Annotated in this window: 93 protein-coding genes, 4 tRNA genes and 2 riboswitches (2 of these 99 only partly in view); of the genes, 53 read left to right on the top strand and 44 right to left on the bottom strand. The window is 40.6% G+C overall.

From position 1 onward, the window contains the following. On the bottom strand, positions 1-1,736 hold the beginning of the coding sequence (locus tag HPC41_RS13150) for a DUF3320 domain-containing protein (RefSeq protein WP_172394452.1). The gene continues 3,991 nt to the left of window position 1, outside the view; only the first 1,736 of its 5,727 coding nucleotides appear in the window; it begins with the start codon at positions 1,734-1,736; its stop codon lies off the left edge, out of view. Positions 1,737-1,892: 156 nt separating this feature from the next. On the opposite strand from HPC41_RS13150, the gene HPC41_RS13145 reads away from it, so the two are divergent. Continuing rightward, positions 1,893-3,053: an Atu1372/SO_1960 family protein gene (locus HPC41_RS13145; protein ID WP_172394451.1), complete on the top strand. Its 1,161-nt coding sequence runs from the start codon at positions 1,893-1,895 to the stop codon at positions 3,051-3,053. 126 nt (positions 3,054-3,179) lie between these two features. Here the strand turns inward: HPC41_RS13145 and HPC41_RS13140 are convergent, their stop codons facing one another. Continuing rightward, positions 3,180-3,677, bottom strand: a complete 498-nt coding sequence (locus tag HPC41_RS13140; RefSeq protein WP_172394450.1) for a hypothetical protein — start codon at positions 3,675-3,677, stop codon at positions 3,180-3,182. Positions 3,678-3,871: 194 nt separating this feature from the next. Here HPC41_RS13140 and HPC41_RS13135 point away from each other — a divergent pair, with 194 nt between their 5' ends. Continuing rightward, a complete protein-coding gene (locus HPC41_RS13135) occupies positions 3,872-4,300 on the top strand; it encodes an SRPBCC domain-containing protein (protein ID WP_172394449.1) in 429 nt (142 codons plus the stop codon). Between the two features lie 37 nt (positions 4,301-4,337). Continuing rightward, on the top strand, positions 4,338-5,123 hold the full coding sequence (locus tag HPC41_RS13130; RefSeq protein ID WP_172394448.1) for an alpha/beta fold hydrolase: 786 nt from the start codon (positions 4,338-4,340) through the stop codon (positions 5,121-5,123). 65 nt (positions 5,124-5,188) lie between these two features. Here the strand turns inward: HPC41_RS13130 and HPC41_RS25360 are convergent, their stop codons facing one another. Continuing rightward, positions 5,189-5,518: a YqaE/Pmp3 family membrane protein gene (locus tag HPC41_RS25360; protein ID WP_246250634.1), complete on the bottom strand. Its 330-nt coding sequence runs from the start codon at positions 5,516-5,518 to the stop codon at positions 5,189-5,191. Positions 5,519-5,732: 214 nt separating this feature from the next. On the opposite strand from HPC41_RS25360, the gene HPC41_RS13120 reads away from it, so the two are divergent. The 4 genes from HPC41_RS13120 (at position 5,733) to HPC41_RS13105 (ending at position 8,979) form a co-directional block, all read left to right on the top strand. After that, positions 5,733-5,939, top strand: a complete 207-nt coding sequence (locus HPC41_RS13120; protein ID WP_172394447.1) for a hypothetical protein — start codon at positions 5,733-5,735, stop codon at positions 5,937-5,939. A gap of 236 nt (positions 5,940-6,175) precedes the next feature. Beyond that, a complete protein-coding gene (locus HPC41_RS13115; RefSeq protein WP_216660747.1) occupies positions 6,176-6,973 on the top strand; it encodes a hypothetical protein in 798 nt (265 codons plus the stop codon). A gap of 99 nt (positions 6,974-7,072) precedes the next feature. Next, complete coding sequence (locus HPC41_RS13110; RefSeq protein WP_172394445.1) at positions 7,073-8,212, top strand: acyltransferase family protein; 1,140 nt, start codon at positions 7,073-7,075, stop codon at positions 8,210-8,212. Positions 8,213-8,415: 203 nt separating this feature from the next. Further along, a complete protein-coding gene (locus HPC41_RS13105) occupies positions 8,416-8,979 on the top strand; it encodes a Crp/Fnr family transcriptional regulator (RefSeq protein ID WP_172394444.1) in 564 nt (187 codons plus the stop codon). A gap of 523 nt (positions 8,980-9,502) precedes the next feature. Here the strand turns inward: HPC41_RS13105 and HPC41_RS13100 are convergent. Beyond that, entirely contained in the window at positions 9,503-10,558 is a 1,056-nt protein-coding gene (locus HPC41_RS13100; RefSeq protein ID WP_172394443.1) for an SDR family oxidoreductase, read from the bottom strand. Positions 10,559-10,639: 81 nt separating this feature from the next. Between HPC41_RS13100 and HPC41_RS13095 the strand changes: the two genes are divergently transcribed. The 5 genes from HPC41_RS13095 to HPC41_RS13075 all read left to right on the top strand — a co-directional run bounded on the left by HPC41_RS13095 (position 10,640) and on the right by HPC41_RS13075 (position 14,505). Further along, positions 10,640-11,437: an AraC family transcriptional regulator gene (locus HPC41_RS13095; RefSeq protein ID WP_172394442.1), complete on the top strand. Its 798-nt coding sequence runs from the start codon at positions 10,640-10,642 to the stop codon at positions 11,435-11,437. A 90-nt stretch (positions 11,438-11,527) separates the two neighbouring features. Then, positions 11,528-12,145, top strand: a complete 618-nt coding sequence (locus HPC41_RS13090) for a GrpB family protein (RefSeq protein ID WP_172394441.1) — start codon at positions 11,528-11,530, stop codon at positions 12,143-12,145. Between the two features lie 106 nt (positions 12,146-12,251). Continuing rightward, positions 12,252-12,923, top strand: coding sequence for a type A chloramphenicol O-acetyltransferase (gene catA / locus HPC41_RS13085; protein WP_172394440.1), 672 nt, complete (start codon positions 12,252-12,254; stop codon positions 12,921-12,923). Between the two features lie 89 nt (positions 12,924-13,012). Next, positions 13,013-13,855, top strand: coding sequence for a GNAT family N-acetyltransferase (locus HPC41_RS13080; protein WP_172394439.1), 843 nt, complete (start codon positions 13,013-13,015; stop codon positions 13,853-13,855). Between the two features lie 86 nt (positions 13,856-13,941). Further along, positions 13,942-14,505, top strand: a complete 564-nt coding sequence (locus HPC41_RS13075; RefSeq protein ID WP_172394438.1) for a DUF6624 domain-containing protein — start codon at positions 13,942-13,944, stop codon at positions 14,503-14,505. Here the strand turns inward: HPC41_RS13075 and HPC41_RS13070 are convergent. Beyond that, a complete protein-coding gene (locus HPC41_RS13070; protein ID WP_172394437.1) occupies positions 14,469-15,047 on the bottom strand; it encodes a GNAT family N-acetyltransferase in 579 nt (192 codons plus the stop codon). The genes HPC41_RS13075 and HPC41_RS13070 overlap by 37 nt on opposite strands. Here HPC41_RS13070 and HPC41_RS13065 point away from each other — a divergent pair. From HPC41_RS13065 to HPC41_RS13050, 4 genes are all read left to right on the top strand, one after another. Next, the gene (locus tag HPC41_RS13065) at positions 15,046-15,717 is read left to right on the top strand and encodes a TetR/AcrR family transcriptional regulator (protein ID WP_172394436.1); all 672 of its coding nucleotides are present in this window, start codon (positions 15,046-15,048) and stop codon (positions 15,715-15,717) included. The two genes, HPC41_RS13070 and HPC41_RS13065, sit on opposite strands and share 2 nt — an antisense overlap. Before the next feature lie 144 nt (positions 15,718-15,861). Next, entirely contained in the window at positions 15,862-16,155 is a 294-nt protein-coding gene (locus HPC41_RS13060) for a hypothetical protein (protein ID WP_172394435.1), read from the top strand. A 798-nt stretch (positions 16,156-16,953) separates the two neighbouring features. Further along, positions 16,954-18,009, top strand: coding sequence for an NAD(P)-dependent alcohol dehydrogenase (locus HPC41_RS13055; protein WP_172394434.1), 1,056 nt, complete (start codon positions 16,954-16,956; stop codon positions 18,007-18,009). A 152-nt stretch (positions 18,010-18,161) separates the two neighbouring features. Beyond that, entirely contained in the window at positions 18,162-19,460 is a 1,299-nt protein-coding gene (locus tag HPC41_RS13050) for a cryptochrome/photolyase family protein (RefSeq protein WP_172394433.1), read from the top strand. A 73-nt stretch (positions 19,461-19,533) separates the two neighbouring features. Here HPC41_RS13050 and HPC41_RS13045 read toward each other — a convergent pair whose 3' ends face one another. Further along, a complete protein-coding gene (locus HPC41_RS13045; RefSeq protein ID WP_216660746.1) occupies positions 19,534-20,313 on the bottom strand; it encodes an alpha/beta fold hydrolase in 780 nt (259 codons plus the stop codon). 174 nt (positions 20,314-20,487) lie between these two features. Between HPC41_RS13045 and HPC41_RS13040 the strand changes: the two genes are divergently transcribed. Further along, positions 20,488-21,051: a cysteine hydrolase family protein gene (locus HPC41_RS13040; protein WP_172394432.1), complete on the top strand. Its 564-nt coding sequence runs from the start codon at positions 20,488-20,490 to the stop codon at positions 21,049-21,051. Between the two features lie 66 nt (positions 21,052-21,117). On the opposite strand, the gene HPC41_RS13035 is transcribed toward HPC41_RS13040, so the two are convergent. Both HPC41_RS13035 and map read right to left on the bottom strand, forming a co-directional pair. Further along, positions 21,118-21,969 (bottom strand): helix-turn-helix domain-containing protein, encoded by an 852-nt coding sequence (locus HPC41_RS13035; protein WP_172394431.1) that lies wholly within the window; start codon positions 21,967-21,969, stop codon positions 21,118-21,120. A 469-nt stretch (positions 21,970-22,438) separates the two neighbouring features. Then, a complete protein-coding gene (gene map / locus HPC41_RS13030) occupies positions 22,439-23,203 on the bottom strand; it encodes a type I methionyl aminopeptidase (protein WP_172394430.1) in 765 nt (254 codons plus the stop codon). A gap of 246 nt (positions 23,204-23,449) precedes the next feature. On the opposite strand from map, the gene HPC41_RS13025 reads away from it, so the two are divergent. Next, entirely contained in the window at positions 23,450-23,689 is a 240-nt protein-coding gene (locus tag HPC41_RS13025) for a hypothetical protein (protein ID WP_172394429.1), read from the top strand. Positions 23,690-23,717: 28 nt separating this feature from the next. Here HPC41_RS13025 and HPC41_RS13020 read toward each other — a convergent pair whose 3' ends face one another. Both HPC41_RS13020 and HPC41_RS13015 read right to left on the bottom strand, forming a co-directional pair. Then, positions 23,718-24,431 carry a LytR/AlgR family response regulator transcription factor gene (locus HPC41_RS13020; protein ID WP_172394428.1) on the bottom strand — a complete coding sequence of 238 codons (714 nt, stop codon included), beginning with the start codon at positions 24,429-24,431 and terminating at the stop codon, positions 23,718-23,720. Next, positions 24,428-25,489, bottom strand: coding sequence for a sensor histidine kinase (locus HPC41_RS13015; RefSeq protein WP_172394427.1), 1,062 nt, complete (start codon positions 25,487-25,489; stop codon positions 24,428-24,430). The genes HPC41_RS13020 and HPC41_RS13015 overlap by 4 nt, the downstream gene beginning before the upstream one ends. 308 nt (positions 25,490-25,797) lie before the next feature. Here HPC41_RS13015 and HPC41_RS13010 point away from each other — a divergent pair, with 308 nt between their 5' ends. After that, positions 25,798-26,775: a DUF6268 family outer membrane beta-barrel protein gene (locus HPC41_RS13010; protein WP_172394426.1), complete on the top strand. Its 978-nt coding sequence runs from the start codon at positions 25,798-25,800 to the stop codon at positions 26,773-26,775. Positions 26,776-27,024: 249 nt separating this feature from the next. Then, on the top strand, positions 27,025-27,657 hold the full coding sequence (locus HPC41_RS13005; protein WP_172394425.1) for a nitroreductase family protein: 633 nt from the start codon (positions 27,025-27,027) through the stop codon (positions 27,655-27,657). Between the two features lie 164 nt (positions 27,658-27,821). Here HPC41_RS13005 and HPC41_RS13000 read toward each other — a convergent pair whose 3' ends face one another. The 3 genes from HPC41_RS13000 to HPC41_RS12990 are packed head-to-tail and all read right to left on the bottom strand — an operon-like array spanning position 27,822 to position 32,291. Then, positions 27,822-29,117, bottom strand: coding sequence for a glucosidase family protein (locus tag HPC41_RS13000; protein WP_172394424.1), 1,296 nt, complete (start codon positions 29,115-29,117; stop codon positions 27,822-27,824). 27 nt (positions 29,118-29,144) lie between these two features. Next, positions 29,145-30,893, bottom strand: coding sequence for a class I mannose-6-phosphate isomerase (locus HPC41_RS12995; RefSeq protein ID WP_172394423.1), 1,749 nt, complete (start codon positions 30,891-30,893; stop codon positions 29,145-29,147). Positions 30,894-30,953: 60 nt separating this feature from the next. Further along, complete coding sequence (locus HPC41_RS12990; protein WP_172394422.1) at positions 30,954-32,291, bottom strand: sugar porter family MFS transporter; 1,338 nt, start codon at positions 32,289-32,291, stop codon at positions 30,954-30,956. A 97-nt stretch (positions 32,292-32,388) separates the two neighbouring features. Here HPC41_RS12990 and HPC41_RS12985 point away from each other — a divergent pair, with 97 nt between their 5' ends. Continuing rightward, positions 32,389-33,123 carry a GntR family transcriptional regulator gene (locus HPC41_RS12985; protein WP_172394421.1) on the top strand — a complete coding sequence of 245 codons (735 nt, stop codon included), beginning with the start codon at positions 32,389-32,391 and terminating at the stop codon, positions 33,121-33,123. 487 nt (positions 33,124-33,610) lie between these two features. After that, positions 33,611-35,956, top strand: a complete 2,346-nt coding sequence (locus tag HPC41_RS12980) for a GH92 family glycosyl hydrolase (protein ID WP_172394420.1) — start codon at positions 33,611-33,613, stop codon at positions 35,954-35,956. A 66-nt stretch (positions 35,957-36,022) separates the two neighbouring features. On the opposite strand, the gene HPC41_RS12975 is transcribed toward HPC41_RS12980, so the two are convergent. The 5 genes from HPC41_RS12975 to HPC41_RS12960 all read right to left on the bottom strand — a co-directional run bounded on the left by HPC41_RS12975 (position 36,023) and on the right by HPC41_RS12960 (position 42,222). After that, positions 36,023-37,204, bottom strand: a complete 1,182-nt coding sequence (locus tag HPC41_RS12975; RefSeq protein ID WP_172394419.1) for a homoserine dehydrogenase — start codon at positions 37,202-37,204, stop codon at positions 36,023-36,025. A gap of 39 nt (positions 37,205-37,243) precedes the next feature. After that, complete coding sequence (locus HPC41_RS12970) at positions 37,244-38,287, bottom strand: homoserine O-acetyltransferase family protein (protein ID WP_172394418.1); 1,044 nt, start codon at positions 38,285-38,287, stop codon at positions 37,244-37,246. Positions 38,288-38,314: 27 nt separating this feature from the next. Continuing rightward, complete coding sequence (locus HPC41_RS12965; RefSeq protein ID WP_172394417.1) at positions 38,315-39,625, bottom strand: O-acetylhomoserine aminocarboxypropyltransferase/cysteine synthase family protein; 1,311 nt, start codon at positions 39,623-39,625, stop codon at positions 38,315-38,317. A 112-nt stretch (positions 39,626-39,737) separates the two neighbouring features. After that, a complete protein-coding gene (locus tag HPC41_RS25595) occupies positions 39,738-39,872 on the bottom strand; it encodes a hypothetical protein (RefSeq protein ID WP_277603205.1) in 135 nt (44 codons plus the stop codon). Positions 39,873-39,882: 10 nt separating this feature from the next. After that, a riboswitch (SAM riboswitch) is annotated at positions 39,883-39,995 on the bottom strand. Positions 39,996-40,197: 202 nt separating this feature from the next. Beyond that, the gene (locus tag HPC41_RS12960) at positions 40,198-42,222 is read right to left on the bottom strand and encodes an FUSC family protein (RefSeq protein WP_172394416.1); all 2,025 of its coding nucleotides are present in this window, start codon (positions 42,220-42,222) and stop codon (positions 40,198-40,200) included. A 356-nt stretch (positions 42,223-42,578) separates the two neighbouring features. On the opposite strand from HPC41_RS12960, the gene HPC41_RS12955 reads away from it, so the two are divergent. Then, positions 42,579-45,029 (top strand): TonB-dependent receptor, encoded by a 2,451-nt coding sequence (locus HPC41_RS12955; RefSeq protein ID WP_172394415.1) that lies wholly within the window; start codon positions 42,579-42,581, stop codon positions 45,027-45,029. Positions 45,030-45,124: 95 nt separating this feature from the next. On the opposite strand, the gene HPC41_RS12950 is transcribed toward HPC41_RS12955, so the two are convergent. Continuing rightward, positions 45,125-47,314 (bottom strand): glutamine synthetase III family protein, encoded by a 2,190-nt coding sequence (locus tag HPC41_RS12950; protein ID WP_172394414.1) that lies wholly within the window; start codon positions 47,312-47,314, stop codon positions 45,125-45,127. A 171-nt stretch (positions 47,315-47,485) separates the two neighbouring features. Continuing rightward, positions 47,486-50,314 carry a S9 family peptidase gene (locus HPC41_RS12945; RefSeq protein ID WP_172394413.1) on the bottom strand — a complete coding sequence of 943 codons (2,829 nt, stop codon included), beginning with the start codon at positions 50,312-50,314 and terminating at the stop codon, positions 47,486-47,488. A gap of 93 nt (positions 50,315-50,407) precedes the next feature. Here HPC41_RS12945 and HPC41_RS12940 point away from each other — a divergent pair, with 93 nt between their 5' ends. The 8 genes from HPC41_RS12940 (at position 50,408) to HPC41_RS12905 (ending at position 59,820) form a co-directional block, all read left to right on the top strand. Then, positions 50,408-51,142, top strand: a complete 735-nt coding sequence (locus HPC41_RS12940; RefSeq protein ID WP_172394412.1) for an SIMPL domain-containing protein — start codon at positions 50,408-50,410, stop codon at positions 51,140-51,142. A 114-nt stretch (positions 51,143-51,256) separates the two neighbouring features. Further along, positions 51,257-51,336 (top strand) — tRNA-Leu (locus HPC41_RS12935). A 571-nt stretch (positions 51,337-51,907) separates the two neighbouring features. Further along, positions 51,908-53,221, top strand: a complete 1,314-nt coding sequence (locus tag HPC41_RS12930) for a PDZ domain-containing protein (protein WP_172394411.1) — start codon at positions 51,908-51,910, stop codon at positions 53,219-53,221. 457 nt (positions 53,222-53,678) lie between these two features. Next, positions 53,679-55,070 (top strand): RtcB family protein, encoded by a 1,392-nt coding sequence (locus tag HPC41_RS12925; protein WP_172394410.1) that lies wholly within the window; start codon positions 53,679-53,681, stop codon positions 55,068-55,070. A gap of 5 nt (positions 55,071-55,075) precedes the next feature. Next, a complete protein-coding gene (gene prfH / locus HPC41_RS12920; protein WP_172394409.1) occupies positions 55,076-55,696 on the top strand; it encodes a peptide chain release factor H in 621 nt (206 codons plus the stop codon). Between the two features lie 418 nt (positions 55,697-56,114). Further along, positions 56,115-56,993, top strand: coding sequence for a methylisocitrate lyase (gene prpB, locus HPC41_RS12915; RefSeq protein WP_172394408.1), 879 nt, complete (start codon positions 56,115-56,117; stop codon positions 56,991-56,993). A 77-nt stretch (positions 56,994-57,070) separates the two neighbouring features. Further along, positions 57,071-58,222 (top strand): bifunctional 2-methylcitrate synthase/citrate synthase, encoded by a 1,152-nt coding sequence (gene prpC, locus HPC41_RS12910; protein ID WP_172394407.1) that lies wholly within the window; start codon positions 57,071-57,073, stop codon positions 58,220-58,222. Between the two features lie 146 nt (positions 58,223-58,368). Continuing rightward, positions 58,369-59,820: a bifunctional 2-methylcitrate dehydratase/aconitate hydratase gene (locus tag HPC41_RS12905; RefSeq protein WP_172394406.1), complete on the top strand. Its 1,452-nt coding sequence runs from the start codon at positions 58,369-58,371 to the stop codon at positions 59,818-59,820. Positions 59,821-59,953: 133 nt separating this feature from the next. Here HPC41_RS12905 and HPC41_RS12900 read toward each other — a convergent pair whose 3' ends face one another. Both HPC41_RS12900 and HPC41_RS12895 read right to left on the bottom strand, forming a co-directional pair. Continuing rightward, a complete protein-coding gene (locus HPC41_RS12900; protein ID WP_172394405.1) occupies positions 59,954-62,074 on the bottom strand; it encodes a 3-hydroxyacyl-CoA dehydrogenase NAD-binding domain-containing protein in 2,121 nt (706 codons plus the stop codon). Positions 62,075-62,106: 32 nt separating this feature from the next. Beyond that, on the bottom strand, positions 62,107-63,285 hold the full coding sequence (locus HPC41_RS12895; protein ID WP_172394404.1) for an acyl-CoA dehydrogenase family protein: 1,179 nt from the start codon (positions 63,283-63,285) through the stop codon (positions 62,107-62,109). Positions 63,286-63,669: 384 nt separating this feature from the next. Here HPC41_RS12895 and HPC41_RS12890 point away from each other — a divergent pair, with 384 nt between their 5' ends. Then, positions 63,670-64,848, top strand: a complete 1,179-nt coding sequence (locus HPC41_RS12890) for a thiolase family protein (protein WP_172394403.1) — start codon at positions 63,670-63,672, stop codon at positions 64,846-64,848. 95 nt (positions 64,849-64,943) lie between these two features. Here HPC41_RS12890 and HPC41_RS12885 read toward each other — a convergent pair whose 3' ends face one another. Then, positions 64,944-65,162: a hypothetical protein gene (locus HPC41_RS12885; protein WP_172394402.1), complete on the bottom strand. Its 219-nt coding sequence runs from the start codon at positions 65,160-65,162 to the stop codon at positions 64,944-64,946. Positions 65,163-65,474: 312 nt separating this feature from the next. Here HPC41_RS12885 and HPC41_RS12880 point away from each other — a divergent pair, with 312 nt between their 5' ends. The 3 genes from HPC41_RS12880 to HPC41_RS12870 all read left to right on the top strand — a co-directional run bounded on the left by HPC41_RS12880 (position 65,475) and on the right by HPC41_RS12870 (position 69,367). Next, on the top strand, positions 65,475-66,209 hold the full coding sequence (locus HPC41_RS12880) for a histidine kinase (RefSeq protein WP_172394401.1): 735 nt from the start codon (positions 65,475-65,477) through the stop codon (positions 66,207-66,209). Continuing rightward, entirely contained in the window at positions 66,199-66,924 is a 726-nt protein-coding gene (locus tag HPC41_RS12875) for a LytR/AlgR family response regulator transcription factor (RefSeq protein WP_216660745.1), read from the top strand. Before HPC41_RS12880 ends, HPC41_RS12875 begins: the two co-directional genes overlap by 11 nt. A gap of 172 nt (positions 66,925-67,096) precedes the next feature. Beyond that, the gene (locus HPC41_RS12870) at positions 67,097-69,367 is read left to right on the top strand and encodes a cation:proton antiporter (protein WP_172394400.1); all 2,271 of its coding nucleotides are present in this window, start codon (positions 67,097-67,099) and stop codon (positions 69,365-69,367) included. Positions 69,368-69,434: 67 nt separating this feature from the next. Here HPC41_RS12870 and HPC41_RS12865 read toward each other — a convergent pair whose 3' ends face one another. Next, entirely contained in the window at positions 69,435-70,565 is a 1,131-nt protein-coding gene (locus HPC41_RS12865; RefSeq protein ID WP_172394399.1) for a DEAD/DEAH box helicase, read from the bottom strand. A gap of 193 nt (positions 70,566-70,758) precedes the next feature. Then, positions 70,759-70,950: a cold-shock protein gene (locus tag HPC41_RS12860; RefSeq protein ID WP_077434921.1), complete on the bottom strand. Its 192-nt coding sequence runs from the start codon at positions 70,948-70,950 to the stop codon at positions 70,759-70,761. Positions 70,951-71,334: 384 nt separating this feature from the next. Here HPC41_RS12860 and HPC41_RS12855 point away from each other — a divergent pair, with 384 nt between their 5' ends. Beyond that, entirely contained in the window at positions 71,335-72,618 is a 1,284-nt protein-coding gene (locus tag HPC41_RS12855) for a Gfo/Idh/MocA family protein (protein WP_172394398.1), read from the top strand. Between the two features lie 179 nt (positions 72,619-72,797). Here the strand turns inward: HPC41_RS12855 and HPC41_RS12850 are convergent, their stop codons facing one another. Genes HPC41_RS12850 through HPC41_RS12840 form a run of 3 tightly spaced genes read right to left on the bottom strand, consistent with a single transcriptional unit; the run spans position 72,798 to position 74,695 of the window. Then, a complete protein-coding gene (locus tag HPC41_RS12850; protein WP_246250631.1) occupies positions 72,798-73,490 on the bottom strand; it encodes an alpha/beta hydrolase in 693 nt (230 codons plus the stop codon). Further along, positions 73,429-73,728, bottom strand: coding sequence for a GNAT family N-acetyltransferase (locus HPC41_RS12845; RefSeq protein WP_172394397.1), 300 nt, complete (start codon positions 73,726-73,728; stop codon positions 73,429-73,431). Before HPC41_RS12845 ends, HPC41_RS12850 begins: the two co-directional genes overlap by 62 nt. Positions 73,729-73,762: 34 nt before the next feature. Then, positions 73,763-74,695 carry a ring-cleaving dioxygenase gene (locus HPC41_RS12840; RefSeq protein WP_172394396.1) on the bottom strand — a complete coding sequence of 311 codons (933 nt, stop codon included), beginning with the start codon at positions 74,693-74,695 and terminating at the stop codon, positions 73,763-73,765. A gap of 394 nt (positions 74,696-75,089) precedes the next feature. Here HPC41_RS12840 and HPC41_RS12835 point away from each other — a divergent pair, with 394 nt between their 5' ends. The 9 genes from HPC41_RS12835 (at position 75,090) to HPC41_RS12795 (ending at position 88,713) form a co-directional block, all read left to right on the top strand. Then, positions 75,090-75,572, top strand: coding sequence for a nuclear transport factor 2 family protein (locus tag HPC41_RS12835; RefSeq protein WP_172394395.1), 483 nt, complete (start codon positions 75,090-75,092; stop codon positions 75,570-75,572). Positions 75,573-75,863: 291 nt separating this feature from the next. Further along, on the top strand, positions 75,864-76,067 hold the full coding sequence (locus HPC41_RS25125) for a LamG domain-containing protein (RefSeq protein ID WP_216660744.1): 204 nt from the start codon (positions 75,864-75,866) through the stop codon (positions 76,065-76,067). Between the two features lie 268 nt (positions 76,068-76,335). Further along, positions 76,336-76,914: a helix-turn-helix domain-containing protein gene (locus tag HPC41_RS12825; RefSeq protein ID WP_172394394.1), complete on the top strand. Its 579-nt coding sequence runs from the start codon at positions 76,336-76,338 to the stop codon at positions 76,912-76,914. Positions 76,915-77,105: 191 nt separating this feature from the next. Then, complete coding sequence (locus HPC41_RS12820; RefSeq protein ID WP_172394393.1) at positions 77,106-78,446, top strand: DUF5690 family protein; 1,341 nt, start codon at positions 77,106-77,108, stop codon at positions 78,444-78,446. An 18-nt stretch (positions 78,447-78,464) separates the two neighbouring features. Then, a complete protein-coding gene (locus HPC41_RS12815) occupies positions 78,465-79,619 on the top strand; it encodes a TIGR03364 family FAD-dependent oxidoreductase (protein WP_172394392.1) in 1,155 nt (384 codons plus the stop codon). A 334-nt stretch (positions 79,620-79,953) separates the two neighbouring features. Next, positions 79,954-83,868: a response regulator gene (locus HPC41_RS12810; protein WP_172394391.1), complete on the top strand. Its 3,915-nt coding sequence runs from the start codon at positions 79,954-79,956 to the stop codon at positions 83,866-83,868. A 4-nt stretch (positions 83,869-83,872) separates the two neighbouring features. After that, positions 83,873-84,229, top strand: coding sequence for a response regulator transcription factor (locus HPC41_RS12805; RefSeq protein WP_172394390.1), 357 nt, complete (start codon positions 83,873-83,875; stop codon positions 84,227-84,229). Positions 84,230-84,238: 9 nt separating this feature from the next. Continuing rightward, a complete protein-coding gene (locus HPC41_RS12800; protein WP_172394389.1) occupies positions 84,239-85,306 on the top strand; it encodes a hypothetical protein in 1,068 nt (355 codons plus the stop codon). Further along, entirely contained in the window at positions 85,300-88,713 is a 3,414-nt protein-coding gene (locus HPC41_RS12795) for a sulfatase-like hydrolase/transferase (protein ID WP_172394388.1), read from the top strand. Before HPC41_RS12800 ends, HPC41_RS12795 begins: the two co-directional genes overlap by 7 nt. A gap of 5 nt (positions 88,714-88,718) precedes the next feature. Here the strand turns inward: HPC41_RS12795 and HPC41_RS12790 are convergent, their stop codons facing one another. From HPC41_RS12790 to thiS, 8 genes are all read right to left on the bottom strand, one after another. Beyond that, complete coding sequence (locus tag HPC41_RS12790) at positions 88,719-89,960, bottom strand: YaiO family outer membrane beta-barrel protein (protein WP_172394387.1); 1,242 nt, start codon at positions 89,958-89,960, stop codon at positions 88,719-88,721. Between the two features lie 144 nt (positions 89,961-90,104). Beyond that, positions 90,105-90,815: a HesA/MoeB/ThiF family protein gene (locus HPC41_RS12785; protein WP_172394386.1), complete on the bottom strand. Its 711-nt coding sequence runs from the start codon at positions 90,813-90,815 to the stop codon at positions 90,105-90,107. Between the two features lie 4 nt (positions 90,816-90,819). Beyond that, positions 90,820-91,944 (bottom strand): 2-iminoacetate synthase ThiH, encoded by a 1,125-nt coding sequence (gene thiH / locus HPC41_RS12780; RefSeq protein WP_172394385.1) that lies wholly within the window; start codon positions 91,942-91,944, stop codon positions 90,820-90,822. A gap of 10 nt (positions 91,945-91,954) precedes the next feature. Then, positions 91,955-92,725: a thiazole synthase gene (locus HPC41_RS12775; protein ID WP_172394384.1), complete on the bottom strand. Its 771-nt coding sequence runs from the start codon at positions 92,723-92,725 to the stop codon at positions 91,955-91,957. Continuing rightward, complete coding sequence (gene thiE / locus HPC41_RS12770) at positions 92,722-93,354, bottom strand: thiamine phosphate synthase (protein ID WP_246250629.1); 633 nt, start codon at positions 93,352-93,354, stop codon at positions 92,722-92,724. Before thiE ends, HPC41_RS12775 begins: the two co-directional genes overlap by 4 nt. Beyond that, on the bottom strand, positions 93,306-93,917 hold the full coding sequence (locus tag HPC41_RS12765) for a thiamine phosphate synthase (RefSeq protein WP_172394382.1): 612 nt from the start codon (positions 93,915-93,917) through the stop codon (positions 93,306-93,308). The genes thiE and HPC41_RS12765 overlap by 49 nt, the downstream gene beginning before the upstream one ends. Continuing rightward, complete coding sequence (gene thiC / locus HPC41_RS12760; protein ID WP_172394381.1) at positions 93,914-95,728, bottom strand: phosphomethylpyrimidine synthase ThiC; 1,815 nt, start codon at positions 95,726-95,728, stop codon at positions 93,914-93,916. Before thiC ends, HPC41_RS12765 begins: the two co-directional genes overlap by 4 nt. A 41-nt stretch (positions 95,729-95,769) precedes the next feature. After that, positions 95,770-95,976: a sulfur carrier protein ThiS gene (gene thiS / locus HPC41_RS12755; protein ID WP_172394380.1), complete on the bottom strand. Its 207-nt coding sequence runs from the start codon at positions 95,974-95,976 to the stop codon at positions 95,770-95,772. A gap of 60 nt (positions 95,977-96,036) precedes the next feature. Then, positions 96,037-96,132, bottom strand: a riboswitch (TPP riboswitch). Positions 96,133-96,363: 231 nt separating this feature from the next. Here thiS and HPC41_RS12750 point away from each other — a divergent pair. Beyond that, positions 96,364-99,003 carry an alpha-L-rhamnosidase gene (locus tag HPC41_RS12750; protein ID WP_172394379.1) on the top strand — a complete coding sequence of 880 codons (2,640 nt, stop codon included), beginning with the start codon at positions 96,364-96,366 and terminating at the stop codon, positions 99,001-99,003. 254 nt (positions 99,004-99,257) lie between these two features. Here the strand turns inward: HPC41_RS12750 and HPC41_RS12745 are convergent. The 6 genes from HPC41_RS12745 to pfkA all read right to left on the bottom strand — a co-directional run bounded on the left by HPC41_RS12745 (position 99,258) and on the right by pfkA (position 102,572). Beyond that, positions 99,258-99,342: transfer RNA gene (locus tag HPC41_RS12745), tRNA-Leu, on the bottom strand. Positions 99,343-99,347: 5 nt separating this feature from the next. Then, positions 99,348-99,420 (bottom strand) — tRNA-Gly (locus tag HPC41_RS12740). Between the two features lie 52 nt (positions 99,421-99,472). Next, positions 99,473-99,545 (bottom strand) — tRNA-Phe (locus HPC41_RS12735). A 176-nt stretch (positions 99,546-99,721) separates the two neighbouring features. After that, the gene (gap, locus tag HPC41_RS12730) at positions 99,722-100,720 is read right to left on the bottom strand and encodes a type I glyceraldehyde-3-phosphate dehydrogenase (RefSeq protein WP_172394378.1); all 999 of its coding nucleotides are present in this window, start codon (positions 100,718-100,720) and stop codon (positions 99,722-99,724) included. A 4-nt stretch (positions 100,721-100,724) separates the two neighbouring features. Then, a complete protein-coding gene (locus tag HPC41_RS12725) occupies positions 100,725-101,576 on the bottom strand; it encodes a hypothetical protein (RefSeq protein WP_172394377.1) in 852 nt (283 codons plus the stop codon). 18 nt (positions 101,577-101,594) lie between these two features. Next, the gene (gene pfkA, locus HPC41_RS12720; RefSeq protein WP_420240158.1) at positions 101,595-102,572 is read right to left on the bottom strand and encodes a 6-phosphofructokinase; all 978 of its coding nucleotides are present in this window, start codon (positions 102,570-102,572) and stop codon (positions 101,595-101,597) included. Positions 102,573-102,757: 185 nt separating this feature from the next. Between pfkA and HPC41_RS12715 the strand changes: the two genes are divergently transcribed. The 7 genes from HPC41_RS12715 (at position 102,758) to HPC41_RS12685 (ending at position 114,073) form a co-directional block, all read left to right on the top strand. Beyond that, positions 102,758-103,429: an NUDIX hydrolase gene (locus tag HPC41_RS12715; RefSeq protein ID WP_172394375.1), complete on the top strand. Its 672-nt coding sequence runs from the start codon at positions 102,758-102,760 to the stop codon at positions 103,427-103,429. 172 nt (positions 103,430-103,601) lie between these two features. Further along, entirely contained in the window at positions 103,602-104,201 is a 600-nt protein-coding gene (locus tag HPC41_RS12710; protein WP_172394374.1) for a TetR/AcrR family transcriptional regulator, read from the top strand. Between the two features lie 28 nt (positions 104,202-104,229). Next, a complete protein-coding gene (locus tag HPC41_RS12705) occupies positions 104,230-105,573 on the top strand; it encodes a TolC family protein (protein WP_172394373.1) in 1,344 nt (447 codons plus the stop codon). Positions 105,574-105,587: 14 nt separating this feature from the next. After that, positions 105,588-106,643, top strand: coding sequence for an efflux RND transporter periplasmic adaptor subunit (locus HPC41_RS12700; protein ID WP_172394372.1), 1,056 nt, complete (start codon positions 105,588-105,590; stop codon positions 106,641-106,643). Between the two features lie 65 nt (positions 106,644-106,708). After that, complete coding sequence (locus tag HPC41_RS12695) at positions 106,709-109,891, top strand: efflux RND transporter permease subunit (RefSeq protein ID WP_172394371.1); 3,183 nt, start codon at positions 106,709-106,711, stop codon at positions 109,889-109,891. A gap of 151 nt (positions 109,892-110,042) precedes the next feature. Beyond that, positions 110,043-111,884, top strand: a complete 1,842-nt coding sequence (gene glmS, locus HPC41_RS12690; protein WP_172394370.1) for a glutamine--fructose-6-phosphate transaminase (isomerizing) — start codon at positions 110,043-110,045, stop codon at positions 111,882-111,884. 8 nt (positions 111,885-111,892) lie between these two features. Continuing rightward, entirely contained in the window at positions 111,893-114,073 is a 2,181-nt protein-coding gene (locus HPC41_RS12685; protein ID WP_172394369.1) for a DUF4954 family protein, read from the top strand. 97 nt (positions 114,074-114,170) lie between these two features. On the opposite strand, the gene HPC41_RS12680 is transcribed toward HPC41_RS12685, so the two are convergent. Both HPC41_RS12680 and HPC41_RS12675 read right to left on the bottom strand, forming a co-directional pair. Beyond that, positions 114,171-114,740: a helix-turn-helix domain-containing protein gene (locus HPC41_RS12680; protein WP_172394368.1), complete on the bottom strand. Its 570-nt coding sequence runs from the start codon at positions 114,738-114,740 to the stop codon at positions 114,171-114,173. A gap of 162 nt (positions 114,741-114,902) precedes the next feature. Continuing rightward, positions 114,903-115,343, bottom strand: partial view of a L,D-transpeptidase family protein gene (locus tag HPC41_RS12675; protein ID WP_172394367.1) — the 3' portion only. Its footprint extends 102 nt past the window's final position; only the last 441 of its 543 coding nucleotides appear in the window; its start codon lies beyond the right edge, outside the window; its stop codon occupies positions 114,903-114,905.

Raw genomic sequence — 115,343 nt, 5'->3', positions numbered from 1 at the left:
TGGACATCTACTCCAGACTCATCCGTTGGTAGTGTCTCCAAAGCACTGAGATTAAGCTTGAATTCCTGTTTGAGATATTCCAATAGGGTAATATTGATCATAGCATCTTCTTCGCGACTTCGGAGCGTAAACTTGGTGTTAACGGACCGACGGGATAACTCAACCGGAATCAATAGAATGGGAGCAAGTCTGGCCTGCAGCTTACTTTTGGGCTCAAACCATTTCAATAGACCAACCCCTAGGTATAAAGTGCTTTTCCCATTTTCTTCTTCGGCCAATTTCGCGTTACGAAACAAGTGTGTTAAAATGATATCCAGATCATCCTGATGGTAATGTGTTAGTAGGCGGTTGTACCGAAATTCGTCTTCTGCGAGCTTAAATAATGGCTCGGAGAAATGCATAGGCTCTGAATATAAATTATAACGGCGCGAGAGTTGTTGATTGTTATTTGGATGAATGGACAGTGATTTTCCGTTTGATAGGTGATCTTCCAAATGGTCTATTTTCAGATCTACGATTTGCAGCATGCTTTTCGTGAAACGAAGATTTAATAGATTATTTCTGAGCGAGAGGTCAAGTAGCTTTCTTTCCCAGATTTTTTGTTTAGTTAGATCTTTGGTGTCACTAAGTGCTAGATCCAGATTGTTGTCATCTAGACTAAAATGATCGATAGCCTGTTGGTTAGATAGGTTCGATGAGCTCTTAATACCTGCTTTGTTCAGCTCTTCTCTTCCTGTAAAAGGTAGGGGTAGAATGCTATGTGAACGAGCATGTTTGATATCAAGGGATAGGATGAAATTTTTTGCATGCAAAAGCTGTGTTTCTGCAATGTTCATTGCTTCCCGCATAGTATAGGCGTTTCCCCTGCACAGATGAGTAGATTCAATTAAAGCGATGTCGTCAATTCCAGGAGCGATTCGTTTTGAGATAGCTGCCTGATCATAGTTGACTATCTCCTCTAACCGCTGGTCGCTGAGCCATACTCCAATAAATGCATGACCATGTGTAACAATAAGAATCGGATTCAGATCGATTGCTTCCAGACATGCTGCAAATAATAGGGAGATATCAATACAGTTTCCAAATCTGGTTTCCCAGATCTGATCGACCAGACGAATCCGCTGACCTTCAGCTTCAAAGCTTTGCGGCATGGCACTGTAGGTAATATTGATATTTAAAATCGCCTGATATATAGCCATTACTTCCTGTAAGATCCGCTCTTTGTTATTGGATTGGTAGCCCTCAAACGCTGGTCTTAATCTATTTTTCTCAAGAATTTTGACTGCCTCCGCTTTAATTTCATAGATTATCGCATGATTGGGCAAAACATAGGAAGCCAATAACTCAGGGTATTTACTTAATCCACCAAAATAGTCCATCGGTAATATCTTTACCGTGAATTTTTGTTCATGGAGGATTTCATTATTGGAAGAGATTGTACAGGTAATGGAATCCATGTCCTTCTCTGTCAAATTTCTGATAAACAGAATATTGTAGTCGAAATCTAAATTTTTCAGTGTCACCGATTTTCCTTTCAAAAACCTATCTATATGGATTGTATATGGGGAAAACAATCCGATTTCAGAAGTAAATTCAATTTTAATTTGTTCGAGGTCCTTTTGAATTGCAGTGATGTCAACTCTTTCGACAAGGGATAAATTATGGAAACAGAAGCTATAATTAAAATGGGGAGCCATCTCTATCGCAACTTGAAAGCAAGCATTAGTTTCGATCATTTTAAAAAAATATATATTAGTTTAAAGATATTGAAAATTTATATACTCCCAATTGCTTTATGCGCTATTTCTACATGTCGTTTTGAGTGTAATTTATGGCAGAATATATAAAAGTCAGATTTTTAATTTTGTGCTGGATTTAATATGTGATTCAAAATGAGAAAAATATATGCCTCCTTTATGGGAGTGATTTTAATGCTAATGACGAATTTCACAATGGCTCAGGACCACAAAACACAGGTCTTAATACTTATCCATTCGGATCATGGTGGAACGTATGAACTGGCAAAAGAAGTTGCAAAAGGTGTTGAGCGCAGTGGTAAGTCGCGCGCTGTCGTTAAACTTGTTAAGAAATCGTCCAATCCAAAGCTTAGCGGTCTTGCTGTCGCAACAGTGGAAGAGCTGCCTAATTATGATGGTATCGCTTTTGGATCGCCTGTTTATTTTGGTAATATCAGTACGGCTATGAGCGAATTCCTGGCAAAAACAGTGGATCTATGGTCCAAACATGCTTTGCAAGGAATGCCTGCAACAGTGTTTATGTCTGCGGGTAGTGGCGCAGGGAGGGAGCTGGCAATGCAATCATTCTGGAATACGCTGGCTGTACATGGGATGATTCTGGCGCCTATGGGTATTCAGGGAAACGACAAAATAGATCAATCTATTCCACAGGGAAATACGGTCCTGGGAACAACAAGTCTTGCTTCATTAACAAATACCGAACGACCTAGTAAGAGTGAACGTTATCTGGCCGAGCTGCAGGGAATCAGCTTTGCGAAAGTTGCCGCAGGCTTGGTAGGGATACGAGACAATAGGGAGCGCAGCAAAAACGATAAAATAACGGATTTGGACGACAAACAGTCTGTCAATCAGCGCCTGGAAGAGAAACATATTGTATTACCAAAAATTCCCCAGCCTGCGGGGAATTATCATCCCTATGTCCGTTCTGGAAATTTGGTCTTTATCAATCAGGTTGCACTTAAGGACGGTAAAATATTTAAACCTGGAAAATTAGGTGTAGAAGTAAGTGAACAAGAAGTTAAAAAGGCAACTGAAATTACGATGCTGAATGTACTTTCTGTCCTTAATGATGCAGTTGACGGAGATCTAAATAGAGTGAAACGCTGTGTGCAGTTAACAGGAATTTTTAATACCGAAGACCACTATAGTAAACATGCCGACTTAATGAATGTAGCATCGAATCTTGTGGTCACTATCTTTGATGATAATGGAAAACACGCCCGTGCAACTTTTGGCGCGGCGTCATTACCCTTAAATTCATCTGTTGAGATACAGGCAGTCTTTGAGATTGATTAAGCGACGCCATATGTACGCATTTTTTATTTATCTTCTAAAGAGCAATTGCTCTTTAGAAGATAAATAAAAAATGCCAATGTGATAAACATTGGCATTACCTTTACGTCCTATAAAGTTTCAGGGATGTTATTCAACGTCACCTTTATATTTGACCGTACCATTAATATATAAATCTGATTTTTTTTCATCATATTTATAAATATCGTTTTCGTACAGGTTCTCTTTGGTTTTGTCCAAAATAATGGTTGTTTTGTTGTCATCTGGCAAAAACAGCTCCATTTTTGATCTATCATCATTTGCAACAGCAAATGCGCTGATGACCGCATCATCTTCTTTGGTATCAACAGGATTCAAGCGCGTTCCAATATTGAACACCTGAATACATCCCTGTTTAAGCTCGCTCCAGGTTTGACCAGCACCTACAAGACAGCCATGTTCATCTTTATCTCCGCCAATTGATGGCGTTTCTTCTTTGGCCTGATCTTCTGTTTTATCAGTAGACTTTGATTGTTGTGCATTGTTACATCCTGCAAATAGGATCACACTTAGTGCTAGAATCGCTATTTTCTTCATTTGAATCGGTGTGTTATTATGTTCTGATTTGCTGTACAATAAATATACCATACTTGTCAAATTAAAACTCTTTATTAAAAAAAGAAAGCCGCTCACAATTATTGTCATAGGGCAAGTTGATTTAGTATACCGTTTATTAATATTGTCTTATAGTTGCTATATGAGGATCATTAGAAATTAGAACCAGCGGAAACTTGAAATATAAAAAGTTAGGGATAAATAAACGGAAATTATTAATTTAAAATATGAAAGGCGCAAACTCAATCAGGAACACCCTTGTTTCAGTCGTTTTAGTAGAAAGACCGATCGAGGACGTCTGGGAACATTGGATCGGGGCAGCGTTCATCAAACAATGGAACATTCCATTTGATGATTGGCATTGTCCGAGTGTTATGAACGATTTTAGGGAAGGAGGGCAATTTAATTTTCGGATGGAACGTCGGGATGATCACGAAGGCTTTGATTATCGTGGTGTATATAATCGTATTATTCCATTGGAATATATCGAAAGCACCAGTGGTGGCAGAAGCTGTATTGTCGAATTTCAGGCTATCGATAACAATACAATTATAAGGGAAAAATTTGAACCCGACACGATAACAGCATTGGATCTTCAGCAAAATTTCACCGATTCCGTGTTGGGTAACTTTAAAAAATTTATGGAAAGCAGATAGTTTAGCACCACAATAAACGAACTAATGACATCGAACAATGAGCATAACGAACAGTAAATTTGGCTATTCTCCAGCTAATGGAATTAAGATATATTATGAAATATATGGATCCGGAAAGCCTTTGGTGCTTATCCATGGTGGTGGATCTTCTGGCTTTTGTGATTTTGAAGAAACCGTGAAAAGATTACAGGAGCATTATCAATTAATTGTACTGGATATGCAAAATCACGGTAGATCGGAACATAGAAAAGTACCAGAAACATTTGAGCAAGACGCAAGGGACATTGTAAAGGTCCTGGATTACCTTGCAATCGTTAAAGCCTCTTTTTTTGGCTTCAGCAACGGCGCAACCACAATTTTGAAGTTCGCCTCCCTTTTTCCGGGCCGGGTAGACAAATTGATTGCGGCTTCCGGTAATACAAAAAGGGCGGGATTGTTAGATGGTTTTTTCGACAGCATGGCCACTTCAACGATCGAGGTGATGCCGCCTTACTTAAAAGAAAACTTTCTAAAAATAAATCCTGATCCCGAAGATTTTAAAAATATGTATGAAAAAGATAGCCAACGAATGATAAATTTCCAAGATTTTGAAGCTGGAACTTTAGAAGATATATGTTGTCCCGTATTTCTTATAGGAGGAGATCAAGATGTCGTTAAAGGAGTGCATTTAGCCGAAATGCAAAAACAACTCCCGAATGCGCGTCTCATGATTTTACCAGCTAATCATGGGAACTACATGATGAAGGATTTTGACGGAGAAATTGATGAAGGATTAATTGATTTTACCATTTTTCAGGTTAAAAAATTCTTGGAAGCCAAATAGCATCTTATTGCTTTAAGGATAAAATCACCTGACCAATGTGATTTCGTTACAGGGTATTGTTACGCTTAATGGCGCATATTACGTTCTAAACTTCGTATGCGTTGTTTATTTTTTCCGTCAACGCGCGAGGCAACGGCCCAAATAGCTGCAGGCAACCAACCTAGAATCGTAAGTTGGAGAATTAAACAAATAATTCCACTGAATATTTTACCCCTTAAAAAAAAGGATAACCAAGGAAGGAGTACAGCGATCAATATCATATAAATTGGTTTGTAAAGGGCCACCTCCATAATATAAGCTTTGTTAATTTGCTTAATACATGATTTGGTTGCCAATAAGCAAAAATCGTCAATATTATGAAAGAATGCAAATAACAGTGGTAAAAATTTCTGCATATTTGTTTTTTATGCGCATTATGCGCACGAGTATAAAAACAACGCAGCCGTTTTTTACTTAAATCTTGTAAAATAAATGCAAATGTTAAGAAATCTTAAAATTATCCATTTCCAATCTTCTTTTAGAAATCTAAATGAGGAGTGGCACCAATGTTGATGTTTCCCAGTCGAATATATATATATGCAGTTTACAATAGAATAAAAAATGGAACACATGAAAGAGAGCAACGACATTATTGAGATTTTGGACAATAGATACAAGGCTTATTTAGAAGATGATGGAAAATGGCTCAATGAAGGATTTAGAAATATTTTTACTGAGGGAGAGGCAAATAGAGAGAATTTAAAAACGCCTGTTTATCTTATGTTACCAGAAGAGATTAGGGATTATGTAGATCAACTTTTATCGGGTAACTTATAGTCAAGGGGGAGCTAACCGCGACGCGTTTTATCTCCCTAATGAATTTTATAACTGAGTTAAATTTCACCTTTAATTATTACTGTTATTCATAATTTATTGAGAATGTATTACCACCGCGACTACGAAGTGTGAGATAGATTCTACGAAATTGTAAATAATAGCGTTAACATAGCTTCATACTCAGTATATTTGGACGTCTTTTACTTGCTGTTTTAAGATAAAAAACGAAATAATTTTTGAGCAATTTACTGATGAAGCTATTTAATTCACATAAATGGATTCTTTCCTTATTACTTTTATCGACACTGTTATATTCTTGTCAATTTGAAGATTCGGATGTTTTATTCTTGGACAAATTGGACAAATCGTTTGATGTATCAAAGTTCTATGCGCCGAAAATAAAAAAGTCGGAATCTATGTTGGCGTCCGATGTGAAAAATATGAATAAGCAGGAATTAAAAAAAGTTTTCGAGACCGCAATATTTAAGAAAGACACCATAGCGATCTTTGATAGCGAAGGAAGTTTGCCAGCACCATTTTACCTGGAATCTACCTCGGGTTGGGGAACAAGGAATGTAAAACCGAAGAAATATTATGGTTATCGGTATACAACGCTGTCCTACAATGAAGAAAAGGATACGCTGGCCATGTTGAATGGCGTTGTTTTCCCAGCGGTAACTATGGGCGAAAATAACGATGGCAAATTCGATTATTTATATGCGAGCAAAACGTCGAAAAATAAAGCTGACTTTCAAAATCTTCAGGATTTTCTTCAAAAAACCTATACTCCACTAAAAATTTCAGAGGAAGTCGGTTTTGGAATAAAAGCCTGGGAAAGCCCCTATTTTTACTATTTCTTAACAAAAAAGGATAGAAAAGAGGAATTGATTTTCTCTTTTGGTGAACCCGAAGTTGAGCGTCCGCCTACAACAGATGTTTCCGATATTCTTCTGGAAATCTTTAGTAAAGAATATATTCAGGAAATGAGAAAAGAGCGAGTTTACTTGCGAGAATATATCCCTGTTGTTAAATAAGAAAAGATTGGATTGAACGGCGTAGGTTAAAACTGTTTTTGAAATTTGTTTATATTTACCTCCATGTTTTAGAGAATTAAGCAAACTCATTTTATTTTTATGCTCGATAAAACCGTTTCTATCTCTGCGTATGCTGACACCAAACCGCATTATACTGTTCTGGATGGCTTACGTGGAGTTGCAGCCATTACAGTCGTATGTTTTCATATCTTCGAAGCTTTTGCAACCAGCCACCTGGATCAACGTATTAACCACGGCTACCTCGCGGTCGATTTTTTCTTTATGCTATCTGGATTTGTCGTCGGTTATGCTTATGATGATCGTTGGGGAACGATGACGACGATGGATTTTATCAAACGCCGGATTATACGGCTTCATCCCATGGTTATTATGGGGGCAATCATTGGTGCTGTCCTTTTCTATTTTCAGGGCTGCTCGGTCTGGGATGTATCCAAGGTGACTGTTTCGGCTTTATTGCTAGCGACGGTATTGAACGCATTGTTGATCCCCGCTCTCCCCGGACATGAAGTAAGAGGCTTAGGTGAGATGTTTCCGTTGAACGGTCCGAGCTGGTCTTTATTTTTTGAATATATGGGTAATATCCTTTATGTTTTAATCATCCGTAAATTTTCGACAACAGTGCTTGGGGGGCTTGTTGCAGCTGCGGGATGCGGATTGGCGGTATTTGCAATCTGGGGCCCTTTGGGAGATATCTGTGCGGGGTTTTCACTGACCACAACTGAATTTACGGCGGGATTTCTACGGCTTTTATTTTCCTTCACGGCGGGGCTATTTCTGTCACGCGTATTTAAGCCTTTTCGGATTAAGGGGGCATTTTGGATCTGTGGATTTGTTCTTGTTTCGCTTTTGTCCATCCCGCGTATAGGTGGTGCTGAGAACCTTTGGATGAATGGACTATATGATACCCTATGTTGTGTACTGATCTTTCCCCTGCTCGTTGTTTTGGGGGCATCCGGAAAAGGAGGACATTTCACAAATGGACTGTGTAAGTTCTTGGGAGACATCTCATATCCTCTATATATGGTGCATTATCCCTTTATCTATTTGTACTACGCCTGGGTCAAAAACGAAAATCTCAGCTTTGAAGAATCTTTACCTGGTGCTGCAGCTGTAATTGTCGGCAGTATTACACTTGCTTATAGCTGTTTGAAACTATATGACATCCCTGTACGAAAATATCTGACCAAACGATTTTTAAGATCAAGGGAAAAAAATTAGCATTGAGAATAAAATAGGCCAGCGGACACATATTTGTTAAACTGGCTTTTATATTTCGAAAAGTTATTTTTGAAGTACCTGAATGCCGATGCGATTGTGTACGTGTTCAGAATAAATCAAGTTGAATGGTAGTGCATTGTGTCCAACGATCTAATAATTTGATTTTAGAAAATTGTATTTTTTTAGCAAATAAATTTTATACCATGACAAAACAATTAAGAGATCATATCGAACGTATTGTACCCCTCAGCGATACTGAGTTTGAAATGATTTCTTCTTTTTTTAGCTTGAAAAGATATAAAAAACATCAATTTCTGATCCAGGAAGGGGAGCCGGTACCGTGCAACTTTTTTGTGCTCAAAGGGCTGTTAAAACTCGTATATACCAATGACGCCGGTAAGGAGCATATTGTCGGTTTTGCACAGGAAGATTGGTGGGAAACTGACTTTGCAGCATATTATACAGAATCTAAAGCTACGATGTCACTCGAGTGTATTGAAGATACTGAAGTATTGTGTCTTCGCTTGATTGACTATAAAAAAATGTGTGCTGCGGTTCCAAAATTGGAACATTTTTTCCTAGAGAAAGCTTACCAAGGTTTTATTTCTGCACAGCAACGCATCATTTCAACAATGACAGTAGGAATTAAAGAACGCTACGAACAGCTCCTGAAGAAATACCCCACATTGGTACAACGTGTCCCAAAATCATTACTTGCAGCTTATTTGGGGGTATCTCGGGAGGCACTAAGTCGGTTACCGCAGTGATGTGACTTTTGTCACTCGATAATAGTGCGTTTTATAAAGGTATTTGCAACCGCCATTTCACAATTTTGTTGTCTATCAAAAATTTTGTAAAAATGAATAAAAGATCACTTATCCATGGGTATGGCAACAACAACGTAGTTACGTTCAGGCTGTCGAAATAAAACATGTGGAAGGAACGTTGTATTGTTCAGGACAGGCGGTAATAGATGGATCCTCCAGTGACAAGGGGATGGAATCGCGATTGAAATAGGCTATCGCCAGTCTGGAAACGGTCATCGGGACTGCGGGCTATCAATGTAATGGAATCGCGCGTCCAAATTTGTATACTACTTCTATGCAACAGCTATGGCCACATTTTCCAATATTACAGGAATGAGTTTCTAAACACAAGCATTAACGGCATTGGAAGTCGTGGGGTTGTTTGAGACCTTGAAGGTCGAATTGGAAGCTACTGTGGTCAAATAGCACGCAGATTTTTTTTCTTCATGGTGGTTGTTATTACCACCATGAAGAAAAATTGTGCTTAAGGGATGATTTGTTTGTTCCTCATCTCGTCAAATAAACGAAAAAACATCTGCTCGGTATCAACGTACTCATGGAATCCTAATCTTCGAGCTTTAGTACCGTCTGCGAAAAAGTCATAATCCCAGGAAAAAACAAAGTCGCCGAACGCCCAGGCCGATACTTCATTATAATTATATTTTAAGCTCTTCTGAGTTCTTATGTTTTCCCATAGCTCTGCTTTATCGGACATCATTGTTTGAAGTGGTAAGGAAATGGGGGTGTCGACTTCCATATCGAAATATTTAGCAATTTTGGGCCATAGGTCTTCCCAACGGAATAAGTCCCCATTATTAATATTGAAGGCTTGATTGGCTGCTAGTGGTTCCGTAGCGGCCCATACAGTAGCCTTTGCTAATAAGGTAGCGTCGGTCATTTCCAATAGCTTTCCATATGCACCTGGTTTACCCGGGAAACGGAGCGGAATATTTAACGCTTTGGAGATTGTAGCATATACGGCAATCAACAGTGCAAGGTTCATCGGGTTGCCCGGAGCTGTTCCGCCCACAACTGACGGACGGATGGCTGACCAGGTCCATTGTTTCCCGATTTGCTGCTGTTGAAGATACTGAAGTTGGCTACTATTGAATTCAGGCGGCATATGGCCGGCATCGGATTCCTTGGCCGGGGTTTTAAAAGGGCCGAGATGGGCACCATAAACTTTATAACCTTGCATTAGACTAACGTGCTGCAGAGCTTCAGCCATTGGCTCAACTGCCGTGAACACATTGACTAACATCTTTAGATTGGGTTCGACCAATGCAGCCCAACTTTCCCGGTCTTGATAAGCCGCGTAAAAGATATGAGTGACGGCTGTTAGTGCGCTTAATTTGTTAATACAGTCTGTTAAGTCAAGTAAATCTACAGCAATATAACGAACGCGGTCGTGATCGGTCCCACCACGACGAGATAGACCAATAATATCCCAGTTCCCGAGGTTGCTAAGATATTCAATAAGGTTTGTGCTAATGACACCATTTGCACCTACGATCAATGCAGTATTTTGTGTTGTTTCCATATAAATTTCTTTTTAACAAACTTAGCGCTAATGAAGACTGAAGAGATGTAAAAATCGGCTATAATTTTGTAAATTTCTTGAATGAAACGCTATAGACAATTTGAGCCTATCCTTGTGTCGGAGTTTAAATCCTCCGATTGGACACATCCAGAGCATAATCATAATCACTACGAATTTATTTTTATTGCGAATGGATTGGGCACGCATGTCATCAATGGCCATCCTGTTCCTTATCAAAGTGGTGCTGTTTTTTTTATCGGGCCAGAAGAGTATCATTATTTTGAAATCGAGCAGGAGACGCATTTTATTTATTTAAAATTTACAGATGCATATATTTACCGTAATGCAACGGATTCAGGAGAATTAACCCGTCATGTAGAGTATTTAAGAAAAAGCCGAGAAACCCACCAGCATGGATTTTCCTTACTATCTGCTGATCTACTAACGGTTCGTCTGCTGTTTCAGGTAATTGCGTCACTACAATACGATACTTTTGCGAACCAAGATCTGATATGGTATCAGTTGCTTAGCATTTCTACGGTTCTGATGAGAAATATGCCCGAATTACAAGCAAATGCTGGTAGAAGCCGAGATCTGCAGGCTATATTTTGTTATATTCACAAAAATATATACACCCCAGATTTATTGCGGTCTCAGGTAATGGCTCCTTATTTCAATATTACACCTGATTATTTAGGCACCTACTTCAAACGTAAAGCCGGTATAACCATAAGAAGCTATATCCAGCGTTATCGCGACACGCTTATTCGGCAGCGTATTTCCGCTGGACGAATGATTTTAAAAGAAATAGCCGATGAGTTTGGATTAACAGATGTTAGTCATCTCAGCAAGATTTTACAGAAAGGTACTGGATTGTGAAGGGCGAGGAACTAAAATGCTAAAAATTATGTTTTATTTTGGCCGAAGGTTGGCGTTAATTAGCATGTAGGAGATAAAACAATTATTGAAATGAAATTACCTTTTCAACCCTATGATCCAAAATGGAAAACACAATTCAAGTCAATTAAACTGGCGTTACAATCCGTGCTTAAGCCGCTTGATCCACAAATTGACCATATTGGTAGTACTTCTGTGGAAGGACTTTCGGCAAAGCCGATCATTGATGTTCAGCTGGGGGTGGCGAACGAAGCCGATTTAGATCGCTTACCCAGCCTCTTAAAATTGCCAGATGTTGTTTATTATGAAAAATATAATCAAGATTGGCCGGAACGTCGTTTTTTTATATTGCTTAATAAACCCACATATAAAATTGCAGTTCCGGATGTTGTAAAGAAAGGGGAAGAGGTGCCGGCGATTTTGCATGATCACAATCTCCGAGTTGCTCATTTACATGTTTTTGTAAAAGGAACGCCCGATTGGATAAGACATATTGCATTTCGTGATTATCTAATAGCGCATCCAACAGTCAAAGAAAGCTATCAGACACTCAAACAAAAGTTAATCAAACGCGAATGGGTTGATGGACATGATTACAACGAAGCGAAAGATCGATTTTTGAAAGTACATGAAAAAAACGCATTGAAATGGTATAAGGGGAGGGGTAGAAGTAAAAAATGGGATGTTTAAATCTTAAAAAGAATTGTTACCTTTTGATGGGAAAGAAAATCTGGATAAAAATTGGTGATTTTCTGGTACAGTTTAACAAATTCAGACAAAAAGATCAGTAAACGCAATGGAGAAAATAACAGCAGCATATAGGAAGATTAATTTAGCGGATTGGAAGCGAAAGGAACACTTTTCGGTGTATCGTAGTCAGATGAAATGCAGCTTTAGCCTGACAACAAAAATTGATATCGCCAAAATGCTTCCTTTCCTAAAGGAAAATGGCTATAAATTTTATCCTGTCATGATTTATCTTATCACACGTGCGGTAAACAAGCATGAAGCGTTTAAAATGGCAATGAAGGAGGGCGAACTCATTGTCTGGGATTGTGTAAACCCCATATATACCGTATTGCATTCGGAAACAGAAACTTTTTCTGCGCTAACGGCTTTATATGAAGAGGATTTTAAGAAATTTATGGCTAACTATAACGTTGTTGAGGAAAGGTATGCTGACAATTTGCATTTTTTTCCGGAACAACCGCCGGAGAATCATTTTAATATTTCAGCACTTCCGTGGATAAATTTTGATAGTTTTAACCTCCATATTGCTGACTTTACAGATTATTTTGCTCCTTCTTTTACCATCGGGAAATATCAAAAACAGGCCGATGAAATCTTGATGCCTATCGCTATCCAAGTACATCATGCCGTCTGTGATGGAATTCATGTGGCACAATTGATCGCTACATTGGAAGAGTACTGTAAAAACATTGAAACCATCATTAAATCTCAAGTATGAACAGGGGGGCGCAGTAATCAATAAAACCGTCCTGTCAAGCGATTTTTGATACGTTCAGGACTACTTCGTCTCTACTAATACTAAATAATATGTCAACAAGAATTCGACAATTAACTCAATCGGATCTCCCGGAGCTGCTGCAGACAATTAATCGAGCTTTTGTAGATTATATTGTTCCATTTCAGCTTGATATGGAACAATTAAGGCAGAAGATCAGAGCGGAAGATATCGACCTAGCATGGTCCGTTGGTACATTCATAGCAGGCGAACTCGTTGCCTTTATGTTGCACGGTGTGCGTGAATTAAATCATCAGCGTGTTGTTTATAACGGTGGAACAGGTGTGTTACCTGGATTTCGTGGACTTGGGCTGGTAGGGAAAATGTATGACTATGTAGTCCCTTTCCTGAACCAACATCGCGTAAAACGGATCGTTTTGGAGGCCATAGAAAGTAACCAGTCTGCTATTCGTGCTTACCAAAAGAGCGGCTTTTCGATCAATAGAAAATTGTTGTGTTTCTCTGGCGTCATTCAATCTGAGAAAGTGGAAAATGTTGTGTCAATCCGCTCTTTGTCTGATGTTCCATGGACAGTATTACAAAGATTCTGGGATATTTTACCAAGCTGGCAAAGTGCCTTGGAAAGTATGGATACTTTGCAACCGAAAGCCTTGGGCGCGTATATTGATAGTAAGCTCGTTGGTTATGTCCTTTTTAATCTTGTGAACAAAAGAATATATCATATCGCTGTGGCTCCTGAATTTCGAAGACAAGGCGTGGGAACGTTGCTTTTTCAGGCCCTTAAAAATGAGACGACTACAGAAATAATACAGTTCAATAACGTCGACGCAGAAGCGAATGATGTGAAGTTATTCTTGGAGAAGCAAGGCCTGGCAAATGGAATCAATCAACTTGAAATGACCAAGGTATTATAAATCAATATCTATACGATATGGTCGAAGTTTCTTGGACCTAGCCAAAAATGTATGACGATTATGCAAATAAGAGATAACATGTATGTATGGTACACGAAAAACTTGCAAAGGAATTGATTCAATTAACGAATGACGATAGGCTATTAAGGGAAGAATTAGCCAAAAGTCATGCACTTGGGAAGGGCTATCATCCGAAAATGGAAGCCGTCCACCGCGCTAATGCGAAGCGATTACGGGAAATAATGGATCAGATAGGGTATCCTAGTATTTCAAAAGTTGGCGAAGCAGCCAGTGAAGCTGCTTGGTTGATTGTACAGCATGCGGTATCGGAACCGATGTTCATGCAAAACTGTTACCAATTGATGAACATGAATAAAGGGGATATTAATTTAGCGCATATAGCCTATTTACATGATAGAATACAGTGTTTTAAGAGCAAGCCACAGCGTTTTGGAACACAGTTAACTTCGGACGGGGGAATCTATCCGGTCGAGGACAAAGATAACCTCAATCACTTGCGGTTGCTGATGGATCTTCCCAAACTCAGCAAAAAGCAACTCGATACGCTCCATAATCTAGATCAACTTGTGATTTTAGATCAACAAGATCCCGACTATACAATCTGGCGAAAGAAAGTAGGCTGGATATAATTCTTTTTAAGTAATGCAAAAATTTCGCCATCCACAAAACGCCCCTTTTCAAAGAAGTAGTCCCGAAGAATTCCTTCGGAAACAAGATTCATTTTTTCAAGCAACTTACGAGAGGCCAAGTTACCTGGATCAATAAATGCCTCAATCCGGTTGAGCTTATAGCCTTCAATTCCGAAGGAAATAATCGCGGAAACGGCCTCTGTCATTATGCCTTGCTGCCAGAAGGCAGGATGAAGTTCATAACCGATCTCGGCACGAAAGTGCTCAGATGAAAAGTTATGAAAACCACAAGAGCCAATTAGCTGATTCGGATTGTCTTTTAAACAGATCGCCCAACGAATCGCCTTTTTTTGCTGAAAGTTTTCCTGCCAGGTTTTTACGAGCTTATAGGCCTCATATACGTGCTGAAAAGTTGGTAAATCAAAATATAGTGTTACCTCATCTTTTGAGAAATAGGAGAACAATGCTGGAGCATCCGAATGTTGAATCTGACGTAAAGAAAGACGTTCAGTTGATAAAATGGGGAATATGTCCGATATCATGGAAGTAAAAATAGTAAAAAAATATGTTCAATTGTTGAATGATGATGGAATTTTTCGACATTTTTTGTACGTTTGTCGAGTGATGACAATGCAACAAGAAAATATTAGGGAAGAAATTATCCTTTCGTCAATGAAGGTTTTTGAGACATATGGTTTTACGCGAGTTTCAATGCAAGATATATCTAAAGCTTGCGGTAAGGGACGCAGTACGTTATATTACTATTTTACGAACAAAATGGATGTTTTTGACGCGATAGCCGAATGTTTATGTTTGCAAGTGTTTAACGTCGCTAAGGAAAGCTATAGTCCGACAGCTTCCCTAGAGGAAAATTTAGTTAGTTTTTTAAGAGCGAAATTACGCCAGATCAATTTGATTACCAAACGTTTTCATTTGGCTTTTGATGATATGAAGTCAGATCCTGCATTAATGGTGTCCAAAACACGCCATATGTTGGATGATGAAATCAAATTAATTCGCGAAATGATCCAAATAGCTATTGCCAAAGGAGAAATTAAGTTTTTAGAAGAAAAAGATATTCTCTTTCTCGCAGAAATGTTAGTGACGACCTCTCGTTGTTTTGAACAGGAGGTATTGCTCTTTGATCGCTTTCCTGACTTCGAAGCACGGCTTGCTTGGTTAACTAACATTTGCGTAAAAGGGTTGAGATAGCTGATTTTGAATCTATTTTAAGAATAGAGCGCATTTGCTCTTTTTTTTAAAATTTATTTCGACAAAAATACAAAATATGTCTATGTAGGTTGAATTGGTTTTTGATACAACGATAGGAGTGACTAATGAAAAATACGCTATAACATGATATTAAATGCAAAAATAGGGAAGGTAAGCAATAAATTATCTACCCCAAAATACGTGCTTGTATTGGTAGAAACGGATGAGAATATTCGACCTGAGTTTTCCGCTTTATTGGATTCAGACTTTGATTGTTATTTACTGGTACACCAGGAAATTGAACGTTTGGATGAATTGGCGCTTGCATTGGAAAATATAAATAAAGAAGTTCGATTAGCGCGCAATTTTAATGAACTGAAAGATAAGGGGATTTTGGTTGATGAGTTAAATCAAATCACCGTTAAGATACTAAAATAGATTTCTCGCATCCATCGAAAAACGCAGAGATGTGCTCAAAAACTAACTGTACTGATCTATCGTTCATGACCTGAATCGGTAAACCTGCCCAGGAGTCTATAAATTTGTGTTTAAATAATATAAAATGAATTTACAAACTAAATTTACATTGCATCAGAAGAAGGATTGAAAATATTATTCTTATTGAGACAAGAACATATCCAACACATGTATAATAATCAGGTAGGCTCAAAGGAACTTATAAATTATGTCGACACACAATCGAATAATCAACCTGCTGCGGACGAATTAAATAACCTGAGTACATAACTACACAACTGATCACCGTTTTTGCGGATGCAGAACCGGTGAGGTATGCGATGATCAAGCAATCTCCCAGTCCCCCTTTTACAACGTATGCTGGATAGAATTGCTTCAAAGTGATCCTCTGGTTAGTCTTTTTGAGAATTGCGGTTTTTAGAATTGACCGGCAATCTCATTTGGAACCTTTCGGAAAGACATCCTATATGATGATATGGAAGCGGGAATAATTTTGCATGGTACCTAATAAATAATTGTATGCTTCAGTGTATCGAAAGATCGCTCATGCAAAGGACGAAAGCTGGTATTCAAATGGGTATTACTTTTTGATAGATATTGCCCACAAATTATTTTTTCAATGATGATGTTTCAAACCAAACTTTTCTTTTTATTAAGGGTTATTCTTAACTTGTGAAGTACGTTATTAGTTTTCCAAGTTGTAGCTAACGTAGATAATCTAAAAATAGATAACAATTAACATAGATCATTTATTTTAATATGAGCACATTTTCAATAAAAGCTTTCGGAACTGAAGCGCCGACAACCGATTTAAAACAGCTGGAAGTTCAACGCCGTGAAATAACAGCGACGGATGTGGAGATTGATATTCTCTATTGTGGCGTTTGTCACTCCGATTTGCATACTGCACGTAACGAATGGGGCGGAACAGTTTATCCAAATGTTCCTGGTCATGAGATTGTAGGACGAATTACTAAAGTGGGATCTAGTGTAACTAAATTTAAAGTAGGAGATCTTGCCGGTGTGGGTTGTATGGTGGACAGTTGCCGTGAATGTGAGAGCTGCAAAGAAGGACTGGAACAATATTGTGAGAATGGAAATATCCAAACATACAATGGTCATGATAAACATCTGAACAAACAGACTTTTGGCGGATACTCAGAACGGATTGTAGTGGATCAGGACTTTGTTTTACGTATTCCTGAAAATTTGGACATGGCGGCAACTGCACCTTTGCTTTGTGCCGGTATTACAACTTATTCACCATTAAGGCATTGGAACGTTGGTCCCGGACAGAAAGTAGGTATTGTGGGCATTGGTGGTTTGGGACACATGGGGGTGAAAATTGCAAAAGCGATGGGGGCATATGTCGTTGTGATAACAACTTCCGAAAGTAAAGTGGAAGACGCCAAACGCTTAGGTGCTGACGAAGTAATTTTGTCAACAGATCAGGAACAGATGAAAAACAATGCCGGCACTTTGCATTTTATTTTGGATTGTGTCTCTGCGCAACACGATATCAACGCCTACTTGAGCTTATTGAAACGCGATGGGTCACTTACGCTTGTGGGAGCTCCGGAATATCCCCTTCCAGTAGCCCCATTTAGCTTAATCCCTGCCCGCAAAAGTTTCTCAGGATCAATGATCGGTGGGATTGCAGAAACCCAAGAAATGTTGGATTTCTGCGGAAAGCACAACATCACTTCAGATATAGAACTTATACGTATGCAGGATATTAACCAAGCGTATGATAGGTTGCTAAAGAGTGATGTGAAATATCGTTTTGTGATCGATATGGAAAGCTTAAAAAACTAATAGAATTAAGGCAAAGCTGAACCGAAGGAAAACATTGCTAGTTACTATAGGCTTGGCTTTGTCCGATTAATTTAATTTCTGAAATTGTTTTTGGTGTTATTCAATTAAATTGATGAGAGGCGCAGGTATCTGATGGAGTTACCGCTATTTTTATGGAAGAAACTAAAGTGGTTGTGTTTTGGTTCCGTAGGGATCTTCGTTTGCAAGACAATGCAGGATTAACTCGGGCTTTGGCAACAGGACTCCCTGTGCTGCCGGTTTTTATATTTGATGAAGATATTTTACAGCAATTGGAAGATGAATCAGATCGACGTGTAGATTATATCCATCAGGCACTGTTGGCGATAAACAACGAATTAAAGGGTTTTGGAGCAGCATTGAACACGTTCTATGGAAGCCCTTTGACAATTTATAAGGAGCTACGTGAGAAATACAGGATTCATGAAATCTATTGTAATAGAGATTACGAACCTAAAGCAATCCAAAGAGACCGAGAGATCTTTGAATTTTTTAAACTAGTAGGGATTCCGTTTAAAGCAGTGAAAGATCAGGTTATTTTTGATAAAAATGAACTGCTGAAAAATGATGGTACACCTTATACCGTTTATACACCTTACGCGAAAAAGTGGCGGGAAAAATTAACGACCAAAGATTTTCAGCCTATAGATTATAAAGATGGGCTTTTTGTCCAGCAGGCTTATACGCCAATAATTTCGCTTGAAAAAATGGGGTTTAAAAAGACAGATTTGACTTTCCATCAGCCACAATTAAGGGCAGATATTATTAATAACTACGATAAATATCGTGATTATCCTGCCTTAGCTGGTACAACGAATCTTGGTATTGCCCTACGCTTTGGTACGATTAGTATTCGTCAGTGTGTCGCCTTTGCAAGACAGCATAATGAGGTATGGCTGTCGGAGCTCATTTGGCGTGAATTTTTTATGCAAATCTTATATCATTTTCCAAATGTTGTCAGCGAATCATTTAAAAAGAAATATGATGGTATTCAATGGCGCAATAATGAAGCGGAATTTGAACGTTGGTGTAAGGGGGAAACGGGCTATCCTTTGGTCGATGCGGGAATGCGGCAATTAAATAGTACTGGTTATATGCATAATCGTGTACGCATGGTAGCGGCTAGTTTTTTATGTAAACATTTGTTGATTGATTGGCGATGGGGGGAAGCTTATTTTGCACAAAAACTTAATGATTATGATTTGTCTGCGAATAACGGCAATTGGCAATGGGCAGCGGGTTGCGGTTGTGATGCGGCGCCGTATTTTAGGGTATTCAACCCAATTATTCAAGCCGAAAAATTCGATAAAAAGCAAGAATATAGTAGACAATGGATTCCCGAACTGGGGAGTGCAGCTTATCCAGAGCAGATGGTAGCGCATTCTTTTGCTAGAGAACGTGCACTAAAGACCTATGCGGCAGCATTGGGATAAGCGATCTCGTGATAACCCAATCCCCGTGACCGCTGATTGTTTAGCTCGGATTGGGCTACTTAGGATTAGATTTTTATTGCTCCAAAAAATCGGCAACAAATTTGTCGAATGCCTGTGGGTTTTCTGCTTGTACCCAGTGTCCGGCATTTGGTACCGTTTCAAAACTGACATCTGGAAATTGCTCCTTGATTTTAACTTTATCTTCCGGAAGAATGTAGCGCGATTTTTCGCCCGCTAGGAATAGCGTAGGACCAGCATAAATACCAGCTTTTACACTTATTGTGATAAAATCCGCATATTTTTGCTGCAGGACATCCAGATTGAAGCGCCAACCTAATTTACGGTCTTCTTTGATATACACGTTTTTTAGCAAAAATTGAATGACCCCCGGATCATCAAGATAAGTTTCGAGTTTTGTCTGTACATCTTTCCTATTGTCCATATGATTCATATCAACTGCACAAAGTGCGTTGAAGATATCTTCGTGATGTGGCGGGTATGCTTTAGGAGCAATATCGGCAATAATCAGCTTTTCAACCTGTTCGGGATGATCAATAGCAAATTGCATGGCAACCTTGCCACCAAGAGAGTGGCCTAATAAGAGGACTTTCTTCGAGTCAATCGAAGTAATATAGACGCTTAAATCCTCGACCATATCCTCAATCGACATCCTATTACTGTGAAAACTTCGACCGTGATTACGTAGGTCAAGTAAATGTATCTGTCTTTTTTCTCCAAAACTCCTGCCAAACGATCCCCAGTTGTCCGCCATACCAAAAAGGCCATGCATAACCACAAGTGGCGTTCCGCCGTTTTCTGCTCCGTATATTTTGCTGTGTAGTATCTGTTTCACGATATCTCTTTCTTTTAATCGAATCAATGTCACCCTCAAAAGGCGATTCCTACGGCTAAGATAGCTAAAACATCTCGCCTTATCAAAATGGTAGTGTCGACGATTTATTTGGTAGCAGTTTCCATTCTTGACAAACTAATTTTGTAGTAACGAAAACATAATCATATATAACGCATGAATACTACAGCATTAATTGTCATAGACATTCAAAATGAATATTTTGAAAATGGCGGAATGGAACTTGTAAACCCTATTGCCGCAAGTTTAAATGCAGGAAAAATAATCAGTCATTTTCGGGACAAAAAAGCACCGGTTATCCATATCCAGCATATCTCTCCAGACCCCGCGAAAATGCCATTTTTTATTGCGGGGACAGCCGCGTCCGAGATCCACCCAAATGTCCGACCGCAATCACAAGAAAAAGTAATCCAGAAACATTTTCCAAACAGTTTTCGGGAAACCGACCTTTTTGGTTACCTAAAAGCAAATCACATTACAGAACTTGTCATTGTCGGTATGATGACGCATATGTGTATCGATGCAACGACTCGGGCTGCAGCTGATTTTGGTTTTCAATGTACCGTAATAGGCGATGCCTGTGCAACGCGTGATCTTGAAATGAATGGTGCCACCGTAAAAGCTGATGACGTACAACTGGCCTTTCTTACTGCATTGGCATTCTTCTACGCAGAGATTCAGACAACAGAAACTTATTTAGCGCAAAAAAGGGAAATTTAGGACTGATAGTATAATGCAATTCAGCCAGCTGTAAACAGTAATTCAGGCCAACGGGAACTGAGAATTTTATCTCAGTTCCTCTATAAATGTACTGATCGTCTTGCCCGTCTGGGTCTTAAAAAAGCGCATCAGGTGGTTAGGTTCCGAAAAATTGAGTTCAAAGGCAATTTCGTTAATAGATTTGTTTGAATGTATTAGTAGTTCTTGCACTTCAATTAGCAAGCGTTGTTTGAGCAGGTGCGCTGCCGTTGTGTTAAATTGTGCTTTAACCGCATGATTCAGTGTAATGCGACTGATACCCATCAGGGCTGTATACTCCTGAACGCGTTGTTTCTGTTGAATATGTTGTTCAAGTAGCTTCTTAAATTGATAAGCAAAATTATTCTCTGCTTTTTGTGAAGAAAGCCCGTTTAACCTGGCGTACTTTCGATTCAAGGTCTGTAACAGATAATAAAGTAAAGAGCGAATAATATGTGCGCTGTCTGCTTGTGTCTGAATAAGTTCCGATTTGATCTCCGTGAGCAGCTCACAAAATTTAGCCATATGCACATCGTCAGCCTCTATTTTAGCCGGATGGTTTAATTGATAAAAATACAGCAGTCTATAGGTAAAAAGTTTATCTGCAAAAAAATCATTGAGAAAATCTTCCTGAAAGATCAATGTCGTGAATTCCAGATGTAGGGGATCCAGCTCCCAAGTATGTTTCTGAAAGGCTGAAATAAAAATAATATTGTTGTCCGTTAAGTCGATTATTTCCTGACTCAATCGCAAACGCCCCTTCGCTTTTTTTAAAAATAGAATTTCAAAAAAGTCTTTGTGATACGTCTCGCCGTGCGTATAGTCTGTCTCTTTTTGAGTGAGTACATTTATTAGAAACTCGACGCCACATTCGCCTTTATGGAACTTTATTGTTTTCAATAGTCTTACACTTTATAAATCAAAAGTAAACATCTTAAAACTAAAAATAGAACGTTTTCAAAGCATGTTGCATACCGATCGACAGACATAGTAAAACATTTTAAAATCGGAAGGAATTTTGGCGAAATGTGATTTTTGTCACTTTTTAAATGGGAGAATACATGTATCTTTGTTTACAGTCCAATTGAGAAACTTAAATACAGATGTTCATCCCGCTTGAATACTTTGAATGTCCATATCGTATCCTTATATAGAAGGAAGGAATTATTTAATATCTATCGAAATAATCTAGTTGGCCATAAAATATATTATTTGGGGGTTTTCTCGTAAAGAGAGGCCCCTTATATTTTTATGTATTCTACATGTTACAATGATACATTTATATCTATCTATTGTTCTATTTAAGTAAGCGTAGACAATACCTTACATGCAAAATTAGATAAACGGAATCCCGATGATAGTTATAGCCCTAATTGAAAATACCATTCTCCGCCGTTAAAATCACTGGAGCGCCATCTGTAATCATAATGGTGTGTTCATGTTGTGCCATGTAACCGCCTTTGTCACCAACCATCGTCCAGCCATCATGTAATTCAGTTGCATAAGTGGAAGAGGTGGAAATAAAGGTTTCGATAGCGACAATTGAATTTTTCTTAAACCGCCTTTGGTCAAATCTATTTTTATAATTGAGCAACTCGTCGGGGTCTTCGTGTAAGCTTCGTCCGATGCCATGCCCCCCTAGATTTTTGATCACTTTATAACCCCTCTTTTTTGCTTCTGTTTCCATTAGCTGGCCAATGTCCGCAATTTTAACACCACCATGGATATTTTTTATGGTTTTTTGAAGTATTTCCTTTGAAGCGTCTACCAATTTCTGATGGTTATGAATATCCTGACCGATTACAAAAGAAGCCCCGTTATCAGCCCAAAAACCATCCAACTCAGCCGATACATCAATATTAATAAGATCTCCTTCCTGTAATAAACGGTCCGCAGCAGGAACACCGTGACAGAATTCGTTGTCTACACTGATACAAGTCCAGCCCGGAAAGTTGTAGGTCAACGCTGGCGCTGATTTGGCACCATATGCTGTTAATATTTTTGCTCCATATTCATCTAATTCTTTGGTTGACATGCCTACCTTGGCATAATCGCACATCGCTTTAAGCGTTTTGGCGACTGCTGCACTCGCTTTTTGTATTCCGGTCAATTCGTTCTCGTTGGTAATAGACATTGCGCTTTTTTTGTGTTTTTGCTTATTGAATTAAAGATAAACAAAGGTCTTAAAAAAAATAGATAATCCCATAAAGAAAAGCAGGGTAATGATTGCAGGAGCAATTACGGGAGTTGGTATAAGAAAGGCCTGCTTTCGTATAAAATCTCAACTGGCGACAGTTTTAAATGATAAATTTGTGATAAATCTCGGATGAATATAAACTGAGAAGTGATCGGATTTTGGGCGCAATTTTAAATTTATAACATGAAAGCGAAGCAGATATTGATTTTTAAAAGCTCTGTAAGAACAAAGGAGAAGAAGACCTTCCTGATGCAGTTGCTAAAGTTCCATCTACCGCAGATACAGTCTGCTACCTTGGATCTGGATGATGAAGATGCCATCTTTCGGGTAGAAACAGAGGACTGTTCCGTAGATCTATTGACAGCTTTGTTGCATAGACATGGTATAAAAGTTGATTTTTTGGACCGCTTTGTCCTTGTTTAGCCCTATTCAGATCGCCTTACAGATGACCTTACAATAGTCCGCCTGTATACTGCTTAAAAAATAGTTCACGATAGATGTCGCCAATCGGGATTTCGAACTTGTCTATGTATATCGTATGGTTGTCAAAAGAATCAATAAAGGACAAATTGATCAAATAGGATTTGCTGACCCGAACAAATATATGGGCCGGTAGTTTTTGGTGAATGGTTTTTAGATTCATTGCTGTAATCAGTTTGTTGGTACGGGTATAGATGACCACATAATCTTTGAGTGCTTCAATAAATCGAATATCGCCAAATAAGATTTTATAGTATTTTCGATCCGATTTGATAAATACAGCATCTTCATTCGCATCTTCAAAGGTGTTTTGATTTTCTTTTAAATTGAGCAGATTTTTATAGCTAAACGCTTTATCAATTGCCTTGGCCAGGCGATCTTTTTTTATTGGTTTAAGCAGGTAATCAAGCGCATCCAGCTCAAACCCCCGCAACGCATATTGGGCATAGGCTGTCGTCAGTATCACCAGGACATCTTTCGGTAAGGCCTGTGCAAAATCCAGTCCGTTGACGGTGGGCATCTCAATGTCCAGAAAAACAAGATCAACAGATCCAGTTGCGAGATATTCCTTGGCAGCTAAGGCATTGGAAAACTCGCCGAGGATTTCTATGGATGAAATTTCTTCGACCAGATTTCGCATTTCTTCCCTTGCTAAGGGTTCATCATCTACAATGATACAATTCATAATGGAATTTTTAATTTTACCTGATACAACAGGTTCTTTTTTGATATGGTAAGTTCGTAATTATTGCCATATAGCAAATCCAGTCGTCTTTTGGCATTGACTAATCCCAATCCACCGTATTTAAGACTAGTATTCGAAAAATTTGGATCGCTCGAATTTTCACATTCAAAACAAAGTTGCCCATCGGTAAGTGACAAATGAATGGCAATAAAGGTATTTTCATTGTGTATATTGACACTATGTTTAATCGCATTCTCGATAAAAGCGGTAAAAAGATGTGGCGGCAGAAAAATACTTTGTTTTTCGAGTTCCGCTGCACAGGAAAGTGAGGTTTTTAAATTATCCCGGCGTATTTCCTCAAGTTTTAGAAAATTGAAAATAAAATTTATTTCGGATTTTAAGAGTGTTTTATCTGCATCATTTTCATACAGTTGGTACCGCAGAAAATCGGATAGTTTAATGATAACCTCGGTGGCCATACTCGGGTTTTTCCGAATCAAAGCCTTCACATTGTTGAGCATGTTAAACAAGAAATGTGGCTGAATCTGGTTCTTTAATGCATTTAACTCCGTTGTAAGCGCCAAGTTTTTTAAATCTGAAATGCGTTTATTGTCTTCGATCCAACGTTTAAAAAGTTTAAACGTGGTGGTGGTCAAAATGATGGGAACACAGATAAAAAGACCGCTCACAAAACTCATGGTATTGGTTCGTTGCCTTTCAATTGCCGGAATATGGATGCTAAAGATATAGATTGCGATCTGCATGACAACAAGCAGGCTCGCTGTCACCAGCAAAATGAGCAATACGGTGTAGATTTCATATTTTCCCCTGAAAAAAAACTGTGGTATCAATACGTACATATTGATATAAAACATTGCAACGAAAACCGTCCAAAGCGCCAGGGAGAAGTAGGTCTTATAATTTCCTAAAAATTGTGCATTTGTATTGGCATTAGCAAAAAGAATAAGCAAACCAATTAAGAACAGACCATGTCGTAAAAATCTGAATTTCTTTTCCGTTAGGTAGCGTAAAACAATACGGTTGTTGCAGTCTAGCATATTGATCTGGTTTATTGACCCTGATTTCGCAAATGTAACTTTTTTTGTGTCAAAATGATTTTGTTTTATATGAACAGTGCTTCTTTTTATACCAAAGTGAAATCGGTAGGTAGAATGGATAAAAGCTCTTTTAAAGCTGCCCACCTTTCGTATAAAATATTGACCCTTTTGTATAAAAAATAAAATGAGCGTTTCCGATTGATCTATTCTTGTAACACGTCGGCTGCTCCGTTCTAATTTCCGAAAGAGTAGTTTTTCGGGTTGCCTTTAATTGAAAAAGAATAGATAGACAAAAAACGAATATCCACATGAAAAAGAACCTGGTGTTGCTTGGGAGTTTTGCTCTTGTATGCAGCAGTTCCGCACAGACCAAAGATAGTATTCCCCAAAAAGTACAGGCCATTGTAGCCGACAAATTTCCTGCAGCGCGGGTGCTAAATCTAAGTTATGAATATAATGGCGGGTACAAATATTCATCCAATGCTAAAGGGGGCGTCATTACGCAAGGTAAGATAGAGTCATTCCATCAGGCTGGCGGGAGCTTGAATGTCAATTTTTTAAACCGGCGAAGCTGGACGTTAGGTACTAGCCTCGGTTATCAGTATACTTCATTCAATGTACAAGAATCAGATTTAAGCACGCAGCCGCAAAAAATGCGTACACAGGATTTCCATTACCATTATGAATCACTTAATTTTTCTTACTTCTCAAAATTATTTGGAAAAATGGTTATTTATTCCGCCAGTTTCATGACGGATGGAAGCGATATGGGGATTGAACGGATGCGTGGGATATTGACCGGAACATGGGTATTAAAAGCAACTCGGGATGTACAAATGACAATCGGCTTACTCGGGTTTATTGATCCTGCGGCAATTATTCCTGTTGTTCCTACCTTCACCTATAAGCAGCAATATCGCGATGGGTGGATGATAGATGTGCTATTACCCAAGGGCGCCTACATCCGAAAAACAATGTTGCGAAATGGTCGCCTTTCTCTGGGGGCAGATCTCAGTACGACGACATTCTACCTCAATGATTTTTGGGGATCAGACAAGGTCTATACCTTTAGTCAGATGGAGATCAACTCGGGACTGACCTACGAACATAATTTGGGAAAATCGTTTATTGCAACGCTCAAATCTGGTATGAAGAACATTCCAAGATCAAGGATATTTGAGAAAAGTGAACAGCAAAATAATTATGTATGGGAAGCTTCTGCGGACCCGTCGTTTTATGTCAATGCTGGACTTTCTTTTAATCCCTTTGCAAAAAAAAGACGTTAGTGTAGGGCTGATCATCGGAAAAGGAATTGACGGGATTGTACAAAGATTTACTCAGTTCTTGGATTATTTATGTTGTTTTAGTGTTTGAACATTCAAATATTTGCTATATTTATTTTATAAATAGAAATTAAAATAAGGTTAATTGTATGTATACTGCTTTCCAGATTTAATTTCTTTTATCAAATTTAGGTGATACTAAGCCTGTAACAAGGCATTTGAATAAATAATAAAGCAAAAAAAGAAAAGAAAATGGCATTATTAGAAACCCTTGAATGGCGTTATGCAACCAAAAAATACGATTCAACAAAGAAGGTTGATCAAAAAGATGTAGAAAAAATTATTGAAGCAGCGCGTATGGCACCGAGTTCCTCGGGTTTGCAACCTTTTCGTGTTGTATTGATTACAGATCAACAATTGAAAGAGCAAATTGTACCTGTAGCTTGGGGGCAACAAATTATTGCAGAAAGCTCGCATCTTTTGGTTTTTGCGGCATGGGATAAATACACGGATGAACGTGTTGATACAACGTTTGACCAGATGAATAACCATAGAGGTTTACCATTGGATACAACTGATGATTACAAAAATAAATTAAAAAGTATGTTTGCTGCACTTACCGAGGAACAGCAGGCAGCGCACGCCGCGAAACAGGCTTATATTTCTTTTGGGATGGCCATCGCGCAAGCTGCGGAATTGAAAGTGGATGCTACACCAATGGAGGGGTTTTCCAACGGAGAGCTGGATAAGTTATTGGGATTAGACAAATTGGGGCTAAAAAGTGTTGTTCTGCTACCATTAGGTTACCGTTTGGGTGAAGAGGACTGGTTGCTGAAATTGAAAAAATTTAGATTGCCTAAAACTGAGTTTTTGATTGAACGATAGGAATAACTTTTAGGTATTAGACACAAAGGTAGCTGGAACCATAAGTACAAAAGAAAAGGAACAATATATTACCCCTTTTCTTTTGTATAATGTCTTATTTGGGCGGCTTACTTCCCCTGACAACAAATTCATTTTTTTATATCCTTCAGAAGGTTTGTGCTGATTTATTTAGCTGCATTTTCCAATAAAGTGATCGCATCATAAAGTACACCCGCCTCACCTCTGAAAGTTCCAGAGCCTTCGGGTTTATTGTCCTTGGTATACCATTCGTAGAACCCATTATTTTTAATAACGCGTGCCAACATGGGTTTGATCTGCTCATGTGCTTCCTGCTGGAAACCATTTTTAGCCAATTGTTGAATCATTCTTCCCCCAAACCATGTCCAATCGCCACCATTTTGGTAACCATAAGGATACATTCCTTTGTTTTTGAAGAAACCCGTAGGATAAGTTGGATATACGGTTAATCCAATGGTGGCTGCACCCGCATCCTTTACATTTTTGATCATCTTATCCAAGGAAGTTTTGATCTGCTCTTTGCTCAATAGGTTTGCCTCAATGGCAATGGCTGTTCCACCGTGATAATAGATCTGGTTTTCATCAAAATCTTTTGGAAATGGCGAACCGTTGATGTAGATGTGCGGAATAAATTTTTGATTTTTATCGTCCCAAAGATGTTTCATCGTATTGCTGGCAATCATCGTTCTCACTTTATTCCATTTTTCCTTTTTGTCAGGGAAAAGATCCATGTAATTATCCAAAGCAATTAAAAACATAGCATTATCATAAATATCCAGGGCAATATGAGAGTTTTTATCCAAATGGACCCCCCAGTCATGCTCGGGCTGCACATCACCCCAATCGACGGTTGTGGCTCCCCACAATAGACCATAAGTGCTATTATAACGTTTGTCCATTAAAAACTGCATGGCCTGTTCCATCCGGTCTTTCACAGTCGTTTCGCCTATTTTTTGTGCGAGGAAGGCGGTATCCTTGGTCGCTACTACATATTTATGGACCGCCTGGATCAGGGAGGTTTCCTGATCGGTTTCAACTGTGTTTTTATGTGCAGCATATTCTGAGGCAAGCGGGTTAGTGATCGTATAATAGTCGGACACACCATTCTTTAAACTTGATTTTTTGACAAAACCGTCTGCTATATTGCCATCAGCTTCCTGTAATTTAAAAAATAGCGCCAATTGATCTTTAATCTGTTCGTGGGGATGCTCTTTGGTTGCCAAAGTAATAAAGGTATTATAATCTCTGATCCATACCTCATTATACCCGTCGCCAGCATTAAATCCAGCTTTAATAACCTTGCCGGCCATATCTTTGACGAGCTGGAAGCTACTATCCTGTGCTGCGTCTTGCTGTGTGTTGCTTGCTGTGGATTTATTGCTACCTCCATTGCAGGATAATAGCAGCAATGAAGTAGATAACGCGAAATATAAATTTCTCATAATGCTGTTTTTTTGTTTTATACTAAATTAACATTTATGGTCTTTGACAAAAGACTGTATCACTTTGGCCTGGCCAATTCCTAAGTTGCGGAGCGAATAGGATTGTGCCGCGGCAGGAACAGCGAACGTTTCGGCGTAATGAAAGATTTTTTTCATCCCATGGGCAGTTGTCAGTTCTATCGCTTCCCCCTCAACAAGCATCATAATATGGCATTGATCTTTTGTCTCAATACTCACGTCATCTCCAAATTCATACCTGTAAACATCATAGAAATGATCTTCATGTGTTGGTAGATGAACTTTTGATGCCTGATCATCGAGTGAATAAACCTGAGGCTTGGATAGAAGTGTGTCTTTGACGACGTCGCCTTTTCGGTTAAAATTAAGATTGGCGAAAGCTCTATCAATATTTAATGGACGCGGCTTACCGTCCAGATCAGGACGCACCCAGTCGTACATTTTGAACGTATAATTGTAAGGGGTGGCACTGATTTCCAATACTAGATTATTTGTGCCCGAAGAGTGCACGGTACCATGCGGAATTAAATATAACTGATGTTTTTGCGATTCAAATTTTTGCACGTACCTGTCAATGACGATCGGTTCGCTCGTATGGAAGCTCTGTTCAAGAACGGTACGAAAGTTGTCCGCATCGATATCCTCTTGAAACCCCAGGTAAACCTGCGCATCTCCCTTTCTGTCAACAATGTAATAGGATTCGTCCTGTGTGAAATTTTCTCCAAATTCGCTTTTGGCATAACTTGGACTAGGGTGGCACTGAATGGAAAGATTGCCACCATCAAAAGTGTCTAGAAAATTAAACCGGATTGGAAACTCAACATCAAAACGTGGCTTCGCAGCGCCCAGGACATTTGAACTTTCCTGAAACATCAGTTGATCAAATGAAATTTCTAGCACTAGCCCGTTACTCTCAAGTAAAATACCGTTTTCGGGAACAATCATCTCAAAAGACCAGGCATAATTTTTAGCCTGTTGATCAATACCGGTTAAATGTTCTTTCATCCATTGTCCCCCCCAGACTCCAGGTTCGAATGTTGGCCTCACCCGAAAGTAATTTTTGGACATCACATGCAAGGTCGCTTTTAAATCATTTCCTAAGATCCAAGGTAGATTTTCAGCGGATTGTTGATCGGCGAGAATCTCCACGCGAGATAATATCGTCCGCTTATGTCGGTTTAGGAGCTCCCAATCGACAAAGTAGTATCGTTTATAAAGCTCTTTTTGGTTTGTTTGTTTTCCACAGGCCAGATTGCCGGCCAGTCCCGCACGCATCCGTTGGATAAGTATATTTTTGGGCAGATCAATGTACATCACTTGGCTAGTAGCTTCCAGAAGGGCAGCACCCGGGCCATAAAAAATAAGGTATTCATTGTCGGTTGTTTGGCTTAGCATTTCCTGAAGTGCAGCCAACTTGCCGGTATCGTAGTATGCGATGAGTTCGAGTGGCGTTTTTTTTCCGAATAATGGATCATCTCCTCCAAGATAAGGAGCCACTTTCTCCTCGATCACTGCTTCAGGGAGCAATGTTGTTTCCATGGAAACAAATCGCACCGTTAATCCACGCTTTGCAAATTCCTGCTGAATCTGCGTTACTGGTATTTCCCAATTTACGCCAACAAATCCATCTATGCAATGTATTTTATTTTGGATCAGGTGATCGACCAACTCATGATAAGAGTTTGACAATTCGCCCTGAACGGGAAAAGTGGGTAAGATGTCGTATTGAAAAGATGTCGTTTGAGTATTGGAATACATAAGATGTTATTTATTGCGTAGGTAAAAATTGACTTCGTGATAAAATGTATTTAAACGAAATTATGCCTCGTTATTAGGCTTTTTCTTTGATTTTTCAATCCAATATTTTTCGATTTCTTCCAACGGTTTTCCCTTGGTCTCCGGTAGATAACTCAGCACAACGATAAAGGCTATTGCACAGAAAAAAGCAAATAACCAAAACGTATAACACGCTCCCCATGATGCGAGCAAAATAGGTGTCAGCTGACCAACGATCGCGTCGGAAATCCACATGACCATAATACTTATTCCCATCGCCCGGGCCCGTATGGCGTTCGGAAATATTTCCGCCGCAACCACAAATTTTAGTGGACCGATAGAAAAAGCAAAGAAAAACAAGAAGAGTAAAATGGAAACAATCAATGCAACATTGTTTGGCTGTTCTTGCCTGAAAAGATAACCCGTTACAATTAGGCTAATTGTAGCACCTAATGTTCCTAAAATGTACAGGGGTCTTCTTCCCCAATTATCTACTTTCCAGATGGCAAAGCAGGTAAATAATACATTTGCCGCGCCAAAAAATAATTGTGCATGGTACGAATTCGCTAAGGAAGTACCTGATTCCAGCAGTATGCTCGGACCGTAATAGACGATAGCGTTGATTCCGCTCAGTTGAGAAAAAAGGGGTAGGAATAGGCCTAACAGAAATGCTCTACGGTAGATTGGAGAAAACAGCTCGCTGATATTTCCCTTGGATGGACTTGGCGAATCGTATAGATCAGTTAAACCAAGCTTGATACGAATTATTGTTACCTCTTCGTTTCGCCCATTTTTGGCAAGCCAGCGTGGACTCTCAGGTATAATATAAACACCTAAACTGAGTAAGATGGCAGGAATCGCGCCGACTAAAAACATACCGCGCCATAGTTCCGCTTGCGGTAATGAATGCCGTTGAAGAATAAAATAATTACTAATATAAGCGATAAGGATACCAAAGGTAATGGCTAATTGATAACAGGTGACCGATCTACCCCGGAATTTAGTGGGAGATATTTCGGCAAGATAAAGTGGTACAACGATAGAAGCTATACCAACACCTAATCCACCAATGCCTCTGCTCAGAATTAAAAGTGTATAGTTGGAACTGAATCCACATCCGATTGCAGACAATAAAAAAAGCAAAGAAGCCACGATAAAGGCTGGTTTACGACCATATTTATCCGTAAAAGATCCTGTGAAGAATACACCTATAATGCATCCGATCAGTGCTGAACTAACAAAAGCACCTTCCTGAAAGGGCGACAATCCGAAAAATTGTTTCACCAACGGCAAAGCTCCAGCAATAACTGCCATATCGAAGCCAAAAAGCAGCCCTCCCAGAGAAACGATGCATAAAATAAGGATAAAATTCTTGGACATAATGGGGTTATTTCTTTATTATGTATACACATACAAACATATATCTATTTTTTTAATTATGCAAAAAATCTTATTTTAGCCTAAGTAATTTCATGTAATGAATTTAAAAATAGATCACAAAAGTCCAATTCCCCTGCATATACAGGCAGAAAATCTATTGCGGGAGTTGATAAAACAACCGGAATATATTGAGGGGAAAATGTTGCCCAATGAAATAGAGCTTGCCAAACGTCTGGCTATTTCGCGTTCTACTTTGCGTCTGGCAATTAACAAGCTAGTTTATGAGGAGCTATTGATCCGGAAGAAAGGCATCGGCACGAAGGTTGCAAGCACCAAATTCAGTTCGAAATCCAAAAATTGGCTAAGTTTTTCCCAAGAGATGAAAAACCGTGGTATCGAAGTCAAGAATTTTGAGCTTCATGTGAGCTGGGTCGTGCCAGATAAAGCAATTACCAAATTTTTCGCTGTCGATGAGGATCAAAAGCTATTAAAGTTAGAACGATTACGGGGAAAAAAAGATGATCCCTTCGTCTATTTTATATCTTATTTTCATCCTCGCATTGGTTTGACAGGAGATGAGGATTTTAAACGCCCGTTGTATGAGATACTGGAGGCTGATTATCATGTAGTGGCCGATCTTTCCCAAGAAGAGATAGACGCCGTTGCAGCTAATAAATTTATCGCAGACAAACTAGAAATTAATACTGGGGATCCCATATTATCACGTAAACGATTTGTTTTCGATCAGTCTGGAAAACCAATCGAATATAATTTGGGATTTTATCGTGCTGAAAGCTTTACCTATACCGTGGAAAGCCGAAGAGATTATTAAAATGTCGAGTCATCAAGTATAGCCTGTTTACTTGATGACCTAATAAATAGTTGATTGTTATCGTATCTTCCAACGCTATTTATTGAAAAATGTGATCGCTCCACTCGTACTGTAACTTTGAATTTTCTGGATCCACTTGGTATATCGTTCTTCTCATACCATTCGTACAATTTTTGTTCTAAATCATCTAGGGGCGTTTTTTGCTCGATTATTCGACAACCAAACCAGGTCAAGTTATCGTCATTTTGACTGTGTTGAAGCTTGACCATCTACTAGGAATGTTTTTTATTATGTATATACAAGTTTATATAAAAAATATCTATCCTATCGGACTTATAATGTGGTGTAATTAAATCTATATTTAAATTTTACTACCTATGGAATACTATAGCCTATTCTGTTGCTGGTTTTTTATTTATCTTTTTGTTTTCATGTTTATACATAGTTTTATTTTTTGTAAATTTGTTTTTAAACCTAATTGACTACGATGATAAAGCGTCTTATATTTTATTTCCTTTGCATGCTATCCACTGTGATGTCTTCGCTTGGGCAGCAGAAGTTTGATTTAACTACATTGGTAAAACCTAATATTGGATCCGTCCATAGCCGATATTTTTTTTATACACCAGCAGCAGTACCCTTTGGCATGGCCAAGTTAGCTCCAAGCACGAATGGAAGTTATGGTAACAAGTCTGGTTGGGAGGCGGTAGGCTATGATGATAGACACAGTAGTATCGAAGGATTTGCCAATTTTCACGAGTTCCAAATTGGTGGAATTGTCTTTGCACCATCTGTTGGTGAGATCAGGACTATTCCTGGCAAGTTGGATCAGCCTCAAGGCGGTTATCGCTCTTCATTTGATAAGAAAGACGAATTTGCCACATCAGGTTACTATCGGGTGAAACTGAAAGATTACGGAATCCGCGCCGAATTAACGGCGACAAAAAGGGTAGGCTTCCATCGTTATACCTTTCCAAAAACAGATTCGGCCAATATTATATTTGATATTGGACATGTGATGGGCGAGAGCGGACCAGTGGTCGATGCCGAAGTAAATTACGATAATCAATGTGTATGGGGATACGTGGTGACAAACCCGGTATACGTCCAAAAATATCAACAAGGCGCTACTGTGAAGATGTATTTCTTTGCTGAAGTCAGCAAGCGGCCAAAATCTTATGGAACATTTAAGGACAACGCGATTTTTGAGGAAAAGAAGAATTTACGGGGAAAAGGAGCAGGACTGTTTCTGCGATTCACTACAGATTTAGATGAATCTATTACGATCAAGACCGGTTTGTCCTATACTTCGATAGATAATGCTCGGTTGAACTTACTGCAGGAGGCGAAAAATCTGACATTTGATAAAGCGAAGTCCGAAGCACTGAAGACCTGGAACAACGAAATGGGAAGGATATTCGTAGAGGGGGGTAAAGAGGACGACCGTATCAAGTTTTATACAGGACTTTATCATGCCTTACTTGGACGGGGACTCGCCAGTGATATTAATGGGGCTTACCCAAAAAATGATGGTTCAGTAGGTCAGATTGCATTAAATGCACAAGGAAAACCTATCCATCAGCACTATAATACAGATGCGATTTGGGGAGCATTTTGGAACTTGACACAACTCTGGTCCATTGCTTATCCTGATTATTATAACGATTGGATACAGAGCCAGTTGTTGGTGTACCGCGATGCGGGCTGGCTCGGTGACGGTATCGCCAATAGCAAGTATGTTTCGGGGGTGGGTACGAATTTTACGGGCCTGGCAATTGCTGCGGCATATAATGTCGGAATACGAAATTATGATACGAATTTTGCCTATGAAGCTGTTCGAAAAAATGAACTTGAATCGCTCGGACGGATTCCGGGGGCAGGAAAGCTTGATGTGGGAGTGTTTGTTGAGAAAGGTTATTCGCCTTATATTCAAGATAACACGGGTAGTCCCGAATTGTTAACCCATGGATCGCCTTTTGGAGCTTCTCATACCTTAGAATATGCGTTTTCAGCTGCAGCAGCAGCGCAATATGCTAAATTGCTCGGACACAATGCAGACTATAAGAAGTTGCACCAGCTTTCAGATGCCTGGAAGGGATTATACGATCCATCGACAAAATTTATGCGGCCAAAGGATAGTAACGGAAATTTTATTTCGAATTTCAATCCCTATGAGTCTTGGCGTGGGTTTCAGGAAGGAAATGCATGGCAGTATACTTTTTATGTCCCACACGTACCGGAGGAGTTGGTGAAGCTGGTCGGAAAAGACCTCTTCAACCGACGTTTAGATAGTATATTTACGGTATCGCAACGGAATGTTTTTGGCGGTGGAACCCAAATCGATGCTTTTGCGGGTATTGAGAGCCTATATAACCATGGGAACCAACCCAACTTGCATATATCCTGGCTGTTTTATTTTTCGGGAAGACCTGATCTGAGCCAAAAATGGGTGCGGGCGATTTCAAACGAATTTTATGGTACCGATGCCGTTCACGGTTATGGATATGGACAGGATGAAGATCAAGGGCAATTGGGCGCTTGGTATGTATTATCAAGTATAGGTTTATTTGATGTAAGAAGTTTAACGACAGACAAGCCAGCATTTCAGATAGGAGCACCTTTATTTGATAAAATTACCATACAGCTTCCCCAGGAATTACGAAAAAATAAATTCACGATTCAAGTTGAAAAAGAGGCCTCGGGTAGTTATTATGTAGATCAAATTCGGTTGAATAATAAGGTTTGGGCTAGTTGGCAGCTCCCTTTTGAACAGCTCGTTAAAGGCGGTACGATGACGGTGGAATTGAAAAACAGTAGTACTAGCGCAAATTAAATTGGATAATAAAAGAATAGCCCTCAAATTAGGGCTATTCTAAAGGTAGGTTGGTTTGTTGATTGCCTACGCGATCTCTGCGATGAAATTGCCCTCTTGGTCCAAATCGGCCTTATGGGCAGCAATTTGTTGAAGATTAATGTGGCCAATAACATATTTGAAATCTGCTGCGTAATATCTTTCAGTAATCTCGTTGAAATTCAGCTTTTCGATCAGTTGATCATCGGTGTATCTCAAATAAACCTTGATCAGGTAATCCTGACTATAATTTAAGGCACTGGATTCTAAATGCTTTTTATATTCATAGCGGTAGCCATAACGTAGCGCTGCAATATCGGACAGGACCGCAGAACCCGTCGGATGACCTCCGGCACCTTTACCGTAAAAGAATTGTTCGTCTGCAAATGCAGCTTTAACCAGCACACCGTTATTTTCATTTTCTACGTTATACAACATACTTTCTTTGCCTACCAAACGAGGTAATACATAAAGCACGACTTTATTGCCATCGATCTCTTTGGCTGTAGGGATCAATTTGATCTTAAAGTTCTTTTCTTTTGCAAAACGAATATCCTGTTGGCCTAATTTGTCGATACCGATGTTGAATACATCATCTGGTTTAACATAGATGCCGTAGGCATGTGAAGCGACGATACAGACTTTAAATTTAGGATCGTATCCGCCGACGTCAAGTGTAGGATCTGTTTCTGCGAAGCCGAGTTCCTGTGCTTTTTTTAATGCGTCTGTATAAAGTTGATTTTCATTGAAAACTTTGGAAAGAATATAGTTGGAAGAGCCGTTAAAAATACCACTGACCGAATGTAGAAGCTCATTGTCGTAATATTCTTCTAAATTGCGGATAATAGGTATGCTTCCACAAACCGCTCCCTCATAAAGCAGGCTACTGCCATATTCATGTTGAATATCCACCAGCTCCTCAAGGTGGTTAGCAATCATTTTTTTATTCGCAGATACTACATTTTTGCCTGATCTCAATGCGCGTACAGTTAGCTTGTAAGCTGCTTCGGCGTCATCAATCAATTCAACAACAGTATTAATTTCCGGATCGCTCAAGATTGCCTCTGGGTCAGTCGAAAATAGATCGGCTGGTAGTGAACGTTTTTTATCCGCATTTTTAATGACAAATTTTTTGATTTCCAGATTCAGATTTTTAGTTTTTATAATGTCGTAGAGACCTTGACCTACAACACCAAAACCGAACATCCCTATCGTTAATTTATTACTCATATCTCTTCTTGTATGCTCTTATATTATTGTTTATTTCTCTTATACTAATTCGTTGATATACTCCTTCTTATTTTCTAAAAAATTATGGATAATTGCTGTTAGTTTTTTTGTCTCGATCAAAAATCCATCGTGACCATAGGTGGATTCGATCTCCTGGTAACTAGCATTTGGAATATGTTGGGCAATAAATTTCTGTTCATCTGCAGGGAATAACACATCCGTATTGATCCCTAGTACCAAGGTTGAGCAGTTAATACCTGCCAATGCTGCCTCTAAGGAAGCCCTTCCCCGTGCTAAATTGTGACTATCCATCGCCTTTGTCAAGTAGAAGTAGCTGTATGCATTGTACCGTTTAACCAGTTTTTCGCCTTGATAATTTTGATAAGAAGCAGCTTTATATTCATTTACTTTATTTCCATCATTATCCCGTTGCGTATGATCATAAGTGATGTAATTGCGATAGGACAACAATGCGATCGAACGCGCGACTTTTAGTCCCTTCGCGCCGCCATCAGGATGATTGGCATAGAAAGTCCGGTCTGCTGTGATGGCTAAACGTTGACTTTCATTAAAAGCAATACCCCAGGGAGAATGTACTGCATTTGTTCCCACAACAATGAGTTGGTTGATGGCGATTGTATTGGAAGCGGCCCATTCCAATGCTTGTTGACCGCCCAGTGATCCTCCGATTAAAACTTCAATTTGGTTGATACCCAGATGCGCTGCGAGCAACTGATGGGCATTGACAAGATCTTTTACCGTAAATTCGGGAAAAGAAAGGTAATAAGGCTGACCCGTCGCCGGATTGACGGATAGGGGATTACTACCCCCATAGGCTGATCCAATCACATTCGCACATACGATATAGTAATCATTGGGATTGAACAAAGCATCTGTTCCAAAAAGACCCGACCACCAATCCAATACATTCGCATTCGCCGTCAAGGCATGACAGACCCAGATTACATTGCTGCGATCTGCATTCAGTTTGCCAAATACCTCGTAACTGATCTGTAAATTGACAAGCTCCCTGCCGTTTTCAAATACAAAGGGCTCGTTGTGCTGATATATATGCCTGCTCATTACGTTTAAATTTAGGACTGTATTTGATTATTTGATCTTTTCGAATGCTTGTTGCAGGTCAGCTTTAATGTCATCAATATGTTCTATCCCCACTGAAAGGCGCAACAATCCCGGAAATACACCGGCATTTGCCTGATCCGCATCACTTAACTGTTGGTGTGTAGTCGCTGATGGATGGATGATCAATGATTTGGTATCACCTACGTTGGCCAAATGGCTGATGAGCTCTAGGCTGTCAATAAAAGCATTTGCTTTTTGAGCGGCATCACCCTTTAATTGGAAGGAGAGGACTGCACCATAACCATTTTTAAGATATTTTTGCGCATTTGCAAAACTTGGCGAACTTTTTAATCCCGGATAATTTACCTTTTCTACCTGCGGATGAGCCTCGAGCCATTTGGCGACCTCTAAGGTATTATCCACATGACGTTGCACACGCAAGGACAACGTTTCAAGTCCCTGTAACAATAAGAAAGAATTGAATGGGGAGAGCGCTGGGCCAAAATCACGTAGACCTTCAACACGGGCGCGGATAGCAAATTGGATATTGCCAAAAGGTCCCTTTTCACCAAATACTTCGGAGAACACCAGTCCGTGATAACCTTCGGATGGTTCGGAAAATTGTGGATATTTTCCATTGCCCCAGTTATAGTTTCCACCATCAATGATCACACCGCCGATACTTGTTCCATGACCGCCAATCCATTTTGTTGCGGATTCAACGACCACATGGGCACCATATTCCAGGGGTTTGAACAGGTAACCACCTGCACCAAAAGTATTGTCGACAATTAACGGTAAATCGTATTTTTTAGCAACAGCCGCTATTTTTTCAAAATCAGGAATATTAAAACTCGGATTGCCGATCGTCTCCACATAAATTGCTTTGGTCTTGTCGTCAATAAGTGCTTCAATTTTATCAGCTTCGGCATCTGTGGCAAAACGGGCTTCGATACCCAACCGTTTAAAAGCAACTTTAAACTGATTGAAGGTACCGCCATATAGATTAGAGCCTGCCACAAAGTTATCGCCGTTTTCAAGGATATTGTTTAAAGCAATAAATTGTGCTGCCTGTCCGGATGCAACAGCTAATGCTGCAACTCCACCCTCTAATGCAGCAATACGTTGTTCGAAAACATCCGTCGTGGGATTCATGATCCGTGTATAGATATTGCCAAATTGTTTCAGCGCAAATAAGTTGGCTCCATGTTCGGCATTTTCAAAGACAAATGAAGAAGTTTGATATATAGGTACAGATCTGGATCCAGTGGTAGGATCTGCCACTTGACCGGCGTGAACTTGTAAGGTTTCGAATTTTAGATTTTTATTGGAAGACATAATATATCAGATTTTAAGGGTTCAAAAAAGTATTCAAAAGAAAAAAAGAAAGCATACACACCTGTTGAAAAGGTCTGTTAATATCGTGATCCGGGAAAAAGGAAAATGATTCTTAACAAGTTGGAAGGTGCGTATGCATGCGCATTCGCATAGACATGGCATTGCTATGTGTCGCTTCTTTACCTGTTAGCTGGTTTGTCTGAAACAAACCTAAATTGTTGATGGTTTTCTGTAATGTAATAATCATTGTCTTATTTCATTTATATGCTCCAAAACGATATTGTTTTGGACAGGATTTGGCACCTTTTCAACCAAATTGAAGGTTGCCAGTGGGTCATAGAGCCAGTCTCTCGCCACTTCTTTATAAATCAAGACCTGCTGATTAAGGAAGGTGTTGATTAGAAATCTTCATCTGAAGACATTGCAAATATAAACTTCTTTTCTATTAATGCAAAAGAAAATCATTTTTTTAATTGAAACTATTTTGTAAATACATGTTCGCCACTGCCTGCGAAAATAGATGCTGAGCTGAAATCATAGGTTTATTTGCTGTTTTAAAGCTGGATTTTCTACTACCTTTTAGCGAGCGCAATATGTTCCGCGATTTGATCCAAATCTGTCAAAAGCGGTTTTAGCTCATCTATTCTGCTATAAATGTCGTTGTGCAAGACTTTAGGATTTTTGCTGATGGAAATCGAAAGCCCGACCAGGTGCGAGTTGATGCGGTAGGAGAGTGCCTGAAAGTGGTGAATATGGGACCAATCAATCCACTTATGCTCAGGTTCCTTCTTCATTTGGTTAATGGAATCAGAAAATAGAGCCATTGCCGTTTGTGCTTTTTTTCGTGCTAATCTGATATCAAAAGAGCTCTGTAGGTTGTTTGATAGGCGCTTGTTGATCATCTGAAAATAATGCTGGTTGTAGTGTACAACCTCCTTGGCCAGGTGGACCATGCTTGAGCTTTGGCGCACGGGAATCAGGAAATATCCTGCGATGGTGAGCAATGCACCAACCAGGGTAAAAGCCATACGGCTTCCTAGAATAAGATTGATATTACCTTCAAATAAGTTTAGTGCAATGACAACGCCCAGGGTGATAAAAACTACACTGATCATATAGTTCGATCGGTTGAATAAAAAGAATCCGAAGAGGCCCGTCGCCGATAAACTAAGTAATAAAGAGAGACTTTCAAAGCAAGCCAAACAGGAGATGCCGATCAGAATACCTGAAAATGTCCCGGCGATACGTTCGATATTGCGGGTCTTTGTCATCGAAAATGCAGGCCTTGCCACGATCGCGATGGTCAATAAGATCCAATAGGTATATTTGAAATCCAGAAACAGAATCCCGATCAACGCACCAATACCAAAAAGTATAGCCATGCGGAGTGCAAAACGAAACAGTGGATTTTTTAGGTGAAGCTTATCTTTGATCTCCCCCAGACTGCCTAAGGGACGATTGATAAATTGTTGATATTCCTCGGTACCGATTTTGTCCTGAATTTCCTGATTCTGATAAAATGCAACCTGGATTCGGCGGAGTGCTTCAAGAATAGATTCCATGTTTTTGATGATAGCCGATAGGATCGGGCCGGCTGATCCGACTTGCTTCTGCTGAATATTTTTGAGCTCGTTCAATAACTCATTTAGTTTAATCGTATTATAATACAATTGTTGTGCATAGCGAAACCTTTTATGCGGCTGCGAAAAGCTGTCGATTTCCAGTGCAAGTAATTTTATTGCGCGGCGGATCACAGGAAGGCTTCCAGTATCTGCAAGATTCTTCCGAATGGCATCATAGTCATGATCAAGCGCAATAATAAGCTCGTGTAGATCAATTAGACCATAAACCTGACTCAGCCAATAATTACTCTTAGGCCATTGATGGCCGATAATTTTTTTTTCACGGAATAGCAAGGAACGTATCTGTTCTTGCTGTTCACTGATCTGGCCATGGATTTTTCCTACACGACTATAGGTAACACCCAGTGGAATAGCGGGATCATAGGATTGCGCACGGATCAGTAAAAATTGAGATAAGCCCTGAAAGCCATTGGCCATCGCATGTTTTAGGGAGCGATACGGCCTTATATAGGCCTGTAGTAGGCTAAAGGCATAATAGATCGCCGCGCCAGTCGTAATTTGCAAGCTCACTTCCAGCGGATGTTTTGGTGCCAAGCCGATGACAAAACTCATTAATATCAATGCCATGTTGCCGATAGCAGCATAACGTGGTCCGAACAAACCATATAAAGTAAAGGTAAATCCCGCCAAACTTAGCAGAATAACCAAAGGCCAATGGTAAGGGAAGAAGTATGCTGTAAGAAATGACGCAAAAAAGAAAGTGGGAATGCAGACCAGTGCGGAGGATAGTTTATCCTTTCGGTTGCCTGGAGGATCAGTCAGTGTGGTCAACAAGGAGCCGACACCAATACCAATAGCGATGCCTGCGGGAGTGCCCAATAAATAAATGGCCAGGCTTGGAAGAATACTGATGGAGACATTTCGTAATGCATCACCAAAGTGTTCACCTTGGATAAATCGCGTAACTTGGCTATAAATACGGTAGAATCTTTCCTTTAATGATACAATGCCCATCAATCAGTTTACTAATTTTCGATGCAAAAATACAAATATTATGCTTAATATTTTGTGTATTCATTTTATTTATTTTGAATATTGTTGATTTTTTGAATTTTTATTCCGAAACAGCTGATATGTGCAGTATTGTTCTCCGGCGCGCCTGAAAGAAGTGTACTGATACTTTTTGGGGATGAATAGTATGATGTGGTCGAGAAAACCTGAAAAGCAATTTACCGAGCTTATTTAGCCATCCGCCGACGGTTTTAGGGTATCCGTCTATTTCCACTAGTCAAGGTGTAATGAATACACGATGTTTGTTGTCATCTAAATAAACAATGACTATCCAGTTGATGGAATAAAGAAATTATGTTATGAAGCTAAATAAAAATAATCTGCTGCTATTCGCTATCATTATCATGCTATTTTCCTTTTTTGGAACTGTTTCTGCACAATCGAATGGCGGGAAGTTAAAGGCGGTTGTGGTTGGCCGAGATGGTGGGCCGCTTGCTGCGGCGAGTATTTCACTGCTCCGTAATCCCGGTGGTATCCCGCTGAAAGGAACCGTGTCTAAGGAGAATGGAGGAGTTGAATTTTTGGGGGTGCCCGAAGGTAAATATACGATGCAGGTTTCGGCAGTGGGGTATACGCCTTACAGTTCCAGTGAAATAACCCTAAAGAAGGGTGATATATTGTCTTTGGATACCATTCGATTAGAGGCCGTATCGAAAGTGCTGGGCGAGGCTCAGGTTGTTGGTAGGAAACCTTTAATTGAAAGTCAAATTGATAAAATTGTGCTGAATGTGGAAAACAGTATCTTGGCGACGGGGAATAATGCATTGGAACTCCTGCAAAAAGTTCCAGGGGTTACTTTGGATAATAAAAAAATTAATCTCCGCGGAAAAAGTAACGTAATTATTATGATTGATGGTAAGCCTACTTATCTTTCGGCCGATGAAGTTAGCCGATTGCTGGAAAATACGGCTTCAAATTCAATTGCTTCGATTGAGGTACTGACCAATCCACCGGCGAAATACGATGCCGCCGGTAATGCAGGTATTATCAATATCAAAACCAAAAAAAATACGCAATTTGGCAGCAATGTTAGTCTAAATCTGAATCTGGGACAGGGAAAATATACGAAAGGTGACGGCGGTTTCTTAGTCAATCATCGAAATAATTGGGCGAATATTTTCGCGTCCTATAATTATAATAACAGTTTAGGATTTAATGATTTAACGATCGATCGCTCTGTCAATGATTCAACCGGGACCACTTATTTCAATTCAGATTCTTACTCCAAATTTCGTTACCGTGCGCATAATTTTAAATTCGCTGCTGATTTTAACCTCGGCGAACAGCAGGTATTGGGTTTTGTTGTCAATGGTAATGTCAGCAGTGGCAATTCAACACGACAAGGGGATAATCTGGTTGCTTCACAAAAAGGAAAATTGGACTCTGTGGTACAGGGGAGCAACTTTTCGGATTTCGGCTATCACTACCTGGCTTATAACCTCAATTACAAACAGACATTCGATACCTTGGGGACTGAGCTAACAGCCAATGCAGATTATTCGTATTCCAAAAATCACGATAACAGCACGGTGAAAAATCGTTTCCTGGATCCAAATTGGGTGGAATTTAAGATGCCAAAGGTTTTCCGAAACGATATGTTATCCAACACCAAAATTTTAGTTTTCAAAACCGATTTTGTCCATCCCTTTGATAAAACGACAAAACTCGAAGCGGGTTTAAAATACAGCCGCGTAAAAACAGATAATAATCTGGTTTATGAGGATCAAAACACAGCGGGGGAATTTGTCCGAAATGATGATCAGAGTAATCAGTTTTTATACAACGAAAACATTGCGGCGGCATATATTACCTTGAATAAGTCTTTTGGGAAGTTTTCTGTGCAAACGGGTCTCCGTGTTGAAAATACAAGTTCATTGGGTAATTCAGTCACCTTAGAACAGCAGACAAAACGTAATTATACGGATTTCTTTCCAACGGTATTTATACAGCAACAGATCAACGATAATCATAAGCTTGGTCTAAGTTATAGCCGAAGGATAGACCGGCCGGATTATGGTGCATTGAATCCCTTTATCTACTACCTGGATCAATATACCTATCAATACGGTAATCCTTATTTGAACCCTCAATATACCAACTCCTATGAATTGAATTACACCTTTAAAGAGCGTTATTTGTTGAGCCTTGGCTATAAGAGGACGAACGATGCGATCACGCAGGTAATTGAGAGCAATTCAGAAACTAAGGCCATTGCGCAGACAGATCGAAACCTGACCTATTTCGACTATTATAATATGAATATCAATATACCGGTTAAAGTACTTAAATGGTGGACTACTTCCAACAACTTGACTGCGTTCTACAGCAAATATAATTTTGACGAGCGTTCGGGTGCTCAGCGGCAACTGGAAAAGCTATCTTTTCAGGTGAGCTCCAATCATGATATTCGTATTGGAGAGACAACCAATTTGGAACTGACCGCCAATTATTTCTCTCCGGCTGTCTATGGTGTGTTTGGTTTTCAGTCTTACTATGGAGTCGATCTTGGAGCAGGGAAAACCTTTTTCGACAAAAAGCTGAATGTCAAGTTGGCTGTCAACGATATTTTGAATACCAGAGGTCAGCGTCGGTTGTCCAGTGTTCAGGAAAACGGATATTATCGCATTCGCAATGGGTATGATAGTAGAGTAATCCGGCTTTCACTTTCTTACCGTTTTGGAAACATCAATATTAAATCCGTGGATAAGCGGGCCGGAAATAATGATGAGGATAACCGTTTGAAAAAATAGCGGCCGGTAGGGTTTTGTTCAAACCAACTGTCGGTATATAAAACAAGAAGAGCATTCCGGCTGGAATGCTCTTCTTGTTTTTGTATGAAGCGATATTAGCTTAAGAATAAGATCTCTCTCAATTTTGGAAGAGGCCATTTTTTATCGTCAACGATTTTTTCCAATTTGTTGACATGGTAACGGATCACGTCAAAATATGGTTTTACTAATTCGTCATAAGCGATTGACCGTTCACGTACATCGTCGATCTGGTTTGCTTTTTTACGTTCTTGACGCATGGCTTCAGCTTGTTCCAGAATGGTGTTTACGTGTGTTGAGATACGCTCCACGAAATTCAGCTGTGAACTAAATGCTGCTTGAGCAAGCCCTAGGTCTTTAAGACCTTTTACATTTTCGATTAGTTCATTTTGGTAAGTGAAACATGCAGGTGCGATTTGGTTATTAACCATTTCTTCAATAACGCGGGCCTCAATTTGAAGTTTCTTGTAGAAGTTTTCTAACAAGATTTCATGGCGAGCTTCTGATTCACGTTTTGTATAGATACCTAATGACTCAAATAATGCCAATGACTCTTCTTTTACATAGACATCTAGTGCTTTAGGCGTAGATTTGATATTTGAAAGACCACGTGCAGCTGCTTCTTTTTCCCACTCTTCGCTGTATCCATTTCCTTCAAAACGGATAGCTTTTGAGTCTTTAATGTATTTACGCACAACATTTAAGATCGCAAGGTCTTTTTTCGTACCTTTTTTGATCTGTTTGTCTACCTCAGCTTTGAATTCGATTAATTGTGCAGCAACGATGGCATTTAATACCGTCATTGGTAGGGCAGAGTTTGCTGAGGAACCTACAGCGCGGAACTCAAACTTGTTACCAGTAAATGCGAAAGGTGAGGTACGGTTACGGTCCGTGTTATCCAGCTTTAATTCTGGAACTTTAGGGATGCCGTGCCACAAGTTAGCTTCAGCTTTTACTTTTTTCGCTACACGAGCTGATTCTACTTCTTCCAACAATTCATCTAATTGAGAACCCAAGAAGATCGAAATAATTGCTGGCGGAGCTTCATTTGCACCTAAACGGTGGTCGTTGCTGGCACTTGCAATAGACGCACGCATTAAATCTGCATTTTCAAATACGGCTTTGATAGTATTGACAAAAAATGTCAGGAACATCAAGTTATTTTTAGGCGTTTTGCCCGGAGATAATAGGTTGATACCCGTATTCGTAATCAAAGACCAGTTGTTGTGTTTTCCGGAACCGTTTACACCAGAATATGGTTTTTCATGTAACAATACTTTGAAGTTGTGTCTCAAAGCAACTTGCTCCATCACGTTCATCAACAATTGATTGTGGTCAATTGCCAAGTTGATCTCTTCGTACATTGGTGCACATTCAAATTGTGATGGTGCTACCTCATTGTGACGCGTCTTTAATGGAATACCTAGTTTTAATGCTTCGTTTTCTAGATCAACCATATAAGCTAATACACGCTCTGGAATCGCACCAAAGTAATGGTCTTCCAATTGTTGGCCTTTAGCAGACATGTGGCCAAATAACGTACGGCCAGTTAATTGAAGGTCAGGGCGTGCATTGTATAAAGATAGGTCCACTAAAAAATATTCTTGCTCGATACCAAGAGAAGCGTTTACTTTTGTGATTGATTTGTCAAAATATTGTGCTACGTCAGTTGCAGCTTTATCAACTGCATTGATTGCTTTTAGTAAAGGAGCTTTATAATCTAATGATTCACCAGTATAAGAAACAAATACTGTGGGGATACAAAGTGTTTTACCAGCACCGGTTTCGTAGATAAATGCTGGTGAAGATGGGTCCCATGCTGTATATCCTCTAGCTTCGAATGTGTTACGGATACCACCATTTGGAAAGGATGAAGCGTCTGGTTCTTGTTGAACTAAAGCATCCGCCGTGAATTTTTCGATTGCTTCGCCATTTTCATCAGGTTCAAAAAATGCATCGTGTTTTTCAGCTGTCGAACCAGTCAAAGGTTGAAACCAGTGCGTGTAGTGGGAAACGCCATGATTAAGGGCCCAAGTTTTCATTGCTTGCGAAATGTGCTCAGCTAAATCTCTAGAAATAATCTGTCCCTCTTCAATGGATGCAACTAACTCCTTGTATGAGTTTTTAGGAAGGTAGTCTTTCATTTTGTTTACGGAAAAAACGTTCTTTCCGTAGATGTCAGTTGCTTTTTTAGTTTCAACTTTTTCAAATTGTGCAATCTGGCGTGAGCCCGCTGCCTCTACTGCTTTGAATCTTAGGTTCGACATTTGTATTTTATAATTAAATTACAGTTTTGTTGATTTTGTTTTTCAAAAATATTGTGTTTTTACTGAAAACTGAAATTTTTTTTTATTTTTTTTGCAAAATATGCATTTGTGACTGGTTTTTGGTTAAAAAAAATAGATCGATTCAAGCAAATCGATCTATTTGGTGTGTTTTTAGTTATAATCCAGTCCCCAGTCTATTCCTTTTAAGGTGGCAGGCACTCCTTTCTTCATCCAATTTGGCGCAGGAGCTCCTTTCAAGTAGTGATCGAAGAATTGCTGTTCGCGGATCTGTATGTCTTTTCTGTTTTGTCGTTGAATTAAATTATGTTCATCGCCATTATAGTTCAACATCCAGACCGGCTTGTTTAGCCGGCGCAATGCGGTAAACATTTCGATGCCTTGGTACCAGGGCACAGCTCCATCGTTGTCGTTGGCCATAATAACAACAGGTGTGTTTACCTTATCTAAATGGAATAGTGGCGAATTCTCTAGGTACAGTTCGGGTGCTTCCCATAGTGTTTTGCCGATACGACTCTGTGTATGCTCATATTGGAATTGACGCGACATGCCCGACTGCCATCGTATTCCCCCGTAGGCGGATGTCATGTTGACAACCGGAGCTCCGGTCCATGCTGCAGCGTACATATTGGTACGCGTAATCAGGTGTGCGACCTGATAGCCCCCCCAACTTTGTCCCTGAATGCCCATTTTGGTACTATCCACCCAAGAGTTTTGCGCTAAATAACGCATGCCGGAATTGATATACTCTTCTGCTGACTTTCCTGGATGTCCAGTTTCGTAACTGATATTGGGTGCGAATACCAAATACTCGTTGCTCACAAAGTACGGGATATTCAGCCGCGAAGGAGTGGGGGCGGGAGGTTGATAGGTGTATAGACCATCTGAAAGCTTCTCATAGAAATAAGCAATGACCGGATATTTCTTTGCCGGATCAAAATTCTCCGGTTTGTACAGAATACCTTCCGCCTGATGGCCTGCCGGTGTGGTCCAATGGACGAGTTCGGCAGTGCCCCAATTATAGTTTGCCTGCTGTCTGTTAATATCTGATAGCTGCAATTCGTTTTTAAATTTAATACTATTCATATACACATTAGCTGAACTGACATAATCTTCTTTTGTGTAAAGAATGGTTTGTTGGTCAGCGGAGGCATTTATATTTTTAAATGTCTTTGGTTCAACAAAGAGCCTTTTGGGGTCGTTGTGCTGACCTTTAAATTGATAAAAACCAGATTCCTTTGTTTTGTTATCAAATGATGTCAGGAAACCTCCTTTTTTATAATCCAATGTCAATGGCTGATCACGGTCCTCTTCACGTCGCAAAGGTAGATATCGTAATGTTGTTTGGGCGGCCGCGCCATAACCGTTGGTGAGGATGGATTTATTGGATCCATCCAGATTAAAATACCAGATATCATAACGCGAGTTGACATAGATACCTTTGTAATCTGGACTCCAGGCCGCCATGCCATAGCCTTGGGCAGGCGTAGGCATATCGTTCTCTTCATCCGAAAAAGAGGCTGGGATACCTTCATTTAATACGGTCTTTCTCTTCGAACTGATCTGGTACGAATTCCAGCTCCCTTTCTCTTCATCAAAATAAACGATATATTTCGCATCTGGACTTAAGGTTACATTTCCCGAGAAGTTGGAGAGAATGAGTTCTCTTTGACCGGTTCTCGTCGAAACGAGGTAGACATCCTCCTTTGTTCCACCTTTCCACTGACTTTCGATGCGTTTGCCAAAATCCGTACGTGCCAAAATGTATTCGGCATTTCCATCAGGCGTAAGCGCTGTGGAATTGAAGGTTTCATCTGTTAGCGGAATGATCGTACGATTATTTTTTGGATAGGTGACCGCTAAAAAGTTTTTGGAAAGATCTTTTTTCAAGTTAACCAATTGCATAGGCTGTAAGTAGTCATCTTGCCAGCCCCATATATCGACTTTGGCGTGTTCAAAATCGACCAATGTGGTATCTTTGACACGTGAGATCGGGGCGATGCCGAAGAAAAGTTTTTCGCCATTTTTGCTGAATCGGATATTCCCATCTCCGCTAACAGCCCAATTTTTAGGAATGCCTGTGCTATTTTTGGTCGCTAAGTACTGTGCAGTATCTATGCCGTTGGTATAATAATAAAGGTTGTAATTTTTAACCATCGCTTTTTCCTTGGAAAGATCTCCCAAATAAGCCAATTGATTACCTGTCTCATCAAAACGGAAGTTTTTGTACTCACCTTTGCCCGTTGATATTTTCTTCAGATTTTTAGTAGCTATGTCATACAGATAAACACCAGACTCTTTAGATAAGCTGTCTTTCGCATCCGTTTTCTTTGAAAAGACAAGTTTCGTTCCGTTTTTGTTCCATTCATATTGATCGACTAAGGAGAATTGGACCGAATCTCCCGAATTGAGATCATATAAAGCTAATGTCGCAACTGTCTTCTTCTTTTTATCCGTTGTATTTTTTTTGTTTTGCGTAGAATCTGCTGGGCTTTTGGACGAATTTGTTTTTTCGTTTGCTTCTTTGTCAAAAAGGAAGGAAACAAAATTGCTATTTTGTTCTGCCACCTTGAAGGACTTGACCTGTGCAAATTTAACGAGCGAAGAAGTTGTTAAATTATAAATAGCCAAAGAGTCTTTGGGGAAATCCTCTGTTTTTTTCTTTTTGATTTTTGCCTCGCGTGTTACGGCAAAGGGTGCTTTTATTAAACTGATTAAGTGGCTTTCTGAGTCCGTCAATTTACCGTTATATCCCCTTGGTATCTGAATCAATTCTTTGTTTTCTTTTGTTTTTAGGAAGAGTTGATTATCGCCCTCTTGTGGCGAAACTTGATAGAGTACGAATTTACCGGATTTACTGATATAGGGAGATGATATACTTTGCCAGCTATCGTATACCGTATGATCCAATGGTTTCTTTTGTGCGTGGACAGCGAGGGTCGCAAGAAAACAGAATGGGATACAGATATTTTTCTTATTCATGTTTGAATCTTTTTGTCGCAATTTATCTATAAAAAATAAAAAAACGTCGATTTTTTAGTATATTCATTGTTACGTAAATATAAAAAACTGGTTATGAAATCATCATCTATTATTGTTTCTATCATAGTAGGCGTAGTTGTGCTCCTTACTGCGTGGATATTGGGCAATGCTTACCGGTATAAATTTAAATCCACACAGACGATTACTGTAAATGGCAATGCTAAGAAGGACTTTGAATCGGATTTGGTAAAATGGAACGCCACATTTAGCAGAAAGAACTTCGAATTAAGTGCTGCTTCGGCCCAATTAGCAACAGATCGTGATCTGGTACGCGATTTTTTAGTTCAGCAAGGGATTAAGGTGGACGAAATTCGTTTTGAAGCTGTAAATATCGCCAAAGACTTTGAATACCATACCGATGGGAAAGGCAATGGGTATAATACATTTTCAGGCTATACATTGTCACAGACGGTAAGTGTGGAATCCAAGGATCTGAATAAGGTAGACAATGCTTCAAGGGAGATATCGACATTGATCTCGAAAGGAATAGAGTTGAGTTCGAGCACCCCCAATTATTATTACTCAAAATTAGAGGACCTAAAATTGGAACTTATTTCCCAGGCTTCGAAGAATGCACACCAACGTGCTGATAATATCGCTAAAGAATCGAATGCAGGGTTAGGTAGTCTAGTAAAAGCTGATCTGGGGATTTTTCAGATAACAGGTCAGAATGACAATGAGGAATATTCTTCCGGAGGTGCTTTTAATACAACTTCACGAAAGAAAACAGCTAATATAACGGTCAGGGCGAGTTTTTTGAGTAATTAAGGGAAAATTATTTGACTGTATTTCAGTGTAATATTGGTTTTGACGAGAAATTTGTTCAAAAAGTTTTCTCTTTGTCAATAAAAAACCTACTTTTGCATCATCCCAAACGGATATGCCCGGATGGCGGAATTGGTAGACGCGCTGGTCTCAAACACCAGTGGGAAACCGTGCCGGTTCGACTCCGGCTCCGGGTACAAAAGCCCTCTTTACATCACGTAGAGAGGGCTTTTTGCAAGTAGAATCTTTTCTAATTATTATGCCGTAAGATGCTTGTCGAATAGAACCTAGCTATAAAGCCAATGACCTCGAAATATTTGAAGATGATAGACGTAATATCTAGTTTGACTCACAGATGAATGCATCTATATGATTGGAAAATCATCTTAAACGTTAAAGGAAAATAGGGCTTTTTCTTTGTATTCCTTTGCTGTTTCTCTGCTTATTTGTTGCTATTTTCTCGATGTCTCTTTGCTTGTTTATTACCATTTCTTTGCCTTTTCTAGATACCTTCTTCGTACTTTCCTTGGGTCAGGCTCGGTGTTTGTTTGCAATTCTTTACTACTTCTTTGGAATAATGGCAATAAAATAAACCTCAAACGGTAGAGAAACAGCAAAGCAAGTAGTATGTTGTTGCAAGCGAAGTGATGATAAGGCTCGAATAGATGTTAATAAAGTTGATAAAAAGATATATACTGCTTTTTTTGTGTAAACCTTTTTTATTATGAGATTTCTTGTTTAAATTGGAAATACCAAATATAAACTTGGATGAAAGCAGTATTTTTATCTTTAGCATTATTCTGTTCCGTTTTTGCGTGGGGACAGGATCGTTTTGTTCTGAAAGAAAAAAAGAAGGCTAAAATTCCCTTTTTATTTGTCCATAACCTCGCTATTATCCCTGTACAGGTCAACGGCTATGCTATGAACTTCTTGTTGGACACCGGAGTCAAGGAGACCATGATATTTGGGGAGACACTTAAATCTATAGATAGCGCTGTCTTTGTTAATAAATTTCAAGGCTTGGGGAAGGACGAAGGACTGGATGGTTATCTGTCTGTAAATAACAAAGTTAACATTGCTGGTGTCTATGAAGATACAGATCAGCCCATCTATATCCTTAAAAATGCACATATTGATATTTCTACCCGTATAGGCGTTGAAATAAATGGTATCATGGGAAGCCGTTTTTTTAACGATCATGTCGTTGAAATGGATTTTTTGAAACATCGGGTTACGCTTTATCAGAAAGGAGAATATCCTAAGGGACTTGCTAAAATGCAGCGTATACCGCTGGATATTTTAAATAACAGACCCTATATTTCGATCGCTTTTAATCAGGATTCCGCAGACATCGAAGGTCGTGTATTGATTGACATGGGCAATAGCGACGCGCTGATGCTTATCCCTAGCAAATTAAACGATTTTGCCATCAAACCACCTTTTATTGACGATTATATTGGACAGGGCTTCAATGGTGAAATTTACGGAAAAAGAAATCGAATCAAATCGTTGGAACTTGGTCCCTTTACCATGAACTATCCACTAGTGGCTTATCCTGAATTGAGTTCGACCCAGCATGCGACTTTTGTCAATGAACGAATCGGCTCTGTTGGAAACGAACTTCTGCGTCGATTTAAAGTAATCTTCGATTATCCCAATAACGCTGTTTATCTTGTTAAAAACAGGAACTTTGATAAATTCTATTATTTGAATATGAGTGGCCTGGAAATCATTCATGACGGCATTAAATATGAAAAGGAGGAGGTGCCTATTTACCTAAAAAAAGACGGCGGAACCGAAGTTCGCATGGACAATCGGATACAATACCGATTTGTGTTGAAAAATTTGTACAAAATCGCAACCGTCCGGGCAGATTCTCCTGCGGCAATCGTAGGTTTAAAGCCGGATGATAAAGTGTTAAAGATCAATGGTCGATCAGCGTCTTCCTATACCTTGGAAGCGATCCATACACTTTTCAAATCAGAGGAAGGCAAAGAGATCCGCTTTAAGGTAGAAAGAGCTGGACAGGAACTCGATTATACCTTCTTTCTAAAAGATCCGCTGCCTTTTAATTCAAAATAAAGTTTCTTCGAAATTTGGAAAATTGAATTTAACTTACTTACCTTTGCCACTGATATTAATTTTTAAACAATTTAAAAGACGAAGAACTATGTTGGTCGATAAGATAAAAACAAAAGACGCTTTAACGGCAAATGGATTTGCTGGAAGCATTCTTCGTGCTTTTCTTCACTTATAACGTATTCGTTACGACATGAAAAAAGCCCGAAGATCATTCGGGTTTTTTATTTCTTTCTATTTTCTATTTAGCCGGGCTATGCCGGGTCTGTTTTTTATCGGTCGATTTTTTTGTTGACCCATATAGGTTAACCGACCTGTTTTTGTATGTCATTTTGTTCATGCTATAAAATGTGATGAGCCACTGTCGGTAGACTGTTTATTCAAGAAAAGAAAACCCGGATATTTTAAAATGCTTATCCCTGAGCTGGATAAGTTAGCATATTAAATTATTTTAAAAAATATGGGAAGTAAATTATCGGGGAAAGACCTTATTAAAATCGGTTTTCCACAACATCATATTATACAAGTAGCCTTAGGGCTAATAACACGCTACCGAAAAGGAGAAAAGAAGGAAAATATCCTTTTGGAAGTAAAAACGGTGCTCGAGGCACCTGAAAAATTTAGGACGGATGCAATTTGGGCTAAGCTTGCCGAAGGTTTAATTCAGCCGGTTGAAGCCCGTATGCGGCAGCTCAACAAGCAGATGGCTCCCTTCACCATATTTGGTGAAAATGAAATTGATGAACAGGCCAAAAAGCAATTGTATGAAGCGTTGAAGTTACCCATAGCATATCGGGGAGCATTGATGCCAGACGCACATATGGGCTATGGCCTGCCGATCGGCGGAGTGCTGGCAACAGATAATGCCGTGATACCTTACGGGGTGGGTGTGGATATCGGCTGCAGGATGAGCCTGTCTATCTTTGATCTACCGACAAGTTATTTCAAAGGAAGAGAATTCCAGTTGCGAAATATACTGAAAGAAAATACCCAATTCGGTATGTACGATACGCATCGCGACAAACAGGATCATGCGATTTTTAGCCGGTCAGAATTTAAAGATATTCCACTGTTGAAATCATTGTTGGATAAAGCGTATAAACAGCTCGGGACTTCAGGTGGTGGTAATCACTTTGTCGAATTTGGTGTGGTGGAGCTGCACACCGTTCACCGAGACTGGGGAATTACGCCCGGGGCATATCTGGCGATTTTGTCACATAGTGGGTCCCGTGGGTTGGGGGCTAATATTGCCAAACAGTATACGCATTTAGCCACAAAACAATGCCCTTTGCCACGTCAGGTACAGCATTTGGCCTGGTTAGATCTAGATAGCCAAGAAGGGCAGGAGTATTGGCTGGCGATGAATTTAGCCGGCGACTATGCTCGGGCCTGTCATGAGGATATTCACAGGCGTCTGGCAAAGGCTTTAGGAGAACGACCCGTTTTGACTATCGACAACCACCATAACTTTGCCTGGAAGGAAACTGTCGATGCAAGAGAATGTATTGTTCACCGCAAAGGGGCGACACCCGCCGGACAGGGGGTGCTGGGGATTATCCCGGGCTCCATGACCGCACCCGGATTTATTGTCGAGGGGCGGGGAAATCCATTGAGCCTGCAATCGGCATCGCATGGAGCCGGACGCATGATGTCAAGGGCAGCCTGCAAAAGTAGCTTCACCAAAAGTGCTATGCTTAAGGAATTAGAGAAACATGATGTGGAACTGATCGGGGGGGCATTGGATGAAGCTCCACATGCTTACAAGGATATTCATCGTGTGATGAGCTTACAGCAGGAGTTGGTTAATGTACTTGGAACATTTCGTCCCAAGATTGTTCGGATGGATAAATAGGGGATATGGAAAAGTATATTTTATTGACTTCGGGACGAGGGCCGAGGGAATGTAATCTTGCCGTAAAACTTGTGTTGGAAAGGATGCGGTCAGAGGCGATGCAATATGGCCTAAAGATGGAAATGGTGGAACTCGAAGAGATCGATGGACTTCCCTGTTCATTGGTCTTAAAAGTGACAGGGGAGATAAATATCGTATTTATTGATCGCTGGATAGGCACAATTTGCTGGATCTGTCCAAGTCCCTTTCGGCCTGGCTACAGACGTAAAAATTGGTTTGTGGAAGTCAAGAACTGGTCTCCAGTACAAGCTGTCGCGAAAATGAACTTGAAGGATGTGCAATTTGAGGCGATGCGCAGCAGTGGCGCAGGTGGACAGCATGTAAACAAGGTGAGTTCAGCAGTTCGCGCGACTCACCTCCCGACAGGGCTGATGGTACAAGTAATGGATACCCGTTCCCAATTGCAAAATAAAGAAATTGCTGTTTTGCGTTTGGAAGAACGATTGCTGGAGCTGGAACGGTTGCAGAAAAATGCAGGGAAAAATCAGTCCTGGAAAAATCAGATTGATGTCCGGCGAGGGGATTCGAAACGTATTTTCTCCGGACCGAAATTTAACGAGCAATGACCGGATTATGACGCCGTTGGGCGTTGAACGTGATTTTTTTTGTCACCTTTAAGCTGTCTGTACCATGCCCTGTGCTATTAATGACGTGAACAGCATCGTTGTTAAACGATGCTGATCCTATGAGTCCGGCTAAACACCGGACTCATATTGTTTATGGCGGTAGCTATCGACCTGTTTTTAAAGAGAGAGAGCTGCGCGAAAGATTATGAATGCTTTCGGATGAAACCGTATTTTCTTCTGCTAAAGACTTGAAAGGTAGAAAATAATTTGTTGAAATACCATGATAATTAGTATCTTTAGGATGGACGATCGAATTAACTGTTGTTCAAACTAAATAAACTTAAATATTGCTCATCGCGTCCCTAATAGGGTTTTATCTTGCCGGACTAATGAGCTATGGATTTCAAATTGCAATGATATGATAGATTCTCCAGGCTTCCTTTTTCGGGAAGCAATCAAGCATGAAACCCCCTTACAAGTCGTTGGAACCATCAATGCGAATCACGCGCTTTTGGCTGAGCAAGCTGGCTTCAAAGCCATCTACCTCTCTGGGGGCGGTGTTGCTGCGGGATCACTTGGTATTCCTGATCTGGGTATTACAACACTTCAGGATGTATTAATTGATGTAGATCGCATTACAAATGTATGCAAGCTCCCTTTGCTGGTCGATATTGACACGGGGTTTGGTCCTTCAGCTTTTAATGTCGCAAGGACAATAAAGAGTCTGATTAAAGCCGGAGCTGCAGCAGTACATATGGAAGATCAAGTGGGGGCCAAACGTTGTGGTCATCGCCCGGGAAAGGAGCTGGTTTCAAAAGAAGAAATGGTAGACCGGCTGAAAGCAGCTGTCGATGCGCGGACAGATCATCATTTTGTCATTGGTGCGCGTACCGATGCTTTGGCTTCTGAGGGCTTGGAAAAGGCCTTGGAACGGGCCTTGGCTTATAAAGATGCTGGTGCGGATTTTATCTTTGCCGAAGCTGTGCACAACCTGGACCAGTATATGCAGTTCAGTAGGATAACTGGGCTCCCAATACTTGCTAACATTACCGAATTCGGGCAAACGCCATTGTTTAATCTCGACGAACTTCGTCATGCGGATGTGTCCATCGTGCTTTATCCGTTGTCTGCATTCCGCGCGGCGAATAAGGCGGCGACCGATGTGTATAACTATATTCGAAAGGATGGTGGTCAAGCAGCCGTAGTAGATCGCATGCAGACGCGTGAAGAATTGTATCGGAGCATCGATTACTATACGTACGAAGATCGCTTGGATCAATTGTTCAATACCAAATGACTAAGACCCCGGGCCGATTGAATGCGCACATTTAATATTTAAAAGACACACTTACTATAAATGTATAATCTATTCCGATGAAAGAGACAAACGATACGGGTTTTAAACCGAAAAAAAGCGTCGCCCTTTCCGGTGTACCTGCCGGGAATACAGCTTTGAGTACAGTTGGAAAAAGTGGTAATGACCTCCATTATAGGGGTTACGATATCTTAGATTTGGCACATCAGGCCACTTTTGAAGAAGTCGCTTATCTGTTGATTTATGGGAGTCTTCCTACACAGGCGCAGTTAACGACCTATCAAAATCAGTTAGTGAATCAGCGGGGTCTGCCGATTACGGTACAACAGGTACTAAAGCAGTTGCCCGCTACTGCACATGCCATGGATGTATTGCGTACCTATGTTTCATTTTTTGGAAGTGTGAATCCTGAAAAGGATAACCATGCTTTGGCAGGTGCTAGGGACATTGCCAATCGTTTAATGGCATCCATGGCTTCGGCTTTGCTTTATTGGTACCACTTTAGTCAAAATGGACGTGAAATTCAGGTGGAAACCAATGATGCAACCCTTGGGGGGCACTTTTTACATTTGCTACATGGCAAAGTACCTTCTAAATCGTGGGTGAAGGCGATGCAGATTTCACTTAACTTGTATGCTGAACATGAATTTAATGCCTCTACCTTTACCGCACGGGTAATTGCGGGGACGGGATCCGATATGTACTCCTGTATTGCCGGCGCAATTGGGGCTTTACGGGGGCCAAAACATGGCGGGGCAAATGAAGTTGCTTTTGAGATCCAGAGCCGCTATGCTGATGCGGATGAAGCCGAAGTTGATATTCGGAAAAGACTGGAAAATAAAGAGGTTATTATTGGTTTTGGACATCCTGTCTATACCATTTCAGATCCAAGAAATCAGGTGATCAAGCAGGTCGCTAAGGAATTATCCGAGGAGGCCGGTGATATGACATCGTACCTGATTGCCGAACGACTGGAGAAAGTGATGTGGGAAGAAAAACGAATGTTCCCTAATTTGGATTGGTATTCAGCCGTTTCCTATCACCTGATGGGGATTCCAACTGAAATGTTTACTCCATTGTTTGTGCTTTCACGTATTACAGGGTGGTCTGCCCATGTGTTCGAGCAACGACAAGATGGGAAAATCATCCGACCAAGTGCAAATTATATCGGTCCTGACGACAGGCCTTTTGTACCGATCTCAGAACGATAAATTGGTATAGATAACACAGTGAATAAAAATTGGAGAAACTGCCTAGAACCCTGATGAACGTGCATCGTGATGTTCCTTAGTTCGATGGGCACGGGCAGTTTCTGAAGTAAATAAATTGAAAAAACGATAGCTTTTATAAGAAAAAAATGAGTTCAACGATATCAAATGAGCGACCACAGCCCGATCAGGTCCTGGAGGCCATAGTGGATTATGTGTTAAATTACAAGATTGAAAGTAAAGTTGCATGGAATACAGCATTCTACTGTTTTTTGGATACCATAGGATGTGGGCTAGAGGCACTGACTTATCCGGCCTGTACCAAATTACTTGGGCCAGTTGTGTCAGGTACGATTGTTCCTAACGGAGCTAAAGTGCCGGGAACAAGTTATCAGTTGGATCCCATACAAGCTGCATTTAATATTGGTACTATTGTCCGCTGGCTGGATTTTAACGACACCTGGTTAGCGGCAGAGTGGGGGCATCCATCGGACAATCTCGGCGGTATTTTAGCTACAGCGGACTGGTTGAGCAGAACACAGATCGCTAAAGGCGAAAAACCCCTGAAGGCCAAGCAGGTGCTTGAAGCAATGATTATGGCCCATGAAATTCAGGGCGTATTGGCGCTTGAAAATTCTTTCAATAAAGTGGGGTTGGATCATGTCATTTTAGTGAAGGTTGCTTCTACGGCTGTTGTTGGTAAGCTTTTGGGGCTCAGTAGAGAAGAATTGCTCAATGCCGTATCACTGGCCTTTGTCGACGGGCAGGCCCTACGTACCTATCGTCATGCGCCCAATACAGGAAGCCGTAAATCATGGGCTGCCGGAGACGCCACTTCGCGTGCCGTACGCCTTGCTTTAATCGCCAAAACTGGTGAAATGGGATATCCCTCTGTGTTAACAGCACCTGTATGGGGCTTCTATGATGTCTCATTCAAGGGCAATCCGTTTAAATTTCAACGTGATTACGGCTCTTATGTGATGGAAAATATCCTGTTCAAAATCTCTTTTCCTGCTGAATTTCATGCACAGACAGCTGCCGAAGCAGCGATGCAGCTTCATCAGCAGCTAAAGGAATTTGGGAAAAGTAGTGCGGATATTGCGCGTGTTACCATTCGCACGCATGAGGCAGCTATCCGCATCATCGACAAGAAGGGTCCTTTACATAATCCAGCCGATCGTGATCACTGCATTCAATATATGGTTGCGGTACCCTTAATTTGGGGGCGTTTGACGGCAGAGGATTATGAAAACCATATTGCGAAAGACCCCCGTATTGATGCCTTGCGTGATAAAATTTCCTGTGTAGAAGATCCTCAATTTACAATGGATTACCATGATCCACAGAAAAGGGCGATCTCAAATGCCCTGACGGTCGTTTTGAAAGATGGGACAGTTTTGCCGGAGCTAGTTGTGGAATATCCTATTGGACATCCCCGACGTCGGGAAGAAGGAATTCCTAAACTTATCGAAAAGTATAAAACAAATCTAGCTCGTGTTTTTTCTGAAAAACAGCAAAAACAATTGCTGGAAGTGACCTTAGATTACGATACCTTCATTGACTTAGGTGTCTCTGAACTGATGGACCTTCTGGCCCGATAAGGACAAGAGCTATTGACCAGTGTAAGTATTACTACTGGTCAATGGCTTTTTAGCGCTTGTTATTTAATAGAAGAGCTTCAGCCTCAGACAGACATCTTGCTTGATTCCATGTTTCTTAATAAATGCTGTTCGTTCAATTCACGGGTTGTTTTCCAGTCCAGTTTGAATCAAAACCTGTATAAAAGTTAAAATTTCTATCAGCAAGTTCTTTTAATGATTGAGGGATTTCCCATTGCTCTCCATAGGATAAAAACGACTGACACTCCTCAATAAAGATTGGGAGCGTTATTAGGTCGATATGGCCGAACACCCCTCCGGTATGTGCTGCATATCCCACACCGAGGATTGAACCGATATCGCCATCTATGGTTTCTTCTAATATGCCCTCTTCCAGACATCGGTAGCTATCCAAAGCCATGACGTGGAGAAGTCTTTTACGTATTATATCGGCTGACCGTGGTCCTTCGGAAATCGATAGAGCAGGATTCCGCCAGATTGTTTTCGTTCTCGAAACAGGGTCGTAGTTATAGAATCCATGCCCTGATTTTCTGCCTTTTCTGCCATTGGCAATCATTTTGTTCAGGTGGGCATAGGCACGGCGCTGACTGTTATGGAGTGCCGGGAATTGATCGTATACATGCACCATCAATTCCAATGAAATCTCATCCAGCACGGCTAATGGGCCAACAGCAAATCCTGCCTGTATGGCTTCTTCTTCGATCTGAATTGCAGGAACACCTTCCAGCAGCATCGTGATTGCCTCCAGTAAATAATGGAAGAAAATTCGCGATGTGAAAAAACCTGGGCCGTCATGCACGACAATGGGAATTTTGCCCAAGCGCAACGTTACTGCAATTGCCTTTTGCAATGTAATCTGATCGGTTTGTGTACCACATATAATTTCAACCAGGGGCATACGGTCTACAGGAGAGAAAAAATGCATGCCGATGAAACGCTCCGGCCTATCCGTTGCAGCGGCCAATGCCGTGATGGGCAGCGAAGTAGTATTGGAAGCGAAAAAGCCATTTTCGGCGAGATAGGGCTGGCTTTGTCGGGTAACCTCAGCTTTTAGCTCCAGATCTTCAAATACCGCTTCAATAATTAAATCAGCACCGACAAGATCGGCAACTTGCGCACTGGGTTGAATATTGGATAAAAGTTCCTGTTGTTGTACGCTACTCATCTGTCCTTGAGCAAGCCGTTTGTCGCAAAGTTTGGTCGAATAGGCTTTTCCTTGCTCGGCCTGTGCGATAGTCACATCTTTTAAAACCACTGCAATGCCTGCTTTGGCGGCTTCATAGGCAATACCGGATCCCATCATACCTGCCCCCAGAATTCCTATTTTTTTGACCTTATAATCTCCAAGTGATTCTATCCGGCCGGGATGCTGTGCCTTTAGAATTCCTTTATGCAGCGTCCTGACCATATGGAGAGGTTCCGGTGCACTTAATACCTGATGATAGCGTGTTGTTTCAGCCGCCACAGAATCAGTTAATGATAGAGCGGGGTTTGTTTTTAGCAATTCCACGACAGCATTGCTGCCGGGCAATAATCCTCTTGTTTTCTTTAAAATAGCGGAGCAGGCTGCTTCAAATTCTGCTGATGGCATAGCGGAATAGGTAGCTGAAACAGATTGCTTTGAATTTTCAAGAATCCAGTTTTTCGCATGCAGTAAGCACAGATCAAAATCGGTTGCGATTTCGTTCAATAAACCCAATTCAAGCGCCGCTTGGCCTGGGATAAGTCTGGCTTGGGTTAACAAGTTCAGTGCATTGGTAGGGCCTATAAGCTGTGGTAGACAGATGGTTGTGCCAAAGCCTGTGAATAGTCCAAATTTACTTTCGGGAAAGCCGATTTTTATTCCAGGGCCTGCGATTCGGTAGTCTGACCACAACATCGTTGTTAAACCAATGCCTGTACAGCTGTTGTTAAAGATGGATACTATGGGTTTGCCCAAGCTTTTCCATTGGAGTGCTTGCAGGGTGGATTTTAATATGATCTCGGGATCAAATCGGCCGCTGAGTACCTGATTGAATAATGGAAGATAATCCATCTGGTTGCTGTTTAGCGGACAGCTATAGATCAATCCGCGAACCTCTTTTTGAAGAAGAAGATCTGTTGCTAGAGCTACAAACTGTTGAATACGATCAAGAATACCAGTTTCGTTGCTTGCTGTCTCGGCGAATGGTTTTATGGTGACAATATGTTGGTCGTCATATTGTATGTCAAAATAGGACTGCGTGCTATAATCCATTATATTGATTTGCTTTTGTGAATTGAAAATGTTTATGCAAGATTAGGTTTGTTGGACTGATAATTTATCTTGTCAATTGTCATTTTCGCGATGATTTCCAACATAATCTCTGACGTGCCACCGATGATTGTTCCCGCACGTACATCCCGATACAAGCGCGCAATTTTATAATCTTCGGTAAATCCGTAGCCGCCAAATAGCTGCAAGCATTGACTGACCACCCGAATGGCGAGTTCACTGGCTTGGAGTTTGGCTATGGAGCAGTCTTGGACGGCATATTCACCCTGGTTTTGAAGATCGCAACATTGATAAACAAAGGCTTTTGTGGTTGCGATATCAGCAGCCATTTGAGCAATGCGGTGTCGGATGGCTTGCAAGTCATGGAGCTTATTGCCGAATGCTTCCCGTTGACCAATATAATCCAGCGTGTACTGTAAAGCCGAATCCGCTGTTGCGAGACTATGTATAGCAGCTGTTAAGCGTTCTAATTGTAAACCCGCCATGAGATAACCGAAGCCTTCATTTTCAACGCCAATAAGGTTGGATACCGGAACCCGCACCTGATCAAAGCCCAATTCGGCCGTATCGGAGGCATGCCAGCCTAATTTATTGATCTTATTTGCCGAGACACCAGCCGCATTTCTCTCTATTAATAATAGACTGATGCCTTTAGTTCCTTTGTCTGGAGCCGTTTTAACGGCAGTAATAAAAAAATCTCCATAATAACCGTTGGTGATAAAGGTTTTGGAACCATTGACAATATAATGATCACCCAATCGAACAGCTGTCGTCTTAATCTGTTTGACGTCAGATCCAGCCCCCGGCTCGGTGATGGCAACGGCGCTGACCATATCACCGGCAATAACCGGCTTGAGATAACGTTCTTTCAGTTCTTCAGATGCATATTTTAATAAATAGGGAGCTGACATATACTGGATGACTAAGGCTGAGATCGTGAATCCTCCTGAAAAACAACAGGAAAGTTCTTCGCACAGAATCAGCGAGTAATAAAAATCCACATCCAGACCACCATACTCTTCGGGGTAATTGAGGCCCATAAAACCCATATCACCCATTTTTTTCCAAATATTTTGATCTATTTTGCTCTGCTGTTCCCATTGATCTATATAGGGGGTAATTTCCTTGTGAACAAATGCCCGAATGGTTTCGCGAAAAATCTGGTGTTCGGCTGTGAGTTTGTTTGCCTGCATAATTGTTTGTTTTACTTTTGGTTATTGATTTCAGTTACGCGATAGTAGACTGAAAGCGATTCATCTATTGCTTTATCGTAGAACAACATCGCCCTTGTTAAACAAAGTGGAGTGTCTACTCGAATTTAATGAAAAGTGATGGCTTTTCTACAAATATTTATTGTTTATTTTTTGTAAAATATATTAAGTAGGGAACTTTTTAGTCTATTTTTTTTCTATTTATTCTGTTTTTTCCTGCAAAATAAAATAAGAAGGTTCCCTTGTTTGTTTTATATTTTTTATCTTTAAGAAAGGAATGATGGCCCATTTTCGACGATGCATTCAAGGATATGGTGGGCGCTACCTCTATAGAATTCAAACGTAAACAATTATAAACAGAATAATATGTCAAAGAGTGTATTTATTGTTGCGGCTAAGCGTACACCAATTGGAAGTTTTGGTGGTGGCTTGTCATCCATTTCTGCAACAGCGTTGGGGGGGCATGCTGTCCGTGCGGTGTTAGACGAGGTTGGTCTTGCTGGAGATCAAGTCGATGAAATTCTGATCGGGACTGTTCTACAGGCCGATTTGGGGCAGGCGCCTGCCCGTCAAGTGGCCCGCCTCGCGGGTTTACCTGATTGGGTGCCAGCAACGACAGTTAATAAAGTATGTGCAAGTGGAATGAAGGCCATTGCTTTTGCAGCACAGTCTATTCTGTTGGGTGATGCAGATGTGGTAGTTGCTGGAGGGACGGAGAGCATGAGCAGAGTCCCTTATTATGCGAGTGCCATGCGCTGGGGAGCGAAGTTCGGAAGCCAAAGTTTTGTCGACGGCTTGCAGCGGGACGGTTTAAGTGACGCTTATTCGAATGAAGCAATGGGAAGTTTTGCTGAACTATGTGCCGAGAAATATGCGATCGGGAGGGAGGAACAGGACCAGTATGCCATCAGTTCCTACAAACGGAGTCTGGAAGCCTGGCAAAAAAATAAATTTATGAAAGAGGTAAGCCCGATAGCCATTCAGGGACGTAAAGGCGAACAGACGATCTCCAGAGATGAAGAATTTTCTCAGGTCAATTTCGATAAGATTCCCGAATTAAAGCCTGCTTTTAAGAAAGACGGCACTGTGACAGCAGCGAATGCATCAACTTTGAGTGATGGTGCCGCTGCAGTATTATTAATGAGTGCAGCAAAAGTAAAGGAATTGGGCGTACAGCCCCTGGCTGAAATCGTTGCCTATGCCGACGCCGAACAGGCACCGGAATGGTTTACGACCAGTCCGAGCCTGGTAACGGATAAGTTGCTAAAGAAAGCGGGATTGACAAAGGAAAATATCGATTATTTTGAATTTAATGAAGCTTTTTCTGTGGTTGCACTTGCGAATGCAAAAATATTGGATATTCCTTTAAATAAGGTGAATATCTATGGTGGAGCAGTGTCGCTCGGTCACCCATTGGGTTGCTCCGGAGCAAGGATAGTCGTGACATTGACCAGAATATTACAGCAAGAGGGTGGAACAATGGGGCTCGCCGCCATTTGCAACGGTGGGGGCGGGGCGTCTGGAATGATTATTAAAAGATTGTAGTTTCTCGTCCAGATCAGGAATTATTTTATAGCGGTAATTCCTGATCTGGACGAAGTCTGTTTTTTGAGAACAAAGTGCCAGAACATAGACCCAAGTTATTCCTCATATAAGCGACTCGCCTCAATACCATGAAGAGCAAGTTCGGACTCTATTTGTGTTGGGTTGAGCCGGATGCCTTCAATGGTGAGCAGGTTGTAAATAGAATCCAGATCGATCTTCCATTCATGGATACCATTTAATTTTTCTACAGCTTGTTTGATCTTATCTACAAGACTGGGATGTTGTGCATTAGTTTCGAAAATGAGCTTTTCCATTGTGTTTCATATTAAGCCCGGTTAGAATAAACCAGGCAGGTTTAACCAAAATAGCGTAGACAATCATTTGATCGGCTAATTGCAATACTCTCAATATAAGAAGAATAATCTGAAATTAATAGTTTAAAGTGACTAAATTGTAATGAAACTGTTAATTTTTGTAATCAATACCTGCAAATTTTACAGTCAATAAATACCTTTCCTTATATTAAATTTGGGATAGATTGTATTCAAATAAACAGAGCCAAATGTGGTTTATGTAAAGGAATGTTTTCATTGCTAATAAAATTTTAATTAAGTTTGATAGGAATCATGACTACTGAACTTTCCAATATACTTATTGTATCACTGCTTGTAGCTGTTATTGTCCTGTTGATTTTTTATATATTATTGACACGGAAATACAATAAGCTGCGCGTGGAGGAGCTGCGGCATAAAGAACTTTTTCAACGCATGGATAATGAACAAATGGATCATGTGCATCGCAATCGTCTAAACCCACATCTGCTGAAAAATTCGCTCAATGGCATTCTTTCCCATGCCTATCAAACCTACTATACCATGGATAAGTTGGCGATGGTGTTGGACTATGTATTATATGAAAGTGAAGCGGACCTTGTCTCTCCAAAAGCCGAGATAGAATTTGCGCGTAATTTAATTGAAGTCAACAAGGTCAAGTTAAGCCCGTTGTTTGATATGCGTGTTAAATTTGATATTGACGAATTGAACGAGTCTCTATTGGAGCGTCCTGCGCTGGTTCCATTGATGACCGTAGATCTTATTGAAAATGCTTTTAAACACGCCGATTTTCACCATAGCGACTCCTTTATCTCTATAGTGCTTAGTTTTCGTAACGGTTTGTTGGAATTGGCCGTCAGCAATAAAATATCGAAGCGGTCTCCCTTGTACAAAACTAAGGGGGGGATAGGAAGCAAGACGTTGGAAGAACGGTTGATACTCTATTATCCGGATAGGCATGAATTAAAGCGCTTCGTAGAAAATGATGTCTATAACGCCTACCTTCAGATCAGATTGTATGAGAATTGAAAAAGCATTGAAATGCATCTTACTGGATGATGAACTGCCCAGTCTGCGATTTTTGAAGATGCTCTGCGAACAAATTCCGGGCTTAGAGGTTGTTAGGGCCTTTAATGACTCAACTGTATTACTCAACGAATATAAAAGTTTAGATTTTGATTTTTGCATCCTGGATATTGAGATGCCGCAGTTTAACGGCTTTGATATTGCTAAGGTACTGGAAGACTATCCCATTGTTTTTTCGACAGCCTATAAGCAGTATGCCAGCGATGCTTTCGATATCAATGCTGTAGATTATATGCGCAAGCCAATATCTTTATCGCGCCTCCAGCAGGCGATTCTAAAAGTAGAACAGGTATTAAATAATCGGCAAACAGACATTTCTCCTTTCGCGCAATTTAATACCAATAAGGGCAAAGCAATACTTTATTTCAATCAGATAGACTATATTCAAATTGCGGAGGTGGACAGCCGCGATAAGACAGTATTCCTCTCGGATGGATCCTCCATATTATTAAAAAATATCAGCTTTGACAAGTTGCTGTCCATCTTACCGGAGGAGGATTTTATCCGTATCAGCAAGAAGGAAATTATCGCTCTTAAAATTGTGAAATTCTTTTCGGCGGATATCATCACCAGTAACTTGTTGGATGAGCAAGAATCGGCTATTCTTTTTAGCTTGGGCGAATCCTATAAAAAATCATTCATCGAGAAATTTGTTTGATTACAAAATTCCCCGAGTTCATTACAAATTTTTGGCTTCCTAACCCGCAGTAAGATTTAAAACTGGTATAGAATTTTATTTTTGTTGTGGTTGTCTGTTCGAGTTGATGAATAGTTGATTTTGGGCAGTCATTTATCTGCTATTAACACCTGATTTATTTAAAGCGAAAAAGATGAAGAAATATAGGAATACGATTTTTTATGTGACCTTAATCGGTACTCTACTTATAGTGATGTATTGGGTGATCCATTTGGGTACACAGTTGCAAAGCCAGGAGCTACTTACCGGTGCAAAAACAAGTCAGGGTGCCTGGACGGATTTTAAATCTACCCTGCTGCAGAGCCTTGGACATCCGTTAGCGATACTGCTGGCACAGATTGTGACGATTATTATCGCCGCCCGTGTGATGGGATGGATATGTATCAAAATCAAACAACCGGTCGTGATCGGTGAAATGCTGGCTGGTATTATTTTAGGCCCTTCCTTATTGGGGCTTTACTTCCCTGAATTCGCGCATACCTTATTTCCGGTTGAATCGCTTAGTAATCTACAGTTTTTGAGCCAGATCGGATTGATCTTATTTATGTTCATTATCGGTATGGAACTGGATTTGAATGTACTGCGCAATAAAGCGCACGATGCGGTAGTGATCTCCCATGCCAGTATTGTTATCCCCTTTACGCTGGGAATTTCCCTGGCTTATTTTTTATACCTATACCACCCACCTGCGAATGTAGAGTTTTTGTCCTATAGTCTGTTTATCGGTATATCGATGAGCATCACGGCGTTTCCTGTCCTGGCCAGGATCGTACAGGAACGGGGACTTCAAAAAAGTAAACTGGGTGCGATGGTCATTACCTGTGCCGCTGCGGATGATATTACAGCCTGGTGCATTTTGGCGGTGGTCATTGCGATTGTGAAGGCTGGGGATTTTGCCAGTGCCTTGTACACGATAGCCCTTGCGGTTGCTTATGTCTTATTGATGATAAAAATTGTGCGTCCTTTCCTTATGCGAGTGGGAGAGTTGAAGGGTACGCGTGAAGGTTTGAGTAAACCTGTTGTCGCCATTTTTTTTATTGTGCTTTTATTTTCGGCCTACGCAACCGAAGTCATCGGCATACATGCTTTATTCGGTGCTTTTATGGCTGGCGCCATCATGCCTGAAAGCAGTCGTTTCCGAACAGCATTTATTGAAAAAATCGAGGATGTGTCGACACTACTGTTACTGCCGCTATTTTTCGTATACACGGGACTCCGTACACAGATCGGTTTATTGAACGACCCGCAGCTATGGATGATCACCATCGTGATTATTTTGGTGGCTGTAATTGGAAAATTTGCCGGAAGCGCGTTGGCTGCCCGCTTTGTGGGACAAAGCTGGAAAGATAGCTTGAGTATTGGTGCGCTAATGAATACCCGTGGGCTAATGGAACTGATCGTATTGAATATCGGTTATGACCTTGGTGTATTAAGTGCCGAATTATTCTCCATGATGGTCGTCATGGCGCTGCTCACCACTTTTATGACCGGTCCTTCACTGGATCTGATCAATTACCTATATCAGCCCAGAAAACGGTCATCACAGCAGGAAATCCAGAATAAGTCGAAATTTAAGATCCTCCTGTCATTTGCCAAGAGCAATACGGGAATTTCACTGCTTCATCTGGCAGATGCACTTACCTTAAAGTCCAAAAATACGGCTGAAATTACTGCATTGCACATCGAACCTTCCAACGAGCTCCATCATTACGAGGTGGAAACACAGGAGCAGGATAGCTTTCGGGAAATAAAGGAGGCTGCAGCAAATTTAGAACAGCCTATTCAGACTATTTTCAAAATTTCAAGCGACATTGACAGTGAAATTGTGGAGACCTCAAATGAACAGCGTCAGGATTTGCTGTTGCTGGGTGTGAGCGAATCCATATACGAAGGTAGTCTGTTGGGACGATTTCTGGATTTTACATCACGTATTATCAATCCGGAGAAATTATTTCATACCGTGACAAATGCGGAATCTCCCTTTGCTACATTCGACCGAAATCAGCAGATCAATGCAAAAGTCAATGCAATGGTTGGCATTTTGATCGACAAAAACTTTGTCCGGCCCCGTCGTGTTATTGTTCCTATCCTGTTGAAAAATGATGAATTCCTAACGGCGATCATCCAACGCTTAATTCATCATTCGGATGCGCAGGTGATGGTTTGGGATTTTGACCAGATCTTGCGGAAGCAGGAGAGTTTCCGGGAAAAGCTAAGGCAGCTGGAACAGCTTGTTCCCAATCATTTGACGATATTGGAAGAGAAAGAGCTTGATGCCGAGCTGTGGGCACAACAGGATCTGATGCTTATCAGCTTACCGTGTTGGCATAAAATTGTCAACAAGAAGATGGACTGGCTACACCATACGCCGTCCACTTTACTACTGGCCGACCGAAAAAAATAGGGATTTACACAAAGCGCGCCGAAACAAGATCGTTCCGGCGCGCTCTGTATAAGAATAAAGAGGAAAGTTATTTTCCTGCCTTATTCACTTTGATCTTTAAGCCGATCAATTTTTCAATATCGCTTAAATAAGGTCTTTCTTCCACATCACAAAAAGAAATGGCATTTCCTTCTAGACCCGCTCTACCTGTTCGTCCAATTCGGTGCACATAGGTTTCAGGTACATTGGGTAGGTCATAATTGATGACCATAGGCAATTGTTCAATATCTATTCCGCGTGCAGCAATATCAGTGGCGATCAGAATTTTCAGCCGGTCTTCTTTAAACTCACCCAATGCCTTTTGTCTGGCATTTTGTGATTTATTGCCGTGAATTGCAGCAGCACGCAGTCCATTTTTAGCCAACAGTTTGACAATCTTATCAGCGCCATGTTTTGTACGTGAAAATACAATCGTACGTTCTTGCTTAAATTGTTTAAGCAAACTCGTTAACAATTTTATTTTCTCCTTTTTCTCAATAAAGTATACAGACTGATTTACTTTTTCAGCAGTAGAACTTACCGGAGTTACGTCCACTTCGACAGGCTTGTGCAAGATTCCGTGTGCAAATTTACGAATATTGGGCGGCATCGTTGCTGAGAAAAACAGCGTCTGTCTTTTCTCGGGAACCTTCGCCAGGATTTTTTTAATGTCATGGATAAAGCCCATGTCAAGCATATTGTCAGCCTCATCGAGGATCAATACTTCAATTTTATCGAGGAAAACCAGTTTCTGATTCATCAGGTCTAAAAGACGGCCAGGTGTGGCTACTAATACATCCACTCCTTTTTTTATTTCTTTGACCTGTCTGTCCTGATTGACTCCGCCGAAAATGGTACAGTAATTTAGTTTTAGATGTTTGCGATATAAATTGATGTTCTCACCGATCTGTATTGCTAATTCACGGGTTGGTGTGAGGATCAGGGCACGGATGGGCATTACTTTACCTTGTCCGTGTACATTTTTCTCGGATAGACGCTGCAACAAGGGCAGGGCAAATGCTGCTGTCTTTCCAGTGCCTGTTTGGGCACATCCAATAAGATCCTGACCGCTTAATATGACAGGGATCGCTTTTTGTTGTATTGCAGTGGGGGTTGTATATCCTGTTTCCGCGATTGCCTTGAGGAGTGGAGGTATTAAATTGAGTTGTTTGAATTCCATTAAATATGATTCGGAAAAATAAGCTTAAACGAAGACCCTTTAGCTATTCCATAGTATTAAATAATTGATTAGAGGTATCTTAATTATACCCGAAATGAATAAGTACATTGAAAATAACAAGGGAAGAATACGAAAAAGAAATGGGATAAATCATTAAGAATTACCCCATTAACAAGAAAGTGTATTTTTTGGATTACGCCAATTTTACGTTTGTAGCGTTGATTCCTTTTGGAGTTCTTTCTACATCATAAGTTACAACGTCGCCTTCAGATACTTGGTTCTTAAGAGCAGAAACGTGTACGAAAACATCTGCACTACCATCCTCTGGTGTAATAAAACCAAAACCTTTAGTTTCATTGAAAAATTTAATTTTACCTGTATTCATTATTTTTAATTAAGTTCTGCAAGGTAGGGATAATAAATGATTAATCTTTTATTTTTCGTTAAAATAACAAAATTTTTTTTCTTTCTACCTGTTTATTTAGCGCTAATCAACCTTCAAATGGGTTAGGGCCTGTTTTTATATCGTGTTGAAAGTCAGTATGCCAACGGTATTTAGTTTTTTATGTAACAGCAGTATTCCTGAAAAAAGCAGAGTAAGGTTAAAGGATAGCATAATTTGTCCGATTTTCTACTGTCTCCAAGAGACTTTAATGCGAAAAGATTTGAATGTCGATATATATTTTACAATGATTAGGGCAAAGGCTTAAATTGAATTTTGTAATTTCATCTGGAACTTAAACCTTCGTGTATAATAAGCCAACATGTGATGAATAGAAAAGACTTTATCCGAACTTCCAGTATTTTAGCCGCCTCTACAGTCATGCTCAAAAGCCAGGCTTCCAGCTTATTTGATCAGCCGATCCGGGTGGGCGTGATCGGGGTAAATGGTATGGGCTGGTCTGACCTTAATGCTTTGTTGAAGCAGGATGGTGTGATATGCACAGCGCTTTGTGATGTAGATGAAAATATATTAAGCAAAAGGGCGAAAGAGCTTCTGGATAGAAATATGAAGGTTGCAACCTATGTTGATTATAAAAAAATGCTGCTTAGTCCGGATGTGGATGCGGTAATCATCGGTACACCTGACCATTGGCATTGCCTACAGATGATCGATGCGGTCAACGCCGGGAAGCACACCTATGTCGAAAAACCCATTGGGAATTCCATTCAGGAATGTCAGCTTATGCTGCAAGCCGCAACTAAAAATAATGCAATTGTTCAGGTAGGTCAGTGGCAGCGGAGTCAGCAGCATTTTAAGGATGCCATTGCTTTTGTACATTCGGGTAAACTTGGTAAAATACGTTTGGTAAAAGCTTGGTCTTATTTGGGCTGGAAAACTAGCATTCCGATTCAGCCGGACGTGGCAATACCCGCAGGTGTACACTACATGGATTGGCTGGGACCCGCCACAAAAAGACCTTTTAATATTAATCGTTTTCATTTTAACTTCCGGTGGTTTTGGGATTACGCTGGTGGCTTGATGACGGACTGGGGGGTGCACATGCTGGACTACGCCTTGCTCGGAATGAAAGTTTCCGACCCGAAATCTGTTATGGCTTCTGGTGGAAAATTTGCCTTTCCTGATGATGCCGGAGAAACACCGGATACCATGACCGCGGTATACGAATTTGATACCTTTAATATTCAGTGGGAGCACGCAAAAGGGATCGATTTAGGACCTTATAATCGCAACCATGGTGTGGCATTTATTGGCAATAATGGAACTTTAGTGCTGAATCGCGGGGGCTGGGAAGTCATTCCCGAAAAGGGAAGGATGGAGGCGGTAGCTCTACAGCCTTCCGTAGACAACGGTTTAGAGAAACATATGGCCAACTTCGTGGACGCTATTCGCAAGAAAAATCCGGCCTTGTTGAATGCTCCGCTTGAAGCCGGTGCACATATTGCTATTTTTTCACAATTGGGAAATATTGCCTATAGAACAGGGCAAAAGCTCTATTGGAATAATGAAAAGCAACGTTTTAATGACGAAAAAGCAAACAAATACCTCGCTTCAGTCTATCATAATGGCTATAAATACCCCAAAGTCTAAGTGTGTAGAATAAGAAGATAACGCATGAAGGAGATCAATTGTTAAGGGACAGGGGTTAACACAGCATATCCTGCGTTTAAGCTGCAATAATTTTAGAAGCTTAAACGCAGGATATGCCATGAATATTGAGCAGTCTGTTGATCCTTGTTTCGGTAAGAATACTGAGGGGCCGGGTGCACTTAGTGAAAAACAAACTCGTTAGCCATGTGGATCTCTTCCTGATTAATGGAATGACCAAAGTTAGGATATACAGCGAGTTTGACATTAGCATGTTGGGCTTCCAGGATACTAACGCTTGCATTGACACGTTCCAGCGGAACATGGAAATCTGGGTCACTGGTGCCAATAAATATTGGTGTTTGCCCAAAATCTCCCATATACTTATTTGAATCAATTTTCTCACCGATTAGTCCCCCAATAATGGCGACCGCACCACCGTACCGTCTGGCATTGCGCGCTAAAAATTCAAGTGTTAGGCAGGCACCTTGTGAAAAACCAAAAAAATAGATATTTTCCGTTTGCACTCCTTTATCCAAAGCAAGTTGCACTGTATTTTCAATGACTTCAATTGCCGAACTCAACCAGGGCTCATTATTTTGTTCAGGCGCCATAAATGAATGTGGATACCAGGTGTAATTGTCGGCTTGTGGGGCGAGTAAGGCATAATCGCCTACATTGAGATAAGCCGACATGCTCAGGATATCTGTTGCATTGCCACCACGGCCATGAATCATGATCAATGCTTTTTTTGCATTTTCTAGACTATGTCCTGCTGTTTTGATGTTATTCGAATGACGCATGATTTCCTTCCTATATTGTTTTCTTAAACCATACATCGGCATAGGTGCCAGGGTGCCGGTGAAATTGTGCATTTACGTAAGGACATAAAGGGACAATCTGCATCGCACTTTCCCGTGCATAGGATACCAATTTTTCCAATAATATTTTTGCAAATCCTCTACCTTCAAAGGCTTCATCGACTTCCGTATGGTAGACGACCAATCTTCCATCTATAATGGAAATGCTCATTAAACCAGCTTTTGTTTCATCGGAGAATAATTGAAGTTCACCACGCTGATTTTTATCCAGTACAATTTCTGTTCTTTCCATTGTATTACTGTATTTAATATTGTTTATGTTATTCTTAATCTAATTTTGGTAAAGTCGCCTCGATTTGTGGCCGGTGGCTTTCGTATTGTTTTGGTAATTTAAGCGCTGTACCGAGACTTTCTTGGGGTTCATCAACAGTAAATCCGGGATTATCTGTTGCGATTTCGAATAATACACCTCCCGGTTCACGAAAGTAAAGCGAGAAAAAGTAATCCCGATTGATTTTTGGTGTAATATCCAAACCTGCGGAGAGCACCTTTTCGCGATATTCCATTAGGATGTTATCGTCTTTTACCCGAAATGCGACGTGGTGATTCGTACCAGCAGCATTACGGCCGAAAGATAGATTCGGGTCTACGAGAATGTCTACGATGTTCGCAGTGGCTATGCTGTCGGTTTTTAACCTATACCGTCCGTTCTCTTGTCCTTGTACTGCGTATCCTAATATATCTGTTAGAACTTTTAGCGTAGGATCGGCTTGTTTTAAGGAGAGGGTAATATTATGAAATCCCTTTAATGCATTTTCACTATTGATATCTGCCGTTGTCCATACACTTCTATCATCTTTCGCCAACGGTTCAATAAATTGTATTTGTAATCCATCAGGATCGGTAAATGAGACTAATTTTTCTCCGAAAATTTCATCTTCCAGAAAAGCTACATTGTGCGCTGTTAATCTGTTTTTCCAGAATACAAGGCTGCCCTCCGGGACGGCATAACCAATATGGGTAGCCATTCCAGCACCCTGTGTACCTTTGCCAATACCTTCCCAAGGAAAAAATGTAAGAATGGTGCCTGGGCTGCCTTGCTCATTTCCAAAATAAAAATGATAGGTGCCCGGATCGTCGAAATTGACAGTTTTTTTTACAAGTCGAAGTCCTAAGACTTTTGTGTAAAAATCAAGATTTCGTTTTGCATTATCAGCTATCGCGGTAATATGATGCAGTCCTAATATTTTATTATCCATAATTGTTTTTTTATTTTCTTAACTGTTGTAAAATTACGGCAGCTGAAAAACAAAATCATTGAACTAGATTAATAAAAACAGGAATTGATTTTTTGTTTTAATTTGTTGGTAACTTTTAAAATAATCAGCTCGCAAACAAAAAACACCGGAAGTCCCCAACTTCCGGTGTTTTTAATCTAACCAATTATTACCTAAATTTATGAAATGTATATTTCTGAATAGTATACTACGAGATAATTTTCAATTATCATGCCATATTTTATAGTTAATTTTTACGTAAAGGACGATTGTTTTGAAAACAAAATTTTGGGCCAAATGTTGTTTATTGGATACAGTAAATACCGGGCAGGGAATGTAATCAGTTCTTTTTATATGTTATAAATAGATCCAAACAATGAAAACAAGTACAAAATTTATACTGTCGGCAACAATCGTAGCTCTTCTATTAAACGGATGCCAGCAGAGCCAACAGGCTAAGGAGGAAAAAGAGCAGACGCAGTTGGATATCAACAAAGAGAATAAACGAATTGTATTGGATTTTTATCAGCAGATGTTCGGAGATAAAGATCTTTCTGCCGTTGACAAATTTATCGCCCCCGAATACATTCAGCACAATCCGGCAGTAGCGGATGGTGCAGCTGCACTCAAGGCTGCGGCTGCAAAGTGGTTTAATGGGCAGCCAAAAACCAAGATTGATGTACAGCACATTGCTTCCGATGGGGATCTGGTTTTTATCCATCTAAAGAATAAAAATGCTGATGGTAGGCTTAAATCAACGATAGATATCTTTCGTTTAGAAAACGGAAAGATTATTGAACACTGGGATGTCCAGCAAGTTGTACCAAAAGAGTCTGCGAACAGTCATCTCATGTTTTAGTATTCTGATTGTTTTTTTGTTTAATAATGCCTATTTCTGTATAAAAACGTCTTATATTTAATACGTTATTGAAAGGCCGATAGCATTGTATTAAAGCAGAAAATAATAATCTAAATGAAGCGAATTTTAGGTGCAGGCCTTTTTTATATCCTTATCTGCGCTTGTAGCGTCCATCACAACCCAAAAGAGAATCCACAGCTGTATTCACAAAAAACCGGGCTGGCCGGCTATGTGGATGCTTGCCGAGTTGGATAAATATGGCTGTACCCGAGAAATGGTGAAATTGATAGCATGGAGCACCATAATTTTGATGATATTATTTATCAAACTACCCATTCACATTATACGTTGAATTTAGGACAGAAGGATAATCCGAAACATTCAGGAATTGCAAAAGTCAATGCGGAGGACTACAATGTGTATGGTATCAACTGGTATCCAGATCGGATTGTATTTCAGCTAAATGCTGTGGACCATTTACCTATCCACGGATAGCTGGTGTCGTTGAGTCCCAATGGCCCTATGACCAACCTTTTTAGCTGTTTATTGATCAGCAGCTTGGCGGAACTTGGGTAGGGGAAGTGGATTTGAAACAGCTATCGGTCGAAATGCGCATAGATTGGGTCAAGGTTTACCAATAATAAACAGGAACTAAGATTTAGAAGAAGTGCGGTGTACCAGTAAGACTGGGTTTGGGTCGAAATTAAGTGACAAAAAGTTAACATACCGAGCAGAAAAATAATGTTTATTTTTGATCCCAATTATGGAAGATAAGACAATATTTAAGATTAGTCATAAAATAAAAGAAATCCGCAAGGAGAAGGGGATTACCATACAGGAAGTTGCTGATAAAGCCGGAGTAAGCAAAGGGCTGATATCACAGATTGAGAATAACCGGACCATACCTTCTCTGTTGGTGTTAATTAATATTATTAATGCACTGGATGTTGATCTGAACGAATTCTTTAAAGATTTTAATTCCGAATTGGATGCAGGGCCAGTTGTTGTCCGAAAAAAGGACAGCTATACATCCTTCGAAAAAGAGCATGCCCTTGGATTTCACTACAAACGTATTTTCACCTCAGCAATAGAGAGTTCCACGATGGATATTGTACTTCTGGAACTGTTGCCCGATGCACAACGCCCAATGGTAGAGACGGAAGCTTATGAGTATAAATATATCATCAGCGGACAAATTGAATATATCTTTCAGGATCAACGTATTCAGCTGGAAGAGGGAGATTCCATATTCTTTAATGGGCGGCTTTCACATACACCTCGTAATATAGGGACGGAAAAGGCTTTAATGCTCATTATATATTTCTTCGAAAATAAACGGTAATTCTATTCCTTACACACCTCAATAAAAAAGCATCAATGGATTTCCATTGATGCTTTTTTATTGAGGTGTGTACAATGTCGGTTCGGTTACTTATATTTGTTTATAAATACTTAACAAAAGTTTAGTATTTTGTTAATTTCCAGAATTTACTTTTGATTGCGGACAATGAGGTCCGTCAGCAATTCTAAATCATGGATTTGAACCAGCTAATAAAAAAACGGATAGCCAGGTTAGACGAACGGTCAGTAGCCTTTTTACTGGCTATTGCAGCATTTTTATGTTATACAAGTATGTATTCATTCCGAAAATCGTTTACGGCATCGGCTTTTGTCAATGAATCTATTTTGGGAATAGATTATAAAGTGTGTATGGTTATTATTCAAATGTTGGGCTATCTGTTTTCGAAATTCTATGGGATTAAATTTATTTCTGAAAGCAAGCAGCGGAATAGAGGGCGCTACTTACTTGCTTTGATTTGTATTTCGTGGGCTGGCTTATTGGCTTTTGCACTTTTCCCTAAACCCTGGAATGTACTCTTTCTTTTTATCAATGGTTTCCCGTTGGGGATGGTCTGGGGTTTGGTATCCAGCTACCTGGAAGGTCGTCGATATACGGAAATTATGGGCGCGGTAATGTCTGTCAGTTTGATTTTTGCTTCCGGTTTTATTAAAACGGTAGGACGCTGGCTTATGTTCACTTTCCACATCAATGAATTCTGGATGCCTTTTTTTACCGGTATGCTCTTTTTTATGCCTTTTGTCCTGTGTATTTGGATTCTGGAAAATGCGCCAGGCCCAACTGCGCAAGATAAGCAGTTGCGGACCGAACGTGTAGCTATGGATGCCGGCATGCGCAGACATTTTTTCAAGGTATTTATGCCAGGTATTATTCTGACCATTATTATTTATACGATGTTAACGATTTTACGTGACGTTCGCGATAATTTTGAGGTAGAGATCTGGCAGATGCTACATCTGAAAGGAGCCGGGATATTTGCAAAAGTTGATGGAATGATTGCTTTGATTGTCTTGATTTTAATAAGCTGTTTAATTATGGTAAAAGACAATTTGAAGGCATTTAGGTTGATCCATTATATGATTATTTTGGGCTTTCTGACCGCTGGACTTTCGACTTATTTATTTTCCATGCATTGGATTGGGGGGCTCAGTTGGATGTTACTCGTCGGTTTGGGGCTTTATATGGCTTATATTCCCTATAATGCCATATTTTTTGAACGGATGATTGCGACCTACCGTATGAAAAGTAATATTGGTTTTGTCATGTATATGGCTGATTCCGTTGGCTATTTAGGGAGCTTTTTAATTTTAATGAATAAAGAATTTTTACCAAATTCAGTCACTTGGGGTGCTTATTTTATTCAGCTGGTTTATCTGGCGTCCATTATAGGTGCTATTTTGGGAATCTTTTCGTTAGTTTATTTCGTTCGGAAGAAAGAGCAGATGAAAACGAAGAAAGAGGATGAATTGGTTCAGCCCTGGCAAGCGGGTAGTGGCGAAGTACAAATAAGTTAATGCTAATTATTTTAAAGAATGAAAACAAATACATACGATTTAATTATTGTCGGCGGTGGTATCTTGGGAACTTTTCATGCATATCATGCGTTGAAAAAAGGCTTAACAGTGCTCCAGCTGGAAAAGGATAATTTTCCTGTTGGATCCACCGTGCGCAACTTCGGGCAGGTTGTGCCATCAGGGATGGCGGGGGAATGGTTTGATTACGGTGTCCGCGGATTGGAAATATATCAATCTATCCAGCAGGACATGGATATATCCATTCGGAACAATGGCAGTATTTATATTGCTTCTGATGCTGACGAAGTGCAGGTCATTCACGAGCTGTCTGCACATTATCAAACGAAGGGATATAAACACGCCCTTTGGTCCAAAGCGCAAATTCTAGCAAAATATCCTGCTATGAGTGCCGATTACGTTCAAGAAGCTATTGTTTTTGATCAGGAACTGAGTGCCGAACCCGAAACAATGATCCATCAGCTGCATATTTATATGCAGGCAAAATTCGGAAAATATACGCTTAAATATGATACAACTGTTATCGCTTGTGAAGATGCCAATGAAAAGGCACACTTGACAACAAGTAGCCTCGAAGTTTTTGAGGGAGCGAAAATCATTATCTGTAATGGCTACGAATTTAAGATCTTATATCGCTCTTTGTTTGACGATAGCGGTCTCGAAATTAGTAAATTGCAAATGATGCGCACAAAACCTTTGCATCAGCTCCAGCTACCTGGAAATATCCTGACCGGATTAACAATTCGCCGGTATGAAAGCTTTGAAGAATATTGCCCATCATTCGGTTCTATTCCAGTACCTGAACACTACAATGAATTGCGTAAATACGGTATACATATTCTGTTTAAACAGGCGACGGATGGCAGTATTATCGTGGGCGATTCGCATGAATATGCGGCTGGCAATCGATTGGATGACTTGGGGTTTGCTGTTGATACCTATGTCAATGAGCTAATGATTGCCGAAGCTAACCGTATTATTCCGATGAAGCAAGATTGGATTGCTTCATCTTGGCCAGGTTTCTACGCGCAGCATAAAGACCACATTCTCGAAGTTGATGTCAGTCCAAGAATACATGTGCGTACCGGTATCGGAGGCAAAGGGATGACGGCCAGTGCCGGATATGCTGAACGTAATATTGAGCATCTTTTTTAATATCACTGCGTTCTCGGAGAAGAAGGTCCTACTAAACAATTGTAGGACCTTTTGTTTTTAGCTCGTTTTATACATTTATCTTTTGATCGTGTAATGGTCAATATTTCTGCAGCTTAAAGTACACTTTACTTTAGAAAAAACTTAATTCTTAAGAAGGTCGATCGAACGACAACAATGATATTAAGCTAATCTTCATTTCCAGAACCAACTATTTTGAATTAGGATTGTTCCTTTAAAGAACGTATCTAATGATATTTCCTTATTATTTATGTGTTCAACAATGTTTTTGTTAACTTCACAAACACAATTAACCATATATAACAGATAGCAATTTATGGCAGGTCAAAATTTCCCCGAAAATGAGAAGCAAAGAATAGAGAAATTAAAGTCCTATGAGTTAATGGGATTAGGGAAAGAGCCAGAATTGGATGTATTTGCCCAGGCTGCTTGTTTGATAACAGATTGTCCAGCAGCATTGATTGCCATAATGGAGGAGCACACACAACGTATACAAAGTTGTGTGGGCATCGAGCTGGATACCGTTGAGAGAAAGAATACCGTTTGCCAATACACTATAACGAGTAAAGAGGTGCTTGTTATCGAAGATACTTTTAAAGATCCGCGCTCATCCTCTAATCCATTGATACGTGAAGGCAATATTCGTTTTTATGCTGGTATACCGCTTCTAGATGATGATGGAGACGCGCTGGGAACCATTTGTGTCATAGATTTTCAACCCAAGTCACTTTCTGATAAACAACGTCATCTCCTGGAAGAATTAGGAAAAGGAGTGACTAAAATCCTTCTGGGAAAAAAAAGAAAACGGCAGGCGGGTTATTTCTCCGAAATCTTTCAATTAACGAATAATGTGATTTGTGTATTGGATGAAAGTTGTCAAATCAAAGATGTTAATCCAGCCTTTACCAACATATTAGGGATCCCGAGGCTCGATAGCATTGGGAAATCCTTGTTTACATTACTGCAGGATGAATCAAAGATCTTAGCAGCTGATTTAAAAAAGATCCTGAGTGTGGACTATGATATTCAATCTACCTCTTTGACGCTTATAGCGGATGGCAGTGAAGTAATTATCGAATGGCACTTTAAATATGACGCCATCAATCATGAAATTCTGGCCTTTGGCCGTAATGTTACAAAAGAACGGCAGGAAAAATTGAAACTGGAGAATTCGGAGCGCCGATTCCGAAGTTTTTTTGAGAACGCAATCGGGCTTATGAGTATGCATGATATGGAGGGGAATATTCTCGCTGTGAATGAAAAAGGTAGGGCGATGCTGAAATACGAACAGCAGGAGGTTAAGTCGCTTAATCTGAGGAAATTGGTTCCACCTCACCACGTGGGACTGGTTGAAGAATACCTAAAGCGTATCGCTAAGAATAAAGAGGACTCCGCAATGATGGTCTTACAGACAAAAGACGGTGAAGATATTTATTGGCTTTATCATAATATGGTCGAGGTTGATGAAGACGGCAAACCCTATGTGGTCAGTACAGCACTAAACATGACTGATCGCATGCGTCTCGAGAACGATCTACTGCATACTAAACAGATTCTAGAACAGACCAATGCCGTTGCTCAAGTCGGTGGATGGGAAGTGAACCTCGCCGAAAATAAAGTATATTGGTCCGACTCAACAAAATTAATTCATGGTGTTGATCCGCATTTTACACCTGATTTTGAACACGCTATTGGCTTTTATGAATCGGATAGCCAACTAGCACTGCGGCATATATTCGAAGAATCGGTCCGTAGTAGAAAACCCTATGATACGGAACTTCGCCTGTTAAAACAGAATGGAGAAACAATCTGGGTCAGGGTGAAAGGAATCCCTGAATTTGAGAATGATGTCTGTAAGCGTGTATTTGGTATCATTCAGGATATCGATAAGAGTAAATCGCTGTATCTTGAATTGGAACGTAAAGAATCCATGTTGCGAGCCTTTGTAAATTACGTGCCCGCGTCCGTTGCGATGTTTGACCGTGATTTTAATTATGTGTCGCTGAGCAATCAATGGATTGAAGATTTTCATAAGGATGAAAATCAATTGATCACTAAAAACCTGTTTGAACTTTTTCCGGATATTCCGGACCAGCGAAAGAAAATCTATCAAAATGCATTGCAGGGCATACCCTATAAGAATGTAGACGAAGTTATTCAGGTCGGCGGAATTGCCGAACCACAACACTTCAACTGGGAGGTAAGACCATGGCACCTGACCGATGGAAGTATAGGCGGAATAATTATCTTCACGCAGAATATTACGGAATCTGTACATATCAATGAAGAGTTAAAACGCGCAAAAGAATTGGCAGATTTGGCGAGTAAGGCCAAATCCGAATTTTTGGCGAACATGAGTCACGAAATTCGGACGCCATTGAATGGCGTAATCGGATTCTCGGATTTATTACTGAAAACTCCGTTGAATGATACCCAAATGCAATATCTGGGGTATATTAATGAATCTGGCAACAGTTTGTTGAACATCATCAATGATATTTTGGACTTTTCGAAGATTGAGTCCGGAAAACTTGAGCTGTTTGTCGATAAATATAATGTATATGATATCGCAAACCAAGTGATCAATGTCGTATTATACCAAGCGCAAAGAAAAGAAGTCGAATTGCTTTTAAATATCGAACAAGGGTTGCCGGCCTTTATATGGGTTGACGAAGCGCGTATTAAACAAGTTCTTATTAATTTATTGGGCAACGCGGTTAAGTTTACGGAGCAGGGTGAAATCGAGTTTAAAATAAGTAGACTCCATCATGAACGCGATAAACTAAGTCTTCGCTTTGAAGTGCGTGATACGGGGATAGGAATACCTGAGGAAAAACAGCTGCGTATTTTTGATGCTTTCACCCAGGAAGACAGTTCGGTCAGCAAACGATATGGCGGAACTGGGCTAGGACTGACCATCTCCAATAATTTATTAAAGTATATGGGGAGCAAGTTAAACCTAACCAGCCAATTAGGAAAAGGATCGACATTCTACTTTGATATTGAAGTTGCCTGTGAAGAGATGGCAAGCCAAGATGCAGATTTGCCATTAAATAGAGTACTTGTGGTGGATGATAATGCCAACAACCGTATTATTCTGCAGCACATGCTTGCTTATAAGCAGGTTGAATCTGTCTTGGCGGAAAATGGCATGGAAGCATTGCAATTGCTAATGAAAGGCGAACGATTTGATGTGATCTTAATGGATTATCATATGCCTATTTTATCTGGACTTGAAACTATTGAAAAGATTAAGGAACTCTTTCGGCACCAGGGAGAGGGCATTCCGTTGATAGTATTGCATACGTCTTCTGAAGAACACGAGGTAATTTCAGCATTTAGACAGGAAGAACGCTCGTTTTGCCTACTGAAACCCATTAAATCGGACGAATTATATCAGACCTTGCGCAGAGCAATTCAACAGAACAAGGAAGAGTTAGGGCAGGCGAAAGCTAATCTATCGCTAGATGCAAATGCTTACGGTAGGGGGATCCAAGTTTTGCTAGCTGACGACAATGCGGTAAACATGGCCTTAAATTTAAGAATGATGGCGAGTATTATGCCGGATGCAATTTTAACAGAGGTGTCAAACGGAGCAGAGGCGATCCGGGCTTGTGAAGAGAAATATTTTGACCTTATCCTGCTGGATGTGCAAATGCCGGAAGTTGACGGTATCGAAGCAACAAAAAAAATTCGCCAGATGCAGCGATATCAAAACACGCCGATTATTGGTATTACTGCTGGTAATGTTTCCGGAGAGAGGGAGCGTTGCCTAGCGGCTGGTATGTCTGACTTTCTGGCTAAACCTATTCGGCAGCAGGACTTGTTCAATGCGTTACAACAGGCGATGTTATCCGTCGAAGTTCCTGAAACACCAGGAGCAGAAACAGATGATTTAGTGATGCATTTGGATATGCAGCGTCTAAATGAACAAGCTGGTGATGATCCTGCATTTTTATCCTTCTTCCTTGACTTGGTCATCAAAGAAATTACTGCCTCCAAAGCACAAATTGTGGCGGTAAAAAGCGACAATGACCTGAAGCGTATTAAGGAGCTTTTACATAAATTAAAGGGAACCTCCTCAACGGCTGGACTCATTAAGCTTGCACAATTGACGAGAGAATTGGAAGCTAGTATTTCGTCCGAAACCGATCTATCAGAAGCCTTTTCGGCTATTGAAGAAGAGATGGAGACTGGCTTGGATTTGATTACAAAAATTTTAAATAGATAGGAATATGTTGATTTTAATTGCCGAAGACGACGAGTTAATTTTACGTACCGTAGAACACAAATTAGTAAAGGAAGGCCACGAAGTAGTTTTAACCAGAAATGGCCGCGAAGCCATCGAAAAAATCAGTGAACTGGATTTGGATTTGGTTGTGACTGATATCATGATGCCTTTTGCTTCTGGAATAGAAATTCTTTCAGCTATCAAAAGTATCGAAAAAAAGATTCCGGTCATTGTATTGTCGAGCATGGGACAGGAAGAGGTTGTTGTGGATGCCTTCGATCTTGGTGCTTCCGACTTTATGGTTAAACCATTTAGTCCAAATGAGTTGATGTTGAGAATAAAACGGCTAACAGACAAATAGCGTTAAACTATGCATTATGATATCGCGCTACACGAACTTATCTTGGCGATTATCGTCGTCCTGATCTTGGTATTGCTACTGATTATCTCGGTATTGTCCTATAGTTTTTATAGCTATAGAATCTTACATTACCGTCACATGTGGAAGCGAATTATCGAATATAAGATTATGGAGACGATTGTCGGCGGTGACGGAGAAAGCGAACGTGACAGTGCATTCAGTAAGCATTTGAAAGAGCCTTCGTTCCGGGCACTTTTTTTGAATGTACTGGTCGACTCTGACCGAAAATTTTCAGGAGCAGCCAAACAAGCCATTAATTCATTATTTCATCAGTTTAAATTAGAAGACGAAGCTTGGCGGAAACTTCGTGAGAGGAAAGCTTATCGCGTAGCTGGTGGTATACAGGAATTAGCTGCGATGAATGTTGAGGCAGCAATTCCTGAAATTAAAGCCAAGCTACATGATGAACGCACGACCGTTTATCAAGAAGCACAATATGCAATGGTGAGCTTTGAGGGCTATGAAGGTCTAGGTTTTTTGGAACATTTCAATAAACCCTTATCAGATTGGCAGCAATTACGTCTTTTATACTCCATTCATCAAATACCTGAACAATCTGACTTGCAGGTAGATGTGTGGTTAAAGAGTACAAATGACTCCGTTGTTATTTTTACCCTTCGCTTGATTAGAAAATTTAGATTGATGACCTATTATACAGCGATCTATGATTTGCTTGACCATACCGCTACTGCCGTTCGTGTACAAGCTATACGAACGATGCAAGCCATTGAAAACAGCACGACAGTCAGACAGTTTATAACCTGCTTTGGTCAACAGCCAATTGAAGTTCAGCTTGAAATTTTAAAATCCATGAAGGCCGCTAGGAGTAAAGAAAGTGAGGAGTTTTTGAAGGAACAATTGTGGAATCATCAGGAGGTCGCGATCAAAATCGCTGCGGCTGAAGTGCTCGTCGTTTTAGGGGAAAGATATTACCTACAAGAAATTTCGCAGCAGTCAGATACATATGATCAGCTTAAACAAATTATAAAACACGCTTTGCAAGAGAAAAAATGTTAGAGTTTTCCCATATTGTATATGAAATTTTAGTTTGGCTATTTTTGCTTTATTCTGCTGCGGTATTCATTATCTACACGTGGATAGGTCTATATGCTTATGGAGCGGTATTCCGTTATAAACATAATAATACCTTTACGGATTACAGTATTATTGCCACAAATCCCAATGCACCTACTTTTAGTCTGATCGCTCCAGCTTACAACGAAGGAATGACCATTGTCGAAAATGTGCGTTCATTACTGTCTCTGTATTACCATAATCTGGAAATTATCATTGTGAATGATGGCAGCAAAGATGACTCCATGCAAAAACTGATCGCATCCTATCAGCTCGAGCCAACATCCTTTTTTGTTCAGGGAAATATTGAGACCAAGAAAATAAGAGGGATTTATAAAAGCAAAAATCCTGCTTTTAAAAAACTTATCGTCGTTGATAAAGAGAATGGTGGTAAAGCGGATGCACTTAATGTTGGCGTCAATATCTCATCCGGTGATTATATTGTTTGTATTGATGTTGATTGTATTCTGGAGCAAGATGCCATATTAAAACTAGCTAAGCCTTTTTTGGAACAAACAGATAAGCGCGTAATCGCTTGTGGAGGCGTCATACGTTTGGCCAATAACTGTCATGTGGTTAACGGATCTGTCGTAGATGTCAACTTGCCAAAATCGTGGTTAGGACGCACACAGGCGCTGGAGTATATCCGTGCCTTTATTTTAGGGCGGATGGCTTGGTCCAGGGCTTCGGGACTGATTCTAATTTCTGGAGCATTTGGTGCCTTTGACCGTCAGATCGTCCTTGCCTGCGGGGGATATGACAGAAATACGGTGGGCGAAGACATGGAACTTGTCGTTCGGATGCGACGCTATATGGAAGAGCAAAAGCAAGCCTATAAAGTTGTCAATATTCCAGATCCCTTATGTTGGACCGAAGTGCCTGAATCCAAAGAGGTCTTGCGAAAACAGCGTAACCGCTGGATGAGGGGCACCATGGAAACGTTATGGAAGCATCGCAAACTGATGTTTAATCCTAAATATGGCCGTTTTGGTATGATCAGTATGCCTTATTGGTTTTTCTTTGAGTTTTTGGGGCCAGTGGTCGAATTTACAGGTTACATTGTTTTCGCGGTTTTTTTTATCCTCGGTATTATCAATTGGCCTTTTTTCTTCGCTTTATTTGGTTTGGTAATTGCCTCTGGGGTACTCTATTCGATCTATGCTATCCTAGTGGATCTGGTCAGTCACCAAGTGTATACAAAAAAACGAGACCTCTCCACGCTGATCGCAACCGCTATACTTGAGCCGCTATATTTTCACCCTATTGTCGTTAAAGCCAGTGTACAGGGAGTTGTCGATTACTTCCGTAAACAGCATGGCTGGGGCGAAATGACTAGACAAGGTTTTCAGCAAAAAGAGGCAAACGAGTCCGTTTGGAAATACATCGGTCTGCGATTCGCTTCAGCATTGAAGAGTATAAGCCCCGTGATGCTGGTTTTCTTTGTGTTATACATGTTATCTATTGGCGTGGAATGGTGGTGGTATGGCCGACGTTTTGCAGAAATTGCAGATGCGGGGAAATACCTGCTTGCTGATAACTTGCTGTTCGCTTTTCAAGCTTTAGCCTGTGTAGGTTTCGGGTATTTATTGTTTCAATTCCTCAGCAGTTTTTGGGCCAAATTCCTATTGGTTGTTTCGTTTTCATCTATCGTTGTCATCCAATTTATCCTGTTTTTGTACTTTGGAGAATCAAGAAATCTGCTTGGTGCAGATCTCTTTTATTACAGCTCCGGAGAGATGAAGCAGATTTTGGAAGCCAGCGGCATGTTGAGCTTTAAAAATATCGCCTTACTGTTGTTACTGATTGTGACGACTTGGATTCCGCTTTGGATTGCCAATAAGCGAACCTTTAAAAAGGCCTATGTAGGGATTGTACTCCTGTCGTTGGGTGCTGTATCCTATTTTATTTCTTCAGCTTCGATTTTGGGCACTCCTGGTACAAAGGATGAATTCGTGGCCAATGTTAGTCGAAGCAAGTGGCGTTATTTTTTTGAATCCAATTTATCAAATTATGCTGAAGAGCATCCCGGAATGTTGACTGCGCTCTATCAAGATGATGACGATGTAGATCCAAAAGAAATGGATAATAAATTCCCTTTTTTGAAAATGGAAGATACGAAGGATTTTTTGGGAGCCTATTTTGAGAAAACAACAAGAGCCCCAAATCTGGTCGTCCTCGTGATCGAAGGCCTAGGACATGCTTATAGTTCAGAAAATGGCTACATCGGTAATTTTACGCCATTTATAGGCACGTTAAAAAAACAATCGTTGTATTGGGAAAATAACATAAGTTCGTCCGGGCGGACATTTTCTGTTTTGCCTACGCTAACGGGGTCGTTGCCATTTGCAGTGCATGGTTTTCTTGAACAGGATACATTGCCTAATCATTTTAATCTTTTTAATATCTTGAAACACAATGGTTTCAGTACGGGATTCTTTTATGGAGGGCATTCCAATTTCGATTTTATGAAAAAATTTATGGACTATAATAAAATCGATAAGCTTATTGATCAGGATGCTTTTGGTCCACCCTATAAAAAACTGCCTGAAAAAGGGGGCGAAAGCTGGGGTTATGAAGATCAGGCGGTGTTTAGCAAATTGCTTGAAGTACAGAAGCTGCAGGAAAGGCCGTATTTCCATCTGCTTTTGACATTGTCCACGCACAATCCTTTCTTGATCAACAATACAGGATATTACGAGCGGTTATTTGACCAACGAATTGCAGCTATGGATTTCTCACCAATGCAAAAAAAATGGGCCCAGGAAAACCGGACCCAACTCGTATCCGTCTTAAATTTGGATGATGCGATGGAAAAGTTTTTTGCAGCATATAAAAAGAGACCGGATTTTGCAAATACTATTTTTATTATTACAGGCGATCATGCTATGCCGGAAATCCCATTGCAAAATAAAATTGACCGGTATCATGTACCGCTATTGATTTATTCGCCATTGCTAAAACAAGCGAAGACCTTTCACAATATTGTGAGCCACTTTGACATTGCCCCTTCATTGTTGGCCTACTATAGGGCAAATTTTGGCATCAAAACCCCCCAACAAGTGACCTGGGTCGGTCAGGGCCTTGATCAAGGCACTTTGGGAAAAGGAACAGGGATAGCCATGATGCAGAGCAAAAGTCAACTGATCGATTTTGTACGGGGCAATTATCACCTTTCCGAAGGACAATTATATAAACTGGATGGAAACCTGAATGAAGACCTCGCTCCGGATAACATGAAAGACGAGATGTCTAAGCACTTTGAGTTGTTTAAGCGCAAGAATAAAGTATTTTCTACCCAAAAGCGCCTGCTACCCGATAGTGTTTATACGAATTACTTTAGTCCTTTGTAGAAAGACTAAAATTTGCGGATATAACCAAGGATGACGTCCAGCTGATTTCCCTTTTCTTTTGGTCGGAATTCTTGGTTGTAATACGTGCCGGAGATCGAAAAGAGGTTATTTTGCCTGACCGAAAAATTATACTCAGCACCAACTTTGAAAGTCTTCAATTTGTAGGAAGCGTTGTTCAAAAGATTATTTCGGTTTTCTTCTGGACTCAACCCTGTTCCTGCACTAAATCCGAGGTAATCGTTTGCGCCCTTCGTGTAGTACCGTACTGTGCCGGTATACGATTGGGAGATATTTTTCTCACCTGGTGTAAGATAGGTTCTCAGATTGAACCAAAAGTTCTCATAATACTTTCCGACTGAGGCCGTATACATCCAGATATTATCGCTGAAATAGAGTTGACGATACCCAACTTCCCCTTCGAAACTATTTGGTAAATTTGCATATAATGAGACGCCAGTTCGGTATTTTGCAAATATGCCAACATTATTGGAGTACCCTGCACCTACATAGAGATAAAATATCTTGGATAGGCGTGGATAAGCTTCCATTTCAAACTGTATACCGTTTGCGGCAAATTTATTGGCATAGTTTGTTCTAAAGATCACAGATCCAATAGAGGTAGCCCGTTTATAGCTCAATCCAACGATGTGCCAGTTGTGATCAAATTGTTTGTCGAAATAGACGAAATTATAGGTTAACCCGATGGCGTTTTTAGCGGTATACTCCTCAATGTTCTTAGCCAAGGATCGCGCTTCCGCGTTTTTCGGGTCAATCTTTAACAATTGGTGAACCGTATTTTCGGCGACTTCATAGTGATTTTCGCTATAATTGATCTTGGCTTTTAACAACAATAGATCCTGTGATTGTGGGTGGTAATTTAGCCCCCTGTCTGTAAGCTGGGTTGCTTTCTCAGTCTGGTCATTCCAGTACTCAAGCGCCGCGTAGGCTAAAAAAAAGTCTTCATCCTTTGTATTGCTCTTATCGAGCTCATGAAAGAGCGTACGGGCTGAATCAATCTTGTCTGACCAGGTGTAAAGGCGCCCAAGAAAGATACTGATGTCCGTATAATCAGGTGCCTGTAGAAGTGCCTGTTTCGATAATTGTATGGCCTGCGGATAATCTTTTGAATCGAAGGCTACCTTGCGTGCTTTGGCGAAGAGATCATCAGCAGTGATTTTTGCCTCTTGGGCCATTGAAAATAAAGGTAATAAAGCGAGGGATAGTAATGGATAAATTACTTTTTTCATTCCAGATTGTATAGTTTATATATTAGCTTCCTAATATATAAACTAATATTAGGAATTATTGTTTTCAAATGCTTGTTTATAAAAGAATTTTCCATCACAAATGCTGAGCTCCCTGCCTTTTAGGGAACTGTTTAAGCTTTATGTTTAGAAAGATAGCTTCGTAAAACGCCAGTTTAAGGTGTCCACTAGTGTCAATTGATTACAATCTACAGGAAGTTCGGCGGCTATTTTAAGTACCTGCATGGCCATCATGCTTCCGATAATCCCTGGCAATGGGCCCAGTACACCATTTTTATCACAGTTAGGTACTTGTTCCGATGGCGGAGCAGTCGGAAATAAATCCAGTAGATTTTTGCTACCATTATAATTAAATACGGCCAATTGACCCTCAAATCCATATATACTCCCATACACCAAAGGCTTGTTGAGTCTTAAACAGGTTTCATTGAGGAGATAACGCGTTTCAAAATTGTCGCAACAATCCACAATGATATCATAGGGTCGCAAGATTTCCACTGCATTGCCAGCATCTATTTTTACCTGTAAGGGCCGGAAATCAATTGTACTGTTATGCTGTTGCATAAAGTCAGCAGCACTGCTGACTTTGGTTTTATGGAGCTGCTTTTCGCTATGGATCACCTGCCTGTTGAGGTTATGGAGCTCAACCTGGTCAAAGTCAGCCAGAGCAAGCTTACCAATGCCAGCAGCGGCCAGATATTGCAATACTGGACTCCCCAGCCCGCCGGCTCCAATAATCAATACGTTGGCATTCATGATTTTTCGCTGCCCCGAGACACCAATTTCTTCGATAAAGATTTGTCGGCTATAGCGTTCGAAAATAAGATCCTTTTTCATCCATTTAACGAATTAGTCCTGAATATGTACTTTCCCAATCTTTCATTACCGGGGAATAACCCATTTTTCGGATTTGATTTTTTATTGTCTCCATATCCCGCTCGTCGCTGACTTCAAACTGTTCCAGCGCTTGTGGGTCGACGACATAACCCCCAGGATTTGTTTTGGAAGCTGCACTCATTGTGGTTACCCCGATGGGGATAATATGATCCCTAAAACTTTCATTTTCCCGGGTAGAAATGGAAATCTCGAGATTTTCATTCCATAAGCGGTAAGCGCAAATCAATTGCAGCAGATGTTTGTCCGAAAGATGAAAATTTGGTGCAACTGAACCTGCAGCTGGACGCAGCCGAGGAAAGGAAATTGAATATCGGGTTTGCCAATAGTTTTTTTGCAAATAGGCGATGTGGGCCGCCGTAAAAAAGCTGTCTACACGCCAATCCTCCAATCCGAGTAATACCCCCAATCCAATTTTATGAATGCCTGCCTGCCCGATACGGTCGGGGGTGTCAAGTCGGTAATCAAAATTCGATTTCTTGCCTTTGGGATGGTATTTCTTGTATACCTCCCGATGATAAGTTTCCTGATAAACTAGCACTGCATAGACTCCTGCGGCCTGTAGGAGTTGATATTCCGCCTGATCTAAGGGCTGTACCTCAATGGAAATCTGTGAGAAATGTGGTTTTAACAGCGCAATGGCCTGGAGGAAATAATTAACTTCCACGGTCTTGTTTGCTTCACCACTGACCAATAGCACATGGTTGACTCCCATGGATTTAAGCGCCATCGCTTCGAGCAACAATTCAGTATTATTGAGTGTTTTGCGCCGAATCTTATTGTCCATGCTGAACCCACAGTAAGTACAGATATTCTGGCATTCATTGCTGAGGTAAAGCGGAGCGTAGAGCTGTATGGTCTTGCCAAACCGCCGCTGCGTAACCTGTTGTGTCTTGACGGCCATCTGCTCCAGATAGGGCGTTGCAGCTGGTGAAATAAGGGCGATGAAATCACTGAGCGTCAAATGCTCTTTGTTTAATGCCCGACGTACGTCCTGATCGGACGTCCCATAGATCTTTGTTTGGATTTCTTCCCAACTGTATTGGTCAAGTATCTCTTTAAAATCAGTCATGGTTTTTGGATCAATCGAATAAAAATGAAGTTAGCGGACTTGAACTGACTGCCCGCGAGGTAATGGGTCCCAAACCTGCTTCATAAGCCATGCGTCCAGCGATGACTGCTTGCTTAAAAGCCTCAGCCATGTGCAATGGATTATTGGAAATGGCAATTGCGGTATTGACCAATACTGCATCGGCACCGATTTCCATGGCTTTTGCAGCATCTGAAGGGGCACCAATTCCGGCATCTACGACCACCGGCACATTGCTTTCTTCGATAATGATTTCCAGAAAATCCAATGTACGAAGCCCTTTGTTGCTTCCGATCGGCGCCCCTAGAGGCATGACAACTGCAGTACCTGCGTTTTCCAGGCGTTTACAAAGTACGGGGTCTGCATGAATATAAGGCATGACCACAAAATCCAGTTTTGCAAGTGCCTCTGTCGCACGTAAAGTTTCAATTGGATCGGGTAACAGATAACGAGGGTCAGGGTGAATTTCAAGTTTTACCCAGTTTGTTTCCAGGGCTTCTCTGGCCAGTTGAGCCGCTAAAACAGCTTCCGCCGCTGTTCTAGCACCCGAAGTATTGGGAAGCAAGTCTATTTTTGTTAAGTTGAGTACAGCAGTTAATTCGTCATCCGCCGCGATCTGATCGATACGCTTAAGTGCAACGGTAATGAGCTGTGAGCCGGATGCACTAACGGCGGCGCTCATTTCGTTCAAATTACCGAATTTGCCCGTCCCCATAAATAACCTGGATTCAAAGCTGCGATTTGCTATTTGTAATGTGCTCATGGTAAAAGATTTTTAATGGATGAAATAATGTTCGGTGTTTGAGTGATCAATCCTGATACAGCGACACCATAAACTCCTATCTGTGTTAAATGTTGTATATCTTCGAGACTGCTGATCCCGCCAATAGCGAAGATCGGAACAGGAGGAAGCTCCTGCCGCCGGATTTCCTGGATGATATTTTCATATCCAGCTATACCCAACAGTGGACTGAGTTTTTGTTTTGTATACGTGTGCTTAAAAGGACCGAGTCCTATATAATCACATTTTTCTACTATTCGACGTTGTACATCTTCCAAGCTATTTGCTGTCCCACCTATAACTTTCGATGGCCCTAATAACTGGCGGGCTTCAGCTATACCGCAATCCGTTAAGCCTAGGTGTACGCCATCGAGATCCAGTTCCTTGGCTAGTTTTACATGATCATTGATAATGCATTTTGCACCAAACTGCTGGCAAATATGTAATATTTGACTCGCAAGTAATGAAAACTCCGGTTCTTCCGCTTGTTTCCATCGGATCTGAATCCAGGTAGCACCGGCGTCCAATGCTTTAAGGATATTGTTCTTTTGGTCTGTCAGTGTCAATCCCTGGGAGATATATTGTAATTTTTCGAGCATAGCTGTTTGCATGTTTTAAAATGTTGGATAGGATCAGGATCCTGCCAGAGGGCGCCTAATAAAGCAATTCCATCGGCTCCCGCTTGGATGGGAAGTAGACAATTTGCTGCTGTTATTCCTCCCAACCCAATTAAGCCGACATCCAAATTGGTCCGCAAGGGAAGTTGACCCAAAAGGGCATTTTCTTGTCCATAACCTGCTTTAGAAATACTTGGAAATAAGGGGCTTAAAAAGGCGTAATTCCATCTTTTATCCAAGGCATTGAACTGATCGATGTGATGGACCGAAGTCGAATAAATGCTTCCGAAATGATGCCTGTTGAATGGGCCGCTTTGCCGAAGATGCGCATTGAAATGAATTCTGTTTATATGAAGTGCATCAGACAGCCACGGATGGGAGTGGAGAACCAATCGATCATGGTATGTCGCATCTATGGATGCGACATACTGATACATTTGCTCGTCCGTAAAATGATATTTGCGTAGATGCAGGAGATCAAGCCCATGTGCAAAGAGATGATGGATGATATTCATTTCTGAGGCAACTTCCTCCGCTGCTGTCAACGCAATGATCATAAGTAGATTTCCTTTCCTTGAGCGATGAATTCCTGCGATTTTTCCAACATGCCCTGTGCGGCAGTATCCCGGATTTCCTGTGTAATTTTCATGGAGCAGAATTTTGGTCCGCACATCGAGCAGAAATGGGCTACTTTGGCGGCATCCGCGGGTAGCGTTTCGTCATGATATTCACGGGCAGTATCCGGATCAAGGGATAGGTTGAACTGATCCTCCCATCGGAATTCAAATCTGGCCTTGCTCAGAGCGTTGTCACGGTACTGTGCCCCGGGGTGTCCTTTAGCGAGATCTGCAGCATGCGCTGCCAGTTTGTAGGTGATAACACCATCTTTTACATCTTTTTTGTTGGGCAGTCCAAGATGTTCTTTTGGAGTTACATAGCATAACATGGCACAGCCATACCAGCCAATCATTGCCGCGCCAATAGCTGAGGTAATGTGGTCATATCCCGGTGCGATATCTGTGGTCAGCGGACCTAAGGTGTAAAATGGAGCTTCGTCGCAACATTCCAGCTGTTTTTCCATGTTCTCTTTGATAAGTTGCATAGGAACGTGCCCCGGTCCCTCGATCATCACCTGTACATCATGTTTCCAGGCGATCTTTGTCAACTCACCCAAGGTTTCAAGTTCCGCAAATTGTGCAGCGTCATTGGCATCTGCAATAGCGCCTGGGCGCAAACCATCACCAAGCGAGAAAGCCACATCATACTGCTTCATGATGTGGCAGATCTCTTCAAAATGGGTATACAGAAAGTTTTCCTGATGATGAAAAAGACACCATTTGGCCATAATCGATCCCCCTCTTGAAACGATACCAGTTACGCGCTTTGCCGTTAAATGAATATAGCGCAGTAGGACACCGGCATGGATAGTAAAATAAGACACACCCTGTTCAGCCTGCTCAATCAAGGTATCTCGAAAAATTTCCCAGGTAAGATCTTCGGCGACGCCTTTCACTTTTTCAAGCGCCTGATAGATTGGAACAGTGCCTATCGGTACCGGTGAGTTGCGGATAATCCATTCGCGGGTTTCGTGGATATTTTTGCCTGTAGACAGGTCCATGATGGTATCGGCACCCCAACGGCAGGCCCAGACGGCTTTTTCTACCTCTTCTTCAATGCTGGAGCTGACCGCACTATTGCCGATGTTGGCATTGATTTTTACCAGAAAATTACGACCAATAATCATTGGTTCACTCTCCGGATGATTGATATTATTGGGAATGATTGCCCTACCTGCAGCGATTTCCTCTCGCACAAACTCGGGTGTAATATATTTTCCGGTTGTTCGGGCGCCAAAGTTCTCCCCCGGATGCTGATGATCCATACCCGGTGTACTGTCGGCGAGTTGCTCGATACGTTGGTTTTCACGAATGGCAACATATTCCATCTCTGGCGTAATAATTCCTTTTCTGGCATAATGCAATTGCGTCACATTTTTTCCCTGCGCCGCAACCTTGGGTTTATGGCTGTAGGCAAAACGAAGTTCGTCTAATGTTTTATCCGCCAGACGCTCTTGACCATATGTCGAGCTGATACCTTCCAGCTGCTGTACATCCTTGCGGTCCAGAATCCATTGTTCGCGAAGACGCGGAAGTCCCTTACGAATGTCAATATTCTGTGTCCCGTCTGTATAAGGCCCTGAGGTATCATATATGGTGATAGGTGGATTCATTTCGATTTGTCCATTGCTCAATTTGGTGGGACTCAATGAAATCTGGCGCATGGCGACCTGGATAGGATAAAGCGTTCCCGGAACAAAAACCTTAGTGGAACTTGGAAAAGCTGTCTGTGTGATTTTTTCTGATGTCATATTAATGGGGAATTAGGTAAATTGAATATGTTGCTATGAGTTTAACCACCTTGTGTAGCAGTGATGAGCAGGAGTTGGTCATTAGATTGTAGGTAGGTTTTGGACCAGTCGTTTTTGGGAATAACCTGGTTGTTGAGCGCTACGGCGACACCTTGTGTTTTACCGGAAAGCTCAGCCTGTAAAAGATCGGCTAACGAGTTTGGTGCGGGGTCGAAAAATCGGATTTGATGATTGATTGTAAGTTCCATTCCTTTTTATTTTTTTGTAAAACTTTAGGAATGGCCACAACAATATACAGTAATGTATTTGAAAGACGGCTTACTTTTCCCTACGCCAGTATGATCCGGATCAGGTTATAAGGGTAAAATCTCAGCCTGCAAATGCAGACACCCCTAAAGTTGGAACTAATATAGGACTATTTTGATGAAAAATCCAAACATGAGCTTTAATTTTAAATACTTCGCTTAACAAGACAGTACAGTTTACTATCTTGGAAATAATTAATATATTCGTTTTTGAATCGACTAAAACAATTTAACACCTTTTGTAATCTTGTTGAATTCATCATGATCGTTCAGGATATGCATTCAATTCTATTGTGGGAGATACAAAAGGTCGATATGTATAAACTAAATATGCGAAAAATTTTACTGATGACAATGCTGGGTATGGGCACGGCCCTATATGCACAGCAGAAAAAAGAATGTGTCCCCGTTGCTCTCAGCTGTGAGCATCTCGCAAATCCAATGGGCGTAGATAAACTAAATCCTCGCTTAAGCTGGCAGCTCGATGATAAACGACAGGGAGCAAAGCAATCTGCTTATCACATTATGGTAGACACGGATTCAATGGCATTGGTGAAAAATAAATCCAGTATCTGGAATAGTGGAAAGCAGTCAAATTCCATTATGTTGGTCCACTACAATGGGACTGCACTGAAACCGCAGACAAAGTATTTTTGGAAAGTCCTGGTCTGGGACAAAGACGGACGTCCAAATACATCAACCATTGCCTCATTCGAAACAGGTATGATGGGGATAGAGAACTGGAAAGGGAAATGGATCAGTGATAACCACAATATCCATGAACAGACGGCTCCCTATTTTAGAAGAGCTTTTAAAACAAGCAAAGCAATCAAGTCGGCCCGTGCTTACGTTGCGGTAGCGGGACTCTATGAATTATCGGTAAATGGCAAAAAAATCGGCGACCACAGGCTGGATCCAATGTATACCCGATTTGATAAACGTACTTTATATGTGGTGGAAGACGTAACCCGGCAACTTCAGCAGGGAGACAATGTACTCGCTGTCGTCTTGGGAAATGGCTGGTATAATCATCAGCCCCTGGCTGTATGGAATTTCGACAAAGCGCCCTGGCGGGATCGCCCAACATTTTGTTTGGACCTGCGCATTGTCTATCAGGATGGCAGTGAGGAAACAATAAGTTCGGATCAAACCTGGAAGACTGCTGCAGGACCTATTCGCTACAATAATATCTATACGGGCGAACATTACGATGCGCGTCTGGAGGTACCGGGATGGGATATGCCAACCTTTGACGATGCACAGTGGCATACCGTTCAGTACCGGAATCCTCCCTCCGTAAATATTGTCTCCCAGCAGACCGTGCCCATACGCCTGGTGAAATCCTACGGCCCGAAATCAATAAAAAAGATTGATGACAGCACCTATGTCTTTGATATGGGGCAGAATATGGCCGGTGTGACAAAGGTCAAGATGCGGGGGAAAGCCGGGACTGTGATCAAGATCAAACATGGCGAACGATTGCATGCAAATGGACGCTTGGATCAGTCCAATATAGATGTTTATTATCGTGGGAATAAAGAGCTGGAACCCTTTCAAACCGATATCTTGACACTGAGCGGTAAGAAAGAGGATGAATTTATGGCAAAGTTTGGCTATAAAGGATTCCGCTACGTCGAAGTGAGCAGCAGTGAGCCGATCGTGCTGGATAAGTCGGCTGTTACGGCCTATTTTATGCATAGCGATGTGCGTCCTATTGGCCAGCTGACAACCTCTTCTGCGTTGATCAATGGATTATGGAAAGCAACCAATAATGCCTACTTATCCAATTTGATGGGTTATCCCACCGATTGTCCACAGCGGGAGAAAAATGGCTGGACTGGGGATGGTCACCTCGCTATTGAAACAGCTTATTATAATTTTGACGGTATTACGGTCTATGAGAAATGGATGGCGGATCATCGGGACGAGCAGCAGGAAAACGGTGTGTTGCCCGATATCATTCCAACAGGGGGCTGGGGTTACGGTACTGCAAATGGCTTAGACTGGACAAGCACAATTGCTATTATTCCCTGGCAGACTTATTTATTTTACGGTGATGCAAGCTTATTGGCTGACTGCTATGACAATATCAAACGTTATGTGGATTATGTGGACGGAATCAGTCCCAAAGGCTTGACAACCTTCGGTCGGGGGGATTGGGTACCGGTCAAATCGCAATCTAATCTTGAGCTAACTTCATCGGTCTATTTTTATGTGGATGCAACGATACTGGCTTCAGCTGCAAAAATGTTTGGCAAAACAGCTGATCAGCAGAAATATGAACAATTAAGCCAAAAAATCAAAGATGCCATCAATGCCAAATTTTTGAATACCGCAAAAGGGATCTACAGTGCCGGGACACAGACAGAGTTAAGCGTACCTTTATATTGGGGAGTGGTGCCGGATGCGATGAAAGCCAAAGTCGCTGCCAACTTAAATAGGAGGGTAGAAGAGACCAATTTTCACTTGGATGTCGGTGTATTGGGGGCAAAAGCACTTCTGAACGCTCTCAAGGATAACGGTTATGGGGAAACGGCATATAAAGTCGCAGTACAGGATACCTACCCCTCCTGGGGCTGGTGGATTGTCAATGGAGCGACCACCTTGCTCGAGAATTGGGACCTAAATGCAAAGCGGGATATCTCTGATAATCACATGATGTTTGGTGAAATCGGAGGCTGGTTTTTCAAATCAATCGGCGGGATTCTGCCGGATCCATCACAGGCTGGTTTTAAACATGTGCTATTAAAACCTATCTTCCCGAAGGAGCTCAAGGAGTCTTCCATTACTTACAATTCGCCCTACGGAGAGATTGTGTCCAGCTGGAAAGCGAATGGAGACAAGGTCGAATATCAGGTGGAGATACCTGCAAATGCCAGGGCGACCTTTTATCCGCCGGCAAATATCCGCGATGGTAAAGTAATCCAACTGGAGGCTGGAAAATATCACTTTAATTTGGAGTTGAAATAAAATAACACATTATAGGTTTAGGTTAGCCAATAAAGATCTAGGACCAATTCCTGACCAACTTCGTACCAATTTCTGCACTTTATCGGGAGCCGTTCGGGGCTCGATCGGAATCTCTGGCTATTTTTCCCGATGAAATCCCGAAGCGAACCCGATGAAAATTGCCGGAAAGGGCGAAGCTGATCAGAAGAAAGTTGGGAATTAATAGGAATAGGATATATAACAAGAAAAGCCCATCAATTGATGGGCTTTTCTTGTACCTAGGGCGGGAATCGAACCCGCACTCCCTTAACGGGAACAGGATTTTAAGTCCTGCGTGTCTACCAGTTCCACCACCTAGGCAGGTGAGCGAAAAACGAGATTCGAACTCGCGACCCCAACCTTGGCAAGGTTGTGCTCTACCAGCTGAGCTATTTTCGCATGGGAATTATTTTTCAAAGTATCCCAGAGCATTGCGTTCTGCTTCTTTCGGTGGTGCCAGCTGGATTCGAACCAGCGACACAAGGATTTTCAGTCCTTTGCTCTACCAACTGAGCTATGGCACCTTTTCAATATTAGCTGTTTGCCCTATTGATGCTGCAAATATAGAGGGATTATTTGAAATACAAAAGGCAAAAGTGCTTTTTTTTGCGTTTAAACGCCAACCTGTTGATTCCTAAGTGGAAAAAATAAAGGGTTATTCGATCTGAATAACCCTTTGATATTGTCCAAGTGGATCTTATTAAGATAATTTACCAACTTCTAATACGAGATCAACAATTTTGTTTGAATAACCCCACTCGTTGTCATACCAAGATACAACTTTAACAAAGTTATCATTCAAAGAAATTCCAGCTTTAGCATCAAAGATCGAAGTACGCGCGTCACCCAAGAAGTCTGTTGAAACTACATCATCCTCTGTATAACCCAAGATACCTTTCAATTCGCCTTCAGAAGCTTCTTTCATGGCAGTTTTGATCTCTTCGTAAGAAGCACCTTTATTCAAACGTACGGTTAAGTCAACAACTGAAACGTCAGCAGTAGGAACACGTAAAGACATACCAGTCAATTTACCTTTCAATTCAGGAAGAACCAAACCTACAGCTTTAGCAGCACCTGTAGAAGAAGGGATGATGTTTTGGTAAGCACCACGGCCACCTCTCCAGTCTTTCACTGAAGGACCGTCCACAGTTTTTTGAGTAGCTGTTACGGCGTGTACTGTAGTCATCAAACCTTCAACGATACCGAATTTATCATTCAATACTTTAGCGATAGGAGCTAAACAGTTTGTTGTACAAGATGCATTTGAAACGATATGTTGATCTGCTTTTAATTCTTTGTGGTTTACACCCATTACGAATGTAGGTGTGTCATCTTTTGCTGGCGCTGACATAACAACTTTTTTCGCACCTGCATCAATGTGTTTTTGAGCCAACTCTTGTGTCAAGAAGAAACCCGTAGATTCGATGATTACTTCAGCACCTACTTCATTCCATTTCAAGTTTGCTGGATCTTTTTCAGCAGTCACACGGATTGTTTTGCCATTCACGACCAAGTTACCATCTTTCACCTCTACAGTACCTTCAAATTTACCATGAGTTGAATCGTATTTCAACATATAAGCCATATAATCTGGCTCAACTAAGTCATTGATACCAACAATTTCAATTTCTGGACGATTGATAGCAGCTCTGAATGCTAAACGACCAATACGGCCAAATCCGTTAATTCCAATTTTCATATTCTTAATTTTTATTGATATAATATTTAATTAAATTATGTATCGGCTCCTTAACCACGGTGCCAATACTGATACTAAATTCTTCTGTCGCTACCTCCCGGAGGATATTTTCATAATTAAATGCCACCGAACCGGTGAAATTTACATCACTATCCGGATACTCTTTCATTAATGGCTTAATGTAAGTTTTAATAAAAATACGCAGTCCATTCTTGATTAGCTGATTGATAAAAAGATGCTCTTTGTTTTCAAGCACAAAATCCGTAAATGAATTTAGAAAGTTAGTGGGTTGTGGTGCTATGTACACCTTCTCCAAAATACTTTTCTTGTCCAGGGTAAATTCTTTCTCTAATTTTTCTTTCAGATCAAGCGGAAGGGTGTCCGTCATATAGTGTTTTAGCAATTGCTGACTATTCCAGTTTGTCGCACCTTCGTCCGCGAGGATGTAGCCCAAGCCATAGTTGTTCTCTATGATTTTCTTCCCTGTATAATAAGCCGCATTCGATCCGCTTCCAATGATGCCTACAATGCCTTTTTCATCCCCGAAAGTTGAAATTGCCGAAGCAATGACATCGTGGTCTACCTTGACCCTTGCGTTGACAAAGAAGCGTTCGAAGACATTTTTGATTTTATCTTTGCGCTCCTTGGAGGAAGAACCGGCACCAAAAAAATAAATACGCTTAATTTTTTCAGCGTTATTGATCAAATTGGTGTTTCTATTTAAATGCTGTAGTATGGACCGTTCATCCTGAAGATAGGGGTTGATACCATTCATGCGGAATCCGGTGGTTATCCGGCCTTTGTCAGCCAACCGCCAGTCTGAGAATCGAGATCCACTGTATACTACTGCTATCATAGTCTGCTTTGCTTTATATTATAAAATCTCAGCCATTTCCAATAGATCAGGGCTAAGTTTAATTTCCTTATTGCTGATCGCCTCTTCAATCGGTGTAGTTTTGATTTCATTACCGCGAAGCCCCACGGTGATGCGTGTATTGCCTGCTAAAATTTCATTCACCGCAGCAAACCCCAATCGACTGGCTAATACGCGGTCAAAACTCGTTGGAGCTCCACCACGTTGTAAATGCCCTAATATACTAACTTTCGTGTCGTAATGATCAAATTTTTCCTTTACTTTTTTTGCGACATAATATGCACCACCGTTTTGATCGCCTTCTGCGACAATAACAATGGACGAGGATTTCTTTTTAATCGCACCATCTTCCAGGTGACGGATCAGATCATCGATAGCCGTCTCTTTCTCAGGAAGTAAGATGGCCTCTGCACCGCCCGCAATTCCCGCGTTTAATGCGATACATCCGGAGTCTCTGCCCATTACCTCAACAAAGAAAAGGCGCTCATGGGAGGCCGCTGTATCTCTGATTTTGTCAATGGCTTCGATAACGGTGTTATTTGCGGTATCATAACCAATGGTATAATCAGATCCGTAAAGGTCGTTGTCAATCGTTCCGGGGATACCGACAATGGGAATCTCGAATTCTTTGGAAAAGAAATTCGCACCAGTAAAAGTTCCGTCACCACCAATCACCACCAAGGCATCAATCTCTGCTGCCTTCAAATTATCGTACGCGATTTTTCGTCCTTCAGTTGTTTTAAACTCAAGACAACGCGCTGTCTTTAATATTGTACCACCACGCTGGATGATATTGCTCACCGAACGGGTGTCCATTTCTTTGAAATTTCCGTCAATCAAACCTTGATAACCCTGATAAATCCCGGTTACCTCAAGGCCTTTGTGTAGCGCTGTACGTACAACCGCACGAATGCATGCATTCATGCCGGGTGCATCACCGCCAGATGTTAATACGCCTATTTTTTTAATTTCTTTTATCACACTCTATATTTTAGGTTTTACGAATATAAGATTTTTATAGTGTATATTCTACACTTTGAATAAATTTTTCATTATTTTTTTGCGCATCACGTTTAGGAAGCGTATAATTGTTACAGATAACCCGATGATTAGTAGCCGATAAATTTAGCTCAGTATATTGCACATAAATAAATTTAGAAGTTTTGTATAGTAATTTTACCGTAGACTGTGTCATATTAGGCTTTCATGAAGGAGAATTAAAGGTTCTCTTGGCTGAAAGAAATGAATATCCTTTTAAGGATTGGTGGGCATTGCCAGGCTTTTTCGTGGATAATGACGAAGAAATGGAAGATGCCGTAAAAAGAATTTTGTATGAAAATACAGGCCTGAAGGATGTATTTATGGATCAGTTGCATTCTTTTGCGGGGCTCAAACGGCACCCGAAAGGCCGTATTCTGACTGTCGCTTATTATGCCTTGATTCAGCTTGATAATACAAAGTTGAAAACCAAGCCTGTTACAAATTACATGAAGCAGGCAAAATGGTTCCCCGTTAGAAATGTACCTGAATTGGCTTTTGACCATAAGCAGATTTTGGATTTATGTCTGGAAAGATTACAGCGCCGTTTGGCCTATAAACCGATCGCTTTTGAGCTTTTGCCTGAAAAATTTACCCTCACTCAATTGCAGTTGGTGTATGAAGGGATATTAAATAAAACATTGGATAAGCGTAATTTCAGAAAGAAAATGCAGAATTATGGTTTTCTAAAGGAGTTGGACGAAGTGCAAACAGGCGTTGCTTATCGCGCTGCCCGCTTGTACAAGTTGGACAAAAGAAAATTTCTTAAACATTTTCAGAATACTGTAGCGTTTTAATAAAATCAGAGCTATTAACGAAAAGGCAAACTTCAAAAGTTTGCCTTTTTTGTTGTCAATTAAATATCAAATTAATAAGGATTTCGAAATATATTTTGTAGAGGAAGTTACTTTTTATATTTTTGAACAATTTCTGATAAAAGTCAGAAAGTAGAAAGGAGTTTTTTGAAGAATGGAAGATAGAAAAGACCAAATCATTGATGCCGCAATAAGACGCTTTATGCATTATGGATTTAGTAAGACAACAATGAATGAAATTGCAGAGGATATAAAGATCACTAAGGCAAATTTATATTATTATTACTCGGAGAAGAATGCGCTTATACGGGATGTTCTTATACGTTTGACAGATGAGTATAGAGCGGAGGAGGAAAAGTTGGTTGCAGCTCATAAAGGAACAACTTATGATCTGATCATGAAAATTTTAGAGATGCGGGATGCTTTTGTGCGTAAGTACTATATGTTGCATATGAACGAAAATCTAGAATGGATTAAGGGACTTTCAATGCAGGATTTCTTCCAGTGCTTACATAATCGTGATGTAAATGCGCTTTATGAAATATTTAAAGTGGGTGCAGAAAGTGGAGAACTCAATGGAGAACATCTGTATGAAACGGCGGAAATCTATGTGGAATTGATGAAAAGCTTATCGTTGATGTGCAATATTTCTGATATCATTTCTGGTATACCAAATCAAGACCGCTTTGATGAAGTGTTACAGAAACAAAAGCTCGCTACGAAGTTGTTTTTTAATGGCATAAATAAAAAGTAGATATAAAATTAGGACAAATAAATTAGGAATGAAAACAATCAGAATACTAGCCAGCCTTTTATTAGGTACGATGGTTTTCCAAAGTCATGCACAGCAGCAATTAAGCCTAAGTGATGCAATCAAATTTGCTTTGCAGAATAAAGCTGATGCTAAAAAAGCGACGCTCGATGTGCAGAATGCGGAGCATAAGATCGCCGAGGTTAAATCGGGTGCATTACCACAGGTCAATTTTACTGGAGGGATAACGTATAATCCCATGATCCAAAAAGTTGCTTTACCTGGGGAGCTTGTCGGTCAGCCTGGAACAACGGTAATGGCCGCTTTCGGACAAAAATGGCAATCAACAAATTCGATAAGTTTGAATCAACAATTGTTTAATCAAACAGTATTTACCGGATTAAAGGCGGCGAAAACCACCCGTGAATTTTACCTAATTAATAAAACGTTGACAGATGAACAGTTAATTGAAAAAGTAGCCAATAGCTATTATGATGTTTATCAATCCAAATTACAATTAAAAACAGTTGATAATAATTTAGAAAGCACAACCAAAACAAGAGACGTGATCGAAGGCCTATATAATAATGGATTAGCCAAGAAAATTGATCTGGATCGTACAAATGTAGCGGTTACAAATCTAAAAGCATCTAGACAGCAGTTGATTAATGCCGTTGAGCTTAAAGAAAATGCACTTAAATTTGTTATTGGTATGTCCATGGATGAGCAGATCACCATGCCAAGCTCAACTTTTGAAACGGTTACGTTAAATGCTGTTTATAATCCGATTGACGTTTCCAATAGAACAGAGATTCAGGTACTGAATAAGCAAAATGATTTATTGGAGCTCAATAAAAAAGCTGAGATTTCAAAATACTATCCAACATTGTCGCTGACCGCTAATTATGGACGTCAGGGTTTGGGGCCAGTATTTCCTTTATTTTCAAAAGCTGAAGGTGTTAATTGGTCTAGCTTTTCTGGGATCGGCCTGAATTTATCTGTACCTATTTTTAATGGATTCTTGACAAGATCCAAGGTCCGCCAAGCCCAGATCGATATTGATAAACTTCAGGTCGATATCGCTGATACAAAATTGGCGCTAAGTATGGCTGCGGAAAATTCCAAAGTGCAAATTAAGAATACACTTTTGACGATTGAGTCGAATCGCAAAAACGTAGATTTGGCCAAATCCGTATTGGAGGATACAAACAATAACTACAAGAATGGTTTGGCAACGTTAACAGATCTATTGGATGCTGAGAAAGCTTATGCTGATGCGCAAAATAATTTAAATACGTCTTTGCTTGATTATAAAGTGGCGGAAGTTCAACTGATTAAAGCGAATGGCAACCTCAAATCACTAATTAACGAATAATTGACTAATACAATATGAAACGCGGAATTATTACCCTACTTATTATTGCTGCTGTTCTTGCAGGAATATTTTTTGTGTTAAATAAAAATAAAAAGAAGAATGAAGCTGAGACTGCTGAAGTTGCCAAAACTAATGCGTCTATTGCCGTTCGCATTGATACTGCAAAGGTCACTTCGATGGATTTGCGTTATACTGCAAATGGCACCTTTGCGCCAAAGCAAGAAGTTACTGTTTCTGCAGAGACTGCTGGTAGAGTTGTGAAGGTGTTGGTTGATGAAGGATCTCGCGTGAGTGCCGGACAAACATTGGCAATCATCGAAGGGGATAAGCTAAATGTAAATGTCGCGAATGCTCAGGCAGCTTTTACCAATGCACAGGCCGATTTACATCGTTTTGAAAGCGCTTATTCTACAGGTGGTGTTACCAAACAGCAGTTGGATCAGGTGAAATTACAATATGAAAATGCCAAAAATAACTTAAAGGCTTCAAAATTGAATGCAGGCGATGTAACCATCAAAACTTCTGTTTCGGGAGTGGTCAATGCACGTAAAATTGAACCCGGAACTTATTTAAATGTTGGAGCTGCAGCATTTGATATCGTAAATGTCGGTACACTAAAATTACGTGTCAATGTGGATGAGAAAAATGTGGCAACCTTAAAGATCGGTCAATCTGTGGATGTATCGGCAAGTGTTTATGCTGACCAAAGGTTCACCGGTAAAGTGACGTTTATCGCGCCTAAATCAGACGGGAGCTTAAATTTTCCGGTGGAAATTGAAGTCAATAACTCATCCAATCGATTGCGTGCCGGTATGTATGGCACAGCGATGTTTGGCGAGAGTGTTGCCGGCAATACGCTTATCGTCCCTCGTAATGCATTCGTAGGTAGTGTGAGCGACAATAAAATATTCGTTCTTAAAAATGGCAAAGCAATTGAAACCAAGGTGAAATCCGGAAGAAACTTTGGCGATCACATCGAAATCTTGGGTGGCTTGCAAAATGGCGATCAAGTGATTGTTTCGGGTCAAATCAATTTGTTTGATCAGAGTCCTGTTGAAATTATTAAATAATGAATACTGATAAACAGTAGCAAATGAAGTCGTGGTTTCATTGCCATTAAAAACAAATAATTCTAATGAAAATTACCGAAATATCGATAAAACGTCCCAGTATAATTATCGTATTATTTATAATACTCACATTAGGCGGGTTGTTTTCTTATACTCAATTGGGGTACGAGCTAGTCCCTAAATTTGAGATCAACGTCATCACGGTGCAGACGGTCTATCCAGGAGCATCCCCCGCTGAGGTGGAAAGCTCTGTCACCAAGAAAATTGAGGATGCCATTTCATCCTTGGAAAGTATCAAAAAAGTAGAATCTACCTCGCTTGAAGGGGTGTCGATCGTTATGATTACCCTTAATAATGGCGCCGACGTTAACTTTTTGCTTACCGATGCTCAGCGGAAAATCAATGCTGTCATTAACGATCTGCCCGATGATGTGGAGACACCCTCCCTGTCCAAGTTCTCGTTGGACGATGTAGCGATCATGAGTTTGGCGGTTACCTCCAACTTGTCCGAGAAGGAGTTATATGACCTCTTGGACAATAAAATCCAACCTGTTTTTGCACGTATAAATGGGGTTGCTAAAGTAGACATGATCGGTGGCGAAGAGCGTGAGATTCAGATTTCTGTGGATCCGAAGAAAATCGAAGGTTATGGATTGACAATTTCACAGGTGCAACAAACTGTAGCGGCATCTAATTTGGATTTTCCTACAGGGAACGTAAGCACCCGTGATAATAGAACCACGATCCGGTTGGCCGGAAAGGTAACGTCAATTGAAGAGTTACGTAACTTGCCGATTACAACGCCGGCAGGGGTTCAGATCTATTTACGTGATATTGCAGACGTTCAGGATGGTATCAAAGAAATTGAAAAAGTAGCTCGTTTGGACCGCCAGAATACGATCTTGTTGCAGGTCTTTAAACAATCTGATGCCAACGCAGTGGCTGTGTCTGAAGCAGTAAAGAAAACCATTGCAGTACATGATAAAACTGGAAAGGTCGTGAGCGGGGTTGAGAAGGATTATGCGGCACAAAATATCAAAATACTTGTTGCAAATGACTCATCAGATTTTACCTTGAATGCAGCAGATAATGTCATCCATGATTTGATGATCGCTATTGCTTTAGTAGGTTTTATTATGTTGTTTTTCTTACAGAGTTTGCGAAATGCTGCAATTACAATGGTCGCGATTCCGCTTTCGTTGATTGCAACATTCATTGGCTTGCTTTTGATGGGCTACACATTAAACTTGATGTCGTTGTTAGGTTTGTCCCTTGTGGTGGGTATCCTGGTGGATGATGCGATCGTTGTTATCGAGAATATTCACCGGCATATGGAGATGGGTAAAAACAAGGTGCGTGCGGCATTTGATGGTGCTTCCGAAATTGGATTTACCGTTACAGCAATTACTTTAGTTATCGTTGTCGTATTCCTTCCAATAGCAATGTCTACGGGGCTGGTTGCGAATATCCTGGCACAATTCTGCGTGACCGTGATTATCTCTACGATGTTATCTTTATTGGTGTCATTTACGGTAGTCCCTTGGTTGTACTCGCGTTTCGGAAAACTTGAACACTTGAGCAAAACATCTTTGTTTGGACGGATAATCCATGGATTTGAAAGTGGTTTGACTGCGTTTACGCATTGGGTATCCGGATTATTGGTATGGTCTTTAAAAACACGATTGACTAAACTAGCTACGCTAGCACTAGCGATAGGGCTTTTGATTGCTTCATTTTCATTGGTAGTGAAGGGCTATATCGGTTCGGATTTTTTCCCGGGTATTGATCGTAAGGAATTTTTTATTCAATTGGAACTTGACAAAGATGCCTCGTTGGAAAAAACTAACTTATTGACACAAAAGGCGGAAGCTTATCTTAAATCCAAGCCAGATGTTAAAGAAATAATCACTACGGTCGGACAATCTTCGGACGGTATGGCTTCCACTACTGGATCTCGTTATAAATCCGAAATCCATGTTATTCTGGACAAGGAGAATTTTGACGGAAATTCCCAGGTGTATTCTGCAACCTTAAAACGTGAATTGGAAAATAAACTGATTGGTGCCAAGGTCAAAACTGTAAACGTTGGTATTATGGGAGCAGAGCAGGCGCCGTTGAAATTGACTATCATTGGCGCCTCTGTCGAAGACGCGCAAGAATTTGCGGAGAAAGCTGCCGACCAATTGCGCAAAATTCCGGGAGCTGCGGGAGTGAAATTGACCTCTGAAGCGGGTAACCCGGAGATCAATGTGAAGATTGACCGTAATAAAATGACATCCTTAGGCTTGAATGTGTCGACCGTCGGTATGACTATGCAAACTGCATTTTCGGGAAATACCGATAATAAATATAGGGCAGGGGATAACGAATATGATATTAATATCCGTTATATCGAAAGTGGTCGTGCAAATATTGATAATGTCCGTGATTTGAAGTTTATTAATGATAAGGGTGCTTCGATTTCATTGGAGCAATTTGCTAATGTCACTTATGGTTCAGGCCCCACTTTGTTGGAACGCCGGGACAAATCGCCAGCGGTATCTATTCAAGGGCAGGCGATCGGTAGACCGATGGGTACAGTAGCTCAGGAGTGGCAGGCGCAGTTTGAAAAATTACCGCGCAAACCAGGAATCGTATTTATCTGGGGTGGTAACATGGAGAACCAAACCGAAGGTTTTGGGACTTTGGGAATTGCCTTATTGGCATCAATTATCCTAGTATATTTGGTGATGGTTGCTTTATATGATAGTTTTATCACTCCATTCGTTGTCTTGTTCTCTATTCCTTTGTCATTTATCGGGGCATTATTGTTCTTGGCTTTAGGAAATCAAACATTGAATATATTTACGATTTTGGGTATCATTATGTTGATCGGTCTGGTAGCCAAGAATGCGATTATGCTGGTTGATTTTGCCAATCATCGTAAGGAGGCAGGGGATAATACCCATGATGCTCTAGTAGCTGCGAACCATGCCCGTCTTCGTCCGATTTTGATGACGACAATTGCGATGGTATTCGGTATGATTCCAATAGCTATAGCGACAGGTGATGGTGCCGATATGAATAGAGGCTTGGCAATTGTAATCATTGGTGGTCTGTTGTCATCTTTATTCTTGACGCTGGTTGTCGTTCCTGTTGTCTATTCGATCTTCGATAGTTTGCAACGCCGTTTTGGTAAAAAGAAAAAGAATGACTATGAAGCATTAATGGTGGAGGACTACGATCATATTGATGTAGCTGAACATTAAGTATAAATCAATTTTACAAAAAAAAGGAGGCTAAGTCATTGGCCTCCTTTTTTTTGTATTAATTTTAGGTTAATCAATCGATTGCGTAATTTTTTTTTATTACATTGCGGCCGCATTAACAAAAAAATATATACTTAAAATTGAGACAAGCATGTGTGGAATTGTAGGATACACAGGTTACCGTCAGGCGTATGGTATCGTCATTGATGGATTAAAAAAATTAGAATACCGTGGTTACGACAGTGCAGGAGTAGCGCTGCACAAGGGTGAACATGTTGATGTTTACAAAAAAACCGGAAAAGTGGTGAATTTGGAAGAATTCGTATACGGTCAAGATCTCCAATCAACAACAGGAATAGGACATACACGATGGGCTACCCACGGTGAGCCTTCTGATAGGAATGCCCATCCGCATTATTCAAATAGTGGTCGCATCGCGATGATTCATAATGGTATCATAGAGAACTATGCTTCCTTAAAATCGGAATTAATTAATAAAGGTTACCATTTCAAAAGTGATACAGATACAGAAGTACTCGTTAACTTTATTGAAGAAATCCAATTACAGAATGAGTGTCCCTTGGAGGAGGCAATTCGCATTGCCTTGAAAAGGGTTGTAGGTGCCTACGTAATCCTTGTATTGGAAGCTGGTCACCCAGATCGGATTATTGCGGCAAGAAAAGGAAGTCCGTTAGTAATTGGAATAGGCAAAAATGAGCACTTCCTGGGTTCAGATGCTTCCCCCATGTTAGCTTATACCAAAGAGGTCGTTTATATCAATGACTACGAGCTGGCGATTATTACTCCTGACGAATTAATTCTTAAGAACCTGGGCAATGAGCGGATTACCCCGTATATCCAAAAGTTAGACCTGGAGTTATCAGCTATAGAGAAAGGTGGTTACGATCACTTTATGCTAAAGGAAATCTTTGAACAACCTGATACGATCTACGATTCGATGCGTGGTCGTTTGGACTTGCAGGCCAAGCAAATTATTCTCAGTGGAATAGAGAAATATGCACATGAAATCAGCAATACCAATCGGATTGTTATCGTTGCTTGCGGGACAAGCTGGCATGCTGGTTTAATAGCTGAATATATCATTGAAGAATTATGCCGCATCAATGTTGAAGTGGAATATGCTTCTGAATTCCGTTATCGCAACCCAGTGATCCAGCCCGGAGATGTTATTTTGGCTATTTCGCAAAGTGGTGAGACCGCAGATACCTTGGTTGCCCTTGAGAATGCGAAAAAGCAAGGTGCCATTATTCTAGGAGTTGTCAATGTTGTCGGATCGTCGATTGCCCGTCTTTCAGATGCAGGTGCTTATACACATGCTGGACCGGAAATTGGAGTAGCAAGTACCAAAGCATTTACCGCACAACTTACTGTCTTAAATCTAATTGCCTTAAAAATAGCGGCATTAAAAGGAACGATTTCTGGAGAACGTTTTCTACAATTATCAGAAGAATTGCATAAGGTTCCGGAGAAAGTTCAATGGATTTTGGATACACAGATCGAAAAGATCCAACAAATAGCAAAAAAATATAAAGATGCAAGGGACTTTTTGTTTCTTGGTAGGGGATATAACTTCCCAGTCGCCTTGGAAGGTGCACTAAAGCTAAAGGAAATCTCTTATATTCACGCTGAAGGCTATCCAGCAGCAGAGATGAAACATGGTCCTATTGCTTTGGTGGATGAGAATTTGCCCGTTGTTTTCGTAGCAACGAAAGATGCTTATCATGAAAAAATTGTCTCCAATATTCAGGAGATAAAAGCAAGAAAAGGAAAGATTATTTCTGTTGTCACCAGAGGTGACGCAGTATCTGAAAGTCTATCGGATGACTATATGGAAATCCCAGAAGCGGATGAGATTATTGCACCTTTGATTTCCGTGGTTCCACTGCAGCTCTTGTCGTATTATATTGGTGTGGAGTTAGGCCTAGACGTCGATAAACCACGTAATCTGGCCAAATCTGTTACAGTAGAATAAGAAGACATATGAGTGTATTAAAGAAAAGGCCTTTGGAACATTTGGGATATGGTTTTATCCCAAATGAATTTCTTAAAGAAGGGCAAGATGAGTATACGCTGCGTTTTCAACAAAATCCACGCGATGATTACCGTGACCTCACGGCAAGCGAGATTCAGGAGCTCATTGCAAATGGGAATTGGTCCAGTGATTGGTCGAAGGTGAAAGTGTCAGCAATTTTTGATCCCAAGCAAATTCAGAACTGCAAATTTTATGGCTTGGTACGTATCGGGAACCTGAGCCCTAGTTACCTGGAATACCGCAACCTGCAACTTCCTATAGGTTTATATCATTCGACCATTATCAGTTCCGATTTTGGCGACGATGTTGCTGTACATCATGTAGGTTATTTGTCCTATTTTATAGTGGGTAATGAAGTACTGCTGAGTCAAATCAAGGAGATGGAGACCGGTAGTACGGCTAAGTTTGGAAATGGCATTCTTCGCGATGGTGAAGAATCGGGTAAACGCATTCAATTGGAGCTCTGTAATGAAAATGGCGCACGCTCCGTTTATCCCTTCGATGGCATGCAGGCAGCGGATGTCTATTTATGGACACGAAATCGCCACGATCATCAGCTACAGCGCCGTTTTGAGGAACTGACAGATCAAAAGTTTGGTACGCAACGTGGTTATTATAGTCAGGTCGGTGATCGCTGTGTGATCAAAAATACGTTCACAATCAAAAATGTGAAGATTGGCACAGATGCTTATATTAAAGGGGTTAACAAGTTGAAGAACGTGACCATCAATTCATCACATGAATCCTATACGCAAATTGGTGAAGGCTGTGAGCTTGTCAATGGGATCATTGGCTATGGTTGCCGTATTTTCTATGGAGTAAAAGCTGTACGTTTTATTTTGGCTTCTTATTCGCAATTAAAATATGGAGCGCGGTTGATCAATTCCTATCTTGGTGATAACTCGACCATCTCCTGTTGTGAAGTGCTTAATTCTTTGATTTTTCCGGCACATGAGCAGCATCATAATAATTCCTTTTTATGCGCGGCATTGGTTATGGGACAAAGCAACATGGCTGCTGGGGCTACTGTGGGGTCTAACCATAACTCCAGAGCTGCTGACGGCGAGATTATAGCAGGCCGTGGTTTCTGGCCAGGTTTATGTGTGAGCCTCAAGCACAATTCGAGATTTGCTTCTTATTGTTTGATCGTAAAAGGAGATTTTTTACATGAACTGGATATACAGTTGCCTTTTACCTTAGTAAGCAATGATGTACAGCACGATAGGCTTGTGCTGATCCCAGGATATTGGTTTATGTATAATATGTACGCGCTGGTGCGTAATGCTAATAAGTATGAGGCGCGGGACAACAGACATTTTAAAAATCAATATTTTGAATACGATATGTTGGCACCCGACACGGTTAATGAGATGTTTGCCGGAATGGATGCTTTGGCCTTAGCCGTATCTGAAAGCCTTCAATCTGGAGAAAATAAAACGCAAGAGGAGCGGATTCTGGCAGGACGTGACTTACTTGCCAACAATATTGATCTGAAAGATAAAACGATCGTTCTGTCTGGAGCGGAGAACTCACGCAGACCTACCGTAATCCAAAAAGTAGGTGAAGCTTATCATCTTTATCGTTCATTCATTAAGTATTATGGTGTATTGCACCTGATGGATGCATTGGAGTCTGGCTTATCGTTGGATGATATCCTTGAAAATCTTTCTGCTGAAAAGCGGACAAGTTGGGAAAATATTGGTGGACAGCTTATTGAAAGCAATGCTTTACGCGTTTTCTTAGAAGATATCAAATCCAAAAGCATTGATTCTTGGGATGATATTCACGAATTTTATCATGCACAAAGTAAGGATTATCCATTGGATAAACGTAAGCATGCTTTGTTGTCCCTTATTGAAATTCTTACTTTGGAAGGTGTTGAAATATCCAAAGATAAAATTGTATCTTTGTTGGATGAGGCTTTAGGGCAGCGGATCTGGATAGGTGAGCAGATCTATAAATCGCGAGCGAAAGATTACAAGAACCCATTCAAGAATATGGTGTATGCCAATGATGAGGAACGGGATATTGTCGTTGGGAAGTTGGAGGAGAATTCCTTTATCAATCAACAACAAAAAGAATTAGAGATATTTAAAATAAGGGTTGCTAATTTGAAAGGGCAATTTTAAAAAGAAAGGCTTCTGCTCGGAAGCCTTTTCTTATTTTACCTTTTAAGCTTGGAATAATGATCTTATTCATCGGGAATAAATGTTATTAGATAATTTATCAAGCATCGTGTATTTTATCCAACGGTTTGCGTTTGTTCTCTTTAATATGCTTAAAATGACTAGGTGTCAGTCCGGTGACTTTTTTGAATTGATTACTCAAATATGCAACACTCGAGTAATTCAATTGATAGGCTATCTCACTTAAAGTCAGCTCGTCATAAACTAATAATTCCTTGACGTATTCAATTTTTTGGCTGATAAAATATTTCTCGATTGTCATGCCTTCCACATCTGAAAACAAATTCGAAACATAACTGTAATCATGGTAAATCTGGTTGCTGATTATTTCTGATAAATTTAAATTTGTATGATTATGTTGATTACGGATTAAGTCCAAGACTAAATGTTTAACCTGCTCAATTAATACGGATCTCTTGTCATCGATTAGTTCAAAGCCAAGTGCAGAAAAACTCTCGGCTAATTGAGCGGATTGGAGCCTGTCGAGTGTCTCTTCAATTTCAACTTGTCCCAAAGAAATATGTTTTATGTGAAGATTATGCTTGGTCAATTCGTTTTCGACAACCATGATGCACCTATTGCATACCATATTCTTTATTGCGAGTTTCATTCGATTTTTTTTATACAAGTTACAAATCCAAACCCAAAGATCGCAAATTAATAAGACACACGGTTGTAAGATTTAGGCGATATGTTGTAGTTTTTTGGTGCCTTCTGCTGGTCAAGCCACATACCAGCCTGTCTCGCCGATGGTTCCGCAGCGCTGATCACGCTAGGGATTAATCGCAATAGGGGTACCGATGGGAACGGCCTGATAAAGTTCATCAATTTCTTTGTTGGTTAGGGCCATGCAACCGAATGTCCAGTCTGTCCAACGTTGTAATTTCCCGATAAAGCCCATTCCATTTCTTAATCCATGGATTTTGATGTCACTACCCGCTGTTTTGCCCAAAGATTTGGCATAGGCGATATCCTGATCATTCGGATAGGAAACCCCTAGGTTCTTGTGGTATCCACTGTACTGATTCTTATCGTTGATATAATATAATCCTTCCGGTGTCTTTAAGTCACCTTCAATTTTTTTAGCTCCAATCGGCTTTCCGCTCAGCGATATTCGGTATGATTTGAGCAATTTGCCTTGCGCATAAGCTGATAGAGTCCGTTTGGATTTATAGACCACAAGTTTGTCGATCACCGCGTTTTTTGGTAAGCG

Origin of the sequence: Sphingobacterium prati (assembly GCF_013167215.1) — a bacterium.
In the GTDB taxonomy this organism is placed as follows: Bacteria; Bacteroidota; Bacteroidia; order Sphingobacteriales; family Sphingobacteriaceae; genus Sphingobacterium; species Sphingobacterium prati.
Note: the sequence above shows the minus strand (reverse complement) of the source record. Positions and strands in the feature narration are given on the sequence as shown.

What these genes read in the sequence shown, in the direction of transcription:
- HPC41_RS12835 (WP_172394395.1), top strand. Translation starts at nt 75,090, where the DNA reads ATGAAAACAAGTACAAAATTTATACTGTCGGCAACAATCGTAGCTCTT.
- HPC41_RS12990 (WP_172394422.1), bottom strand. Translation starts at nt 32,291, where the DNA reads ATGTCCAAGAATTTTATCCTTATTTTATGCATCGTTTCTCTGGGAGGG.
- HPC41_RS12785 (WP_172394386.1), bottom strand. Translation starts at nt 90,815, where the DNA reads ATGAAAAAGGATCTTATTTTCGAACGCTATAGCCGACAAATCTTTATC.
- HPC41_RS12775 (WP_172394384.1), bottom strand. Translation starts at nt 92,725, where the DNA reads ATGAGCACATTACAAATAGCAAATCGCAGCTTTGAATCCAGGTTATTT.
- HPC41_RS13105 (WP_172394444.1), top strand. Translation starts at nt 8,416, where the DNA reads ATGACAAAACAATTAAGAGATCATATCGAACGTATTGTACCCCTCAGC.
- HPC41_RS12905 (WP_172394406.1), top strand. Translation starts at nt 58,369, where the DNA reads ATGAGTTCAACGATATCAAATGAGCGACCACAGCCCGATCAGGTCCTG.
- HPC41_RS12865 (WP_172394399.1), bottom strand. Translation starts at nt 70,565, where the DNA reads ATGGAATTCAAACAACTCAATTTAATACCTCCACTCCTCAAGGCAATC.
- thiS (WP_172394380.1), bottom strand. Translation starts at nt 95,976, where the DNA reads ATGGAACTTACAATCAATCATCAAATCCGATTTTTCGACCCCGCACCA.
- HPC41_RS12790 (WP_172394387.1), bottom strand. Translation starts at nt 89,960, where the DNA reads ATGAAAAAAGTAATTTATCCATTACTATCCCTCGCTTTATTACCTTTA.
- HPC41_RS12890 (WP_172394403.1), top strand. Translation starts at nt 63,670, where the DNA reads ATGTCAAAGAGTGTATTTATTGTTGCGGCTAAGCGTACACCAATTGGA.
- gap (WP_172394378.1), bottom strand. Translation starts at nt 100,720, where the DNA reads ATGAAAATTGGAATTAACGGATTTGGCCGTATTGGTCGTTTAGCATTC.
- HPC41_RS12870 (WP_172394400.1), top strand. Translation starts at nt 67,097, where the DNA reads ATGAAGAAATATAGGAATACGATTTTTTATGTGACCTTAATCGGTACT.
- HPC41_RS13040 (WP_172394432.1), top strand. Translation starts at nt 20,488, where the DNA reads ATGAATACTACAGCATTAATTGTCATAGACATTCAAAATGAATATTTT.
- HPC41_RS12945 (WP_172394413.1), bottom strand. Translation starts at nt 50,314, where the DNA reads ATGAATAAGAAAAATATCTGTATCCCATTCTGTTTTCTTGCGACCCTC.
- glmS (WP_172394370.1), top strand. Translation starts at nt 110,043, where the DNA reads ATGTGTGGAATTGTAGGATACACAGGTTACCGTCAGGCGTATGGTATC.
- HPC41_RS13120 (WP_172394447.1), top strand. Translation starts at nt 5,733, where the DNA reads ATGAAAGAGAGCAACGACATTATTGAGATTTTGGACAATAGATACAAG.
- HPC41_RS12980 (WP_172394420.1), top strand. Translation starts at nt 33,611, where the DNA reads ATGATAAAGCGTCTTATATTTTATTTCCTTTGCATGCTATCCACTGTG.
- HPC41_RS13075 (WP_172394438.1), top strand. Translation starts at nt 13,942, where the DNA reads ATGGTACACGAAAAACTTGCAAAGGAATTGATTCAATTAACGAATGAC.
- catA (WP_172394440.1), top strand. Translation starts at nt 12,252, where the DNA reads ATGGAGAAAATAACAGCAGCATATAGGAAGATTAATTTAGCGGATTGG.
- HPC41_RS12995 (WP_172394423.1), bottom strand. Translation starts at nt 30,893, where the DNA reads ATGTATTCCAATACTCAAACGACATCTTTTCAATACGACATCTTACCC.
- HPC41_RS25360 (WP_246250634.1), bottom strand. Translation starts at nt 5,518, where the DNA reads ATGCAGAAATTTTTACCACTGTTATTTGCATTCTTTCATAATATTGAC.
- HPC41_RS12805 (WP_172394390.1), top strand. Translation starts at nt 83,873, where the DNA reads ATGTTGATTTTAATTGCCGAAGACGACGAGTTAATTTTACGTACCGTA.
- HPC41_RS13135 (WP_172394449.1), top strand. Translation starts at nt 3,872, where the DNA reads ATGAAAGGCGCAAACTCAATCAGGAACACCCTTGTTTCAGTCGTTTTA.
- HPC41_RS13070 (WP_172394437.1), bottom strand. Translation starts at nt 15,047, where the DNA reads ATGATATCGGACATATTCCCCATTTTATCAACTGAACGTCTTTCTTTA.
- HPC41_RS12875 (WP_216660745.1), top strand. Translation starts at nt 66,199, where the DNA reads ATGAGAATTGAAAAAGCATTGAAATGCATCTTACTGGATGATGAACTG.
- HPC41_RS13005 (WP_172394425.1), top strand. Translation starts at nt 27,025, where the DNA reads ATGGCATTATTAGAAACCCTTGAATGGCGTTATGCAACCAAAAAATAC.
- HPC41_RS12840 (WP_172394396.1), bottom strand. Translation starts at nt 74,695, where the DNA reads ATGGATAATAAAATATTAGGACTGCATCATATTACCGCGATAGCTGAT.
- HPC41_RS12800 (WP_172394389.1), top strand. Translation starts at nt 84,239, where the DNA reads ATGCATTATGATATCGCGCTACACGAACTTATCTTGGCGATTATCGTC.
- thiH (WP_172394385.1), bottom strand. Translation starts at nt 91,944, where the DNA reads ATGACTGATTTTAAAGAGATACTTGACCAATACAGTTGGGAAGAAATC.
- HPC41_RS12880 (WP_172394401.1), top strand. Translation starts at nt 65,475, where the DNA reads ATGACTACTGAACTTTCCAATATACTTATTGTATCACTGCTTGTAGCT.
- HPC41_RS12950 (WP_172394414.1), bottom strand. Translation starts at nt 47,314, where the DNA reads ATGTCGAACCTAAGATTCAAAGCAGTAGAGGCAGCGGGCTCACGCCAG.
- HPC41_RS12695 (WP_172394371.1), top strand. Translation starts at nt 106,709, where the DNA reads ATGAAAATTACCGAAATATCGATAAAACGTCCCAGTATAATTATCGTA.
- prpC (WP_172394407.1), top strand. Translation starts at nt 57,071, where the DNA reads ATGAAAGAGACAAACGATACGGGTTTTAAACCGAAAAAAAGCGTCGCC.
- HPC41_RS13095 (WP_172394442.1), top strand. Translation starts at nt 10,640, where the DNA reads ATGAAACGCTATAGACAATTTGAGCCTATCCTTGTGTCGGAGTTTAAA.
- HPC41_RS13025 (WP_172394429.1), top strand. Translation starts at nt 23,450, where the DNA reads ATGAAAGCGAAGCAGATATTGATTTTTAAAAGCTCTGTAAGAACAAAG.
- HPC41_RS13145 (WP_172394451.1), top strand. Translation starts at nt 1,893, where the DNA reads ATGAGAAAAATATATGCCTCCTTTATGGGAGTGATTTTAATGCTAATG.
- HPC41_RS12710 (WP_172394374.1), top strand. Translation starts at nt 103,602, where the DNA reads ATGGAAGATAGAAAAGACCAAATCATTGATGCCGCAATAAGACGCTTT.
- HPC41_RS12820 (WP_172394393.1), top strand. Translation starts at nt 77,106, where the DNA reads ATGGATTTGAACCAGCTAATAAAAAAACGGATAGCCAGGTTAGACGAA.
- HPC41_RS13140 (WP_172394450.1), bottom strand. Translation starts at nt 3,677, where the DNA reads ATGGTATATTTATTGTACAGCAAATCAGAACATAATAACACACCGATT.
- HPC41_RS12825 (WP_172394394.1), top strand. Translation starts at nt 76,336, where the DNA reads ATGGAAGATAAGACAATATTTAAGATTAGTCATAAAATAAAAGAAATC.
- HPC41_RS12700 (WP_172394372.1), top strand. Translation starts at nt 105,588, where the DNA reads ATGAAACGCGGAATTATTACCCTACTTATTATTGCTGCTGTTCTTGCA.
- prpB (WP_172394408.1), top strand. Translation starts at nt 56,115, where the DNA reads ATGATAGATTCTCCAGGCTTCCTTTTTCGGGAAGCAATCAAGCATGAA.
- HPC41_RS13130 (WP_172394448.1), top strand. Translation starts at nt 4,338, where the DNA reads ATGAGCATAACGAACAGTAAATTTGGCTATTCTCCAGCTAATGGAATT.
- HPC41_RS12975 (WP_172394419.1), bottom strand. Translation starts at nt 37,204, where the DNA reads ATGAGTAATAAATTAACGATAGGGATGTTCGGTTTTGGTGTTGTAGGT.
- HPC41_RS13020 (WP_172394428.1), bottom strand. Translation starts at nt 24,431, where the DNA reads ATGAATTGTATCATTGTAGATGATGAACCCTTAGCAAGGGAAGAAATG.
- HPC41_RS12860 (WP_077434921.1), bottom strand. Translation starts at nt 70,950, where the DNA reads ATGAATACAGGTAAAATTAAATTTTTCAATGAAACTAAAGGTTTTGGT.
- HPC41_RS12965 (WP_172394417.1), bottom strand. Translation starts at nt 39,625, where the DNA reads ATGTCTTCCAATAAAAATCTAAAATTCGAAACCTTACAAGTTCACGCC.
- HPC41_RS12705 (WP_172394373.1), top strand. Translation starts at nt 104,230, where the DNA reads ATGAAAACAATCAGAATACTAGCCAGCCTTTTATTAGGTACGATGGTT.
- HPC41_RS13065 (WP_172394436.1), top strand. Translation starts at nt 15,046, where the DNA reads ATGGAAGTAAAAATAGTAAAAAAATATGTTCAATTGTTGAATGATGAT.
- HPC41_RS13015 (WP_172394427.1), bottom strand. Translation starts at nt 25,489, where the DNA reads ATGCTAGACTGCAACAACCGTATTGTTTTACGCTACCTAACGGAAAAG.
- HPC41_RS13110 (WP_172394445.1), top strand. Translation starts at nt 7,073, where the DNA reads ATGCTCGATAAAACCGTTTCTATCTCTGCGTATGCTGACACCAAACCG.
- HPC41_RS12685 (WP_172394369.1), top strand. Translation starts at nt 111,893, where the DNA reads ATGAGTGTATTAAAGAAAAGGCCTTTGGAACATTTGGGATATGGTTTT.
- thiE (WP_246250629.1), bottom strand. Translation starts at nt 93,354, where the DNA reads ATGCAAACAGCTATGCTCGAAAAATTACAATATATCTCCCAGGGATTG.
- HPC41_RS25125 (WP_216660744.1), top strand. Translation starts at nt 75,864, where the DNA reads ATGGAGCACCATAATTTTGATGATATTATTTATCAAACTACCCATTCA.
- HPC41_RS12750 (WP_172394379.1), top strand. Translation starts at nt 96,364, where the DNA reads ATGCGAAAAATTTTACTGATGACAATGCTGGGTATGGGCACGGCCCTA.
- HPC41_RS12900 (WP_172394405.1), bottom strand. Translation starts at nt 62,074, where the DNA reads ATGGATTATAGCACGCAGTCCTATTTTGACATACAATATGACGACCAA.
- HPC41_RS12810 (WP_172394391.1), top strand. Translation starts at nt 79,954, where the DNA reads ATGGCAGGTCAAAATTTCCCCGAAAATGAGAAGCAAAGAATAGAGAAA.
- HPC41_RS13050 (WP_172394433.1), top strand. Translation starts at nt 18,162, where the DNA reads ATGGAAGAAACTAAAGTGGTTGTGTTTTGGTTCCGTAGGGATCTTCGT.
- HPC41_RS12725 (WP_172394377.1), bottom strand. Translation starts at nt 101,576, where the DNA reads ATGATAGCAGTAGTATACAGTGGATCTCGATTCTCAGACTGGCGGTTG.
- HPC41_RS12855 (WP_172394398.1), top strand. Translation starts at nt 71,335, where the DNA reads ATGAATAGAAAAGACTTTATCCGAACTTCCAGTATTTTAGCCGCCTCT.
- thiC (WP_172394381.1), bottom strand. Translation starts at nt 95,728, where the DNA reads ATGACATCAGAAAAAATCACACAGACAGCTTTTCCAAGTTCCACTAAG.
- HPC41_RS25595 (WP_277603205.1), bottom strand. Translation starts at nt 39,872, where the DNA reads ATGATTATTACATTACAGAAAACCATCAACAATTTAGGTTTGTTTCAG.
- HPC41_RS12845 (WP_172394397.1), bottom strand. Translation starts at nt 73,728, where the DNA reads ATGGAAAGAACAGAAATTGTACTGGATAAAAATCAGCGTGGTGAACTT.
- prfH (WP_172394409.1), top strand. Translation starts at nt 55,076, where the DNA reads ATGGAAAAGTATATTTTATTGACTTCGGGACGAGGGCCGAGGGAATGT.
- HPC41_RS12985 (WP_172394421.1), top strand. Translation starts at nt 32,389, where the DNA reads ATGAATTTAAAAATAGATCACAAAAGTCCAATTCCCCTGCATATACAG.
- HPC41_RS12895 (WP_172394404.1), bottom strand. Translation starts at nt 63,285, where the DNA reads ATGCAGGCAAACAAACTCACAGCCGAACACCAGATTTTTCGCGAAACC.
- HPC41_RS13000 (WP_172394424.1), bottom strand. Translation starts at nt 29,117, where the DNA reads ATGAGAAATTTATATTTCGCGTTATCTACTTCATTGCTGCTATTATCC.
- HPC41_RS12955 (WP_172394415.1), top strand. Translation starts at nt 42,579, where the DNA reads ATGAAGCTAAATAAAAATAATCTGCTGCTATTCGCTATCATTATCATG.
- HPC41_RS12765 (WP_172394382.1), bottom strand. Translation starts at nt 93,917, where the DNA reads ATGATCATTGCGTTGACAGCAGCGGAGGAAGTTGCCTCAGAAATGAAT.
- HPC41_RS12815 (WP_172394392.1), top strand. Translation starts at nt 78,465, where the DNA reads ATGAAAACAAATACATACGATTTAATTATTGTCGGCGGTGGTATCTTG.
- HPC41_RS13055 (WP_172394434.1), top strand. Translation starts at nt 16,954, where the DNA reads ATGAGCACATTTTCAATAAAAGCTTTCGGAACTGAAGCGCCGACAACC.
- HPC41_RS13100 (WP_172394443.1), bottom strand. Translation starts at nt 10,558, where the DNA reads ATGGAAACAACACAAAATACTGCATTGATCGTAGGTGCAAATGGTGTC.
- HPC41_RS12930 (WP_172394411.1), top strand. Translation starts at nt 51,908, where the DNA reads ATGAAAGCAGTATTTTTATCTTTAGCATTATTCTGTTCCGTTTTTGCG.
- HPC41_RS13080 (WP_172394439.1), top strand. Translation starts at nt 13,013, where the DNA reads ATGTCAACAAGAATTCGACAATTAACTCAATCGGATCTCCCGGAGCTG.
- HPC41_RS12970 (WP_172394418.1), bottom strand. Translation starts at nt 38,287, where the DNA reads ATGAGCAGGCATATATATCAGCACAACGAGCCCTTTGTATTTGAAAAC.
- HPC41_RS12680 (WP_172394368.1), bottom strand. Translation starts at nt 114,740, where the DNA reads ATGAAACTCGCAATAAAGAATATGGTATGCAATAGGTGCATCATGGTT.
- HPC41_RS12885 (WP_172394402.1), bottom strand. Translation starts at nt 65,162, where the DNA reads ATGGAAAAGCTCATTTTCGAAACTAATGCACAACATCCCAGTCTTGTA.
- HPC41_RS13090 (WP_172394441.1), top strand. Translation starts at nt 11,528, where the DNA reads ATGAAATTACCTTTTCAACCCTATGATCCAAAATGGAAAACACAATTC.
- HPC41_RS13060 (WP_172394435.1), top strand. Translation starts at nt 15,862, where the DNA reads ATGATATTAAATGCAAAAATAGGGAAGGTAAGCAATAAATTATCTACC.
- HPC41_RS12795 (WP_172394388.1), top strand. Translation starts at nt 85,300, where the DNA reads ATGTTAGAGTTTTCCCATATTGTATATGAAATTTTAGTTTGGCTATTT.
- HPC41_RS12850 (WP_246250631.1), bottom strand. Translation starts at nt 73,490, where the DNA reads ATGCACAATTTCACCGGCACCCTGGCACCTATGCCGATGTATGGTTTA.
- HPC41_RS13010 (WP_172394426.1), top strand. Translation starts at nt 25,798, where the DNA reads ATGAAAAAGAACCTGGTGTTGCTTGGGAGTTTTGCTCTTGTATGCAGC.
- HPC41_RS12925 (WP_172394410.1), top strand. Translation starts at nt 53,679, where the DNA reads ATGGGAAGTAAATTATCGGGGAAAGACCTTATTAAAATCGGTTTTCCA.
- map (WP_172394430.1), bottom strand. Translation starts at nt 23,203, where the DNA reads ATGTCTATTACCAACGAGAACGAATTGACCGGAATACAAAAAGCGAGT.
- HPC41_RS12940 (WP_172394412.1), top strand. Translation starts at nt 50,408, where the DNA reads ATGAAATCATCATCTATTATTGTTTCTATCATAGTAGGCGTAGTTGTG.
- HPC41_RS12960 (WP_172394416.1), bottom strand. Translation starts at nt 42,222, where the DNA reads ATGGGCATTGTATCATTAAAGGAAAGATTCTACCGTATTTATAGCCAA.